We start from the raw sequence: 115,343 nt of genomic DNA, 5'->3' as shown, positions 1-115,343 counted from the left end.
AGCTGACGGCCAAGGTACAGGCGTTCGCCCACAAGCTGACCGACGCGACCTACACCTACGGCACCGAGACCTCGACGTGGATTCCCGGGCATGGTCCCAAGCTCAAGGCGGTGGTGTTCGACGCCAGCGACCTGCAACACACCGATCAGCTCAAGCAATTGCGCGAGTTCTTTCAGCCCCTCCTGAAGAACCTGGATAACAGCGCGCACCTGGTGATTCTCGGCCGCGCTCCGGAAACCCTCAGCGATCCTTTTGCCGCCAGCGCCCAACGTGCCCTCGAGGGGTTCAGCCGCTCACTCGCCAAGGAGCTGCGCAACGGCGGCGTGCTGCAATTGCTCTACGTCGGCGAGGGTGCCGAGGACCAACTGGAGGGCGCCCTGCGCTTCTTCCTTTCACCGAAAAGCGCCTACATCTCCGGCCAGGTCATTCGCCTGGCAGCGTGTGCCACCCCGGTCGAAGATTGGACGCGCGCCCTCGCCGGGCGCAAGGCGCTGGTCACGGGCGCTGCCCGGGGCATCGGTGCGTCCATCGCTGAAACCCTGGCCCGCGATGGCGCTGACGTCATTCTGCTCGACGTGCCCCAGGCCAAGGTTGACCTCGAAGCCCTCGCCGCGCGCCTGGGCGCACGCACGGTGGTGCTGGATATCTGCGCTGAAGATGCCGCCACGCGGTTGGTGGAACACCTGCCCGACGGCCTCGACATCTTGGTACATAACGCAGGTATCACCCGCGACAAGACCCTGGCCAACATGACCCCGGAATACTGGGACGCCGTGCTGGCCGTCAACCTCAACGCCCCGCAGGTGCTGACCCAGGCATTGCTCGACAGCGGCACCTTGCACGACAACGCCCGCGTGGTGTTGCTGGCCTCCATCAGCGGCATTGCCGGCAACCGTGGGCAAACTAACTATGCCGCGAGCAAGGCCGGCTTGATCGGGCTGGCCCAAGCCTGGGCGCCGCTGCTTCAAGCGCGGGGTATCAGCATCAATGCCGTCGCGCCCGGTTTTATCGAAACCCAGATGACCGCACATATCCCCTTCGCCTTGCGTGAAGCCGGGCGGCGCATGAGTTCGCTGGGCCAGGGCGGCCTGCCCCAGGACGTCGCCGAAGCCGTCGCCTGGCTCGGTCAGCCGGGCAGCGGCGCGGTCAGCGGGCAAGCGTTGCGGGTGTGTGGGCAAAGTCTTTTGGGAGCATAAACATGGATTGGCACACCTTAGGCAGCACACCCTTCTTGCCGCCGTTGTATTGGCGGGCGGCGCTCAAGCGCAAGATCACCGGCAGCACCTTGCCCGAACAGGGCTTGCGCTGCCGGGTGCGCATCAACCCCAATGACGTGGCGGCGTACCGCAAGGTCTGTGGTTTCGCCGACAGCCCGATCTTGCCGGCGACTTATCCGCATATCCTGGCGTTCGGCCTGCAGATGCAGTTGCTCACGGCGAAGGATTTTCCCTTTCCGTTACTGGGGTTGGTTCACCTGAGCAACCGCATCCGCATTCACCGCCCCTTGGGTGGCGTCAGTGAACTGACGATCGGCGTACAGGCCTGCAACCTCCAGCCCCACAGCAAAGGGGCGACCTTTGACTTACTGACCACCGCAGAGGATTCCCTCGGGCTGTTGTGGGAGGCCGAAAGCCGCATGCTGTGTCGGGGCGTCAAGCTCGAAGGCGAAGCGCTGGATAATCCGTTGCCCACGCCCACCCAAGTCAGCGAACTGACGCGCTGGAAAGCCCCTGCCGATATCGGTCGCCGTTATGCGCGGGTCTCAGGCGACTACAACCCGATCCACCTCAGCGCCCTCACCGCCAAGCTGTTCGGGTTCCCACAAGCCATCGCCCACGGGTTGTGGAACAAAGCGCATACCCTGGCTGCGCTGGGTGAACATTTGCCCGCTGCCAATATTGAACTGCATGTCGAGTTCAACAAGCCCGTGCGCTTGCCCAGTGAAGTCACCCTGTATTGCAGCGCCCCAGGTTCCAGCGGCGAGTTGCTGTTGAAAGGTACGGGCGATCTACAACACATGGTAGGCAAGTGGCAGCCGATCGCGTAAAAATCACCGATTAATTGTATATATACATCCTAAGTTATAGCGGGCTTTTTTAAGCCCGCTATTTTATTTATATCATTGATTTTTAAAATATATATATCTAGATACATCTACCCTTTATCGCTTTGGTATTAGTCATTAAGCCCTGACTTGAACCCAGTATATAAATCGTTAATACCAAGTTGAGCATTGTGAGAAAGAGTGCCCGGGACTGTTATAGCCACACGGACAAACGCATCGCTATCCAAGAAATAACGAGCGTTTGAAAACAACCCAAGGTTGTACAGGTGCAAGGAACTCAATCATGAACACTCAAACTCAAGTGGTGATCTGGAAAACAAGTACCGCGCTGGCCCTGGCAGTCGCATTGGCGCTCGGAGGCTGCAGCAGCGGTGGTGGTGGGCATCACAGTGGTGGTTCGGCTTCAACCGACTCGGCAGCCGGTGGCGGTACGGGCGGTGGTACAGGTGGCGGGACCGGTGGTGGCACTGGCGGCGGAACAGGTGGCGGAACAGGCGGTGGCACCGGTGGCGGTACCACCACACCGCTGGTGACCGCGACCGTGGTCGACACCCTGGGTGACACCGTGACCGGCGTCGGTGGCGCCGTCAAAAGCCTGGGCACCACCCTTGGCAGCTTGCCGATTGTCGGCGCAACCACGGGCGGCCTGGTGACCGCCACTGGCACCGCGGTCGGCAGCATCGGCGACGGCCTGTCCACGGGGCTCGGTACGATTGGCACCGACAGCAATGCACTGGGCAAAACACTGGCCGGTGTCGGCAAAGGCGTAGCCGATCTGGGCGATGGCGTCAGCACCACAGGCGGCAACGTGGCCACCCTGCTGGGGAACGTACCGGTCGTTGCCGGCGCAGCCCCTGTTGTTGGTGGCGTGGTCGACAAGGTCGGCAATGTCGTGACCATGCTCGGCGACACCTTGAGCACGGCGAGCACCACCGGCCCTCTGGGTTCGGTCACCAATACCGTCGGCGGCAAGGTGTTGGTACCGGTGGTCTCACTGGTGGAAAAAACCACCGGCCAAGTGGGCACCGCGACCGGCCTGGATACGCCAGTCGGCGGCCTGTTGAAGAAAGTCGGCAGCACCGTCGACGGCTTGGGCGATAAAGTCGCCGACGCTGGCGGCACTGGCAACCCTGTGACCGGCATCGTGGGTAACGTACTCAATGGCGTAGGCACCGTGGTGGATAAAGCCAGCGGCTATGTCGACCCAGCCACCGGCACCGGCTCCGGCAGTGGTAGCGGCGGCGGCACGGGCGGCGCGGGTAACCTCGGCTTGCCAGAACTGATTGGCGGCATCATCGCCGGCGCCGGCAACGGCCTCGATGCAGGCAGCACCAACGGTGTGGTCAGCGCAGCAGGCGCTACCGGTGGCAAAGCGGGTGGCACCGTGGCATCCCTGGGCACTCTCCTCGGCGGCAGTGGCGTCCCCAACACCGCAGCGGGCGCACCGGTTGGGCAAGTGACTCAGGTGCTCGGAAATGCCCTTAACCCTGTGACCAACGGCGTCACCAGCCTGACCCAAAACATCGGCGGCGCAACCGGCCTGGGTGCACCGATCAACGGCCTGGTCACCAACGTAGGCGGCGCAGTCAGCAACCTGGGCGGTGCCCTCAGCGGCGCCAACGCCAACCCGGTCACCAACGCCTTGGGCGGCACCGTCAGCGCCGTCGGTGGCACCGTAGCGTCCATCGGTGGCCTGGTCACCGGGGGCACCAACGCCGGTGGTGGTTTGCTCGGTGGCGGCCTGAACCTGGGGGGTAGCGCATCTGCCTCCGCAGGGGCCAGTGCCGGCGCCAACGCCAACGGTGGTCTGCTGGGCGGCCTGCTCGGTGGCCTGACCGGCAAAAAATAGAATTGCACCTGGCCGATTAGACGGCCTCCCCTACAGCGCCTACGCTTGGTTGAGACGAGAGACCTTATAAGCCTCTCGTCTTTTTTATGGGCAAATGAACTGTCCCGGAAGTACCCGAACCGCGCCCCCAGAGCCCGGCGGGAATCTGCGAAACGCTGCTGCTTTGACCATGGAGTGTCCTATGCGCGCCTTGACGCCGTTGTTGTTGCTCACCCTCAGTACCTACGCCTGCGCCGATACCCTACCCAGCTTCCTCAATAGCAACGACACCATCCGCAACCTGCCCGTGCCCAACCTGCCCGCCGACGCCTATCGTCCGGTCGCCCCGCAAACCCAACTGCCGACACCCGCCGCCACCGAAGCCCAACCCTTGTTGATGGACACCAAAGTGACCATTCGCAAACTGCAGATCGACGGCGGCACGATTTACCCGCTCAAGGAATTGGCCCAGGTCTTCGAGCCGCTGACTGGCCACGAGACCAATCTGGCCCAGCTGATCGAAGCCACGCGCGGTATCACCCGGCGCTATCAACAGGATGGCTACCTGCTGTCCTACGCGTTCCTGCCAGAACAGAGCTTCGACGACGGCCTGGTGCACGTGGTGGTGGTGGAAGGTTATATCCGCGACTACCAACTGCAAGGCGACGTCGGCCCGGTCTCGTCCTACATCGACAAACTGGCAGAAAAACTCAAGGCCGAACGCCCACTGACCCGCAAGACCTTCGAGCGCTACACCACCTTGATGAGCACCATTCCGGGCGTGACACTGCAAGCCCAGGTACCGCCACCCAGCACCACTGGCGGCGGCACGCATATGCAAATCACCGCCAGCCGCAAGCCGTTCACCACCAGCATGAGCCTCACCGAGGCCAGCCGGGGCGGCACCCAGGCGCTGCTCAGCGCCACCAGCAATTCGCAAACATCCATGGGCGAGCAACTGAGTGTCAGTGGCCTGTTCCCACCCGGGAACGACAAAGAGCATTACTACCGTGCGGCGTATAGCCAATTCATCAATGCCGAAGGCACGCAACTGGTGTTGTCGGGCGAACGCTATCGCGCCGACCCGCGTACCAACGTGCAACTGGGCGACGGCCTGGAGCTGAAGCCGCATCAGGAAATCGATCGTTACTCCATCGGTTTCACCCACCCCTTTATCGCCTCGCCCAGCGAGTCGTTGAGCCTGGGCACGCGCCTGTACGCCGTCGACCAGACCACCCGCTACAAACTGGAAGGTTTCCCGCAACGCTTTGACCTGAAAACCGACCTGCGCGCCGTCGCGGTTGAAGGCGACTGGCGTACGGCTGACACCACCCAACTGCGCATCCTCAGCGCCGGGTTGTATCAGGGCATCAACGGCATGGGCGCCAAGACCCACTCGGACTTCGGCGGCCTCACGCCAGACCTCGACTTCTTCCGCGTGCGCCTGTCCGGGGTGCAGAGCAACAAGCTGTTCGATAACTGGCAAGGCGTGCTGTCGGCGGCCGCTTACTGGACCAATGACACCCTGCCCGACAGCGAGCGCGCCACCTTTGGCGGGCAAAACTTCGGCCGTGGCTACCCCGATGACCAGGGGTCAGGCGACAAGGGCTGGGGCTTGGCGTACGAGGTCAATTACAGTTACAACCGCGCCGGCGACTGGGTGAGGATCCTGCAGCCGTACGTCGTGTTTGACCGCGCCAAGACTTGGTACAACGACCTGCCCATCCAGGGCAACGACATGTCATCAGCAGCGTTGGGCCTGCGTTTTGGCGACGCCAAGTACTACAACATCGCGCTGGAGGCGGCCAAGCCAATGTCGGAAGTGGCGTTCGACAACTATGACCGGCGGCCACGGTATTCGCTGAGTTTCAGCTACCAGCTTTGAAGGCCGACGTCGGGGCCGGGGTATAACACCGGTCCTGTAGTGAGCGGGTTTACCCCGCGCCAGCCCCACCACTAATCTCATGCCTCCAACCAAAACGCATCGACTGGTTTTGGGGCGGCTTCGCCACCCAGCGCGGGGTAAACCCGCTCACTACAAAGGCGCGGCTTTGCGTTGGGGGCGCGATCCTTCAATCGGGCTGTGTTGGTGTGGGGGCCTCGGCGCGGGGCAAGCCCGCTCACTACGATCAGAGGCGGGGTTTGGGCAGGGGGAACAGGCTGTTCAAGGTGTCGATCAGGCGCACCAGGTAGATCGGTTTGCGGAACAGGTCCAGCACCTGCAGCCGCAGCATGTCGCTGACGTCGTCCATTTCGGCATGGCCCGACATCACGATGACCGGCAGATGTGAACGCGAGGTGTGTTCGCGCAGGCGCTTGATCAGGGAGATGCCACTCTCCTCGGGCATGCGCAGGTCGGTAATGACCAGGGCGATATCCGGATTGAGGGTCAGCTCCTGCAAAGCGAAGGTGACAGAAGTGGCGGTGAAGCACACGAATCCCTCATTTTCGAGGGATTCGGCAAGTTCGATCAGGGCGTCCTCTTCATCGTCCACCAATAGGATTTGCTGGCGGCGAGACGACGACGGTGTCATAGACGATACCCAGTGATTAATATTCGCCAACAAAGCGTTGCATGCAACTTAGTTAAAAATCAACTGCCACTACCCGCCGGTAACGCATTTGATACAGAAGTGAAGACGTTTTTGATTTTATCACCGAGCCCAGAACCTGCACCGATAATAACCAACGCGACGATAGCCACGATAATCACATACTCAATGGCCGACGCCCCATCCCTGCGCCTGAAGAACAGCTGGGTCTGGACATACGCCTTCAAGATCAAGTCAAGAATCATAATACTTCTCCCTAATGCGCCGCAGAGCGCCGGTACAGCTGGGTTGCACGATGATTGCCGTGTGCCATTAGAGCATTGTCAACAAACCCCAGCCTCACAACTGTAAGAACGAATTAATCACAAAGTATTAGTCGTAAAGTTGGCGTCATAAAACCGTGTTTTTCATGAAAGCTTTTTTAGTTCAGAGAAATTTTGCGGCGGGTAATGGCATTTCGTCCTAGCTGAACTACCTTCCAATAGCGAAATAGTTAGATGTTCATAGCAGCCAGTGTTGCGGATTAACCCGTTTGGATTAGCGGGCAGCGGTGCAACGGGATAAGGAGAGCCGTCATGAACAGTCGTTTCAGCATGATCCTGGCCGGCGTGCTTTTAATTGGAGCCTTGATCGCCGGCTATTGGGGGCTGGCGCTGAGCCGCGCACCGGAACCTGTTGCAGCACCTGTCATTTCCGTCGAAAACAGCGTCGCCGCCATCGAAGACAAAACCCGCCAGCCGGTGGTGGTGCTGGTGCATGACGTGCCCCCCTTCGTCCCCCTCGCCGCGACCGACCTGGTCATTGAAAACCTGCGCACCGTGCCCGCTGGCAGTCTCACCCGCCTCGACCAGGCTATCGGTCGCATCCCTTTGCGCACCCTGGGCGCCGGCAACTGGTTGAGCGAAGAAAGCTTCAGCGCCGGCGGCCCGCTGGCCCGCATGATCCGCCCGGATGAACGCGCCCTGGCAGTGGCGGTGGACGAGGTGATCGGCGCCGCCGGCCAACTGAGCCCCGGCGACTTCGTCGATATCCTGCTGTTCCTGCGCCAGGAGCCCGGCAACACCGAGCAGTCGGCACAGGTGGTAATCCCGGCCATGCGCCTGCTCAGTGTCGGCGACCAAGTGGGCCTGGCCAATGACGGTAAACCCGCCACCGTACCGCCCTCAACGCCCGAGGAAAAAGCCCAGGCCGCCCAACGCCGGGCCGGCGCGCGCACCGTGGTGCTGGCGGTTCCCGAACCCTTATTGAGCCGCCTGATGCTGGCGTCCCAGGCAGGCATTTTGCGCCTGGCCGTACGCAGCGCCGACGAACAACTGCTGAGCCGCTACTGGGCCGGCGAAAACGACTCGGTGGAAAAAGTGCAAAGCGCCGACCGCGATCTCTACCAATTCACCCAGTTGGCCATGGCGCCCCCGCCGAAAAGAACCGCACCGGTCGCCGCCGCCCAGGGCGGCCAACGCCGTGGCATTGAAGTGATCCGTGGTGCGCAAGCCGCCGAACAAACGCCCTGATTGAACAAGGAAGCCTTGAATGAGCCATCGCTACGCTCAAATGGCCTTGGTCCTGATGCTGTCGAGCCTGCCCGTGGGCTTGGCCTTCGCTGCGTCGGGTAGCTGCAGCGCCCTGGGCCAGTTGCCCGCCGTGGTTGAAGTGGGAGAAGGGTTGCAACAGGAGCTGCAATCGCCGGTCGCCATTACGCGACTGGCCATCGGCGACCCCAGGATTGCCGATGTGCGGATCAACGGCGACCGTAACTTCCTGCTCACCGGCGTGGGCGCCGGGACGACCAGCCTGATGGTCTGGACCGGCTGCTCGACCACGCCGCGCCAGAGCATGGTGTTCGTCAAAGGCAAGGCCACCGCAGCCCTGACGAGCCTGTCGCTGCCGCCGTCCGAAGACCCGACATTACCCAGCCAGGTGCAGACCGATATCCGCTTCGTCGAAGTCAGTCGCACCAAGCTCAAGGAGGCCAGCACCTCGTTGTTCGGCCAGGGCGGCAACTTCCTGTTCGGCAGCCCGGGCAACGGTTCCATTCCCGCCACCACCGCCAACAGTTTCCGTGGGCAGGCGGTGAACAACGGTTTCTTCAACATCGGTTTTGGTGGCGGGCGGATCTCGGCCATGATCAATGCCCTGGAGCAAAGCGGTTTCGCCTACACCCTGTCACGTCCCAGCCTGGTGGCCCTCAGCGGACAGAGCGCAACCTTCCTCGCCGGTGGCGAAGTGCCGATTCCGGTCCCCAGCAGTGGCAGCGACAGCATCTCCATCGAGTACAAGGAGTTCGGCATCCGCCTGACACTCACGCCCACCGTCATCGACCGTAACCGCATCACCCTCAAGGTAGCGCCCGAAGTCAGCGAGCTGGACTACAGCAACGCGGTGCAGATCGAAGGCATCCAGGTGCCCGCCCTCACCGTGCGCCGTACCGACACCAGCGTGTCCCTGGCCGATGGCGAAAGCTTCGTGATCAGTGGCCTGATCAGCAGCACCAACCGCTCCACCATCAGCAAGTTCCCGGGCCTGGGTGACATCCCGATCCTGGGGGCGTTTTTCCGCGACTCCAATATCAGCCGTGAAGAAAAAGAGCTGTTGATGATCGTCACGCCGCACTTGGTACAACCGTTGGCGGCCAACGCCCAATTGCCCTCCTTGCCCGGCGAGAAACTGCGCAACTACGACCCGAACTGGTATCGGCTGTTCTTTCTGGAAAACGGCAACTTCGACCGTCGCAGTGGACTTTCCCAATGAGCGATAGCCTGAGCCAGACGTTTCTGGCAATCACACGCAACACCACCGACCTGGAATGGCTGCAGGGTGCCCTTGCACCGTTGGGCCAGGTGGTCAGCGCCGGTGGCGGCAGCCTGGATGAACTGCTGGCGTTGGTGGACGTGACCTTCGCCAACCTGGTGTTCGTGGGCCTGGACCGCGAGCACGTGGTGGCCCAGAGCGCGTTGATCGAAGGCGCGCTGGAAGCCAAGCCGATGCTGGCGATCGTGGCGCTCGGCGACGGCATGGACAACCAGCTCGTGCTCAATGCCATGCGCGCCGGGGCGCGGGATTTTGTCGCCTACGGCTCACGCTCCAGCGAAGTGGCCGGGCTGGTGCGGCGCCTGAGCAAGCGCCTGCCACCTGCCACGCCGAACACCCAGCTCGGCGGCCTCACCGTGCTCTACGGCACCCAGGGCAACGCCGACGGCGCCTTGCTGGCCAGCCACCTGGCCATGGTCGTGCAGAAGAGCGGGCAACACACGCTGTTGCTCGACCTGGGCCTGCCACGGGGCGACAGCCTGGCGCTGCTGGGCCTGGAAAGTACCTTCAACTTCGGCGACGCCCTGCGCCACCTGCGCCGCCTCGACACCACCCTGATCAACAGCGCCTTCGCGGCCAGCGAAGACGGCTTGCGCATCCTCGCCTATGCCCCCAGCGATGAGCCCCTGGAGCTGACCAGCGCCGCCGAGCTGTACATGCTGCTCAGCGCCCTGCGCCAGCACTTCCAGCACATCGTGGTGAACCTCACAGGCCAGCCCGACAGCGAGGCGCTGCGTACCTTTGTCAGCCATTGCGACAAGCTGCTGTGGTGCACCGACCAGAGCGTGCTCGACTGCCGGCGCAACCTGGCGGTGCTCAATCAATGGCGCGAAAAAGGCATGCGCCTGGACCACGCCAAGCTGCTGGTCGACCGCTACATCAAGGGCTGCGCCCCGGACACCGAGGCCCTCGGCAAAAGCTTCGGCCTGGAGGTGATTGCCGTGCTGCCGTTCAGCCCGGAGGTGCGCCTGAATGCCAAGAACCAGGGCCAGACCCTGTTCACCTTGTCGCCCCGCGAGAACCTGACCCACGCCCTGAAAGCCCTGGGCGAACGCCTGGCCAAACGCTCCGAAGGCCTGGCAAAACCGTCGATGAGCTGGTTCGAGCGCCTGATGGGAAGTGGTCGATGAACGGCGAAAAACTCTTCGGCGCCCCCGCCCGAGGCGTAGCGGGCCACAGCGATCACGACGGCCTGAAACTGGTGCTGCATCGCTACATCATCGATGCCATCGAAGAGTCGGGCAAAAACCTGCTGGAAGGCTCGCGTCAATCCCTCGCGCAGTTCGTGATCGACAAAGTGTCCGAGTACATCACGCGCATGCACCTGGCGATTTCCCGTTACGAAATGGAGCGGCTGGCCGAAGAGATTGTCGACGAGCTCACCGGCTTTGGTCCCTTGGAAGTGCTGCTGCGCGACACCTCGGTGACCGAAATCCTGGTCAACGGCCCGCACCGGGTGTTCATCGAGCGCGACGGTTTACTGCATCAGAGCGACCTGCGCTTTATCGACGCTCACCATGTGGAGCGGGTGATGCAGCGTATCCTCGCACCGCTGGGCCGGCGCCTGGATGAATCCTCGCCGATGGTGGACGCCCGCCTGCCCGATGGCAGCCGGGTCAACGCAATCATCCCGCCGATTGCCCTGGACGGCCCCTGCCTGTCGATTCGTAAGTTCCGCAAAGACATGCTCAAGAGCAGCGACCTGGTGGCGATGCAGACCATCGACCAAAGCATCTTCGAGTTCTTCCAGGAGGCGGTGGGCAAGCGCTGCAACGTCTTGATCAGCGGTGGTACGGGCACCGGCAAGACCACCTTGCTCAACATCCTCAGCCAGTTGATCAACCCTCACGAGCGCCTGGTGACCATCGAAGACGTGGCCGAACTGCAACTGGGCCACCCCCACGTGGTGCGCCTGGAAACCCGCCCGCCGAATGCCGAGGGCCACGGTGAAGTCAAGGCCAGTGACCTGATCCGCAACGCCCTGCGGATGCGCCCCGACCGCATCATCCTTGGCGAAATCCGTGGCGTGGAAGTGCTCGATGTGATGACCGCCATGAACACCGGTCACGACGGTTCCATGAGCACCGTGCACGCCAACAATGCCCAGGACGCGTTGCTGCGCCTGGAAACCCTGGTGGGCCTGACCGGTCGCGTGGTGGCGGAAAAAACCCTGCGGCAGATGATCTGCGCGGCGCTGGACGTGGTGATCCAGCTGACCCGCCTGCCCGACGGCCGCCGCTGCGTGAGTGAGGTGGTGGAAGTGGTCGGGGTGCGCGACGACGTCTACGTCATCAATACCCTGTTCCGTCTCGACCGGCGCACCGGCTTCGGCTTCCTGCGTGAGGCGATCAACCCTGCGGGCGACAAGCTGCGCCACGAATCGGCATTGCCGCTGCCATAGTCTGAGGGAGAGAGGACGGATGACCGGGCCCATTCTGCTGCTGATCTGCATCATCCTGATCGGCCTGTCGTATCGCCTGTTTCAAAACGGCTTGCGCCAGGCCGGCAACGACCGCGTGCTGGAACGCCTCACCGACGGCCAGCCGGTGCAGGAAGCCCCGAATACCACCTGGAACGCACTGGAGCGCATGTTCCAACGCGCCGGCCTGGGCAAACCCACTGACCGCCTGTGGCTGTGGCTCACCGGTTGGGCATTGTGCGCCCTGCTCGGCTATTACCTCGCCCATTGGCTGGGGGCGCTGGCGATGCTGGTGTTACCGCCCCTGGCAATGCGCCTGTACATCGCCTGGCGCTATCAACGGCGCGTGCAGCGCATGATCGAGCAATTGCCGCAGTTGCTGGACCACAGCGTGCGCAGCCTCAAGTCCGGGCGCACCTTGGCAGACGCGGTACTGGGCGGTATCGAAAACACCGAAAACCCGCTCAAGTACGCGATGAGCCGCATCCAGCGCAACGTGCAGATGGGTGTGAGCCTGCCGGATTCCGTCAGCGACTTTGCCGAGTTCTACGAGCAGGACGAGTTCCGTCTGTTTGCCCTGGGCTTGAAGGTCAATCATCGCTACGGCGGCAACGCCAGCGAGTTGCTGGAAAACCTGATCAAGATGATCCGCGAGCGCGAGCAAGGCAGCCGCCAGCTCAAGGCCATGACCGGCGAAACGCGCATGACCGCCTATGTGCTGGCGGGTCTGCCGGTGCTCATGGTCGGCTACTTCCTGATCATCAACCCCGGCTACCTGATGACCATGTGGAACGACGAAACCGGACGCTACCTACTGTTCGGTGCCTTAGCGATGGACGTGACGGGCACCTTCGTCATGTGGCGCATGTTGCGGAGTATTTGAGATGGCGTTATTGGCCAGTGCCCTGTTGCTGCTCGCCGCCGTGGTGTTGATCACCGGCCACTGGCTGGAACAACGCCGGCGCCAGCGCCTGGTCACCCAGCGCCTGCAGGGCCAACTGAGCCGCGAAGACCGCTTCGGCAGCCTGCTGCGCCAATTGGGTGCCAGCCCCCTTGCCCAGCGCTCGGTGAGCCTGGACAACGAGACCCAGACCCTGCTCAACCGCATCGGCTGGCGCAAGGCCAACCAGCGCTCGCTGTTTGCTGCCTTCCAGATTGGCGTGCCCATCGTGTTGCTGGCGGTCTCAGTGGTCGGCCAGCGTTTGCTGTTTCCCCATGCCGAATCGCCGTGGATCGCGCCTGTTATCGCCTTGGGCATTGGCTACCTGTTGCCCAAGCGCATCCTGGCGGCGGCGGCGAAAGCCCGTCAGCAACGCATCGCCCGGGAGATATCTACGTTCATCCCGTTGCTGCGCATCCTCTTCGAGTCGGGCATGGCGGTCGAGCAGTCGTTGCGCGTGCTGAGCACCGAGGCCCAGCGCTTGTTGCCGGACCTTACCCAGGAACTGCGCCTGATCCTGGCGCGGGTCGACTCCGGCCTGGAGTTGGGCGAAGAACTGGGCAAGACCGCACGACTGCTGGCCGTGGATGAGTTCACCGACACCTGCGTGATCCTGCAGCAACTGATCCAGCAAGGCGGCGGCGCGATGAAATCGTTGCTGGCGCTCAAGCAATTGCTCGATGACCGGCGCCTGACCCGCTTGCAGGAATACATCTCGAAAATGTCGGCCAAGATGTCCGTGGTAATGATGGTGTTCCTGTTCCCGGCCCTGCTGACGGTGCTGGGCGGCCCGGCCTTCATCGCCATCGCCCGCGCCCTGAATAACTTTTAAGGAGCCTTTGATGAAACTACTGATCGGCGCACTGAGCCTGTTGATGCTCGGCGGCTGTGCCACCAACGGCCAGACACCCTGGGCCGTGCTGAGCGGTTCGAGCAGTTGCTCCAAGCCCAGTGCCGAGCAGGAGCTGGCGCTGAACCTGGCCGATGACATGGCCAACGAAGGCAAGCTGCACGCCAGCCTGGCCAACCTGCAGAGCCTGCCCGATGCGCTGCCCCAGGTGCGCCTGCGCAAGGCCCGGGCGGCGCGCCTGCTGGGCCGCAGCGAGGCCGAGCCGATGTACCGCAGCCTGGTGGGCACTTGCCTGGCCGCCGAAGGCGAGCATGGTCTGGGCCAGCTGGCGTCGGCCAGGGGCAACAACGACCAGGCCCTGGCCCACATGCAGCGTGCCGCCCAGTTGGCGCCTACCAACGAAAAAATCCGCAATGACCTGGGGGTCGTGTACCTCGATCAGTTGCGCCTGGAGGAGGCCCGCTTCGAATTCCTCACGGCCATGGAGCTCAAGCAGAGCGACCAACTGGCGGCCGTCAACATGGTGACCTTGTTGATCTACCAGGATAACTGGGGGCAAGCCGCGCAACTCGTCAGCCAACTGAGCCTGAGCCCGGAACAGGTGAACAATGCACAGGTTCGGGCCCAGAGGCTCAAGGCGTCGAGCAAGGCAGTGGCGCGTAAACCCAAGGACCAAGTGGCTGCCGTCAGCGATGCGCTGCCGGCCACCGTGAAATAGGGAGTTGATGATGAAAGCCCACTACCTCGCCTGCCTCGCCTTGCTGCCGCTGATGGCCCAGGCCATCGAGCCCGGCCCCTCGTCCCCGCAGCAGGCCGAAACCGAAAACTGGCTGACGTTGCAGCTCAGCGGCCGCGTCGCCTCGACCACCCCGCAAACCGCCTCCCCGACCGAGCGCGACCAGGCGTTCAAGCGCTGGCTGGACAACAAGCACACGATTCCGGAGTTCTTTGATCCGGACGCGGGGGGCCAATCGGGAGGGGGCGCTAAAAAATGATGAGGTGAGGGAGCTGGCTCCCTCACCCTCAATGGCTCAGGTCAGTGAGCGGTGACCCGCTGGCGCATTGCCGAATTGCTCGGTGACAGCGCCAATGCCAGCTGGGTGCGGTTGTGCATGTGGGTCAGGCGCAGCACCTGGGACACGTAGAGTTTCACCGTGTTTTCGGTGATCCCCAGCTCGCAGGCGATCTGGTAGTTGGTCTGGCCCTTGCCCACCAGCCTGGCGACGTCCAGTTGCCGGGGTGACAACTGGTTGAAGATCGTCGGAATTTCCAGCGGCCCGGTATCGTCTGCCGAAATATCGCCATCGGTGTCCTGGGCCGGGCTGCGCCGCACTTTGTCGAGGTCCTGGTACAGGTCGTTGATGGACTCGGACAGGTACTGCAACTTCTGGTTCAAGTGCCCCAGTTGCAACTCCTTCTGCCGCTCCTCCAGAGCCGCCTCCTGGCGCTGCAAGCCTTCGAGCAGTTCGTCGAGGTTGATCGGCTTTTGGTAGTAATCGGAGATGCCCGCCCGCAAGGCCTTGATCACGTCCTGCTTGTCGGCGCGACCGGTGAGCATGATTGCCTCGAACGCGCGCTGCTTGCCGGCAACCCGCTGCAGCGCCTGCACCAGCTCGATACCGTCCATGTCCGGCATGTGCAGGTCGCACAGCACCAGGCCGATCTCAGTGTCCTCGCTGAAGCGCTTCAAGGCGTGCCGGCTGGACTCGCAAGGAACGCAGCGATAACCACTGCTTTCAAGAAACTCACAAAGCTCTTCGACGATCAACGGCTGGTCGTCGACCACGAGCACTTTCACTGCTGACGTAAGCTTGTTCACGCGCTACTCCATGCCTGGCAAGCCAAAAGTTTGACCTATCCCTTCTGACGAAGAATCCTATACATCAATGTAATAAACGTAGACCTACTTTCCGACTATGTACATAGCGATAGAGGCCTTCTGCGACTAATGGATCCAAAACCAGTACAGGGCAAAACCTGTCAGTAAATAGGGTGCAAACGGCTGCTTTGTTGGCGCCTGATCGGGCCCGGGCCCAACGCGTGCGCTAAGCCTTTGACCCACAAAGGCCCATGCTCCCATTACCACTGCGGCCCCGATCAGCGACCACAACAAATAGTCGGGGCTGGTCGCCAGCGCCAGGGTGGCCAGCAGCTTCACATCACCGGCGCCAAAGCGCCCCAGCACATAGCCCGGCAGGCCCAGCAGCAGCGCCAAGGCAAAGGCCCAGCCGCCCTCACCGGCGGGTGCGCCGATCCAGGTGACGCCCATCCACAGCAGGTAGATCAGCGCGAGCAGGCCGGCGCCCAGCGTCAACCCGTTGGCGATTTGTCGCTGACGCAGGTCCTGCACTGAGCACAGCACCAACCAGAACAGGATTACCAAGCCTTGGGTCACGTAAAAAACATCCCTTTTTGCTGATTGATTCTATGCTGATATCAAGTAGTAGCCGTCAGGGTAGACGCGGTCATGCAAACAAGCCTCCCCCGCAAGCAAAAAGGTGCCGCGGCGATAGAGTTCGCCCTGGTCTTCGTGATCTTTTTTGCCGTCTTCTACGGACTGGTCAGCTATAGCCTACCGTTGCTGCTGATGCAGTCATTCCACCAGGCGGCCGCCGAAGGTGTACGCCGCAGCGTGTCACTGGACCCTTCCACCGTCGGCTATTCAGGCCTGGTGACACAACGCGCCCAGGCCGCCGCCCTGGCGCAACTGAACTGGATTCCCGCTTCGTTCAAATTTCTCCCCAGCTACGTGAATGCGACCTACGTCGGCACCACCCTGACGGTGACGATCAGTTACCCCTCCTCCAGCCTCAAGTCCGTGCTGCCGGTGCTGGTGTTGCCGGGCATAGGCGCAGTGCCCAAATTGCCGACTTACCTCTCCGCCACGTCGAGCCTTCAGTTTTGACGCCGGGGGATAAGCTGCTCGGGCGTTTGCTGGGCCGCAGCAGCCCGCTGCCTTTCGATGCAACGCCCCCCGCGTTCAATGGCCTGCAACTGCAACTGGACGCCCAGGGCCATGTGCTGAGCATCACGGGCACGTTGCGCACGCAGCTTGCCCAACACCTGCTCCCCGACGCCACGCCGCCTCTGCACAGCTTGCTGCGCGCCAACTGCGCGTTGAGCATCGAAGGCCAGCCGAGCGACTGGCAACGCCATGGCCTGGACCTCGACTTCCAGGGCATCGCCGGCCAGACCCTGCACACCCGTGGCTGGATCGAGCCCGATGGCGAGCACTGGACCCTGCGCCTGCTGGACGTCAGCGACCTGTTGGCCGGCCGCCAGCTGGCCCAGCACCGCGAACAGAACCATCAGTTGGCCTGCCAGATGAGCGAACAACTGCGGGTGTGTACCCTCAGCCGCCTGCCGGAAGTGCTCAACGAACACTTGGCCAGCGTGGCCCAGCGCTGGCGCATCCCGTGCATTGCCCTGGCGCTGCTCGACGATGGCGACCAGGGTTGGCGCATCTACGGCCAGTACGCCGCCCATGACGCCCCTGCGTTGTGGCAGACCGCGCAGCGCCTGGGCACCAGCCTGGACAGCGTCAACGGCAATGCCCCACTGAGCCTGGACATCGCCCGGGGCCACAACGACAACCCGCGCCTGCACAGCGTGTTCGGCAATGCCGACGGCTTTCTGGTGCCTTACCGTGACGGCCAGGGCGTGGCCGCCTGGTTGCTGTGCGGGTTCTACAACAGCCAATCCCAGACCAGCGAACGGGACTGGCTGAACCTCACCGCCGCCCTCGCCGCCCCCCTGCTGAGCCGTTTGCGTGAACAGCGTCATCATCAGCAACTGGAGCGCGTCGAAGCCCTGCAAGGTTTGCTCGGCACCGGTTGGTGGGAGCTGTTGCCGGCCACCCAGGAGATTCAACTGGCCCCGCAACTGCTGCGCAGCCTGAGCCTCGACGACGGCCCCACTCGCCAGCCCCTCGACTTATGGCTGGAACTGATCCACCCCGCCGACCGCCAGGAACTCGGCAGTCGCCTGCATGACCTGCAAGCCTTGGGCAAACCCTTGCTCACCAGCGTGCGCTTGCAACGCAGCGATACCGAGCACCCCATCTGGTACCGCGTGCAGGGCCAAGTGCTGGGGGTGGGCGACAACCGCCGCTGGATCGGCTTCATGCTCGACATCAGCGACATCAAGAACCAGCAACTGCACGCTGCTGCGGCCCATGCGCGTCTGGATAACCTGATCGCCAGCTCTCCCGCCGTGATCTATGTGCAGCGCTACGTCAACGGGGCGCTGCAACCGGTGTTCTTCAGCGACAGCCTGCTGCCGCTGCTGGGCTGGACGCTGGCCGAGTGCGACGGGGCCGCGCTGGCATTGCTGATCCACCCCGAAGACCGCGAGCTGTATTTCGACCGTACGCGCCAACTGCTGCGCGAAGGCACAGTGCGCAGTCGCTACCGGGTCCGCGACAAACAAGGTCACTACCACTGGCTGCTCGACGAAGCCAAGTTGCTGCGCGACGACCTCGGCCTGCCGGTGGAAGCGGTCGGCCTGTGGCTGGACGTCACCGAGGCGACCCTGGCGGCCGAGCAGGTCAAGCAGAGCGAGGAGCGCTACCGCATCCTCGTGGAAGACTCCCCGGCGATGATCTGCCGCTACCGGCCCGACCTGACGCTGACCTTCGGCAACACGCCCCTGGCCAATTACCTGGAATGCCTGCCCGCGCAACTGCCGGGGGTGAACCTGGGGGAATGGCTGTCGACCGAACAGCGCCACGCCTTTGTGCAGCGCATCGGCCAGCTGACCCCGGAATTCCCCGTGAGCACCGCCGAAATCAGCCTGCAATTGCCGGGACGCGAGCACGCCTGGTGGGTGTGGTCGGACCGTGGGGTATTCGATGACAGCGGCGCGCTGGTAGAAGTCCAGGCCGTCGGCCGGGACAACACCGAAGTACGCCGCTCCCAGCAACAACTGACGCAAAGCGCCAAGATGGCCACCCTCGGCGAAATGGCCACCGGCCTGGCCCACGAGATCAACCAACCGTTGAACGTGATGCGCATGGCCATCGTCAACGTGCTCAAGCGCTTGAGCAATGGCGACGCCCAGATTGATTACCTCACGGAAAAACTCCAGCGCATTGATGCCCAGGTACAACGGGCGGCGAAGGTGGTGGACCACATGCGCGTGTTCGGCCGGCGCTCGGAAATCGAACAGCAGCCCTTTGACCCGGCGCAGGCCGTGGAAGGCACGCTGTCGCTACTGAGTGAAGGCTTGCGTGGCAAGGGCGTGGAGGTGCGCCTGACGCCTGCGGACTTCTCAGTGAAGGTCATCGGTTACGCGGACCAACTTGAACAGGTGCTGATCAACCTGATGGTCAACGCCCGCGATGCGCTGCTGAGCCAGCGGGAAAAAAATCCCGGTTTGAACCCGTGGATTGCCGTGCACACTGAACATGACAGCCGCCATGTGCGCATCTGGGTCGAGGACAACGGCGGCGGCATCGACCCGCGCCTGCTGGAGCGAATTTTCGAACCGTTCTTTACCACCAAGCCGATTGGCGTGGGCACCGGATTGGGCTTGTCGGTGAGCTACGGCATTGTGGAAAACATGGGCGGGCGTCTGAGTGTCAGCAACGGTGAGCACGGCGCCCGGTTCTGTGTGGAGCTGCCGATCATCACCGCCTAGATCACCAGGTAAGCGCGGCCCATGTGGCAGGTGAGGTTGGCCCCCACTTCGGCGTTGCCCAGGCTGATGCCCAAGGCCGAAAGCAGGGTGTTGACGATGGGGTCTAGTATCGGCGCCAGCACGTTCTGTATCAGCCCCACGACGGACGAGATGATGGTGGTCAACGCATTGGCGACCGTCGCATTGCCACTGTTGGGCGTACTGCCGGTGGGCGGTACGTAAGTCACCTGCAGGCCCGACAACGTGGCGCCCAGGCTGTTGATGATATTGGCGGTACCGGGTGGGCTCTGGTAGGTCGGCGTCGCGTTCATTTCAGCCACGGGTAAAAACAGCAAGGGGCTGGTTTGCTGGCCGATGGTGGACAGCGCCCTCAAGTTCAAGCCGCCGCCCACCCCGGCCGTACGCGGGCCGCAGATCAAGGTCAGCACGATGCAATAGTGCTCGCCAAAATCGATCAGCCTGACCGGCTGTACATTGACCGGCGCCGAGGACGAAAACGCCGATACCGGGTCCACATAGCCCACGCCCAAGGTGGCGACGGCGGTAGTGGCCTGCACCGTCAACGACTTGGTGGCCGGCGTGGCACAACTGAAATCCGTCACGTGGCTCTCGGCGCTGGCGGCCTCGATGTAGATGGACAGGGACTGGGTGATATCCACGTCTGTGACATTGCACGCCACCAGGCATAGGACGCCCCCGACCACCGCAGGAATATTCAGGTTCAGCAGGCCGCCTACCACCTTCGACACGGGCGTGGCGAGACCGGTCAGGATCGAGGCCACCCCCGATACCAACTTGAGCACCGGCGCCTGCACCACCACCAGGGTGCGCACTTGTGCCGTGCGCACGAAGATCTGATCGGTCGGCGGCGTCTTGGCCAGCCCGGCCTTGGCCAGTGCGGGGTTGCCAATCGCCGAGAGTTGCGGCGGTTCGATCACCTTGGTCTGGATCGAGACATTGCCCACCAGGGGGATATTGAGTTGAACCGCCGCGCTCACCGCGCTCTTGCTGCTGGACAGTTGCGCCACCGCCTCCAGCAGTTGGAACAGCTGCACTGTGGAGTTCAGCGCAGCAATCGGCGTGCCGGTGGCCACGTTCAGCAAACTGCCCACAGTCAGCAGTTGGGTATTGGGGGCGATGGCTTCCAGCGCCAGCACGTTGTTGATGACCGCCGTGGCCGCGGCGCCGTTCTTTTGCAGCAACATCACCGTCGCATGGATCAGGTCGGTGGCCGAGGCCTTGGCCGCCAGCAGCGCGGTGTAGTCACCTGCGGTCACGTTCAGGCGGATGGCCAACTGGTCCAGGTAACCGAGCAGGTTGACGTTGGTGGATACGATCCCGTTCCAGCCCGCCGCCGTCAGCGACAGGCTGCCACCGAGCAAATTGCCAAAGGTGAAGTTAAGCAACGGCGATTTCGTGGAGTCGACCGTGGCCAGGCTGCTGCGGATGGTCAGTTGCGCGACAGGCGGTGCCTGGGCCGCCACGGCGGTAGCACTCAGGACGGTCTGCGCATTGAACGCTTTACCGTGGAACAGGTTCAGGATGCCATTGGCGATGCTGGTCATCACCGTGCGCGAGGCCACCACGCGGATCGCGTCGTTCTTGGTGGCATCGGCGGTAAATACGCGCAGGTTGCTGGCGTTGGTGGCGAGAGTGCCGCAGGTCACCACCAGCGTGCGGCTGTTATCGCCGGCCACCAGCGTGAAACCGTTGCGCTTGGCATTTTGCACGGCATAGGCATTGGCGGTGGTGCTGCTGCCGCATTGCCCGCCCAGGCCTGCTGCCTCCAGCGCCGAGGTGTCGGCAATGGACTGCACCTTGCGTTTTTCGAGGTACAACCGCCCGCTGTCGACCGCCAGCAGCATGAATATCAAGGCAAGCGCCAAGGTACCCGCCGCCATCAGGCCGATCGCACCACGTTGCCTGGAACGAAGTCGGGGAGACATCGAGCACTCCTTTGGCGCTTACTCTCCTTAGGTGCAATGAAGTGTAGTCAAGGCTGGGCAGGGGTGATGACGATTTTGCAGACGCCAAAGCACCCTGTAGGAGCTGGCTTGCCAGCGATGGCATCACCCCGGTCTACCTGAAAGACTGAGGTGCCCGCATCGCAGGCAAGCCAGCGCCCACACAAGCCGGCGCCTACAAGGGACCTGCAGGTTTTAGTGGGGTGGGTAACTGGAGAGGATCCGGCTCACCGTGGTGCGAATGGCGTTGCTGCGGTCCTGAGGGTTCGGCGTGCTGCTCATCATCTGCTCGTCGCTGCCACGCCACACCAGCTTGCCGTCCTTGCCGTCGAGCAGGTCGATCTGGATGGTTGCCACCTTGTAGGTGATGTTGCGCGTTTCGTTGTACATCGGGCCACCCCAATAGCCGTTCCACGGGCCGCCCCAGGCGCCGCCGTAGTTGGTGGTGACCTGTTGCTGGCGGTCTTCAACGATCAGGTAGGCCTGCACGTTCACGTCAGCCTTGGTGCCCGGCGCGGCCGGGCGCAAGCCGCGCTGGTCAAGCTGCTCGCCCACGGCCTCGCGGATGCGTTGTTCGGTAAGGTCACTCTTGATTCGCGGGTCATCCGGGCGATATTGCAGCGCCGGGTCTTTCCAGGCCCAGCTGCGGTAGGCGCCGAAGTCGCGGCTGGCGTCAAAGTCGTGGTTAACCTGGCTGGTCTGGCAGCCGCCCAGCAATACAACGACAGCAAGTGCAGCAATGCGACGAAGCATGGTTGTTCTCCAAAAAACGAGGCGTTCTTGAGATGAGAATAGCGGTTAACTGGGCGGGTAGGCCGTCATCGCCTTTTGCACCGCTTCGCGCAGGGAATCGGCGCGTTCGCTGAGGCTGCCCTGGCTGGTGGTTTCCGCACTGGTGCTCCATACCGGCTGGCCGTTGCGTGCATCGAACAGGTTGACCCGCACCACCGCCACGGTCACTTCATAGGTGCGCACCACCGGCACCGAGTTGTACATGCCGTAGCCATTGCCATAGCGGTTATAGCCGCCGTACCCGTAGCCATAGTCGTCCTGGACTTGTTTGAGGCGTTTCTCCAGGCGCACGTCGGCGCTGACCAACAGGTCCGGTGCACGTTTGTCATGCAGGGGGCGCAGGCCGCGTTGGTCCAGAGCGCCGCTGACCGCCTCGGCAATCTGCGCCGAGTCGGCCCAGGCCGAGCCCGCCGGCAGCTGACCGTTGAGCCAGGCCCAGTTGCGGTAGGCGCCGTAGTCACGCACCGGCGCCGGGTACGCGCTGGCATCGAAGGTATTCGCCGCCTGGGCCGGCGCCGGGGGAATCGGCGCCGAAGCAGCGACATAGGGGTTGGGGCTGGAACAGGCGCCCAACCCCAGGGACAACAGGATCAAACAGAGACGACGCATTTCGACCTCCGCAGACTGGGCCGCTTAAACCGGACGGCAGATCCAGTGCAAATAACGCCCAAGTCCGGCAAAGCTTGGGTGACGACGGTGAGCGAGTTCCATCTCCAAAAGGTCCTGCAAATCGGCGCGGGCCTGGAATTCCACCGGCATATAGTCGTGGAACACCCGCACGCCGCTTTGGCTTTCGACCTGCCAAAGCCCTTCGAGTTGCGCCGCCAGCTCGCGTGGATCGAGCGGTTGTTGCGGCGTGAGGCTCTGCTTCTCGCCGGCCATGTCGTTCTTGCGCATTTTGCGGAAGTGGCCTTTGAGCAGGTTGCGATAAATCAACGCATCACGGTTGTAGAACGCCAGCGACAGCCAGCCCCCGGGCACCGTGAGTTGGTGCAGCACCGGCAGGATCGCGTGGGGTTCGGCCAGCCACTCCAGCACGGCGTGGCACAGCACCAGGTCGTAGGGTTCGGTGAGTTGGCCGAGCAGGTCTTGCCAGGGTGCGTGGATAAAGGTGGCGGTCTGCCCGGCGTCGGCGAACCGTTGGCGCGCGCCTTCGAGCATCGGCTCGGCGGGCTCGGCCAGGGTCACCTGGTGGCCCTGCTGAGCCAGCCACAACGACATGTGCCCCAGGCCCGCGCCGATATCCAGCACACGCAATGGACGCGCCGGCAGCGCCTCGGTCAGGTCAGCCTGGAGCACCGCGAGGCGGATAGCCCCCTTGGCGCCGCCGTAGATCTTCTCGGCAAAACGCGTGGCCAACTGGTCGAAATGCCGATCACTCATGGGAGAACCGCCGCTCGCTGTCGGCCAACTTGGCGCGCACCACCTCATTCATGTCCAGGCCCAACTCACTGCACAGCAACAGCAGGTACAGCACGATATCGCCAACTTCCTGGCCGGCGTGGGCCAGTTTGTCAGCGGGCAACTGGCGCGACTGGTCTTCGGTCAGCCACTGGAAAATCTCCACCAGCTCGGCCATTTCCACACTGGCGGCCATGGCCAGGTTTTTCGGGCTGTGGAATGGCTTCCAGTCGTTGTTATCGCGGATGCGGTGCAGGCGTTCGGTGAGGTGTTCGAGGTTCATGCGGGGGCTCCTGAAGGTGTATAGCTTCGGGGGGATGGGCGTTGAAGGCAAGTGAACCTTTAGGCCGCCATCGCGGGCAAGCCCGCTCCCACATTTTGACCGTGTGAGCCCAATCAACTGTGGGAGCTGGCTTGCCTGCGATGGCGATCTAATCGACAACGCTGAACTCCAGCCGGGCAGTTTGGCCAGCCTCATCCAGCACACTCAGTTGATAACGCCCCAATTGCTCGAAACTGGTGTTGATAAAATCCTGGTTAGCACTGTCCCCCAACGGCGCGCCATTCAGGAACCACCAACGCCGCCCACTGCCCCCCAGCGCGGAAAGCTTCAGGCGTAGCGCTTGTTGGCTGCCCGCCGGCAAACGTAGTTGGTCGCCCTCACGCACGCCAACGATCGACAACGGTGAAGACGCCGCCAGCGCAGGCGGTGGGCAATCGGGATCAGCGGCCGGAATACGGGCTTCGCGACGTTCAATCCTGGGCAGCCAAGGTTCCAACGGCGCGGGCCAGAGGGCGATATTTTTGAGCGACGCGCCTGGGCAACTCGCATCAACCCGCAAGCCCTTGGCATTGACCCAGACACTTTCCATCAACCCCACACTCAGCGGTTGATCCAGCGCCTGCAGGGTCGGCGGTGTGGTGTTGTCCAGCGTCCATGCAAAGCGTTGGCGGCGGCAGTTGGGGTCGGAGCGGCTCATGGGCTGGCCCAGCGGCCAACAGATCGCCGCCACGCCGACATTGGCCGGCACCGGCTTCACCGGGGCACTGATGCCACGCTGGCTGTCGCGGTTGGTCAGCACGTCGTGTACCTGCAGCATCAACGGCGCGGCCGATGCCAGGCCGAATTGGCCAGGCACCGGCGTGCCGTCCGGACGGCCGATCCATACACCGATCAGGTAACGCGGCCCCACGCCAATCGCCCAGGCATCCCTGAAGCCATAGCTGGTGCCTGTTTTCCACGCCAGCACCGGGCGCTGCACCAGTTCGGCACGGGGATCGCGGTCGGGCCGGGCCTGGCCACTGAGGATGCGCCGCACAATCCACGCCGCCCCCGGTGAGAGCATCGGGCGCTCGCGCAGGACATCGTCGGGCTGCAAACGAATCGTCGCGCTCTTGCCGTCCCGCGCAAAGGCACTGTAGCCACTCACCAGGTCTTCCAGGCGGCTGCCGGCACCGCCGAGGATCAGCGCCAGGTTGGGCTCGGCCAGCGCCGGCAAGGCCAACGGCACGCCACCGATGCGCATCTGCGCGGCAAACCGCTTCGGCCCGTAGGCTTCCAGCAACTGCACGGCCGGCAGGTTCAGCGAACTGGACAATGCCGTACTCGCCGGCACCGCACCGCTGAAACCCATGGAGAAGTTGCCCGGCCGGTAATCGCCATAGCGCCGGGGCACGTCCTGTAACAGGGATTCGGAGTGGATCAGCCCGTCGTCCAGGGCCATGCCGTACAGGAATGGCTTCAAGGTCGAACCGGGAGAACGCAAGGCGCTGACCATGTCCACATGGCCAAAGCGCTTGGCGTCGTTGATGTCCACCGAGCCCAGATAGGCGCGCACGGCCATGCTCTCTTCTTCCACCACCAGGATCGCGGCCGAAGTGTGCTCCGGTAAACGCGCGCGCCAGCCCAGCAGCAGGTCTTCAAGACGGCGTTGCAGGGTGGCGTCCAGGGTGGTGCGGATCAACGGCGGGCTGTCGGGGCGGTTCAGGCGCCGAGCCAGCAAAGGCGCCAGGCTCGGCTCCAGGCGCGGCGCGAGCAGCAGCGGTTCTTCCAGGGCTTCGTCGACGGCCGACTGCGGCCACACCTGGAATTCGGCGAGACGGCGCAGCACTTTGTCGCGGGCTTCCTGGGCGCGCTGGGGGTGACGGTCCGGGCGCAGGCGGCTGGGGCCTTGGGGCAATACGGCGAGCAAGGCGGCTTCGGCGTGGGTCAATTGGGCTGGGGACTTGCCCAGGTAAGCCCAACTGGCCGCGGCCACGCCCTGCAAGGTGCCGCCGAACGGTGCACGATTGAGGTACAGGTTGAGGATCTCGTCCTTGGACAGGTGCCATTCCAACTGCGCGGTACGCCACAACTGGCGCAACTTGCCGTGAAAGGTGCGCGAATGCGGATCCAGCAGCCGCGCCACCTGCATCGACAACGTACTGCCGCCCGACACCACCCGCGCGCCGGTGAGGTTCTGCCACGTCGCCCGCACCAGCGCCAGCGGATTAACCCCGGGGTGCTGATAGAACCAGCGGTCTTCGTAGGTCAGCAGCGCATCGAGGTAGTAAGGCGAGACTTCACGGCTTTGAATCGGGTAGCGCCATACGCCGTTGGCATCGGCGAAGCGCCATAACGGTGTGCCATCCTCGGCCAACACCACCCGGGCCAGGTCATCCTTGGGCAGGGGCAAGGGCCAGATGCGGTCGGCGAGCCATAGCAGGGCAACCAGCAGCAATACACTGCCCACCGCCCAACGCAAAACCTGTAGGAGCCGGCTTGCCGGCGATAGCGATAGCGGTGGCGTTGAGACAGTTGGCAGATGTGTCACCGATCCACCGCCATCGCCGCGGTGCGACGTTTCGACAAGCCAGCTCCCACATTGAACCGAGTACACCCGTGATAAAGGAAACCCATGTTTAAACCGTCAAACCTCTATGCTGGTAGGGAACTAGCCTGTCGCATTAACAACCAAAGGCACAGATACGCCCACCTTCTCATCAGGACACACATATGCAGGTAGAAAGCTTCTTCGAATGGTTGGGCCAGGCGCTCGGTTCCGTCATCCGTTTTATCGTCGACGGGCTCAGCGGTTTGTTCGGTGCCTTGACCCACGCTGGCGGCAACTTTATCGAAGGCCTGTCGCGTACGTTGGGTATGGACACCTCGATCATCAGCATCCTTACACTGATCATCGGCCTGATGCTGCTGTACTCGGCCGTGCGCGCGTTCATGCGGGCGTCGATCATCATGGGGATCATCTGGTTGATGCTGGGGTTGTGGCTGCTGAGCTGGGTGGTGCACTAATCTCAAAACACCGCAATCCCCCTGTGGGAGCGGGCTTGCTCGCGAAAGCGGAGTGTCAGTCAGCTAATCTCGTACTGACACACCGTCTTCGCGAGCAAGCCCGCTCCCACATTAAGGCCCATTTCAAATAGAGATCTTCATCGCCCTTTGATCACCAAGTCGGCCGGGGTTTCACCCACCGCCTGCCAGTTCGGCCGGTACATCGACTCCACCTGCGGCGGCGGCACCCGGTAAGTACCTGGCGTTACAGCCCGTGCCAGGTACAGCAGGTGGGTCGTGCCGGACTCTTCCAACTTCAGCGCCGCCACGTAGCGGTCATCACGGAACTCCTGGTGCTTGAGGGCCGCATTCTGCATCGACTCGCGCCATTCCTTCACTTGGCTGCTGGCGTTTTCCAGGCTGGCGGCGCTTTGGGCGAGGTTCTGGTTTTCCAGCTCAAGGCCCGCCGGCAGCAGGTCTACCACCAAGGCATCCGGCACGCGCTGTTTGGCGCTCACCGCTAAATGCACCAGCACCAGGTCACCGCTGTTGAGGTTGCGCAGGTTCAACGGCTGGCCATTCATGCCCAGGTATTCGCGACGGATGCTCAAGTTATCCCCACCCGCAGTCGGAGGCACTTGTGGATAACCCGAGATCGTCAGTTGTTGATACACCGGTGCTTCGCCTTTATTGCTCAGGCTCAGGTCGCCGGACAACAACTTGCCTTCCAGCTCCAGGGTCGATTGCTGGTTATTCAGCTCATGCACACCGCCGCTGCCGTCAAGCGTCACGCTCCAATTCGCGTCCGGCTTGGCAAACCCCAGGCGCCCGGCGAGGAACAGCGAGTTGCGCTCCTGGGTCGACAGGTACGGGCTGGCCGCCAGCAAATCCGAGAGCGTAAACAGGCGCTCCTCACGCTTGCCCTTGGCCAGGTCGTTCTCCTCCAGCAGCGCCAGGATCATCGCCTGGTCGCGCAAGGGGCTGCCGTAGTCGGCGAGCCATTCCTTGGCGTTGCGCTGCACCCCCAACCCGGCGAGCAAGGCTTGGTCGGCCCGTGGCTGATCACCCATTTTCTGCAGGGCAATCGACAGCTGTACCAGCGGCAAGCCTGAGCGTGCATCGCTGCGCCGTTCGAACAGGCTGCGCAATGCGCCCAGCGGCGCCTGCTGGCTGCGCGCCAGGACCATGCCGGCGTAAGCTTGCACGGCAAAGCGGGTGTGGTCGGCGTTGTCGCTGTAGTCGACTTCGATCAGGTTGCGTTCCTGCACATAACGCAGCAAGCGCTCGCTGGCCTTCTTCAAGGCCTCGGGCGGCACGGCAAAGCCCTGGTCGCGAGCGCGCAGCAAGAAGTCGGTGACATAGGCGGTCAACCAATATTCTTCTTCGCCATCGGCGCCCCACAAACCGAAGCTGCCGTTGTAGCGCTGCATACCCAGCAGGCGCTCAATGCCCAGCTCAATCTTGCGTTTGCGTTCAGTGTCCGACTCGCCTTTGATCGCCAGTTGCTTGAGCAACGCATTATCGGCATACAGCGAGGGGTACAAACCGCTGGCAGTCTGCTCCAGGCAGCCATAGGGGTACGCCTTGAGTGCACTGATCTGCGCGCCGAGGTTCAGCGGCGGCCGGCTCGAAAGGCTCAGCAGCGCCTCACGACCCGACGCATCGAATTGATCCAGGGTGCCGGCTGGCAGGTTCCAAGGCTGATCCTTGAGCACCGCACGGTAGTGCTTGAGCAACGCCGGATACGCCGGGCGCACGCCCAAGGTCCATTCGCGGCTGAACGGCGGCAGGTTTTCACCCGGCAGGTCCAGGCCATTCACACTGACCTTGACTTTGCCCTGCCCCAACCCGCCCCACGCCTTGACCGGGATGCGCAGCGTGGTGCGCTGGCCTTGTTTCAACTCCACGGTCTGCGCAGCACTGTTGACCAGCTCCAGCTGCCCTTCAGTCGTCAGTTGCACATCGAGCTTCTGTGCCTTGCCCGACAGGTTGGACAGGTCCAGCGCCAGAGTGGTCTGGTCGCCACCGGCCAGGAAACGTGGGGCCGACAGCTCGGCAATCAGCGGGGCGGCAATCACCGTCTTGGCTTCGGCCATGCCGTAGCGATCGTCGCTCCAGGCCTGGGCCATCAGGCGCAGTTCGCCGTTGAAGTCGGGGATGTTGACGCTGACTTCACCCTCGCCCTTGTCATTCAACGTCACCGGCGCGCTTTGCAGGGCGACGATGGTCACACTGGTGTCCGGGCGCTTGCCGCCCTTGGCCAAGGCGGCATCGCCGCCGAACGCCAGGCTGGCCAAACGGCCCTGGCCGGCTTCGATCAACTGGCCGTAGATGTCGAACTGGTCCACGCCATAAGCCTTGCGGCCGAACAGGCTGGAATACGGGTCCGGTGTCGGGTATTCGGTGATGTTGAGGATGCCCACGTCCACCGCCGCCACCAGCACATGCACCTGTTTCGGCACGCTGCCATCGGCATTCCTGGCGGCGACCTTCACCGTCAGCGGTTGTTTGGGGCGCATTTTTTCTGGCGCGGTGAGGGTCACGCCGAGCTTGCGCTGGGTGCGGTCCAACGGCAGGTGCAGCAGGCCAACGGCACGTTTCGGCGTGATATTGGCCTTGCGCTCACCGGGGCGGATGACCAGAGCACTCACATACAGGTCATGGCGCGACCATTTCGGGTCAAGCTTCACGGCAAAGCTTTTGCCTTCGGCCGGCACATCGATTTCCTGCCACCACAGCGGTCCTTCGGCAGACTCCACCAGCAGGTAGCCTTTGCCCGCCGCGGGCGGGGTGACGGTGACGTTGGCGGTATCGCCGTCGCCATAGGCAGGCTTGTCCAGCGCCAGCTTGACCTGGTCGGGGCGTACGGCGCCGCCTTCGGTGTTGTCCTGGGCCTGGTAGCCGGCCCAGAAGCGCAGGCTGCTGATCAGCCCGGTCTGCGGGTCTTCGACCTCTACACGGTACGGGCCCCACTCCACCTGGAAGCTGACCTTGGCGGTGTCGCCGGCCTTGATGTTCAGGGTCTGCTCATCAAGGTTGAGGAATTTCTCGTTGAAGTGGTAACTCCAGCCATCGTTGTCGGAGTAGTTCCAGTAGTAGTCGCGGCGCTCGCGCACCAGGCGCACCTTGAGGTTTTGTGCGGCGAGTTTCTGCCCCTCCTGGTTGGCCACCAGCACTTCGAATTCCGCCGGGCCATCGCCATTGGTTTCCTTGCCGTCAAACAGCCCACGCAGGCCTGGCAGTTGCTCGGCCGGCCAGATAGGCTGCACCAGGCGCCGGGTGATCGGCCGACCGCCCGACTCTTGCAAGCTGGCCTGTACGATCAATTGCAACGGCGATTTGACGTGGGCCCACTTGCTTTCCAGGGTCAGGTCTTCCTGGCCCTTGGCGTCGAGCACGCTTTCGTCCAGTTCGAAATCCTGGCTCAGTTCCTCTTCGGTGATGGAGCCGAACTGGTAACCCGGCAGCGCCTTGACCGCCTCGCGCAACGGCCGCACGTAAACCTGGCCGCTGACCCGGTTACCCGAGGCCGGCGCACCGTAGAGGTAGCGACCGTTGACATGAATCACCGGGTTGTCCGCCGGGCTCAAGGCGGTGTCACTCCCCTTGAGTTCCAATGCCAGGCGTTCGGGCAGGAAGTCTTCAACGAGGAATTCATACAACTGCGGTTTGCCGTCGCCCAGGTCGAACACCAGTTGCCAGCGCCCGGTCGGCGCTTCGCCCGCCAGTTGCAGTTGGTATTGATAGAGGCCGGAGGCATCGGAGTCCCACACGAACTTGCGGCTCACCTGCTCATCCGGGCGGCGCACTTCGACGCTCACCGGTTGCGGCTTGACGGCATTGCCGTCCTTGTCACGCAGCAAGGCGTTGAGCAGTACCGTTTCGCCGGGGCGATACAGGTCACGCGGCCCGAACACAAAGAACTGCAAGGGGTGGGAGGGCTGGCCGCCGATGTCGAACTCGGCGAGGTCCAGGGCAGCACTGTCGAGGCGCAGCATGCTGGTCTGCTCGCCCTGCTTGGCCAGCAGCACGCGCGCTTTTTTCGGCAACGGCAACTCGGCGTGGCCGCCTTTCTCGGTTTTGCCCTGGCCGAGTACACGGCCTTCGGAATCGAGCACTTCGAGGTCAACGCCATCCAATGCCTTGCCGCCTTCCAACGCCTGGGTGAACACATCCAGGCGATTGGCGTAGCGGTGCACCGACAGGCCGATGTCACTCAAGGTGAACAGCGTGGCCGGCTGGGAATAGTTGTAGGTGCCAGAAGCGCGCATCACCGCCAGGTAGACACCCGGCTCCTGCAGTTGCTTGAGGCCGGCGATCGGCAGCAGCAGGGTTTCGCGCGTGTTGCGGGCCGGGTTCAGGTCGAAACGCCCGCCATAGACCAAGTCGGCCATCGGCAGCAGTTCACGGGCTTCATAACTTTGCAGGCTGGTGTTGCGCCCCCACTGCGCCAGGAACATCGGCAGGGAGCCAGGTTTGACGCGAAAGAATTCGACATCGATCTTGTCGACGTTCAGCGCGATCACCGGCAGGCCTTCGGCCAGGCGGGTCGGCAGCAGGGTGCCACGGCTGGCGAAGCCGACGGTGGCTTGCAGGTCACGGGTTTCCAGGCGGTCGTTGTAATCGGCGGCAAGGGTGTTGCCGTTGACCGCCTTGAGCCCGGCATCGACCGTGAGCACCAGTTTGCGCTGGGGCTCCAGGTGGCGCAGGCGCAGTTCCATGAGATTGTCGGAGACTTCCCAGGCGCCGTCGACCTTGCCGGACTTGCTGTCCACCAGATGGAGTTTGTCGGCGAATTTCTGATCGGGATCCAGGGGAATGGAAAAGCTCACGGAAAGGGTGCTGGCGCCGTCGAGCTGTACTTCGGACACATCCACCACGCTCAACTCACGCCCGGCGTAGCGCTGCTTCAGCGCCGCCACATCCACCGCCGCCTTGACGGGCGTAGGCGCAACGTTTGCCGCCGCAGGCGCGGTCGGGGCAGCCGGTTTATCGGAAGAATCGCAGGCGCTCAGCAGGGCCAGCGCGCAGGCCAGGAACAATCCTTTGTTAAGCATGAGGCACTCGTAGTGAGAGGGTCCGAGGGATGAACTATATATCAGCCCGTGGGCGGCCGATGTGGTGCTGGTCACATTGACCGACGGAGGGTGATTTGGTTCTTTGCAAGACGTAAAGCCAAGCCAAATCCCACAAGTAGTGAGGAGACCTGTGGGAGCTGGCTTGCCTGCGATGGCGGTCTTTCAGCCACATTTTTACTGGCTGGCCCACCGCCATCGCCGGCAAGCCGGCTCCTACATTGGTTCTGCGGTGTGATGGAGGGGCGGTTACAATGCCGCTCCACCGAGGAGCCTTGATGACTGCCCTGCTGAACGACTGGCGCCACCGCCCTACCCATCGCCGCGTCTGGGCCCTGGCCGCGCCGATGATCCTGTCGAACATCTCGGTGCCGTTGGTGGCGCTGGTGGACAGCATGGTCATCGGCCACCTGCCCCATGCCCATCAGCTGGGTGCGGTGGCGGTCGGCGCCAGCCTGTATACCTTCCTCGCCTGGGCCATGGGCTTCCTGCGAATGGGCTCCACCGGTTTTGCCGCCCAGGCCGCCGGGCGCAATGACGGCGCGGCGCTGCGGCAGATCCTGCTGCAAGGCCTGATTCTGGCGCTGGGGCTGGCGATGCTGTTGGGCACGGTGGGCATTCCCTTGAGCCACCTGGCACTGGAATGGATGCAGCCCTCCCCCGAACTCAACGCGCTTACCCGCGAATTCTTCCACACCCGCCTGTTCGGCCTGCCCGCCGCGCTGGCCAGCTATGCGTTGGTCGGCTGGTTCCTCGGCACGCAAAACGCCCGCGCACCGTTGGCGATTCTGCTGACCACCAACCTGGTGAATATCGCCCTGAACCTGTGGTTCGTCCTGGGACTGGACTGGGGCGTCGTCGGCTCGGCGCGTGCGTCGGTCGTGGCCGAATGGACCGGCGCCCTGCTCGGCCTGGCCCTCACGCAAAAGGCGCTGCGCGCCTACCCGGGGCATATCGCCTGGGCAGCGTTGAAAGTCTGGGAGAGTTGGCGCCCGCTGCTGGCGGTGAACCGCGACATCTTTATCCGCAGCCTGGCGCTGCAGTCGGTGTTTTTCATGATCACGGTGCAGGGCGCACGCTTGGGCGATGCCACCGTGGCGGCCAACGCGCTGCTGCTTAATGGCCTGCTGCTGACCGCCCACGCGCTGGACGGGCTGGCCCATGCCGTCGAAGCCTTGTGTGGCCACGCCATCGGCGCCCATGACCGCCAATCCCTGCGTCGTTCACTGGTAGTGGCCGGGGGTTGGTCGTTGATCGCCAGCCTCGGGTTTGCCTTGCTGTTCACCTTCGCCGGGCACCTGTTTATCGCCATGCAGACCGATATCCCCAGCGTGCGCGAAACGGCTGACATTTACCTGCCGTATCTAGCGGTGCTGCCGTTGATTGCGGTGTGGAGCTACCTGCTGGACGGCCTGTTCATTGGCGCGACCCGCGCGCGGGAGATGCGCAATGGCATGTTGCTCACCGTGGCCCTGACGCTGCCATTCGCCTGGGCGTTGCAGGGCTTGGGCAACCACGGGCTGTGGATCACCTTCCTGTTGTTCATGGCCCTGCGCAGTCTTACTTTGTGGGCGATTGCGTGGCGCTTGAACCGACAGGATCAGTGGCTTGGATAAACGCCGTAACGCGGTCCAGTACCGGCGCCAGCCAGCGTAACGGCCGGGAGATTGAAGCCACCAACGTCGCGTGGCTGGTCTTGGTGAAATAGGACACTTGGACTGGCACACCTGCGGCGCGCAACTTGCTCGCCAGGCCACCGGTGTTACGCGTTGGGTTGACCAGCTTGTCATCGGTTGACGCGAGCAACAGCGCAGGCGGCGCACCGGCGCTGACGTGGTTGATCGGCTGGGAGTCGGGCGGCGAGTTCGGGAAGAAGAACACCGGCCGCACGTCCCGGTTCTCAATCGGCAGGAAGTCATACGGCCCGGCCAGGCCGATCCAGCCTTTGAACACCGAAGGCGACAAGCCCACTTCATTCAGCCAGCGTGCATCCAACGCCAGCATCGAGGCGTTGTAGGCGCCGGAGCTGTGGCCCATCACGTAGAGCTGTGCTGGGTCGGCGCCGAACTCAGCGATGTGCTTGCAGGTCCAGGCCACCGCTTGGGCGCCGTCCTGGAGAAAGGCGGGGTAACGCACTTGCGGGTAGAGCCGGTAGTCGGCGATGACGACGACGATGCCGCGTGAGGCCAGGGCTTCACCGACGAAACCGTAGTCGTCCTTTGAGCCGCTGTTCCAACTGCCGCCATAGAAAAACACCACGACCGGGGCATTGGAGATCGCCGGGACGGGTCGGTAGATATCGAGTGTCTGCCGAGGATCAGCGCCGTAGGCGATGGCGGAGGTTTTGGTGAAGGTACTGGAGGGGGTGAGTGCATTGAGCACGTTGATGGGGGAGCAGGCCGCAAGGAATGCGGTGAGTGCCAGGGTGAATGCTTGCAGGCGTTTGCTCGACATCTTTCAACCCTCACACAGAAGGTACTACCAAGATGGAGATCCAAATGTGGGAGCTGGCTTGCCAGCTCCCACAATTTAGATTTATGTCAGCTCAGATTATGAGGACAGGTACGACGAACGGGTCAGGCCCAGGCGCAGCGCGTCGAGGAACTGGGTACGCTCACTGGCACTGATCTTCGCGCTTGCACACTTGTCACGGTAGTGCGTCATCAACTCCTCCGGCGACAAGTGCACGTAGCGCAGCATGTCTTCGATGGTGTCGTGGGTCTCGATCCCGGCGCTGTACACCGAGCCATCTTCACGCTGGTAGATGTTCACCGAGTCGGTGTCACCAAACAGGTTGTGCATGTCGCCCAGAATTTCCTGGTAAGCCCCTACCAGGAAGATACCCAGCAAGTAGTCCTCGCCTTCGTTCAACGCGTGCACCGGCAGGCTGGTCTCGATGGACTGCTCGTCGACGTACTGCTTGATCTTGCCGTCGGAGTCGCAGGTCAGGTCTTGCAGTACGGCACGGCGCAGTGGCTCTTCGTCGAGGCGGTGCAGCGGCAGGATCGGCAATACCTGGCCGATGGCCCAGGTGTCCGGCAGGCTCTGGAACACCGAGAAGTTGCAGATGTACTTGTCGGCCAGCTTGTCATTGAGTTCGTCCAGCACCTGGCGGTGCGAGCGCTGGCGGGCTTTCAACGAGTTGTGCAGGCGGCGGCACACAGCGAAGTAGCACTGTTCGGCCAGGGCTTTTTCCGCCAGGGTCAGCTTGCCATCGGCGTACTGCGCGGCCACGTCGCTCATGTAGTGGGTGGCGCGCCAGTAGGTTTCGGTGACCATCTCGATGTCGGTCGGGCCGAGCAGGTCTACCAGCCATTGCACGGTTTCCGGCAGGGCTTCCTTGTTTTCGATTTCAGGCACGTCGTCGTTGTGTTTCTCGACGTCGGTGACTTGCACCACCAGCATGGCGTGGTGGGCGGTCAGGGAACGGCCGCTTTCGGAGAAGATGTTCGGGTGCGGCAGGCTCTGCGCGTCGCAGAATTCCTTGAGCATACCCACGACTACGCCGGCGTAGTCGTCCATGTCGTAGTTGATGGAGCTGGCGTTACGCGAGTGCGTACCGTCGTAGTCCACACCCAGGCCGCCGCCGACGTCGATGTGATCCACCGGCAGGCCGAGGTTGCGCAGTTCCCCGTAGTAACGGATGGCTTCCTTGAACCCGTGCTGGTAGTCCGCCAGGTTGGCGATCTGCGAGCCCATGTGGAAGTGCAGCAGGCGAATGCCCTGGTCCAGGCCTGCGGCGCGGAAGCGCTCGACCACGGACAACAGTTGCGCCGCCGACAGGCCGAACTTGGACTTCTCGCCACCGGTGTCTGCCCACTTGCTCGACGCCAGCGACGACAAACGCACGCGCAGGCCCACCTGTGGCTTGACCTTGAGGCTCGCCGCCTCTTCGATCACCAGGCCGACTTCGGATTCTTTCTCGATCACGATGAACACGTTGTGGCCCAGCTTCTGGCCCATCAGCGCCAGGCGAATGAACTCACGGTCCTTGTAGCCGTTGCACACGATGGTGCCGCCCTTCGGCGCCAGGGCCAGCACGGCCAGCAGCTCGGGCTTGGAGCCGGCTTCCAGGCCAATGGAAACGTTCTGGGTAGCGATGATGTTCTCGATCACCGCTTCTTGCTGGTTCACCTTGATCGGGTACAGCGCGGTGTACTTGCTCTGGTATTCCAGGCGCTCGATGTTCGCATCGAAGGCGCCGGTCAGCTGGCGTACACGGTCTTGCAGGATGTCGGGGAAGCGCACCAGCAGCGGCAACGACAGGCCGCTCTTGCGCAGCTCGTCGACTTGCTCGTACAGGTCGACGGGCGTGCTGTTCGGGCCGTTCGGACGGACTTCAACGCGACCGGCATCATTGATCGCGAAATACCCGGCCCCCCAATGGCGAATCCCGTAAACACTGCGGCTGTCCGCAACTGTCCATTGGCTGCCATCGTCTTTGCGTGTGCGTCGTACGGACATCGAAGTCCCCTATAAATGAAGTCGAAGGCACCGCCCCTCTCTGAGGCTGGCGCAGTCTAAAGAATGAAAATGACGATTTGCCTGCGTGGAAGGTAGGACCCCACACGCAGGACAGAGTTTAGACACAGGTCGGGAAGAGGCTTTCAGCCGCCGGACTTCTTGGCCTTGTACCCGAGCTTGATCAGCTCGGCCAACAGCAACTCGACGTGATCGCCCTGGATCTCGATGACGCCGTCTTTCAACGCACCACCGGTGCCACAGCGCTTTTTCAGCGACGTGGCCAGTTCTTTCAGGGCATCCTCGGCCAGCGGCACGCCGGTGATGGTGGTCACCGTCTTGCCGCCACGGCCCTTGCTCTCGCGTCGCACGCGGGCAATACCGTCGCCTTGGGGGATCAGGGTCTGTTTACAGGTACACGAATCCACGGGCTGACGACAGTCCGGGCAGTGTCGACCTGCGTCGGTGGAAAATACCAGGCCACCAAGGGCGGCGAAGGATGCGGCTTTTTTGGCCACCGGCAATCCTCTTGGGAGGACAAAGACTGATCGGCCCCTGCGAAGAGGCGACCGACCGCGAAGCCCCACTCAGGCAGGGGCAGCGCTACCGTACCACCCGGCTCCCACAGTTATTACGGGGTGGCGCTGGGTGGTTCGGGTGAAAAGTCGCGCAGTGTAACGGCAAAAAGCCCAGTTGCTAAGAGCCAAATGGCGCCAATTTATGCAACTTTAGCGACGTGAAGCCAGATAACGCCGCAACCCCTCTTGAGCGTCCGGGCAATAAGGCTTGTGTTCGGCCTCCTGCAGGACAATTTCAAGGGGTAGAAAGCGCGCTTCCATGACTTCTTCGGGCTGCAGGCGCAGGGGGCCATCCCAGACCGCCGAGTAGGATTTGCACCACAGCCGGCTGTCGCCATCCTCAAAATAGAAATGGTCGTGCTCGGTCAACACCACCCCGCCGACGCCCAGCTCTTCTTCAAGCTCACGGGCTGCCGAATCGGCGTAGCTCTCGCCGGCCGCCACCATCCCGCCCGCCGCCGTGTCCCAGAACCCGGGGTACATGGCTTTGCTCAGGGTGCGCCGATGCACACACAGCTCACCGGCTGAATTGAACAGGAAGATAAAGGTGCAACGGCCGATCAGGCCGCGCTGGCGCAGGTCGGCGCGAACCAGGGCACCGAGCAGGTGGTCCTGCTCGTCGACCCAGCAGATCAGTTCAGCATCGGAGGCTGCACGGTGCGCGGCCTCTTTTTGAGTGGCGTCCATCATCAACCCTGGTTGAGGAGCTGACGCAAATCGATCACTGCCGCGTTGGCCCGGGAAATGTAGTTAGCCATGACCAGCGAGTGGTTCGCCAGCACGCCGAAACCACTGCCGTTAAGAATCATGGGGCTCCACACCGGCTCCTGCGAGGCTTCCAGCTCACGAATGATCTGGCGCACGCTGACGGTGGCGTTTTTCTTGGCCAGTACATCGGCAAAGTCCACTTCAATGGCACGCAGCAAGTGAGACAAGGCCCACGCCTGGCCACGGGCCTCGTAGAACACGTTGTCGATCTGCATCCATGGGGTTTCGACCACTTCTTCATCGACCTGCGGCACTTCACCCGGGGCCAGGGCCTCGGTTTTCAGCGCCGTGTTCAACTTGACGCGGCCCACGCTGGCCGACAGGCGTTGCGACAGCGAACCCAGGCGCGTGGCGACATCACCCAGCCAGTTGTTCAGGTTGTCGGCACGCGCATAGAACAATGCGCCCTTCTGGTTCGGGTCCGACAAACGCGCTTCGTAGCGGCTCAGGGAGTTGATGCCTTCCTGGTATTCCGACTCGCTGGATGGCAGCACCCAGCTCTTGTTGTCGAAGTTGAAACGCGGCTCGGCCTTCGCCAGGTCAGCGTCTTCAGCCGACTGCGACTGCGAACGGGCGAAGTCTTTGCGCAGGGCGCGGGTCAGGTCGCGCACCTGCACCAGCACCCCGTATTCCCAGCTTGGCATGTTGTCCATCCACAGGCCCGGCGGGAAACGGTCGTTGGAAATGTAGCCACCGGGTTTGTTCAGCAAGGTGCCGACCACGGTCTTGAGGGTTTCGACGGTGGTGAAACCCACCACCATCTGCTTACCGTCCTTCTCGGCGGCCAGCTGGGCGTTCTGCTGGACCGGGAACAGCGCCGGTTCTTCGCTCCAGTACCAACCCAGGGCGCCGGTCACCAACAGGTACAAACCCAACACACTGAGCAAGGCCTTGCTCATCAGCAGGTTGCGAAAATAGCTGCGGTTGGCCGACTTGGGCTCGGGGGCGGGGCCTTTGGCAGTGCCTTCGCGGTTTTTCCAGTCCAGCATGGCGATATCCTTTCAATCACTTGAGTTCATGCACGTCAATGGTCCGGGTGCGTTCACACACTCGGACCACAACCCTACCCCATCGTGCCCATCGGTGCGGCGGTTTTAAACGAAAGTGGCATGGGGAAGAGGTTCGACTATAAAGGATGCACGCTTTTTACGCAGCGCGACCATGAGGTCAAAAACTGAATCACACAGACACGTACTTAATTGACGTATGACACTCATGTAACAGAAAAGAGGTGCTAGCATAGAGCCATCAGTCGACCTCAGCATGCACCCTAACTAGTAGTCAGGATATGACCGAGCCAGAAGACCCCAGCCGTGAGCGTCTCAAGCACCATTTTGCCCAGCGGGTAATTCATCAGGCACGTCAAATTCTTGAGATCTGGCAGCGCCTGCAACGCAGTGAATGGTCGAGCGCAGACCTGTCCGAACTCAGCGAAGCCAACCTGCGCCTGCTGCGCTTTGCCGAGCGCTTCGAACAACCGGAACACGGCCAGTTGGCGCGGCATATTGGCGAGTCCCTCAAGGCGGTGGATGAAAACCGCGGCCGCCTGAGCAGCCAGTTGATCACCGAACTCAACCGCTTGATGCAGCGCCTGTCCCGCACCGGCCTGCGCCAGGGCGACCAGCTGGAACAGACCTTCCTGCCGCCGATGCGCAAACCGATCTACGTGATGCTGGCCGATCACGACCGCGCCGAGCGCCTGGCCAAGCAACTGGAATTCTTTGGCATGAGCGCCCATTCCCTGGACAGCGTGGCGGCGTTCCGCGCGTCCATGGCCGAGCGCCTGCCTTCGGCGATTGTCATGGACGTGGACTTCTGCGGCGCCGGCCTGGGCCTCACACTGGCCGCCGAAGCTCAGGAAGGCCTGGAGCAGAAGCTGCCGCTGCTGTTCTTCAGCCTGCACGAAACCGACACCCCAACCCGCCTGGCCGCCGTGCGCGCCGGGGGACAGGAGTTCCTCACCGGCACGCTGGAAGCCTCAAGCCTGCTGGAAAAAATCGAAGTGCTGACCTGCGTCGCCCAGTACGAACCCTACAAAGTACTGATCATCGACGACTCCCGGGCCCAGGCATTGCACACCGAGCGCCTGCTCAACAGCGCCGGCATTGTCACCCGCACCTTGATCGAGCCGATCCAGGCCATGGCCGAGCTGGCGGACTTCCAGCCCGACCTGATCATCCTCGACATGTATATGCCCGCCTGTACCGGCACCGAACTGGCCAAGGTGATCCGCCACAATGACCGTTATGTCAGCGTGCCGATCATCTACCTGTCGGCCGAGGACGACCTGGACAAGCAACTGGACGCCATGAGCGAAGGCGGCGACGACTTCCTCACCAAGCCGATCAAGCCGCGCCACCTGATCACCACCGTGCGCAACCGCGCCGCCCGTGCGCGCAACCTGAAAGCACGGATGGTGCGCGACAGCCTGACGGGCTTGTACAACCATACCCATATCCTGCAATTGCTCGAAGACTGCAGCTTCCGCGCACGCCGCGAGAATAAGCCGCTGAGCTTTGCCATGCTCGACATCGACCACTTCAAGCGGGTCAACGACAGCCACGGCCACCCCATGGGCGACCGCGTGATCAAGAGCCTGGCGCTGTTTCTCAAGCAGCGTTTGCGCAAGACCGACTATATCGGGCGCTACGGCGGTGAGGAGTTCGCCATCGTGATGCCCGACACCGACCTGGAATCGGCCTGCAAGGTGCTGGATGAAATTCGCGGGCGCTTTGCCGAAATCCACTACCCCGCCCAGCCGCAGGATTTGTGGTGCACCTTCAGTGCAGGCCTGGTGGAGCTGTGCGACGGCTCCGACAGCCTGATGATGGCGGCCCAGGCCGACGAGGCGCTGTACCGCGCCAAGGATGCCGGACGTAACCGCGTGCAAGCTGCGCGCACATCAAAGCAAAGTGCCACCTTTTCACCGGAATCCACTGATTCCGTCATAACCTTGTAATGAAAACGCAATAACTTCAGGCACTTATCTTTTGCTGTCGGTTGAAACCACGCATGCGCCTGAAGCTGCTGACCAATCTCAATACCCTCCTTCTAGTGGCCGTGTGCCTGGCACTTGGGGCGACACTCTGGTGGTCGCAACGGGCGCTGGAGCGGCCGTACCTGCTGATGGAACGCTACCTGGGCCTGTCCCAGAATTTTCAGAATCACGCCGCGCGCAACATCGACGACTACCTGGCCAGCGGTGACGCCCTGCGCTTGAGCAGTGCCAGTCAAAGCCTGGAAAACCTGTTGCAGCACCTGGACGATTTGCCGGCCGACCTGGCGCAAAGCCTGCGCCCTAGCCTGGTGGACCTCGATGGCTTCAGCAAAACCGACCTGCTGGCCGCCGGCAAGCTGGCGGGCGACCCGCAAGCCTTGTTGTTGCAGGCCGAACGTGAACTGGGGGCGAACCTGGAGCAACTGAGCCAGTACGCCATCGGCGTGAATACACCTGAAGCGGCGCGCTATCTGCCGCCGCTGTTGGCGGCCTCCCAGCATGTGGGCAAGTTGTCCCTGGCCCGCGACAAGCTGGTGAGCAGCGGGCGTGCCGAACTGGCCGATGACGTGGAACGCGAGATCACCAGCATCCGTGCCCAGGCCGACCTGCTGGCGCAGCTACCGCTGCTGGGGGTGACCGCCGCCGCCGAATCAAGCAGCGATGATTTCTCGGCCATGATGGGCCTGGAAAACAGCGAAAAAACCGTCGCCCAAGACACCGGCGTCGACCTCAAGCGTGAACTCAACAGCCTGTTGACCCGCTACCCCGCCGAACTCAAGCGCACCCGCGACCAGATCCAGCAACGGGCTGACCTGGCCACCGCCACGCACCTGAAAATCAAGGCCGTGCAGGAAGCCATTGCCGGCCTGGAGCCCGTGGTGCGTGCCCAACACGGCAAGATCCAGGGCGAAGTGCGCCTGATGCAGGGTGTGATGATCGGCCTGATCCTGCTGATCGCACTGTTGATCGACACCCTGCAACGCCGCCTGGCCCGCGTGCTGACTAACCTGGCCCCAGCCCTGTCGACCTGGGCCGAAGGCGACTTCAGCCAGCCAATCGCCCTGGGCAAGACCAATCGCGAACTGCACGATATCGAAGCGTCGCTTAACCGCTTGCGTGCCTACCTGGTGGACCTGGTGGGCACCATTCGCGGCAATGCCGAAGAAGTCGCCGGCAGCAGCCACGCACTGGCCGAACTGAGCAGCGGCCTGCATGACGGTGCCGAACGCCAGGCCGGGGACACAGCACAGATCCGTGATTCCCTAGGGGAACTGGAAGCGACCATCCAACAGGTGGCCGGGGATGCCAGCCAGGCAGCCGATGCCAGCCGCAGCGCCGGCCAGGCGGTGGAACAAGGCCAGCGCGTCATCGGCCTGAGCCTGACCGGGTTGCATGCCCTGGTGGGTGAAGTGCAGCAAAATGCGCAGATGATCGAGAAACTGGCTGAAGAATCCGCCACCATCGGCGGTGTGCTGACGGTGATCCGCTCGATTGCCGACCAGACCAACCTGCTGGCCCTCAACGCCGCCATCGAAGCCGCACGCGCCGGTGAGGCCGGCCGTGGTTTCGCCGTGGTGGCCGACGAAGTGCGTTCCCTGGCCCAGCGTACCGCTGGCGCCACCGCCGAAATCCAGACCCTGATCGCCGGCCTGCAAAGCGCCGCCCACCAATCGGTGGAAGGCATGCGCGCCCAGGTTGAACACGCCGAAGCCACGGCCCAGCAGGCCCAGGCGGCCGACGGCGCGCTGGATGAAATCGTCGGCGCGATCCAGACCATCTCTGAAACCGCCGTGCGCATCGCCGATGTGACCGCGCAGCAGAGTGGTGCCGTCAGCGAGATCCGTGACAACAGTGAGCGCATTCACCAGTTGGGTGAGGACAACCTGCTGCGTATCGGGCAAGGGCGTAGCCAGGGTGAGCATTTGCTGGTGTTGGGTGGGCATCTCAACACGGCGGTGAAAGCCTTTCGCGTGTGACGCGATCCCGAATCAAATAGAGATCAACCTGTGGGAGCTGGCTTGCCTGCGATAGCGGTGGGTCAGGCAACCTATCCGGCGCTGACAGACCGCTATCGCAGGCAAGCCAGCTCCCACATTGATCTGCGTCTACCTCACCACCGTGTTTCCAATGACCGGATACGAGGCCACAGTCACAAATTTCGCGCTATCCTCGCTAATCGTGCTGCCTACTGCATAGAACTGGACAGTCACAAAGGCTTTGCGGCATAGTCGCCGGGTTCTGCCGTACCCACATCAATAACAAGGAACAGCCGATGGCGACCTTTCTGGTTCTACACGGACCCAACCTGAACCTGCTCGGCACCCGTGAACCGGGCGTCTACGGGGCAGTCACCCTGGAACAGATCAACCTCGATCTGGAACGCAGGGCCCGTGAAGCCGGCCACCATCTGCTCTACCTGCAAAGCAATGCCGAGTACGAATTGATTGATCGCATCCATGCTGCGCGTGGCGAAGGCGTGGACTTTATCCTGATCAATCCCGCCGCTTTTACGCATACAAGTGTTGCATTACGTGACGCGCTGCTGGCGGTGAGCATCCCATTCATCGAAGTGCATTTGTCGAACGTGCACAAACGCGAAGCTTTCCGCCATCACTCCTACTTCTCCGACGTTGCGGTAGGTGTGATCTGCGGCCTTGGCGCCAGCGGTTACCGACTGGCCCTGGAGGCCGCCCTGGAACAACTTGAACAACCGGCCAAGCGCCCCTGACCGACCCTTGGGAGTTGATGATTCATGGATATCCGTAAAGTTAAGAAACTGATCGAACTGCTGGAAGAATCCGGTATCGACGAGCTGGAAATCAAGGAAGGCGAAGAGTCCGTACGGATCAGCCGTCACAGCAAGACCCCGGCTCAACAGTTCTACGCACCGCAAATGCAAGCACCGGCGCCAGCCGCTGCTGCTCCGGCCGCCGCGCCTGCTGCCGCCGCTGCACCTGCCGCCCCGGCCGCGCCTGCGCTGAACGGTTTCGTGGTCAAGTCGCCAATGGTCGGTACCTTCTACCGCACCCCGGCCCCGACCTCGCCAGCCTTCGTTGAAGTCGGCGCAACCGTGAAAGTGGGCGACACCATCTGCATCGTTGAAGCGATGAAGATGATGAACCACATCACTGCTGAAAAAGCCGGCGTCATCGAATCCATCCTGGTAGAAAACGGTCAGCCGGTTGAGTACGACCAGCCGCTGTTCACCATCGTTTGAACCGCGGAGTGCCTTCGATGTTGAAACCTGCGAAGAAACTGGAAAAAGTCCTGATCGCCAACCGCGGTGAGATCGCCCTGCGAATCCTGCGCGCCTGTAAGGAACAAGGCATCAAGACCGTCGCTGTTTACTCGACGGCCGACTCGGAACTGATGCACGTGAAACTGGCGGACGAAAGCATCTGCATCGGCCCGCCACTGGCCACGAACTCGTACCTGAAAGTCCCAAGCATCATCGCCGCAGCAGAAGTGACCGGCGCTACCGCTATCCACCCAGGCTACGGTTTCCTCGCGGAAAACGCCGACTTCGTCGACCAGGTGGAAAAATCCGGCTTCACGTTCATCGGCCCCAAAGCCGAGACCATTCGCCTGATGGGCGACAAGGTCTCCGCCAAGGAAGCCATGATCGCGGCCGGCGTGCCAACCGTTCCTGGTTCCGACGGCCCACTGCCTGAAGACGAGGAAACCGCTCTGCGCATTGGTCGCGAAGTGGGTTACCCGGTGATCATCAAGGCCGCCGGTGGCGGTGGTGGTCGCGGCATGCGCGTGGTGCACAAGGAAGAAGACCTGATCGAAGCCGCCAAGCAGACCCGCTCTGAAGCAGGCGCCTGGTTCAACAACCCGATGGTCTACCTGGAAAAATACCTGACCAACCCACGTCACGTGGAAGTGCAGGTACTGTCCGACGGCCAGGGCCACGCCATTCACCTGGGTGACCGCGATTGCTCGCTGCAACGTCGCCACCAGAAGGTACTGGAGGAAGCCCCGGCACCAGGTTTGGACGAAAAAGCCCGCGAAGAAGTGTTGGCTCGCTGCGTCAAGGCGTGCATCGACATCAACTACCGCGGCGCCGGTACCTTTGAGTTCCTCTACGAGAACGGCCGCTTCTACTTCATCGAGATGAACACTCGCGTGCAGGTAGAGCACCCGGTTTCGGAGATGGTCACGGGTATCGACATCGTCAAGGAGATGCTGAGCATTGCCGCTGGCAACCCGCTGTCCTTCACCCAGGACGACGTGAAGATCCACGGCCACTCCCTGGAGTGCCGGATCAACGCCGAAGACCCGAAAACCTTTATCCCAAGCCCTGGCCTGGTCAAGCACTTCCACGCGCCCGGCGGCAACGGCGTACGTGTGGACTCTCACCTGTACAGCGGCTACAAGGTTCCGTCCAACTACGACTCGCTGATCGGCAAGCTGATCACCTGGGGCGCCACCCGCGACGAGGCCATGGCCCGTATGCGTAACGCCCTGGACGAAATCGTGGTCGACGGCATCAAGACCAACATCCCGCTGCACCGGGACCTGGTCCGCGATGAAGGCTTCTGCGAAGGTGGTGTGAACATTCACTACCTGGAACACAAACTGGCTAACCAGTAAGTGCTCTGAAACAACAAAGCCGCCTCCGGGCGGCTTTGTTGTTTCACCTGTAGTGAGCGGGCTTGCCCCGCGCTGGGTGGCGAAGCCGCCCCAATCCAGGCAACGCATTGATCCAGTTGAACCGCGTTGGCCGGTTTTGGGGCGGCTTCGCCACCCAGCGCGGGCGGTGCGACGTTTCGACAAGCCCGCTCACTACAAAAGCCTTGCTCGCCACAGCATCATGCTCTCGCGTAAACTTGCGCCCTTTCGCAGCCCCACTGCGCTGCACATTCAATTTTTTCAAAGGTGCCCGCCATGCCTTGGCTGCAAGTCCGTCTCGCCATCAGCCCAGAACAAGCCGAAACCTATGAAGACGCTTTCCTCGAAGTCGGCGCTGTATCGGTAACCTTCATGGACGCCGAAGACCAGCCGATCTTCGAGCCGGAACTCAACACCACCCCGCTGTGGTCCCACACCCATTTGCTGGCCCTGTTCGAGGACGGCACCGATGCCGCCAGCGTTCTGGCCCATATGGAACTGCTGACCGGCGGCCCATTGCCCGAGCATCACAGCGAAGTCATCGAAGACCAGGATTGGGAACGCAGCTGGATGGACAACTTCCAGCCCATGCGTTTCGGCCAGCGCCTGTGGATCGTACCGAGCTGGCACGCTGCGCCGGAACCGGATGCCGTCAACCTGCTGCTGGACCCGGGCCTGGCGTTCGGCACCGGCACTCACCCCACCACCGCATTGTGCCTGGAGTGGCTGGACGGCCAGGACCTGACCGACAGCCACGTGCTGGACTTCGGCTGCGGTTCGGGGATTCTCGCGATTGCCGCGTTGTTGCTGGGCGCCAAAGAGGCGGTCGGCACCGACATCGACGTGCAGGCCCTGGAAGCCTCCCGCGATAACGCCGGGCGCAACCACATCCCTGAAGGCAAATTCCCGCTGTACCTGCCGGAGCAATTGCCGCAGGTGCAGGCCGACGTGCTGGTGGCCAACATCCTCGCCGGCCCGCTGGTGTCCCTGGCCCCGCAACTGTCGAGCCTGGTCAAGCCGGGCGGGCGCCTGGCACTGTCAGGCATCCTTGCCGAGCAAGGCGAAGACGTCGCCGCGGCCTACGCCAAGGATTTCGAGCTGGACCCGATCGCCAACCGTGATGGCTGGGTACGCATCAGCGGTCGTCGGCGCTAGAATGAGCGCTTGCCTGAATCGGATGGCCGCATGACCGACAGTTTCGTCACCCAGTGCCCGCATTGCCAGACCCGCTTTCGCGTCAGCCACGCCCAGTTGAGCGTGGCCCGTGGCGTGGTGCGCTGCGGCTCGTGCCTGCAAGTGTTCAACGCGGTTCGCCAGTTGCTGGAACAGCGCGCCGGCACATCGACCCCGGAAACACCAAAGCCGGTTGACGCCGCACCTGTTCCCGAGATCGCGCCTGAGCCTGCCCCGCAGGCACCGCGAGCCATCAGCCAGAAGCAGTGGACGGCCGAAGAGCTGGACCTGGACAACCTGGACCTGGACGAAGAACTGGCCAAGCTGGAACGCCGCGAGATTCAGCACACCCTGCCCGTTGGCGCAGACCGGCGTCAGCCGGGCGCCGATCGTCGGCAAAAGGAAGAACCCCTCAGCGCCAGCCGCGACTCGGTCAAGGCCGAAGAAGAGAAATGGGCTGCCAGCCTGTTCAGCGAACCGCCCGAAGAGCGCGCCGCCCCCCCCGCGCTCGAACCTGAACCGGCCAAGGCACCTGCGGCCAAGCAGCGCACCGAACCGTCCATGTCGCTGCACATCGATGACCTCGACGATGAGCCTACCCTGCGCTCAACCGTGGATGACGAAGACATCGACCCGCCCTTCAGCCCCATCGCCCACGACGAGGACGACGCCGATCCCGAAGAGCACCCCCAGCCCCGTCGCAAGCAGCGGGCACGCAGCCCCGCCAGTGCTCACGACGATGTGCTGCAGGACCTCGAAGACGACCCCCTGCACCTGTACGCGCAAAAACGCCCGTCGGGCTGGGGCCGCCGCCTGATCTGGCTGCTGCTGGTGCTGATCGCTGCTGGCGGCCTCGCTGGCCAGTACATTGCCTATCAATTCGACGACCTGGCTCGCCAGGACGCCTATCGCCCGTGGTTCCAGGAACTGTGCCCGAAAGTGGGCTGTACGGTGCCGTCACGGGTGGACATTGCCCATATCAAGAGCAGCAACCTGGTGGTGCGCAGCCACCCCGACTTTGCCGGGGCGCTGGTAGTGGACGCCATCATCTATAACCGCGCCACGTTCTCCCAGCCGTTCCCGCTGCTGGAGCTGCGCTTTGCCGACCTGAACGGCAACCTGATTGCCAGTCGTCGCTTCAAGCCTGCCGAATACCTCAACGGTGAACTGGCCGGCGTGAGCGAAATGCCATCGCAGACACCGATCCACATCTCCCTCGATATCCTGGATCCAGGCAACAAAGCCGTGAATTACAGCCTGAGCTTCCACTCGCCCGAGTGAACCGGTTCATGCACGAAGGTTTGACGGCGGCATCTTGACTTTGCCGCGCTCGACCAAACCGACGGCGATAAAGAAATAACTGTTCAGATTTTATCCAATTCAGCCTTTATCCAGTCATCGAGAGCGGGTATCATGCCAACCCTTTTTCGAACTCTAATGATCCGGCCCCACAACAGGGAAGTCCTATGTCGGCGGTACGCATCGGCCCATACACATTGCAAAACGGCTTGATCCTCGCCCCGATGGCGGGTGTCACCGACCAGCCCTTTCGTCAGCTGTGCAAGCGTTTGGGCGCAGGTCTTGTAGTCTCGGAAATGGTCACCAGCGACATGAGCCTGTGGAACACCCGCAAATCGCGCATGCGCATGATCCACGAAGGTGATCCCGAGCCCCGCTCGGTGCAGATCGCCGGTGGTGATGCACAGATGCTGGCGGATGCGGCCCGGGCCAACGTGGAGCTGGGCGCACAGATCATCGATATCAACATGGGCTGCCCGGCCAAGAAGGTCTGCAACAAGGCCGCCGGTTCCGCCCTGTTGAAAGATGAGCAGTTGGTTGCCGAGATCCTGCAGGCCGTTGTCGCCGCAGTCGATGTACCGGTCACCCTGAAGATCCGTACCGGCTGGGACCGGGACAACAAGAACGGCCTGACGGTGGCGAAGATCGCCGAACAGGCAGGAATTACAGCGCTGGCAGTGCATGGCCGCACCCGCGCCGACCTTTACACCGGTGAAGCCGAGTACGACACCATCGCCGCGATCAAGCAGGCGGTGTCGATGCCGGTCTTTGCCAATGGCGATATCGACTCAGCCGAAAAAGCCCGGCGCGTACTCGACGCAACCGGTGCCGATGGTTTGTTGATAGGCCGGGCCGCCCAGGGGCGGCCGTGGATTTTCCGTGAGATCGAGCATTTTCTGCGTACCGGCGACGTCTTGCCGGCACCGGGGCTGATCGAGGTGGAACGTATTCTGCTAGAGCATCTGGCCGCCCTGCACGCCTTCTATGGGGACGTGATGGGAGTACGCATTGCTCGCAAGCATGTCGGCTGGTATCTCGCAACCCTGCCGGGCGCCAGGGAGTTTCGCGCCCACTTCAATCGTTTGGATGATACGGAAGCACAGTGCGCCAACGTTCGTGAGTTCTTCAGCGAACGTTACAAGAGCCTGGGGACAGGGGACGGAGAGGGGGTGGCCGCATGACGATGATGACCGAGACTTTAGTGAGTGGAACAACACCCGTGAGCGACAACGTCAATTTGAAACAGCACCTCAACACGCCGAGCGAAGAAGGCCAGACCCTTCGCGGGAGTGTCGAGAAGGCGCTGCACAATTATTTCGCCCACCTTGAGGGCGCTTCCGTCACGGACGTGTACAACCTGGTGCTCTCCGAAGTCGAGGCGCCGCTGCTCGAAAGCGTGATGAACTACGTCAAGGGCAACCAGACCAAAGCCAGTGAGCTGCTGGGCCTCAACCGTGGCACCTTGCGCAAAAAGCTCAAACAATACGATTTGCTGTAAGCATTCAATCAAACCAGAAAGGCGCCCGCGTAAAAAACGGTCGCCTTTTTTGCTGACTCCTTTGCTTTTGATGGAAATTGAAATGACCGACCAGACTACCCGCCTGCCGATCCGCCGCGCCTTGATCAGCGTTTCCGACAAGACCGGCATCCTCGAATTTGCCCGGGAGCTGGAAGCCCTTGGCGTGGAAATCCTCTCCACAGGCGGGACCTTCAAACTGCTGCAGGACAATGGCGTGGCCGCAGTAGAAGTGGCGGACTACACCGGTTTCGCAGAAATGATGGACGGTCGGGTCAAGACCCTGCACCCGAAAATCCACGGCGGCATCCTTGGCCGTCGTGGCACCGACGACGCCATCATGGCCGAGCACGGCATCAAGCCGATCGACCTGGTGGCCGTTAACCTGTACCCATTCGAAGCCACCATCAACAAGCCAGGCTGCGACCTGCCGACGGCCATCGAGAACATCGATATCGGCGGCCCGACCATGGTTCGCTCGGCAGCCAAGAACCACAAAGATGTGGCCATCGTGGTCAACGCCAGCGACTACGCCAACGTGCTGGAAAGCCTGAAAGCCGGCGGCCTGACCTACGCCCAGCGTTTCGACCTGATGCTCAAGGCGTTCGAACACACCGCGGCCTACGACGGCATGATCGCCAACTACATGGGCACGGTTAACCAAGCCGCTGAAACCCTGTCGACCGAAGGCCGCAGCCAGTTCCCGCGTACCTTCAACAGCCAGTTCATCAAGGCCCAGGAAATGCGCTACGGCGAGAACCCGCACCAGAGCGCGGCGTTCTACGTTGAGGCCAAGCCCGCCGAAGTGGGCATCGCCACCGCGACCCAACTGCAAGGCAAAGAGCTGTCCTACAACAACGTGGCCGACACCGACGCCGCGCTGGAATGCGTGAAGAGCTTCGTCAAGCCAGCCTGCGTGATCGTCAAGCACGCCAACCCATGCGGCGTGGCCGTGAGCCCGGACGCCGAAGGCGGTATCCGCCAGGCCTACGAACTGGCCTACGCCACCGACACCGAATCGGCCTTCGGCGGCATCATCGCGTTCAACCGTGAGCTGGACGCCGAGACCGCCAAAGCGATCGTCGACCGTCAGTTCGTTGAAGTGATCATCGCCCCAAGCGTGAGCGAAGAGGCCCGTGCCGTTGTGGCCGCCAAAGCCAACGTGCGCCTGCTGGCCTGTGGTGAGTGGTCGGCTGACCGCGCTGCGGCCTGGGACTACAAACGCGTGAACGGCGGCCTGCTGGTACAGAGCCGCGACATCGGCATGATCGGCAGCCAAGACCTGAAAGTCGTGACCAAGCGCGCCCCGACCGAGCAAGAGATCAACGACCTGATCTTCGCCTGGAAAGTGGCCAAATACGTTAAATCCAATGCCATCGTCTACGCCAAGAACCGCCAGACCATCGGTGTCGGCGCGGGCCAGATGAGCCGCGTGAACTCGGCGCGTATCGCCGCGATCAAAGCCGAGCACGCCGGCTTGCAGGTGGTGGGTTCGGTCATGGCCTCCGATGCGTTCTTCCCGTTCCGCGACGGCCTGGACAATGCGGCAAAAGCCGGCGTGACCGCCGTGATCCAGCCAGGCGGCTCGATGCGCGACGCAGAAGTGATTGCTGCTGCAGATGAAGCCGGCATCGCCATGGTCTTCACCGGCATGCGCCACTTCCGTCACTGATCTAACTCGATAGAGATGTGAGAGCGGGCTTGTGTGGGAGCGGGCTTGCTCGCGAATGCGGTGTGTCAGTCGGCACATTCAACACTGACCCACCGCATTCGCGAGCAAGCCCGCTCCCACATTTAAAAGCGCTCCTGCAGCGCCTACAGAATTTGAGGTTTTTGAAATGAATGTTTTGATCATTGGCAGCGGTGGCCGTGAACACGCCCTGGCCTGGAAAGTTGCCCAGGACCCACGCGTCCAGAAAGTATTCGTTGCCCCGGGCAACGCCGGCACCGCCATTGAAGCCAAGTGCGAAAACGTCGCCATCGACGTCCTGGCCCTCGAACAACTGGCTGACTTTGCCGAGAAAAACGTCTCCCTGACCATCGTTGGTCCGGAAGTCCCGTTGGTTGCCGGCGTCGTGGACCTGTTCCGCAGCCGTGGCCTGGACTGCTTCGGCCCGACCGCAGGCGCTGCCCAACTGGAAGGCTCCAAGGCGTTCACCAAGGACTTCCTGGCGCGTCACAAGATCCCGACTGCCGACTACCAGAACTTCACCGAGATCGAGCCGGCCCTGGCTTACCTGCGTGAAAAAGGTGCGCCGATCGTGATCAAGGCCGACGGCCTGGCGGCCGGTAAAGGCGTGATCGTCGCCATGACCCTGCAGGAAGCCGAGGACGCCGTACGCGACATGCTCGCCGGCAACGCCTTTGGCGATGCGGGTTCGCGCGTGGTGATCGAGGAATTCCTCGACGGCGAAGAAGCCAGCTTCATCGTGATGGTCGACGGCAAGAACGTGCTGCCGATGGCCACCAGCCAGGACCACAAACGCGTCGGCGACGGCGACACCGGCCCGAACACCGGCGGCATGGGTGCCTACTCCCCTGCCCCAGTCGTGACCAGCGACGTGCACAAGCGCGTGATGGACCTGGTGATCTGGCCAACCGTGCGCGGCATGGCCGACGAAGGCAATGTGTACACCGGTTTCCTGTACGCCGGCCTGATGATCGACAAGGCTGGCAACCCGAAAGTCATCGAGTTCAACTGCCGCTTCGGCGACCCGGAAACCCAACCGGTAATGCTGCGCCTGCAATCGAGCCTGGTGCTGCTGGTGGAAGCCGCTCTCGCCCAGGCGCTGGACAAGGTCGAAGCGCAGTGGGACCCACGTCCGAGCGTCGGCATCGTGCTGGCCGCCGGCGGTTACCCGGCCGACTACGCCAAGGGCGATGTAATTGAAGGCCTGGACGCGGCTGCTAAGCTGGAAGGCAAGGTGTTCCATGCGGGCACCGCGCTCAAGGATGGCCAAGTGGTGACCGCCGGTGGCCGCGTGTTGTGCGCCACCGCGATGGGCGCCAGTGTCGACGCCGCGCAGCAACAGGCGTACAAACTGGCCGCAGCCATCGATTGGAACGGCTGCTTCTACCGCAAGGACATCGGCTACCGCGCCATTGCCCGTGAACGTGGCGAGAACAGCTGAACAGCTACACTTGAGTAGCTATCCGTTCGGTTAGGCAAGGGCCTCTGGCCCTTGCCGTACACATGTCGCCCCGCGCATAGTTAACCCGTGCATCAACCTACGAAGGGATTTCGCCGTGCGCTGGCTCAGGATCGCCATAGGTTTCACAGTCAGTCTGCTGACACTGCTCTGCTTGTTCCCGGCCCAGGCCGCCGCACAAGGCAGTGGTTGGGCAGTATTGCTTGATGAACAGGCCGACCTGCAACTGAGCGACATCCGTTCCGCCCGCTACACCAACCAATTCAGCCCCATCGAACTGGACCGCATTACCGCCGCGGAACCGGACGGCGCGTTGTGGGTACGTTTCAAACTGCAACCTGGCAAGCACGAGCAAGTGCTGCGGGTGTTCGCCCCGGACCTGTCCCACCTGAGCCTCTACGTGCTCGACGGCGACACCCTGGTGGAACAGCAAAGCACCGGCACCCGCCAGCCCCAGGCGGAACGCCCGCTGCCCAGCAGCGACTTCATGTTACCGATGCCCCAGAGCCAAAGGCCCCTCGAGGTCTACCTGCGCCTGGTCTCGGAGCACGAACTGCGGCCCTACATCACCCTGGAGCCCGCCGTACTGGCCGCTGCCGACCAGAACCAAACGCTGATCTACGGGCTGCTGTTTGGCGTCCTGTTGATGTTGATCCTGCACAACCTCACACGCTTCGCCTATCACCGCTCGCGCAGCAGCCTGTGGCTGGCGGCGTGCGAAGTGCTGTTGATGCTCAGCCTGGCGCTGCTGCTCAACCTGGTAGGCCCATGGCTGCCGAACTGGCACGCCGTGCAAACCCCAGGCGCCTACCTGGCCTTGTTGCTCACCGCACCGTGCGGGTTGATGTTCGCCTACCGCTTCTTCATGCCCCTGGGCCCTCATCCGCTGAACAAGCTGTTGATGGCCGACATCCTGTTCATCGTGCTGTGTGGCCTGCTGCTGTTGTTCGTCAACACCCTGCCACTGAACATCATCACCTATGCGCTGGTCGCCCTGGCCGGCTTGAGCATGCTGTTTGTGTCGGCCTATCACTGGCAAAAAGGCTACCGCCCGGCGCGGCTGTTCGTGGCGGCGATGGTGGTGTTCAACATCGGCACGCTGATCATCCTGCCTGCGCTGCTCGGCCTTACGCTTGTCGCGCCGCAAGGCTTGATCGTGACCCTGCTCAGCTTCATCTGCCTCAGTGGCCTGCTGATGAGCCTGGCCCTGGGCGAACGCCAGCGCGCGATTGTCGAGGCGCGCTTCAGCCTCAGCCGTGACCTGGCCGCGAGCAATGCCGAGATCGCCGCCAAAGCCGAATTCCTGGCGAAGATCAGCCACGAGATCCGCACGCCCATGAACGGCGTGCTGGGCATGACCGAGCTGCTGCTGGGCACGCCGCTGTCGGTGAAGCAGCGCGACTACGTGCAGACCATCCACAGCGCCGGCAACGAGCTGCTGACCCTGATCAACGAGATCCTCGACATCTCCAAGCTGGAATCCGGGCAGATCGAATTGGACGACGTGCAGTTCGACCTCAACGCGCTGATCGAAGATTGCCTGAGCATCTTCCGCGCCAAGGCCGAGCAGCAGAACGTCGAACTCATCAGCTTTATCCAGCCCCAGGTGCCCCGTGTCATCAGTGGCGACCCGACGCGCCTGCGCCAGGCGCTGTTGAGCCTGCTGGAAAACGCCCTGCAAAAAACCGATGAAGGCGAAGTGCTGATCGTTGTCGCCCTTGATGAACGCAGCACCAAGCCACGCCTGCGCATCGCCGTGCAGGACAGCGGCCTGCCGATGGAAACCGCCGAGCGCGAAGCGCTGTTACACAGTGAACTGCACAGCAAGAATTTCCTGTCGGCCACACGCCTGAGCGGTCACCTGGGCCTGGTGATCGCCCGTCAGCTGATCCTGTTGATGAACGGCGAGTTCGGCATCAAGAGCGGCAGCCACCAGGGCAGCACACTGTGGCTGACCCTGCCGCTGGACCCGGAACGCCTGGAGCACCCCACTTCCGACCTAGACGGCCCGCTCAAGGGCGCGCGCGTACTGGTGGTGGACGACAACGACACCTGCCGCAAGGTGCTGGTGCAGCAGTGCTCTGCCTGGGGCCTCAACGTCAGTGCCGTCCCCTCGGGCAAGGAAGCCTTGGCGCTGTTGCGCACCAAGGCGCACCTGCGCGACTACTTCGACGTGGTGTTGCTGGACCAGAACATGCCCGGCATGACCGGCATGCAACTGGCGGCGAAGATCAAGGAAGACCCGAGCCTGAACCACGACATCCTGTTGATCATGCTCACCGGCATCAGCAACGCGCCGAGCAAGATCATCGCGCGCAACTGCGGGATCAAGCGCATCCTCGCCAAACCGGTGGCCGGCTATACCCTCAAGACCACCCTGGCCGACGAACTGACCCAGCGCAGCAAAGGCAGCGTGCCCGTGCGCCCGGTGCTCAGCGCACCGGCAGCCGTCACCGTGCCCAGCGATTTCCGCATCCTGGTGGCCGAAGACAACAGCATTTCCACCAAGGTGATCCGTGGCATGCTCGGCAAGCTCAACCTCAACCCGGACACCGCCAGCAACGGCGAGGAAGCGTTGGAGGCGATGAAGGCCCAGCGTTACGACCTGGTGTTGATGGACTGTGAAATGCCGATCCTCGATGGCTTCTCGGCCACCCAACAGCTGCGCGCCTGGGAAGTCAGCCACCAGCGTATCCGCACCCCGGTGGTGGCTCTGACGGCGCACATCCTCTCGGAACACAAAGAACGCGCACGCCAGGCCGGGATGGACGGGCACATGGCCAAGCCGGTGGAACTGTCGCAGCTGCGCGAGTTGGTGGAGTTCTGGGTCGCGCAGCGCCAGCAGCGCCCCGAACACGCCCCTTCTTAACCTGAAACACAATCCCCATGTGGGAGCGGGCTTGCTCGCGAATGCGGTGGATCAGTTAAAAACGCATTGACTGACACACCGCATTCGCGAGCAAGCCCGCTCCCACATTTGATCGGTGTCGCCTGATAGACTCTCCACACTTATCCCCAACGAGCCGCCCCCATGCTCCACGTGTTATTCAGCGTCTACCTGAAAATGCTGGTGCTCTACAGCCCGTTCTTCGTGCTGTCCTGTTTTATCAGCCTCACCCGTGGTTACTCCAGCAAGGAGCGCCGGCGCCTGGCCTGGAAAGTCGCGTTGGCCACCCTGGTGTCGAGCGTGTTGCTCTACCTGTTCGGCCGGGTCATTTTCAGCGTGTTCGGGATCACCGTGGACGCGTTCCGCATCGGCGCCGGCAGCGTGCTGTTCATCTCGGCCCTGGGCATGGCCCAAGGCAAGTCAGCGGTACAAACCGACAACGTGCAGCAAGACGTGACCATCGTACCGCTGACCATCCCCCTTACTGTCGGCCCCGGCACCATCGGTGCACTGCTGGTGATGGGCGTGAGCCAGCCCCACTGGGATGACAAGATCACCGCCATCCTCAGCATCGCGCTCGCCAGCTTCACTGTGGGTGTAGTGCTGTACCTGTCCAACCGCATCGAACGCATTCTTGGCGACCAGGGCTTGCAGATCGTCAGCCGGCTGATGGGCCTGTTCGTCTGCGCCCTGGCCGCGCAAATTATCTTTACCGGGGTTCGCGGCTACCTGGTGCCCTAGATCCGGTATTGGGCGATTGCCAACTGCACCTTGTCGCCCGCACTCTCGCGCATCAGCCGGAGGGTTTTTTCATTGACCACCGAGGTATTCAGCACCAGGCAGGTCTGCCCGCTGAAGGCCTCGAACGAGGAACTGTCCCACTCCAAAAAGGGCAGGCCCACCTGTTTGCTCACGCCGTGGGAACTGTACGTCACCAGCACCATCGTCACTTCCCCTGCGGTTTCGGCACACGACGCCAGGCCGAAATCGCCGCCCTGCTGCACCGTGCTGTTACGCTTGAACAACTCGAACGAGGCCGGTTGCTGCTTCAGCGCTTCCAGCGCGTCAGCCGCCAATTTGGGCAGTGCTGCCAACAGCGGCCCGGCCAGAGAGGTCGAAGCCAGCAGCGCCGCAATCATGTTCAGGGCCGCCAGTTGCACCGTCAGGCCCTTGCCGGAACTCGAGACGCGCTCGAAGCGGCTTCGCACCGGCAGCCAGCCCAGGCTGATCATCACCTTGATAAATTCATCGTACCAATGCTCTGTACCGCGATGGACCTTCAACACATCGCTGACGTAGCTGCTGGCAAGCAGGTAGCTCTTGCGGATGTACTCGCGGTTGAGGGCAGACATGCCCTCGACAAACGAGATCACCCCATTGTTCACCACGGCTGCATTGCTATCGTCCTCGGTATCCAGCGCCATGGAAGCACTGGCTCCCGGTGCGCCGGGCAGTTTGTAGGCGGCAATCAGTTTGCGCCGCTTCGCACTGAAGGTCCTTTTGTGATGTCGCTCCATTTTCCATTCTCCACAAGCGCCCCACATGGGGCTTGTGTTCACACTAGTCCAGCGGCGGCCGGGCTTTCCACGCAACAAACATCCCTTGCCTGCGCACCTGAAACAGCATCGTCCAGCAATCCCGTGGCGTTCGCGCACGCCTTCCGGCTTTCATCGCGCAAAAAAAGAAAAAGCCCCGAATGACAGCAGGAAAATCCCTCAACCATTCGGAGCTTTCTGGCAGTGGCCGGAGCGTTTCAGGACGCCGGTTTTTCACCATACCAACGCGGCGTGTATACCCACTCACCGCCACCGGCACGTGGAAACACGCAGGTGGTGGAGGAACCGATCAGCACCATGGTGCGCATGTCCACCTGTTCCGGGGTCAGCTGCCCCAGCGTGGTAACCCGCAGGGTCTGCCCCGGGCGGCCGATGTCGCGGCCCAGCACCACCGGCGTTTCAGGCGTGCGGTGCAGCGCGACGATTTCCAGGGCGCGACCTAATTGCCACGGGCGCGAACGGGAGATGGGGTTGTAGAACGCCAGCGCCAGGTCGGCCTGGGACGCCAAATCCAAACGCTTTTCGATGATCGCCCATGGCTTGAGGTTGTCCGACAGTGACATCACGCAAAAGTCATGACCCAACGGCGCACCGGCCTGTGCAGCCGTGGCCAGGGACGCCGAAACACCCGGCAGGATTTCCAGGTCGACCTGGTGCCAGGCCGGGTCGCTGGATTCATGCAACGCCTCGATCACCGCAGCGGCCATGGCGAATACGCCTGGGTCGCCGGACGACACCACCACCACCGAACGGCCCTGGGCCGCCAGCTCGAAGGCGTGACGCGCACGCTGCATTTCTTCACGGTTATCGGTGCAGTGTTGCACCTGATCGTCACGGAACGGCCCGGCCATGCGCACATAGGTTTCGTAGCCCAGCACATCGGTGCAGCGCGCCAGTTCAGCCTTGACGGCCGGCACCATCAACTCGGCGGCGCCAGGGCCCAGGCCAATCACCGCAAGACGACCACGCACGCGACCGACTCGGGACAGGTCCAGCGGTTGCTCGGCAACATCAATGACGATATCGGCGTCTTGGCTGACGCTGGCAAAACGCAGCGGCACACCCAGTGCCAACGCCGCTTCATGCAACGACGCATCGGCCATCTGCGTATCGCTCGCCAATAGGCACGCCAGGGATTGCACCGCGATACCCGCGTCATGCAGCACCGCCCGCACGCGCTCTGCCAGTTGCGCGCCTGGCTTGCAGGTCACGCTCACATTCTTTGGATAGATCAGCAACTCGTTGGCCGCAGGCACGCGCTCGGCACTGCCCACATGGATCGCCAAACGTGCCTGTTGATCCTGTGGCAGGTTCGCCTGGTCCAGCCACGGCGCGGCGCCTTCGATCCGCACGCTTTCGCCGGCCAACAGGTCCGAGACAAACCGCTTGCCCAGTTCCAGGTCGGCCAACTCATAGCCACTTGGCGGGTTGAGCAGGCAGGTGCCGAAACGCAACTCGCCACTGGTGGTGATTGCTGCGGCCACGTTCAACGCTGCAGCGATCTCCCGCGCCATGACATTCACACCGCCCAGGCCACCGAGCAACGGCACCACGGCGCTGCCGTCTTCGGCCACAGCCAGCACGGCAGGCTCTTCGCCTTTTTCCAGCAACAGCGGCGCCAGGGTACGAATCACGATGCCGGCCGCGCACAGCGCAATCAACGGCGTGCCTTGCTGATAAAGCTGGCGCAGGGTCGCACCAAATTCGCCATAGACCTGGTCTGCGCCCTCGACACGGCCCGCCAGGCCATGGATCAGCGCGCCCGGGTAAACCTGCTGGATCTTGCGCGCAGTGGCCAGGCTGCGCTGGCCCAAAATAACAATCGCCGGGCTCATCAACCTTGCCACCGTTCACCGGGCACGATGATCAGCGAGAAGTAAGGCGACGACGACGGATCGACCTGATCCAGCGGCACGATCTTCTGATTGGCCATGGTGGCGCGCTCCACATACAGCGCACGCCCGGCCAGGCCGAGCTCTTCCAGCACTTGGCGCACCTTGGGAAAGTTGCGCCCGAGCTTCATGATCACCGCCGCATCGGCGTCTGCCAGGCGGCGCTTGAGGTCGTCATGGGGCAGCACGCCCGAGAGCACCGACAGGCTCTGGTTGCGGTACACCAGCGGCGCACCCAGCACCGAAGCGCCGCCGAGCATCGAGCACACGCCCGGAATGACCTGCGCTTCATAGCGCTCGGCGAGGCGGTCGTGCAGGTACATGTAGGAGCCGTAGAAGAACGGGTCACCTTCACAGATCACCGCCACGTCGCGGCCGGCGTCCAGGTGCGCTGCCACGTCGACGCTGGCCGCGTCGTAGAAATCGCTGATCACTTGCTCATAGGACATCGGCGCGGGCAGCACTTCGGTGGTCACCGGGTACACCAGCGGCATCAGGGTCTGCTGGGGCACCAGGTGATCCTCGATGATGCCGAAGGCGTTGCCCTTCTTGCCCTTGGCCACGAAGTACGCCACCACCGGCGACTCACGCAGCAGGCGCAGGGCCTTGAGGGTGATCAGTTCCGGGTCGCCAGGGCCCACGCCCAGGCCGATCAAACGTCCGCGTGCCTGCATTATTCGACCTCCGTGGCCAGAGCATTCACCGCAGCGGCGGCCATGGCACTACCGCCCAGGCGGCCCTGCATGATCACGAACGGCACGCCACGGCTGTCGGCCGCCAGCATCGCCTTGGATTCAGCGGCGCCGACAAACCCGACCGGGAAGCCGAGGATCAACGCCGGTTTCGGTGCGCCGGCGTCGAGCATTTCCAGCAGGTAGAACAAGGCGGTTGGCGCGTTGCCGATCACCACCACGCTGCCTTCCAGGTGCGGGCGCCACAGTTCCAGGGCGGCGGCGGAGCGGGTGTTGCCCAGCTCACGCGCCAGCTCCGGCACGCTGTCGTCGCGCAGGGTGCAGATCACCGCGTTGTTGGCGGGCAGGCGCGCACGGGTCACGCCTTCGGAGACCATCCGCGCATCGCACAGGATCGGCGCGCCGGCCGCCAGCGCATCGCGCCCGGCCTTGCCTGCGCCTTCGGAGAATTGCAGGCCGTCGATGGCCTCGACCATGCCGCAGGCATGGATCACCCGCACCGCGAGTTTTTCCAAATCGGCCGGGATACGGTCCAACTTGGCTTCCGCGCGAATAATGGCGAAGGAGTTGCGATAGATCTCCTGACCGTCGCGGATGTAATCAATCATCGGTGTTGCTCCGTGGGCGGGCGCGCAGCAAGGCGCCCGTCGCTTCAATAGAAAGGGTGCGCGCGTGCAGCCGGCCAAAGCCTGGGTAGGCGGCATCGCGAAAATAGAGGTCGTAGTGGCCAGGGCTCACGGCCAGCAGGGTCACCGGCGCGGTGTGTGCGGCGGCGCAGGAACGGAGGCAGCCAGACAGGTGCACGTCGTGCCCGGTGTCCAGGGCGGCGAGTTGCATGGCGTCAGCCTTGGTGTCGGCCTGTGCCTTGCCGCAGCCGCTGGAGCCAGTGCAGGCGGTCATGCGCGCCAGAGGTTGGTCGACTGAACAGAGGAAGCCCAGTTGCGCCAGGCGTTCGGTCACGGCCTGCGGTTTTTCGACATTGGGCAGCAGCACGCCCTGCCAAGGGGTGAAGCGCAGGGTGCCGTCGCCGTATTCGCTGGCCAGTTGTGCGGCGCCGTTGAGCATCGTCGAATCCAGGCGGCCCAAGGGCGCGATGGTCGCGACGTAGAAAAGATTCGTTTGCGCTTGTGGATAAGTGCCGAGGTGCAGCGAAGCGCTGCTGGACGGGCGTTTGAAGCCATCCGGCGGCAGCAACGGCAGATTGAGGAGGCTCAATAACTTATCCACAGCCAGATGACGCATGCGGGTTTGCTCGGGCGTGGCGAGGTCGAGAAACGCTTCCAGCACAGCCACGACCAGAGCATGCCCTTGATCCAACGGCACGGCGGCCACCGGCGCATCCAGCCCCGGGCAACCGGCCAGGCCAAACGCGAGCAGCGTGTGGCCATCGCGCACGAACGCCGACAGCCACAGGTCATGGTGATGTTCGAGCATCGCCAGGGCTTCGCCGCCATCCAGTTGCACGGCGAACTTGGCCGACAGCTCGTGAAAACGCGGGTGGTTCTGCAGGGTATTCAGGATCTGTTCGGCCAGCGGGCGCGTGTCGAACAGCATCTGCGGGTCGATGCCGGCGCTGGGGCTGAGCATCAGGTTGCGCACATCGTCGCCGGCGGCGTTATTGGGCCCCAGGCCTGCGGCCAACAGCATCGCGATCAAGGCGTCTTCTTCGGCGCCAATCCCGCGGATCTGCAAGTTGGCGCGGTTGGTGGCCTCGATCACCCCGCCCGCATAGGCCTGCGCCGCGTCCGCCACCGCGTGGGCTTGGGCGGCGGTGATGGAACCCCCGGCCAATTTGATCCGGCAAATGCCGCCGTCCAACGCCTGGACAATACGCAGCAACCCCGGACAAGCCGAGGGGCGCAAGGTATTCACAGCGGGCGTCTGGTTCACGGGGCTACCGGTTGACGGGTAAAGGCGCGGTATTATGCCTGCTTTGTCCGGCGGCATGAAAAGCCTGCCCGTCGGATGTCGTTCAAGGAATTCATATGTCGCCCTGGCTGACGGTTGTAGGCATCGGTGAAGACGGCTTCAAGGGGCTGGGCAGGAATGCCCGGCATGCCCTGCTGCGCGCCACGCGGATTATAGGTGCTCAGCGCCAGTTGGACCTGTTGCCGGTGTGTATTCGCGGCGAGCGTGAGGTGTGGCCGAGCCCTTTCTCCCTGGAACCGGTACTGGCGCGGCGCGGGGAACCGGTGTGCGTGCTGGCCAGCGGCGATCCGATGTTCTATGGCGTGGGCGCGAGCCTGGCGCGGCAGGTGGCGGCGGATGAGTTGCTGATCTTGCCGGCGCCGTCGTCGGTATCGCTGGCAGCGGCGCGGTTGGGTTGGCCGTTGCAGGACGTGGTGACGTTGTCTGTGGTGGCTCGGCCGTTGGCGGCGCTGAATGCGCACCTGGCCAGTGGCGTGCGGTTGTTGGTGTTGAGCAATGACGGTCGCAGCCCGGCGTTGATTGCCGCTTTGTTGGCTTCGTGCGGATTTGGGCCGAGCCGCATTTCTGTGTTTGAACACCTGGGCGGCGCGAATGAGCGGCGTCTCGATGGGCAGGCTGCAGATTGGCAACACGCTTGCGTCGCCGATTTGAACCTGGTTGCGATCGACTGCGTGGCTGACCCGCAGGTTGTGCGCCTGTCACGTCTGGCCGGCTTGCCGGATTCGGCCTTCAAACACGACGGCCAACTGACCAAACGCGACGTACGCGCCATGACCCTCGCCCGCCTCGCGCCAATGCCCGGCGAATTGCTGTGGGATGTGGGCGCGGGCAGTGGCTCCATCGGCATTGAATGGATGCGCACTCACCCCAGTTGCCGCGCAGTGGCGATTGAAGCCGATGAAGGTCGCCAAGGTTTGATCGAACACAACCGCGATGCGCTGGGTGTGCCTGGGCTGCAGCTGGTTCGCGGCAAGGCACCGGACGCGCTGCAAGGTTTGGAAGCACCGGATGCCATCTTCATCGGCGGTGGCGTCACCCGCGACGGCGTGCTCGACACCTGCTGGCAACAGCTGCGACCAGGCGGACGGTTGGTTGCCAATGCTGTAACCCTGCAAAGTGAAATGGCCTTGATGGAATGGCGCGCCCGGCATGGCGGCGAACTGACGCGCATCCACGTGGCCCAGGCGCAGCCGCTGGGGGAGTTTGATACGTGGCGGCAGGCGTTGCCGATCACCTTGCTGGACGTGGTCAAGCCGCTATGAAGCGCATCCTGCTGCTGGGCGGCGTGACGGAAGCCCTGGCCATTGCCCGCACATTGGGCCCGGAACATATCTACAGCCTGGCCGGCGTTGGGCGCGTGCCGATCGATCTGAACTGCCAAGTGCGGGTCGGTGGTTATGGTGGCGCCGAGGGCTTGGCGCAGTTTGTTCGGGATGAGGGGGTTGGCCTGATTCTCGACGCGACTCATCCGTATGCGGCGCAGATCAGCCGGAATGCGGCCGAAGCTGCGCAGCTGGGTGGCGTGCCTTGTTGGGCATTGCGACGCCCGGCGTGGCAGCCGCAGGCAGGAGATGATTGGCGAGAGGTCAGTGATTGGGCTTCGTTGATCGAATCGCTCAAACCTTTCAAGCGCCCGCTGTTCACGCTGGGGCGCGAGCCGTTGCAGCACCTCGACGAAATCCCCGTCGAACAGTTTTGGACGCTGCGCGCACTGGATGTGTACCCCGGGAATGACCGGTGTGAAGTGATCGGCGCGCGCGGGCCGTTTCTGATCGAGGACGAGCGTGCGTTGTTTGAGCGACGCGGCATTGATGTGTTGATCAGCAAGAACAGCGGCAGCACCGCGACGGAGCCGAAGCTGGAAGTGGCGCGGGAGCTTGGAATACCGGTGCTTGTCTTGAAGCGGCCGGTGTTGGCAGCGGTGGATCGGGAGTTCACCAACGTGGCTGCGGTGCTGCAGGCAATCACCACGCTGTAAACACCACTGATCCCCTGTGGGAGCGGGCTTGCCCGCGATAGCGTCCTGTCAGCCAACTCATCTATAACTGATGTACCGCAATCGCGGGCAAGCCCGCTCCCACATTTGGACGGTGTTATCAGGCTACAGTTGTCGCTGGGCCGCAGCCCTTGTGCACACGATCAGCCAGCAACTGCGCCAATTCAATCAATTGCGCAACGCCCAACAATTCCTCCCGTTTCGAGCCTTCCAGGCTAAACGCAAGATCGCAGCTCAGCGCATTAGCTGAGGCGAGGGTTTCGCTGAGGTTGACCAGCAGGTCTTCGGCGCTGATGCCGTCGGCAACGGTGAAGAGCCGAACGGGGGGATTGGGGGTGGGTTTGATCATTGTGAAGCTCCTTAGGAAAGTGGAGCTGCCACTGATTCGCCGCGACGCGATAGAGGGTGGCAGCTGTACGCAGGTTCGCGGACCGGTCCTAAGGAAACCCGGCATACCCGAAGGTATCCCGCGCACAGCCGCCATAGCGCCGCACAGTAGACGATAAAAAAGCGTCAACTGAAAGCAGACGATGACGCTTAGCGTCCATAGGAACCCGGGCCGCGACGCCCGGCCGCTGAGTTTGCAGCGGTGTACGGAGACTAGGGATTGAGTTTCTTAGGGGCAACCTTAAAGGCTTGTCGGATATTTCTGTTGACCGATCGTTCCCACGCTCTGCATGGAAACGCATCCTGTGACGCTCCGCATCACGACTTCAAAGGCAGACCCGGAGCGTCCAGGGCTGCATTCCCAGAACGTGGGAACAATCAATTCGAGCCGAGTGCAGTCCTAAATGTGGGAGCGGGCTTGCTCGCGAAGACTGTGTGTCAGCCACCACATGTATGGCTGACACTCCGCTTTCGCGGGCAAGCCCGCTCCCACATTTAGAGCTGCGTTGCCTTTGAGATCGGCAACCTCTCAGTTCCCGTCTATCCTGAAACCGGCAGCTGCGACACCAAACCACACCGCCCCTTTTTACTTATCCCCTACGATCAGGCTAAATACCCGCCTGATCGTTTAACCCTACGGATTGTCCGCCATGGCCCGTCAACGCTTTGCAATTGTGTGGATCGCCTGCTTTGCAGTGCTGTTCAACGCCTTTGCCATGCCGATGGCCGGGGCGATGCAGCAGTCCCAGGACCCGGTGCAGCAATTGCTGTGGGGCAGTTTCTGCTCCTCCAATGGGGCGAGTTTCAAGACGATTGCCCTGGGCAAGCTGGAGATCCCGGCGCCGCAGCAGGACGACCACTCCACCATGCAGCATTGCTGGTGTTGCTCGGGCTCGGCGCCGTTGGTGGCGCTGCCGGGGCATGTGCCGCAGTTGTACCTCACCCAATTCAACACCTCACAGAGCTTGCCGCCGCCCCGGCTGCTAAGCCCGACCCCGCGCCAGCAATGGCCAAGCCTCAACCCGCGCGCCTCTCCAACGGTCTGATTTCTTCGCAAGTGAACTGCGTTTAGAACCGTTCTGGAGAACTGCCATGCTCAAATCTTCCCTGCTTCTGGCTGCGATGTTGTTGCCGGTGTTCAGTGCTGCCAATGCCGATGACTACAAGGCCGGCGACCTGGTGGTCAGCGAACCCTGGTCCCAGGAGTTGCCGCCCAACGCGCCCACCGTCGCGGCGTATTTCGTGATTCACAACACCGGCGCAACGCCGGACCGCCTGCTCAGCGTCGAGACGCCGGTGGCGGACAAGGCCGAGCTGCACGAACACGTCATGCAAGGCGACCTGATGAAGATGCAGCAAGTGCCCAGCGTCGCCGTGCCGGCCAAGGGTGACCTGACCTTCGCACCCATGGCGTATCACGTGATGCTGCTGGGCCTCAAAGACCGCAGCCTGTTGGCCGACGGCAAACAATTCCCGCTGACCCTGACCTTCGAAAAAGCCGGCAAGGTCGAGGTGGAAGTGTCGGTACAGAAAGTACCCCCGATGGCCGGCCACGCGCACAAGCACCCGCAATAGGCTGAGATTCGATGGGCGCCCCCCGCGCCAGGTTCTCTCCACACGCCCATGTAAGACGCGGCGGGTGGATCAGCCTGTTCGCCATGCTGATGATCTTTATCGGTCCGCTGATTTCCCAAGCGATGCCGATGGATCATCACGCCGGTATGTCGATGAGCATGTCCATGGACATGCCGATGGACCACGCCGGTTCCCATCACCCCAAAGCCCCTGACGAACACCACGCCCTCTGGTCCAAGTGCGGCTATTGCGACTTGCTCTACAGCTGCCCCGCGCTGCCCGGCGGCACGTCAATGTTCACCCTGGGCAGCCCGCCGCCCGCCAACGCCCTCACCCCCGCAACGCGCCTGGGCCATGCCCGGCAGAGCATCTTCCCCGGCGCCCGCAGTCGCGCCCCGCCCATCAACGCGTAAGCACTTCACAGCGTTACTTCACCCCGGCCGACTTTAGACAGACAGCCGCAGGCTGCTGGCCGTGTTGTTTACGATTGATTGATGGAATTTGTCATGTCCAGGTTTTCTGCTGACACCCGTTTGGGAAGCACTCCCGTGGTCGCCGTTCTGTGCGGCGCCCTTTTGGCACCACAGGTGTATGCCGACGAACACGAACTGAGCCCTACTGTGATCACGGCGATCGCCCCCAGCTCACCGCTCACCGTGGTCACCCACCCGAAAGACCCGCGCCAGCCGGTGCCCGCCAGCGATGGCGGCGACTACCTCAAAACCATCCCCGGCTTTGCCCTGGTGCGCAACGGCGGCACCAATGGCGACCCGGTACTGCGCGGCATGTTCGGTTCACGCCTGAACATCCTCACCAACGGCAGCATGATGCTCGGCGCCTGCCCGGGCCGGATGGATGCGCCCACCTCGTACATTTCCCCGGAAACCTACGACAAACTCACGGTGATCAAAGGCCCGCAAACCGTGTTGTGGGGCCCCGGTGCGTCAGCTGGCACCATCCTGTTCGAGCGTGAGCCGGAGCAGTTCGGCGAGTTGGGCACGCGCCTCAACGCCAGTGTGCTGGCCGGTTCCAACGGGCGCTTTGACAAGGTGATCGATGCCGCGGCCGGCGGCCCGTTGGGTTATGTGCGCGTGATCGGCAACCAGGCCCATGCCGACGATTACAAGGACGGCAACAACGACACCGTCGCCTCGCGCTATGACAAATGGAACGGCGACGTCGCCGTCGGCTTCACCCCCGACGCCGACACCTTGCTGGAACTCACGGCCGGCCGTGGCGATGGCGAAGCTCGTTACGCCGGGCGCGGCATGGACGGCTCGCAGTTCCTGCGCGAGAGCCTCGGGCTGCGCTTTGAGAAGTCCAACCTCGGCGAGGTGCTGGATAAGGTCGAAGCCCAGGTCTACTACAACTACGCCGACCACGTGATGGACAACTACAGCCTGCGCGTTCCGTCCGGCACCGGGATGATGGCGGGGCCGATGGCGTCCAACGTCGACCGGCGCACCCTCGGCGCTCGCATCAAGGCCACCTGGCGCTGGGCCGATGTGCAGCTGATCGGCGGTCTGGATGCCCAGACCAACGAACACCGCCAGCGCAGCAGCATGGGCATCGACACCTACAAGGACCTGCCCCGGGTCAAGGACGCCAACTTCCACAACTACGGTGTGTTCGGCGAACTCACCTGGTACGCCGCCGACCGCGAGCGCCTGATCACCGGTGCCCGACTGGACCGCGCCTCGGCCAAGGATTTCCGGCAGACCACCGGTTCCGGCATGAGCACCCGCCCCAACCCGACGGCCGACAACACCCGCGCCGACACCCTGCCCTCGGGCTTCCTGCGCTACGAGCACGACCTGGCCGACAGCCCTACCACGCTCTACGCGGGCCTGGGCCACTCGGAGCGCTTCCCGGATTACTGGGAGCTGTTTTCGCCTAACACGGGCGCGGTCGGTTCGGTGAATGCGTTCGATGGCGTGAAACCGGAAAAAACCACCCAACTCGACTTTGGCGCGCAATACAAAGCCGAAGCGCTTGAAGCCTGGGCTTCGGGCTATATCGGCCGTGTGCAGGACTTCATCCTGTTCGACTACCGGCCCGGGATGATGGGCACCACCTCCCAGGCGCGCAATGTCGACGCGCGCATCATGGGCGGCGAACTGGGCGCGGCGTACAAGCTGACGCGCCACTGGAAAGCCGACGCCACCCTCGCCTACGCCTGGGGCAAGAACAGCAGTGACGGCAAGGCCCTGCCGCAAATCCCACCGCTGGACGCGCGCCTGGGTCTCACCTACAGCGAAGACGACTGGAGCGCCGGCGCCTTGTGGCGGGTGGTCGCGGCGCAACACCGCATTGATCAGAACAAGGGCAACGTGGTCGGCAAGGACTTCGACAAGAGTGCGGGGTTTGGCGTGTTCTCGCTGAACGCGGCGTACCGCATCAATAAACATTTCAAGGTCAGCACCGGCGTCGACAACCTGTTCGGCAAGGCCTATGCCGAGCACTTGAACCTGGCCGGCAACGCCGGGTTCGGCTACCCGGCCAGTGACCCGCAAGCCATCAAGGAGCCAGGGCGCACGCTCTGGACCAAGGTGGATATGAGCTTCTAAGAGCATCGCAGGCAAGCCAGCTCCCACCTTTGATTTGTGAATACATTCAAAGGTGGGAGCTGGCTTGCCCGCGATGGCGGCATAACTGACAACAATTTTTAAAGCCTTGCGGAGCACCCTGATGACCACTCAAAAAGTTTCCTTCTACAACCTGGCCTGGCGCTGGCATTTCTACGCTGGGCTGTTCGTTGCCCCCTTCATGGTGCTGCTGGCCCTGACCGGCATCATCTACCTGTTCAAACCCCAGCTCGACCCGCTGATGTACGGCGACCTGCTTAAGGTCCAAACCGCTGAACATGCCCTGACCGCCGACGAGCAACTGGCACGCGCCAAAGCGGCCTACCCCAATGCCGCCATCAGCAAATACCTGCCACCCGCCGACGCCACCGCCAGCGCGCAGTTCGTGATGCACAAGGAAGGCCGCGAAGTGACAGTGTTCGTCGACCCTTATCGCGGCACGGTACTCGGCGAGCAGGATTCGAAGTACAACCTGCAAGCCATCGCCCGCGCCCTGCACGGCGAGTTGATGATCGGCACCGTTGGCGATCGTCTGGTGGAGCTCGCTGCCGGCTGGGGTGTGATGCTGGTGGTGTCGGGCGTGTACCTGTGGTGGCCGCGTGGCAAGTCTTCGGCAGGCGTGCTGTGGCCTCGTTTCAGTAGCCGCGGCCGCGTGTTCTGGCGTGACCTGCACGCCGTCGCCGGCTTCTGGGGCGCCGCCTTCCTGCTGGTGATGCTGCTCAGTGGCATGACCTGGACCGGCTTCTGGGGCAAGCAGTACGCCGACCTGTGGAACACCTTCCCGGCGGCGATGTGGAACAACGTGCCGCAGTCCGACCAACAGGCGCGCATCCTCAATACTGCCAGCCAACAGACCGTGCCGTGGGCCCTGGAAAACACGCCGATGCCGATGTCCGGCGACCACGCCGAGCACATGAACCACGGCGCCATGCACTCAGGTCCGGCCGCGCCGACCGTGCGCCTGCAACAGGTGGTCGACCTGGCCAACGCACGCAAGGTCGAGCCGGGCTACAGCATCACCTTCCCGACCACCGCCACCGGTGTGTTCACCGTCGCGGTGTTCGCCAACGACCCACGCAACGACGCCACCCTGCACGTGGACCAGTACACCGGCAAGGTGCTGGCCGATGTGCGCTGGGAGCACTACAACACGGTCGCCCGTGCAACGGAAACCGGCGTGATGCTGCACGAAGGCAAGATGTTCGGCTGGGTCAATCAGCTGATCGTGCTGTTGATTTGCCTGATGATTCTGCTCAGCGCGGTCAGCGGTGTGGTGATCTGGTGGAAGCGTCGCCCGGCCGGCGGCTTGGGTGTTCCACCGCTGCGCCATGACCTGCCGAAATGGAAAACCGCGATGGTGATCATGCTGGCGCTGGCGATTGTTTTCCCGCTGGTGGGCGCCTCGTTGATCGTGGTGTGGGCACTGGATCGCCTAGTGCTGTCACGCTTCTTCGGCCAACATGAATCTGCCTCAGGTTCTGCATGAACCCTGCGAGATGCCCATGGCAGAAGCCTTCTGTAGCCTTGCGCGACTTTTGTCCCGCAGCCAATAAGTGTTAACTTATAACACTTTCTGCGTTATCGTTGCTCGCCGCGCCTCGCGGCGAGCATCCCTCCAAGAAGACTGATCGACCGATGAACAAGTACCTTGCGTCCGGCGTGTGCCTGCTCGCCCTGCATAACAGCGCCCAGGCCCTGACCCTGCCCGTCAGTCCCATCACCGCGCCGGCCGTCGATGAAGAACGCATCGACCTGGACACCCCGACCACCGCCGGTTCACGCCTGAACCTCACGGCACGGCAAACCCCGGGCAGCGTCGAAAGCCAGACCGGTGAAAAGATCCGCGAACGCGGCGATGCCAGCGTGCAGGACGCCATCTCCCGCGCCACCGGTATCACCCGCACCGGCACGCCGGGCGACGGCGGCACCTCGTTGCAGGCCCGCGGGTTTACCGGGCAAAGCTCGGTGCTGCAGCTGTACGACGGCCAGCGCATGTTCGACGGCGCCGGTACGTCCACCTTCCCGGTGGACACCTGGTCGGTGGAACGGGTGGACGTGCTGCGCGGCCCCGCCTCAGTGATGTACGGCCAGGGCGCCACCGGTGCGGTGATCAATACCATCGCGAAAAAGCCGTTTGAAGGCGAGATCGAAAACCATGTCCGCCTGGGCTACGGCTCCTACGATCGCCAACAGCAAGCCCTCGACAGTGGCGGCTCGCTGACCGACACCCTGAGCTATCGCCTGAACGTCAACCGCCTGCGCAGCAACGGCTTCATCGACCGGGGCGACTCGTCCAGCGACTTCGTCAGCGGCGCCCTGCGCTGGCAACCGGCCGACAACCTGAGCTTTACCCTGGCCCACGACTACGGCGACCAGACCCCGCAGAACGACTACGGCACGCCGCTGATCAACGGCCAGTTGCACAAAGGCCTGCGGGATAAGAACTATAACGTCAGCAACGCCATCCAGCACTACAACGACCAGTGGACCCGCCTGACCAGCGAGTGGCAGATCAACGACAACGTCACCGCCACCAACGAGCTGTCGTACCTGAAAAACCAGCGCCGCTGGCAGAACGCCGAGAGCTACAACTACGTCGACGGCGGCCTGGTGCGACAGAGCTACCTGGGCATCAAGCACAACCAGGAACAGGTCGGCGACCGCCAGACCTTCACCTTTAAACACACCCTGTTCGGCCTCGACAGCCAGACCGTGGTCGGTGCCGAGTACAACCGCATCCGCTTCCGCCTGGCGAGCAACGCGCCGTTCGATGACGCCACCGCAAGCGGCCAGCCGGTGGACATCAACCACCCGGTGCCACAGCCTTTCGAAAGCGCCGACCCGTTCATCCCGCAGTCGGTCAGCACCACCAAACAGCTGGCGGGCTTTGCCGAGAACCGCCTGCAACTCACCGACAAGCTGTCGCTGATCACCGGTGTGCGCCGTGACTATCTGCACATCGACAATCAGGACCTGACTCCCGAGCACAACGACGCCAACAAGACCCTCACCGGCAACAACTGGAAGGCCGGCCTGGTCTATGCGCTCACCCCCGACACCTCGGTCTACGGCCAGTACGCCACCAGCACCGACGGCGTCGGCAGCCTGATCACCTTGAGCCCGAGCCAGCAGCAATTCGGCCTGTCCACTGCCAAACAGGCCGAGGTCGGCCTCAAGCAATCCTTCTGGGACCAGCGCGGCGAATGGACCCTGGCGGCCTATCACATCGTGAAGAAGAAACTGCTGGTGAGCATCCCCGGCACGAACCTCAAGGAACAGGTCGGCCAGCAATCGTCCAACGGCCTGGAAGCCAGCCTCGACCTGCAACTGCCAGACGCCTGGCAACTGCAAGCCAACGCGGCCATCGTGCGCGCGCAATACGATGACTTCTCCGAAGTGGTCGACGGCCAGTCGGTGTCGCGCAACGGCAACCGCCCCACCGACGTGCCGCGCCGCACCGCCAACCTGTGGTTGAGCAAGGCCGTGACCGACGACGTGCGCGCCGGCGCCGGCGTGCGCTACGTGGATTCGCGTTTCGCCGACACCGCCAACACCAATGAAATACCGAGCTACACCGTGGTCGACGCCACGGTGTCGTGGAAGGCCCTGCGCAACACCACCCTGGGCCTGCAATTGAACAACCTGTTCAACCGCACCTACGCCGTCAGCCAATACAACGAAGGCCAGCAGTGGATCCTGGGCGAGCCGCGCTCCTTCTTCGTCACGGCGGATTACACCTTCTAACTGAATACATACAAACCCAATGTGGGAGCTGGCTTGCCTGCGATGGCGGTCTCTGCGGCAAAGGTGTCTTGCCTGACACACCGCTATCGCAGGCAAGCCAGCTCCCACACTTTTGAACGGTGTTTACCCAGAGCGCATTGATGACTTCTCTCACCCTCACCCGCCTCACCTGGACACCCCAGGCTCACGGCCACTGTCGGCACTCGTTCCACTTGTGTGACGCCAGCCTGCAGGTCGGCGAAGGTGAGTTCGTGGGATTGATCGGCCCCAATGGCAGCGGCAAGACCAGCCTGCTGCGCTGCGCCTATCGGTTCACCAGGCCGGATCAGGGTGACGTGTCGCTCGCCCACCAGAACGTTTGGAAACACAGCGCCAAATGGTGCGCGCAACGCGTCGCCGTGGTGCTGCAGGAATTCCCCGATGCCTTCGGCCTGCGGGTGGACGAGGTGGTCGCCATGGGCCGTACGCCACACAAAGGGCTGTTCGACAGCGACACGCTGCAGGATCAACAGCTGATCCAACAGGCGCTGGAATCCGTCGGCATGCGGGGCTTCGAAGACCATGCCTTTGCGACCCTCTCGGGCGGTGAAAAACAACGCGTGATCCTCGCCCGCGCCCTCGCCCAGCAGCCGCAGTTGCTGATCCTCGACGAACCCACCAACCACCTCGACCCGCGCTATCAGCTGGAACTGCTGCGGCTGGTCAAGCGCCTGAACATCGGCACGCTCGCCAGTATCCACGACCTGAACCTGGCCGCCGCGTTCTGCGACCGCCTGTACGTGATCAACCACGGGCGCATCGTCGCCAGCGGCACGCCCCACGAAGTACTGACCGTCGAACTGCTGCGCGACGTATTCGGCGTCGAGGCACTGATCGACACCCACCCCTTGTCCGGCTACCCCCGAATCACCTGGATAACCCAACCATGACCCTGCGCACCCTGCTCGCCGTTGCCCTGTTGTTCGGCGCTTCGCACGCCGTTGCCGAAGCCACTCACTACCCGGTGACCATCAAGAGTTGCAACCGTGACGTGACCTTCCAGGAAGCGCCGAAACACGCGGTCAGCCACGACATCAACATGACCCAGATGATGCTCGCCCTGGGCCTCAAGTCGCACATGGCCGGCTACAGCGGCGTGACCGGCTGGAAGTCGGTCACCCCCGAAATGGCCGAGATTCTCGACGGCCTGCCGGAGTTGGCGAGCAAATACCCGTCGGTGGAAACCCTGCTCAACGCCAACGTGGATTTCTTCTTCGCCGGCTGGGATTACGGCATGCGCGTGGGCGGTGACCTCACCCCCAGTACCCTGCAACCGCTGGGCATCAACGTGTACGAGCTGACCGAGTCCTGCGCGTTCGTGATGAAGCGCCCAGCCGCCACGCTGGACGACACCTATAACGACCTGCGCAACCTGGGCAAGATCTTCGACGTGCAAGACCGCGCCAACGCGCTGATCGCACAGATGCAGGCGCAGGTGGCCAACGTGCAAAGCGACCTGCCTGCCGACAAGCCACGCGTCTTCCTGTATGACAGCGGAGAAGACCGCGCCATGACCTCCGGCCGCCTGGGCATGCCCCAGGCGCTGATCGAGGCGGCGGGTGGGCGCAATATTCTCGATGACATCGACGCCAGCTGGACCCGGGTCAACTGGGAAACCGTGGTGGAACGCAACCCGCAGGTGATCGTGATCGTCGACTACAGCGAAATCACTGCCGAGCAGAAGGAGCAGTTCCTGCTCAACAACCCGGCGCTGCAAGCGGTGGACGCGATCAGGAACCAGCGGTTTATCGTGATCCCTTACGTGCAGGCCACGCCAGGCATCGACAACGTGCTGGCGGTGGAAACCCTGGCCAAGGGGTTTCACGGCGAATGATCACCCGTCGCTACGCCTTGTTGCTCGCCACGCTGGCTGCGGTGCTGCTGGTGTCTTGTGTGATCTCCCTGGGCTTCGGCCCGGCGCGGGTGCCAGTGGAAGTGGTGTGGCGCATCGTGCTGTTCAAAGCCTTTGGCGTGGGTGAGGTGAACTGGCCGGCCGGGCAGGAACATATTGTGTGGTTGATCCGCGTGCCACGCATGTTGCTGGGTGCGCTGGTGGGGGCCGGGCTGGCCTTGATCGGTGCCGTGTTGCAGGCGGTCACGCGCAACCCGCTGGCTGACCCGCACCTGTTGGGCGTCACCTCCGGCGCCACCCTCGGCGCGGTGATCGTGGTGCTGCATGTAGGTGAAATTGTCGGCCTGCTGACCCTGCCCATCGCCGCCTTTATCGGCGCGCTGCTGAGCATGCTGGTGGTGCTGGCGGTGGCCAGTCGCAATGGGCGGCTGGAGAGCGATCGCCTGCTGCTGTGCGGCGTGGCGGTGTCGTTCGTGATGATGGCGGCGGCCAACCTGCTGCTGTTCATGGGCGACCATCGCGCCGCGTCGGCGGTGATGTTCTGGATGCTGGGCGGCCTGGGCCTGGCACGCTGGGAGCTGTTGGCGATTCCTGCCGTTACCGTGCTGATGGGCTTGCTGGTGTTGGCAGGCATGGCCCGGCCGTTGAACGCGCTGATGGCCGGCGAACAGACAGCCGTGACCCTGGGCCTGAACGCGCGCAACGTGCGCTTGAAGGTGTTCCTGGTGGCGTCCTTGATGACCGGTGTGCTGGTGTCCATCAGCGGCTCTATCGGCTTCGTCGGGCTGATGGTGCCGCACATCGCCCGGCGCCTGATCGGCGCCGAGCATCGCCGGTTACTGCCGGTGTGTGCGCTGCTGGGCAGCCTGTTCCTGGTGTGGGTGGACGTGGCCGCACGCACCTTGATCGCCCCCGAGGATTTGCCGATTGGCGTGGCCACGGCGGCGATTGGTGGATTTTTTTTTATCGGTTTGATGCGCAAACGTTAGACCGATGACTCACAACTCATCCCGATCCGGCCGGTAGGTCGTGTTGCCTGGCAGCCTCAGGTCGCTGCCCACCAGGGTGCGCAGGGTCCAGAAACTGCCACGGCGCAGCACCCGGAACTGACCGAGTCGCGCCAGTTCCGACAGCGCGTGTGAAGGCGTCGGGGCGAAGCCCGTGTAACCCCCTTCAGCGGTCCACTTACCATTTACAGCCAACAAGTTGGCTTCATCCTGGCCGAACGTCGGGGTGTAGCTCAACAAGGCCCCGTCACGGGCCGTCAGGTAAAAGCCGGTGATGGGTAACCTGCGTTTTTTCAGTTCATACAGGTAAAACCCCAGCTCGCGCCATGAAACGAAATACTCAGCGTAGGAACGTTCAACGCCTACGCTCACCTGGTCCAGGCCCGCGTGAAACAGCAGGTGCGCGGCACTGACCTGATAGCCGTCCGGCCAAACAGAATCAGGCTTGAACAGGCTCACCGCAACCGTTGATGGGAATCCGTTATCAGGCGTTGGCAGTATCGGCACATGATTGCTGGCCACGGTTTTCTCCAGCAACGCACCGATTGCCGGTTGACCGGCATAGCGCCCCGCCCGGTCGTGCACGAAACCGGCGGCATCATCGCGATGAACATGCACGGGGCCCAATGCCCATGAGGTCTGGTCAGCCGGCAACACGCCCTGTGAGCGACCCGGCTGCCACTGCGCATCCACTACACCCACACCCGGCCAATTGTCACTGGGCACCAGGATGCGCAACTCTCCAGCCGCCGCCGTACGCCGGATGTACTCACGGGGGCTGAGCAGGCGCAGTTTCAACTTGAGGTCGTCCTGATAGTCGACAAAGCGGTCATTACGCACGGTGAACTTCAGCAAGGCGCCATCGGCGCACGACAAATAAACAGGAAACGCCGCGCGGCTCGCCATCGCGCGTACCTGATACATCGCCGATATCAACCGCGACGGGGAGATCAGCCCCCGATAAATGGAGTCCAGCGTCATGATCTCGCCGACGGGTTGAATGTCGCCCCATTGCAACCCACACAGATACAGCCCGGCCATTTGATAGCGATAGGGATAACCGGCATCGGCAAAAACCCGACGATGAGCCAGGTCCGACCCACTGTCGGTGACGGGCAACGTGGTCACAAAATGCCCGTTGACGGTGGATTGGAGCACATAGCCAAACTGTGCTTCATCCCTCGACCCGGCATGTTCATGGGCATAGCGCGCCGCATCATCGGCACGGCTGTGCAGCGGACTTAATGCAGGGTCGACCCTCGCCTCAAGGTAGCGCCGGCCACGCAGGTCCACGCCGGCAAACGGGCGCCAACTGTCAACCGGTCCAGGCATCCCCCACATCGCACTGCCAGTCACTACCTGCAATTCGAACGCTTGGCTCACACGGTTCACATACGCTTCAGGGGCCAACTCCCCCTTGCGTATCTGCTGTTCAAGCGACCCGCTCAGCCAGTCGTTACGATTACGCGGTCGTGTGACGAGCATGGCAGCCGAAATGGGCGTGTATTTCAATTCCGGGCGCGGCTTCAAGCGGATCAAGGCACCGTCGGGCGCCAGCAAGTAGTGGCTGTGACGCGCTAGAGCAGCGGACAGCGACTGCGCCAACACACGTGTGGAAAACATGTTGCCGTACACCGCCGACTGGGCCGGCGCGAGCAGAAACGGCCATTGCGTCGCCGGCCGTGAGTGGTAGCTGGCAACCACCGTTGTGCGAGGTGGGTACAGGCCACGTGTGACTATTTCATCAGGGAAGATGCTTTTGACATCGAATACTTCATCCGACACCCGAAGCGGTTCAGTGGCAACGAACCCGCCATCGTCACGACGCAGGATAATGCCGCCATAGGATCGGTCGAGGCTCGGCAAGACACGACGACGGATATACCGCGCCGCGTCATCCATCGACACAAACGCCGGGCTGAGCCGGCGCCGCTGCAGGTTTTCATAAGGGACCCACAGCCCATTCACATCGCCGGCGATGCTCCAGCAATCACTGGGCTGGATGACCTGCAAGCGGCCGGAAGCTGCTACCTGTCGTACAAACTGAATCGGTTGCAGCGTGCCAATATCCAGCTTGGCCCGCACGGTCTCAAGAGGGTCCGCATCGCTGCGCGCCTCGAACATGGCAAAGGTGGAAGGTGACTGGTAGCGCAACAGGGCCCCCTCCGGTGTGGCTATAAACACCGGGGCGCCGTAGGGCGGCTGCATCGACTGGAGACGCGCCTGCACAATGGCCTCACTCAAGTCCTCGGGTTCGATAAACACCCGTTTCAACCAGGCTGCCGAGCCATTGCCGACAAACTGGTTGGCGTAATACAGGCTGTGGCAATCGAAACCGTCGGGCAATGTCGTGCCATACAGGCTGGCGAGAGACAGCAGCGGCGATTGGCGGGTGACCGGGATCAACTCGCTGGCAACGTATTCTTCCCGGCGTTCGTGCTTGAGAATGAACGCAAAGTAGAGGCTGGCATACGGTTGTGCATAGTCCTGTGGATCACGTCGAAAAAGATCGCTGGCAGCGTCGTTGGCGTTGCCGAATAGAGGCCCGTGGCTCACCGTCGCCGGGCGTTGGAACTGCAACGTGCGCACCCCCGGGCCCCAGTCCAGCTCGACAAAGTCGGCCGGCCCCCACAACGCGTTGCCGATGACCACCCGCAACGTGCCCGCCTCGGCGAGGGTGCGCACCACATCCGCGGGTTTGATCACACCGTCGGCAAAGCGTTTTCCAATCGCACTCTCGCCATTGGCCGTTTCAGGCACCCATTGCTTACGCCAATCCGAGGTCGTGATAGACGGGCTGTAGAGGATCAGGCTGTCCTGGGATCCCGACAGGTAGCCGGGAAGCCCGGACGCCAGGAGGTCGGCGACGTCTGCGGGGTGAAACATTTGCCCTCCCAATTCAGCCTCCTGGCGGGTCCACTTGAGGCGGGCAACAAGTACCGGGTCAGTGGTCGACAGCGCAGCACGCGTGCCATAGCGCGCATGCAGGCGATAACCCGCGTTCAGGATAATGGGTGAGTGCTGGCGATCAACCGGGTAAAGGCCTTCAAAAGCAAAGGGCCTCGGCCCCGTGGGCACGGGCTGCGTCACCACAAAGCGGCCATCGGGTCGTTGGAGAATCATCCCGCCGAGTACCTGCTCGCGACGCCCATTGAGGGTGCCATGGATAAAGCGGGCTGCGTCGTCGGCCGACAAAAAAGCAATACTCAGGGGCGGCAGCGGGAACTGCGAATAGGGGACCCACTGCGCATCCACCACGCCACTGCGGTCCCACAGCGCACTGGTTTTCTCCACGCTCAGTTCACCCGCCTCTGCCACTTTTCGGACAAAGTCGCGGGTCAGCAATGAACCGTCCAGGAGCGCGGCTTGCCAGCCGTTATCGATCACCTGACCGTCTGGCGCATAGGCAAACAACTGGGACTCGAGCGCCGAGCCGGAAAAGCGATAGCGCAAGATGGCGTCGTCCCGTAGCCGGATATACAACGACGCGCCCAGCGTGGATTGCGCGCCCTGGCTGTACTGTCGAAACTGCACAATGTGCTGTGCAAGCTCCAGTGGGCTGATGAAGTTTTTGAACAGCCAGCTTTCCAGCGTCGGGTATTGGGCGGGCAATGGCCTTGAATTAACGCAAATCCCATGCAGGTGATAGCCAACAGGCAACGGGGGCAACTCGCTCGCCAGCCCCTCGATTGGATCTGGATCGCGCGCCACATACTCCGAAAGCGTATCGGACTGCAGAATCAATACCTGTTGCCGAATGTTGGGTTTACGCCGCATCTGTATCGTGGCCTGCGCCAACGCCTGCTGCGTGTCTGCAAATACCGGCCAGGGCTTGTAAGGCTCCCAATTGGCCGGAACCTGGCCCACCGAACCACCCCAGTAAGGGCTGGATATCAGAAAGGTCAACCGCCCGACTGAGGCGACTTTCTTGTAATACCCTTCAATGGTCCCGTCAAAGGCATGCGGCGATTCGAACGGCCCTCGAGTGGTAATCCAGTGAGCAAAGCCAAGCGCCGCCGGGGTTTCATCAAACTGGTATTTGATCAGCGTGCCGTCCGGCCCAGAGAGGTAAGCCTCCCTGAATTTTGGCCGGTTCTGGTGGTTGAAGATGATGTCCGGCTCTGAGTAAAACCCCTGGTAAGCCGTGATCTGGTGCGCGCTCCACGCAGGATTTTCACGCGCAACCCACGCCGTCGTATTGGGGTGCGTGTGCCAGCTTGCGACAATGTGGTACCCCTCCGGGTCCAGGTAAGCCGTGTTGGCCGGGTTGCTGTCCAGCAAGAGACTGAAATTGAACGTGGTGGGCCGGTCCGAAATCGGCTCGCTGCCAACAAAAAGACCGTCCGCCAAACGCCGCAGAATGACGCTGCCGAACTCCACCTGCAAATTGAGCCCCACGCGCCCATGGAGATAGCGGGCGACCTCATCCGCCGTTTTGAAGGCCGGACTGAGCACGCCAAGTTTGGCGTGACCGGCCGGAAGGGTTGCGCGTTTTTCGCGCAGGGGTTGATCGTCCATGATGACTCCTCGGAACAAATGTGGGTGTTCCGTCATCCTGAACACCCTCTGATTCTGAGGGTGCTACATAGTTAGCCGCCTCTCGCACCAAGACAGTGCCCCACGCTTTTCACCCCACCGATCCGGCGCTTAATCAGTGCACCACCGACGGCAAGCTCCGCCCGATCCCCCTTGAACGCGGCGCCCGACAAAGCAGGCACAGCCCTTGCAATCACCCTCCCATCTGTCCAACAACAACACTTGGGTTCTCGGAGATCGCACCATGAAGCGTCGCAGCTTGATCAAGGCTTTCACTCTTTCGGCATCCATTGCCGCCATGGGCATGACCTGGACCGTGCAGGCCGCCGAGACCATCAAGGTCGGCATCCTGCACTCGTTGTCCGGGACCATGGCCATCTCCGAAACGTCGCTCAAAGACATGGCGCTGATGACCATCGACGAGATCAACGCCAAGGGCGGGGTGAACGGCAAGATGCTTGAACCGGTGGTCGTGGACCCCGCGTCCAACTGGCCGCTGTTCGCCGAGAAAGGCCGGCAGTTGCTGACCCAGGACAAGGTGGCCGTGGTGTTCGGTTGCTGGACCTCGGTGTCGCGCAAGTCCGTGCTGCCGGTGTTTGAAGAACTCAACGGCCTGCTGTTCTACCCGGTGCAGTACGAAGGCGAAGAGATGTCGCCGAACGTGTTCTACACCGGTGCCGCGCCGAACCAGCAAGCCATCCCCGCCGTGGAATACCTGATGAGCGAAGAGGGCGGCGGCGCCAAGCGCTTCTTCCTGCTGGGTACCGACTACGTGTACCCGCGCACCACCAACAAGATCCTGCGCTCGTTCCTGCACTCCAAAGGCGTCGCCGATAAAGACATCGAAGAGGTCTACACCCCGTTCGGCCACGCCGATTACCAGACCATTGTCGCCAACATCAAGAAGTTCTCCGCTGGCGGCAAGACCGCTGTGATCTCCACGGTGAACGGCGACTCCAACGTGCCGTTCTACAAAGAGTTGGCCAACCAAGGCCTGAAGGCCACCGACGTGCCGGTGGTGGCGTTCTCGGTGGGTGAAGAAGAGCTGCGCGGCATCGACACCAAGCCGCTGGTGGGCAACCTTGCCGCCTGGAACTACTTCCAGTCGGTGGAGAACCCGGTGAACAAGAAATTCGTCGCCGACTGGAAGGCCTATGCCAAGGCCCACAACCTGCCGGGCGCAGACAAGGCCGTGACCAACGACCCGATGGAAGCCACCTACGTGGGCATCCACATGTGGGCGCAAGCGGCCGAGAAAGCCAAGTCCACCGACGTCGACAAAGTGCGTGAAGCCCTGGCCGGCCAGACCTTCGCCGCGCCGTCCGGCTTCACCCTGACCATGGACAAGACCAACCACCACCTGCACAAGCCGGTGATGATCGGCGAGATCCAGGCTGACGGGCAGTTCTCGGTGGTGTGGCAGACCGACAAGCCGATCCGCGCCCAGCCGTGGAGCCCTTACATCCCGGGCAATGACAAGAAGCCGGATTACGCGGTGAAAAGTAACTAAAGCCCGACTCGGTCAAAAACTGTGGGAGCGGGCTTGCTCGCGAATGCGGTGGTTCAGCAAGAAATGCATTGACTGACACACCGCATTCGCGAGCAAGCCCGCTCCCACAGTTTGAACCGTGCATGATCAGGACACTTTGTTATGCCCACTGCCCTGTACCGCTTCATCCTCACGGCCCTGCTTGTGCTGCCCTTCGCAGCACACGCCAGCGACGCCGACGACTTCCTCGCCGCCAACCCGGCCCAACAAGCCAAGCTGCTCCAGGACTGGGCTGCCCAGCCGGATCCCGCGCGCATCGAGCTGGTGGACGCTCTGCAACAAGGCCAACTCACGGTCAACGGTGAAACCAAAACCGTGCGCCTGAACAACCGACTGCGCAGCCTGATCGACAACGTACAAGCCAGCCAGCAACTGCTCGCCGCCGACCCCAAGGTGCGCCTGGCCGCCGCAGTAACCCTGCAAAAAAGCGCACAGCCCGCGCAGCTCAAATTCCTCGACCAGCAGGTCGCCGCCGAGACAAACGAGGACGTGCACACCGCCCTCAGCCTGGCCCTGGCCAACCTGCAATTGGTCGACCCTGACCCGGTGGTGCGCCTCGCCGCCGTGCGTCTGCTCGGCAGCACCGGCGACCCGCTGGCGCGCACGCGCCTTGAAGCGCTGCTCGCTCCTGGCGTCGAAGCCGACGCCGCCGTGCACACCGCCGCCGAGACCAGCCTGGCCCAGGTCAAGCGCAAACTGATGTTCGGCGAAATCCTCGGCCAGGCCTTCAGCGGCATGTCCCTGGGTTCGATCCTGCTGCTGGCGGCCCTGGGCCTGGCGATCACCTTCGGCCTGCTCGGCGTGATCAACATGGCCCATGGCGAGATGCTGATGCTCGGCGCCTACTCCACCTATGGGGTGCAGTTGTTGATGCAGCGCTATGTGCCTGCCGCCATCGAGTTCTACCCACTGATCGCACTGCCGGTGGCGTTTTTTGTCACGGCCGCCATCGGCATGGCGTTGGAACGCACGGTGATTCGCCACCTGTATGGCCGGCCGCTGGAAACCCTGCTGGCCACCTGGGGCATCAGCCTGATGCTGATCCAGTTGGTGCGCCTGGTGTTCGGTGCGCAGAACGTCGAAGTGTCCAACCCCGAATGGCTGTCCGGTGGCATCCAGGTGCTGCCCAACCTGGTGCTGCCGTACAACCGCATCGTGATCATCGCCTTCGCACTGTGCGTGGTGGTGCTGACCTGGCTGCTGCTGAACAAGACGCGCCTGGGCCTGAACGTGCGGGCCGTGACCCAGAACCGCAACATGGCCGCCTGCTGCGGCGTGCCCACTGGCCGCGTGGACATGCTCGCGTTCGGCCTGGGTTCCGGCATCGCGGGCTTGGGCGGCGTGGCGCTGAGCCAGATCGGCAACGTCGGCCCGGACCTGGGCCAGAGCTACATCATCGACTCGTTTCTCGTCGTGGTGCTTGGCGGTGTCGGCCAGTTGGCGGGGAGCGTCATGGCCGCCTTCGGGCTGGGCATCGCCAACAAGATTCTGGAACCGCAGATCGGCGCCGTGCTCGGCAAGATCCTGATCCTCGCGCTGATCATTCTGTTTATCCAGAAACGCCCGCAGGGACTCTTCGCACTGAAAGGACGGGTGATCGACTGATGAACCAGCCATTGATGCTCACGGCCACGCAAAAGGCCGGCCCCAAGGTGACGATTGCGGTGGGCGTGGCGATTCTCGCCGCGCTGCTGGCCCTGCCGCTGTTGTCGTTGTTGCCCGCAGAAAATGCCCTGCATGTCTCGGCCTACACCCTGACCCTGGTGGGCAAGATCCTCTGCTACGCCATTGTCGCCCTGGCCCTGGACCTGGTGTGGGGCTACGCCGGCATGCTGTCCCTCGGCCACGGCCTGTTCTTCGCCCTTGGCGGCTATGCGATGGGCATGTACCTGATGCGCCAGGCCTCCGGCGATGAGCTGCCGGCGTTCATGACCTTCCTCTCCTGGACCGAACTGCCGTGGTACTGGGTGGGCACCGAACACTTCCTCTGGGCGATGTGTCTGGTGGTGTTGGCGCCGGGTCTGCTGGCGCTGGTGTTTGGTTTCTTCGCCTTCCGCTCGCGGATCAAGGGCGTGTATTTCTCCATCATGACCCAGGCCCTGACCTTCGCCGGCATGCTGCTGTTCTTTCGCAACGAGACCGGTTTTGGCGGCAACAATGGCTTTACCAACTTTCGCAGCATCCTCGGCTTTGGCATCACTGAACCGGGCACGCGGGCAGTGCTGTTCGTGGCCACGGTGTTGCTGCTGGTGGCGAGCCTGTTCATCGGCTGGCGCCTGGCGCGCAGCAAGTTCGGTCGGGTGCTGACCGCCCTGCGTGACGCAGAAAACCGCCTGATGTTCTGCGGCTACGACCCACGCGGTTTCAAGCTGTTCGTGTGGGTATTGAGCGCGGTGCTGTGCGGCTTGGCCGGGGCGCTATACGTGCCGCAGGTGGGCATCATCAACCCCAGCGAAATGTCGCCGACCAACTCCATCGAAGCCGCCGTGTGGGTAGCCCTGGGCGGGCGCGGCACCTTGATCGGCCCGCTGCTTGGCGCCGGCGTGGTCAATGGCATGAAGAGCTGGTTCACCGTGGCCTTCCCGGAATACTGGCTGTTCTTCCTCGGGGCGCTGTTCATCATCGTCACCCTGTACCTGCCCAAGGGCGTGATCGGGCTGCTGAAGAAGTGAGAAACGTGATGCTCGAACCTATTCTCGACGCCGGCACCGGCCGCGATGCCATCGGTATCGGCCAGGCGGCAGGCCCAGGCCTGAACACCCGGCACGGCACCATCCTGAGCCTGGAAGACATCAGCGTCAGCTTCGACGGCTTCAAGGCGCTCAACAACTTGAACCTGTACATCGGCGTGGGTGAGCTGCGCTGCATCATCGGCCCCAACGGCGCAGGCAAGACCACGCTGATGGACGTGATCACCGGCAAGACCCGCCCCAGCCATGGCACGGCCTGGTTTGGCGAACACCTTGACCTGACCCGCCTGAGCGAAGTGCAGATCGCCCAGGCCGGCATCGGCCGCAAGTTCCAGAAACCCACGGTGTTCGAAGCCCTGAGCGTGTTCGAGAACCTGGAACTGGCGCAGAAGACCGATAAATCGGTGTGGGCCAGCCTGCGCGCACGCTTGAGCGGCGAACAGAAAGACCGTATCGAGGAAGTGCTCGACACCATCCGCCTCACCGCCTCGGCGCAGCGCCCGGCCGGGTTGCTGTCCCATGGCCAGAAGCAGTTCCTGGAAATCGGCATGCTGCTGATGCAAGACCCGCAGCTGTTGCTGCTGGACGAACCAGTGGCGGGTATGACCGATGCCGAAACCGAGTTCACCGCCGAACTGTTCAAGCGCCTGGCGGGCAAGCACTCGCTGATGGTGGTGGAGCACGACATGGGCTTTGTCGGCTCGATTGCCGACCACGTCACCGTGTTGCACCAAGGCAGCGTGCTGGCCGAAGGCTCGCTGGAACAGGTGCAGGACAACGAACGGGTGATCGAGGTTTACCTCGGCCGCTAACCCGGACACGGACTGCTTTATGTGGGAGCTGACTTGCCTGCGATAACGATGTTGACTGACACACCGCCATCGCAGGCAAGCCAGCTCCCACAGTTGATCCGGTTCCAATCAGGGAACCGAGGAGAATGTGAAAATGCTGCAAGTCGACAAGCTGCACCAGTATTACGGCGGTAGCCACATCCTGCGCGGGCTGTCTTTTGACGTGAAGGTCGGCGAAGTCACCTGCCTGCTCGGGCGTAACGGCGTGGGCAAGACCACCTTGCTCAAATGCCTGATGGGCCTGCTGCCGTCCAAGGAAGGCGCAGTGACCTGGGAAGGCAAGGCCATCACCGGCTTCAAGCCGCACCAGCGTGTGCACGCCGGCATCGCCTACGTGCCCCAGGGCCGGGAGATTTTCGGGCGCCTGACCGTGGAAGAAAACCTGCTGATGGGCCTGGCACGTTTCCCCGGCTCCGAGGCCAAGGAAGTGCCGGCGTTTATCTACGAGCTGTTCCCGGTGCTGCTGCAGATGAAGCATCGCCGTGGCGGCGACCTGTCGGGCGGCCAGCAACAGCAACTTGCGATCGGCCGCGCTTTGGCCAGCCGACCGCGCCTGCTGATCCTCGACGAACCCACCGAAGGCATCCAGCCGTCGGTAATCAAGGAGATCGGCGCGGTGATCAAGAAGCTCGCGGCCCGTGGCGACATGGCGATCCTGCTGGTGGAGCAGTTCTACGACTTTGCCGCCGAATTGGCCGACCAATACCTGGTGATGTCCCGTGGTGAAATCGTGCAGCAGGGCCTGGGTGAAAATATGGAAGCCGAGGGTGTACGCGGGCTCGTAACGATCTAATCTGTAGCGTCCTGACGATAAGCACACACCATGAACCTGCCCGTTACCCCTGCCCTGTTCACCCCCAGTTGGCACGCCGAGCTGGAGCTCGGTTATGCGCGTTTCGGCGACACCACGCGCCCGGTGATGCGCCGCCACCTTGGGCCGCTGCGGGTGCAAAAGCACCTCTACGCCGAAGGCCCCGAGGTGTGCCAGCACATCATCGTGCACCCGCCCGGCGGCATTGCCGGCGGTGACCGCCTGGACATCAGCGCCCACATCGGCGCGGGCGCCTGGGCGCAGTTGACCAGCCCCGGCGCAGCCAAGTGGTACCGCGCCAACAGCCCGGCCTATCAGCAACTGGACCTCATCGTGGAAGCCGGTGCCACCCTGGAGTGGCTGCCCCAGGAAACCATCGTGTTCAGCGCCGCCCAGGCCGAACTCACGACGCGCATTGAGCTGCAAGGCGACGCCCGGCTGTTTTACTGGGACGTGGTCGCCCTCGGCCGCCCTGCCAGTGGCGAGCGTTTCGACCTCGGCCACTTTCAGTCGCACCTGGATATCCGCCGCGACGGCCAGTTGCTCTGGCATGAGCGCCAGCGCATTGTAGGCGCCGACGGTCTGCTCGACTCGCCCATCGGCCTGGATGGCCAGCCGGTGTTTGCCACGTTGCTGCTGACGGCTGAGATCGACCCTGAATTACTTGAGCAATGCCGCGCCCTGCCCCACGGGGTGCGCGGTGACTTGACGCAATTGCCGGGTTTGCTGGTTGCCCGTTGCCTGGCCAGTGAAGCGCTGCATGCACGGGCCTGGTTGATTGATTTATGGCGCCTGTTGCGTCCGGCCGTCCTCGGCCGAGAAGCGATTTCACCGAGAATCTGGAGCACATGAAGATCAAAATGTGGAACCTGCTTCCTGTGGGAGCTGGCTTGCCTGCGATGCAGACGGCTCGGTGTTTCTGGTTGACCGAGGTGATGCCATCGCAGGCAAGCCAGCTCCCACACAAGCCCGCGCCCACATTGGATCTCCGGTGTTTTTATGAATGTTGTTTGAAGGACCTTGAACCATGGACCTGACCCCACGGGAAAAAGACAAACTGCTGATCTTCACCGCCGGCCTCGTCGCCGAACGCCGCCTGGCGCGGGGTGTAAAGCTCAACTACCCGGAAACCATCGCCTACATTTCCGCCGCCTTGATGGAAGGCGCCCGCGACGGCCGTACCGTGGCCGACCTGATGCACTACGGCACCACTCTGCTGAGCCGCGAGCAAGTGATGGAAGGCATCCCGGAAATGATCCCGGACATCCAGGTGGAAGCCACCTTCCCCGACGGCACCAAGCTGGTCACCGTCCACCAGCCGATCGCGTGAGGTGCGAGCATGATTCGTGATGCAACCGAGCAGGACCTGGCGCAGATCCGCGACATCTACAACGACGCGGTGCTCAACACCACGGCGATATGGAACGAACAACCGGTGGACCTCGCCAACCGCCAGGCATGGTTTAACGCGCGCCAGTCCCAGGCCTACCCGATTCTGGTCGCCATCGAAAACGATGAAGTGACTGGCTACGCGTCGTTTGGCGACTGGCGCCCGTTTGAGGGTTTTCGCTACAGCGTCGAACACTCGGTGTACGTGCGCAACGACCAGCGCGGCAAGGGCCTCGGCCCGCGCCTGATGGAAGCCCTGATCGAACGCGCCCGCGCCTGTGGCAAACACGTGATGGTCGCCGCCATCGAAAGCGGCAACCAGGCCTCGATCCGCCTGCACGAACGCCAGGGCTTTATTACCACCGGGCAAATGCCCCAGGTGGGCATCAAGTTCGGCCGCTGGCTGGACCTGACCTTCATGCAACTGACCTTGAACCCGGGCGCACAACCGCCCAAGGAGTGACGTCGATGAGCGCCGCACAACTGCGTCGAGTCAATGCTGAAAGTTTTGCCCACTACCGCCTGGGCTTGATCGAGCTGTTGCTGGACGCGGTAAAGCATGGCGCTTCGGTGGGTTTCATGGCCGACATCGATGAGGCCCAGGCCCGCGATTACTTCACCGGCGTGCACACCCAACTGCAAGACGCCAGCCTGCTGCTGTGGGTGGTGGTGCGCGATGAACAAGTGATCGCTAGCGTGCAATTGGCGCTCTGCCAGAAAGCCAACGGATTGAACCGCGCCGAAGTGCAAAAGCTGATGGTACACAGCCAGGCACGTCGCCACGGCCTGGGCCAGCAATTGATGAACACACTGGAACTCGCCGCGCGCCAGCACCAGCGCGGCTTGCTGTACCTGGACACCGAAGCCGGCTCGCCGGCCGAAGCCTTCTACCAGTCGCTGCGCTACACCAAGATCGGTGAGCTTCCCGACTACTGCCAAAGCCCGGACGGGCGTGCACACCCAACCGCCATCTACTTCAAGACCTTGGGGCAACCTTCATGATTCCTGGTGAATACCTGATCCAGCCCGGTGAGATCGAACTCAATGCGGGCCGCCGCACCCTCACTCTGAGCGTGGCCAACAGCGGCGACCGACCGATCCAGGTGGGTTCGCATTATCATTTTTTCGAGACCAATGACGCGCTGACGTTTGACCGTGCGGCCAGCCGGGGCATGCGCCTGAATATTCCGGCGGGGACGGCGGTGCGGTTTGAGCCGGGGCAGAGTCGGGAGGTGGAGTTGGTCGATTTGAGCGGGGGCCGGCGAGTATTTGGGTTTGCCGGCCGAGTCATGGGCGACCTGTAGGGCCCCATCGCAGGCAAGCCAGCGCCCACATGGGAACGCATTCCAAATGTGGGAGCTGGCTTGCCTGCGATAACGATTTCATATTCAACACAACTTTTCAGGGCACTCTCACATGAAAATCACCCGCCAAGCCTACGCCGACATGTACGGCCCCACCGTCGGTGACAAGGTCCGCCTGGCCGACACCGAGCTGTTCGTCGAAGTCGAACAGGACTTCACGATCTACGGCGAAGAAGTGAAATTCGGCGGCGGCAAAGTCATCCGCGACGGCCAGGGCCAGAGCCAGTTGCTCGCCCATGAGGTAGTCGACACCCTGATCACCAACGCGCTGATTATCGATCATTGGGGCATCGTCAAAGCCGACGTCGGCCTCAAGAACGGCCGCATCCACGCCATCGGCAAGGCCGGCAACCCGGATGTGCAACCCGGCGTGACCATGGCCATCGGCGCCAGCACCGAAGTGATTGCCGGCGAAGGCATGATCCTCACCGCCGGCGGCATCGACACCCACGTGCACTTCATCTGCCCGCAGCAAATCGAAGAAGCGCTGACCAGCGGCGTGACCACCATGATCGGCGGCGGCACCGGCCCGGCCACGGGCACCAACGCAACCACTTGCACCTCCGGGCCGTGGCACTTGGCACGCATGCTCCAGGCCAGCGACTCGTTCCCGATGAACATCGGTTTCACCGGCAAGGGCAATGCCAGTTTGCCGGAGCCGTTGATCGAGCAGGTCAAGGCCGGGGCCATCGGCCTGAAGCTGCACGAAGACTGGGGCACCACGCCCGCCAGCATCGACAACTGCCTGAGTGTCGCCGACGCATACGACGTGCAAGTGGCGATCCACAGTGACACCCTCAACGAGTCCGGTTTCGTCGAAACAACGCTGGCCGCCCTCAAGGGCCGCACCATCCACACCTACCACACCGAAGGTGCCGGTGGCGGCCATGCGCCGGACATCATCAAGGCCTGTGGCTTCCCCAACGTGCTGCCCAGTTCCACCAACCCAACCCGCCCGTTCACCCGCAACACCATCGACGAACACCTGGACATGCTGATGGTCTGCCACCACCTGGACCCAAGCATTGCCGAAGACGTGGCCTTCGCTGAAAGCCGCATCCGCCGCGAAACCATTGCCGCCGAAGACATCCTGCACGACCTCGGCGCGTTCTCCATGATCAGCTCCGACAGCCAGGCCATGGGTCGCGTTGGCGAGGTGATCACGCGCACCTGGCAAACCGCCGACAAGATGAAAAAGCAGCGCGGCCCGCTGCCTGGCGACGGCTCCGGCAACGACAACTTCCGCGCCAAGCGCTACATCGCCAAGTACACCATCAACCCGGCGATCACCCACGGCGTGAGCCACATCGTGGGCTCCATTGAAGTGGGCAAATGGGCCGACCTGGTGCTGTGGCGCCCGGCGTTTTTTGGCATCAAGCCGACCCTGATTCTCAAGGGTGGCGCGATTGCTTCAAGCCTGATGGGTGACATCAACGGCTCGATCCCGACGCCGCAACCGGTGCACTACCGCCCGATGTTCGCCAGCTTCGGCAGCTCGCTGCACGCCACCAGCCTGACCTTTATCAGCCAGGCCGCCCAGGACGCCGGAGTGCCCGAAGCCCTGGGCTTGAAGAAGCAGATCGCCGTGGTCAAGGGCTGCCGCGAGGTGCAAAAAACCGACTTGATCCACAACGACTACCTGCCGGACATCGAGGTCGACCCACAGACTTATCAGGTCAAGGCCGACGGTGTGTTGCTGTGGTGCGAGCCGGCGGATGTGCTGCCGATGGCCCAGCGGTATTTCCTGTTCTAGCGTACTTCATTGCCTGCCCGGTTCTCAGGCGGACCGGGCAACGGGTGCTCCTGGAGTTCGGTGCGGGTCAGGGTTTCAATCAAGCCAGCCTCGGCAATCCCCAGTTGGCTCTGCAGTGCCTGGGCCTGGGTATCATAGGCGTCCCGGGACAGTTGCCCGGCCTCCACCTGCTCCAATAACGCCGCCAGTTGCTCGTGATACGGCTTGCTTTGCGCCTCGAACTGCGGGCGGTACTTGTGGGCCACGTAGTCTTTCCAAAAGTCCCTGGACAATAAGCTCTGGAACTCTTCAGGCGAGTTATTCAACCCCAGGATGCGCGCGCGCGTGGCATCCAGCACCGGCTGACTGACCTTGCCCATGGCAATGAACCGCGCCTGATCCGGCTGGCCCGGCAAATCAAGCTGCTGCTCTCCCTTCAACCCGTAGCGATAGGCGAGGCGCACCTCCACTTCTTCAAGTTGCTGGATCCTCGACTGCTTCTGCACCCGTGTCAGATCAGGGTCATGGTTGATGGCCGCCGTGCGCTGGGCAATGTCTTCCAAGGCGGTCTTTTCCACTTCATCCAGACGGAACAGGCCACGGGCCAACTGCAACAGGGCAGGCCCCTGCGTCGCCTCGGTCGCCCCGGCCTTGGCACGGTAGACCATCTGCATGATTTCCAGGTTGCTGAACGACAGCGCGGCGCGGTCACAACACGCAGCGCGCCCCGCCCAAGTGAACATCTCCTCGCGCAAGGCTTCGGACTCGGTGTTGGGTTCGGTGATGCTGTCGATCACCTCCCACACCCGCCGTTGCAGGTCAGCAGGGTCGGCAGATGCGTTCATGTCGGCCAGCATCTGGAAAAAACCCGGGCTGCATGGATCGTCGTGCAGGAGGCTCCACTGCCGGGCCCGAGCGGCCACCTGGTCGGGGTTCAGGCCTCGGGTCCAGCGCTCGAACGGCACGCCCAATGGCCTGGCCACCACTGGAGAACGCAGGCCCAGGGCGGTAGCGACGAGCCTCGGCGGCCGACCTGTCTGAACAAGCTCCTCCTCCAGCAACCGAGCGTTATAGACACGCACCTGTTGCAACGTGGCTTCGGTGAAGGGGTTGTTGTTGACGTTGGTGATCGTGGACAAGCGTGCAGCGTGAGGCAGTTGCTCCTCTAAGGGGTCGATGAGGTCAACCGGCAGCGTGGTCAATTGGTTATTGGCCAGGTTGATATCGTCCAGCAAGGCCTGGCTGCCCAGCCCCACGGGCCAGTGGGGAAGGTCGGTGCCACTGAGGTGGACCGAGCGGATGTCGGGGATGCGGCTGAAGTCCGGGGCCATGCCCAGGGGGTTGTTATCCATCCACAGTGCCCTGAGGGTCGTGCGCTCAGACAGGATCCGCGTGGTTTCAGGGGTCAGGCGAATTGAGTTGTTGTCCAGGAACAACCGCGTCAGGCCATGCATTTCACCCACTGCTGGCGGCAGTTCACGTAACGCATTGTTCGACATATCCAACCAGCGCAAACCACGAAAGCCGCCGAGAAATCCTTCCGGGGAGGCGCTCAACTGCATGCGTGTGAGCCGCAATGAACCGACATGGCTGAAGTCCGCATCCAGGTCCGGCAGGCTGGACAACGTCAGGTCACTGAGGTCCATTTCCAAACCGATGGGTGTGCTGTCGGCGGCAAACTTCATCGGGGTTTCCTGGCGCCAGCATGCCAGGATGCGGGTACGGGCCATGACGCGGTCGTCACGTTGGGCAAGGTTATCCATTACCTGGTTCATGCGAACGTAGCGCTGACGCGCACCACCACCGGAAAACACCCAACTGTCCAGCTGCGCCTTGAGGTCGCTGTATTCCTGGAACTGGCGAGACAACTGCACCTCGGCGTCTGCCCCCAGGTTCCAGATGTGCTGCCGGCATCGGCCAATATCGTAATTAGGGTTCATCTGCCGCACTTGGGCGATTGAGGGAGATTCCACCGAGAAACTGTCCCCGCGACCGTTGAGCAACAGCTCGGGATGGCTCTGGGACAAGCGTCGCCAATAATCGTCCAGCGCCTGTTCCGCCTGGGCGGATAAATGATTGCCTCTGATCGACGTGACCTGGTTGATCTTGATCATTTGCTCAGCGTACTCGGCCGGCGGCTCCAGGTGCTCGGGCGGGATCGTACGCAGGTGGTTGTCCTCCAGGTTGAGTTCGCGCAGGCCACTCTGATCCCGCAACCCGGTGGGCCAGTGCTCCAGTTCGGTGTTCCTGAGGAACACGTACCTCAAGTGCGGCATGTTGCTCAAATCCGGGGCCAGGCCGAGGGGGTTCTGCGATAGGTCCAGCCACTCCATCCGATTGAGGCGCCCCAGTTGCTCCACAGCCTAAGGCGTCAAGCGAATCCGATTCTTGCGCAACTGCAACTGAGTCAGTTGATTCATCTGCTCCAGGCCTTCGGGCAGTTCGCTGAGGGCTGCTTCGCGGATACTCAGGCGCTTGAGCTGCCTGAAGTTATTCAGGAAGGTCTGGGCGTCGCGGTTCCACGGCGTGTTGGCCAGCTCCAGCGCTTCGACATGGCTGAAATCCGCCGTGAGCGCAGGCAGGTTGAGCGGATGGCCTGGGACGATGCTGAGGGTGCTGGTCTGGCGACGCCAGCAACGCTTGATCGCATCAGCGAACGTCTTGACGAAACCTCCCTGGCGATCAAAGGCAGTGAAGCTGACCGGCGGAGCGTTGTCACGCACCCAGTGCTTGAGGTCACGCTCCAGGGTGGCGTATTCGTCCTCCAGGCGCGACAACCCGCTGCGCACCTCGGCCCCCAGTGAGTGCAGCAAGGCCTGGGTCTGGTCCGCGGTATAGTCCGGGAACAGCCGGCGCACGCGTTCGGCCGGTGAGCGCAGGGCGTTGGCGGCCGTGTCCATCAGCTGCCGTACACCACGACCGCCGCCGAGCAAGCGCATCGAAGGGTCGTAGGCCGGCTTGCGCAGCGGCTGTTCGAGCAACGCCGTGCGCAGGTTCGCGCGCGAATCGGTACCCAGGGCTTGCAGGCGCGGGGTGTCGGCGGTGGCCAGCGACTCGACGAACAGCCCTTCCCAGGCGCGGGTCAGGCGCAACTCCTGGACCTGCCATTGGGCCTGCTCCTGCACGTTGGGCGGCAACTCGCCAGCGCTGCGAAAACGCTGCAACGCGTCGTCATTGAGGGTTTTGAGCAGGTGCTCGGCCATCGCGTTCGGCAGGCTGGGGAACTGCCCCTGGAGCCGCATGACATCGGGGTTGGCGCTGAAATTGCGCGCCTTATAGTGCTCCTCCACCAGCGCGCTTTCAAAGGATTGGGCCTGCGCACCGAGGTAGTGGCGCAGTTGGCGTGCGCGCTCGGGCAATGACTCACTCGCCTGGCCGGGAAACTCGCTTAACGCCGGATCATCCGCTTGAAAGTAACCCAGGACCTCTTGCAACAACTCCCCACGCGCTTGCGCACCCTCGGCAAGCACTATCGCCTGACGAGGCTGGCCGGGCAGTACCGGATCACTCCAGAGCTGAGTGCCATCGCGTTCGAGCACCACGTACGATTCGCCCGGCAGCATGCCCCGGCGGCGCAACAGATCCATTTGCAGCATCGGGTCGGCCTTGGCGTACAGCAAGGCACTCTCCGACCTCAGTTGCGCAATAAAGTCCGCCACATCGTCCGCGGCCTTGAAACGCTGCAACGTGTCGGCGAGCGCCAGGGGCACCGGTTCCTGGTCCAGATGCCCGGCGCGCAAGGCATCAGCCTCAATGCCGCTGGCCTCACAGGCCTGGCGCAGGCGCTCGGCACTCAGGCCTTGCGCAGGCTGCCCCAGGCGGCGCTGGGTCGTCGGGGCATCCCAGGTCAACGGGTGTTCAAGCTCATGCTGCCAGGCACCCTCATGGTTATGCGCCAGGCGCGGCGCGTAGGCCTGCGGACGGGTCGGGTGCTGGATGCGATATTCAGCGGCTTGCGCGTCGTAGGCCACGGCAAAGTGGTCGCCCTCCAGCGGCAACACGCGTTGCCCTTGATGGGCATACAGGCCCAGTACGTCCGGCTTGGCATCCGGCGCCAACTGCACCGGCAGTTTGTAGGGGGCAAGATCGGCCTTCCACAGTTTCTGCTGGCCGTCGGGCAGTCTCACAGGCTCAAGTTTCTCGATCACCGCCGGAGTGTTTAACGCTTTGCGCACCACCCGGCCCCCTGCCGCCATCACACCGATAAACACCAGGTTTTCGGCCACGTCGGTCAAGTGTCCCAACGCCGCCTCGCGGTCGCCCTCATGCCACTCCACCACACCTTCGAAGGCGTCGTACAACAGCTGCGCAGCCATCACCGCCATCATCACCTCCCCGAGCCCCGGCACAAACATCGACACCAGGTTCAGCGCCAGCAGCCCGGCACTCTCCAAGGCGGCGATCTTCCTGGCGCGCACCGCCGCGTCCACATCCGCAGTGGGCACCGCATGGCCCCGGGCATCGGCGATCAGCTTGTCGCGCAGCGTGTCGAAGTTATCCCCCCAGAGCTCGACGTTGGCTTGCCACAGCTCGCGCTTGGCGATGACCTGGATGTAAAAGTTAGGATCCTTGATCGGTTCACGTGCAGTTGGCGCAGGGGGCAGTTGTTTTGGGCCGATGAGCAGCGAGAGGATTGGCGAGACGAACGGCAATAGGTGTTGCCCGGTGCGCACGGTGCCGTAGGGGTCACGGGGCTGATCGGACGCGTCCTCGGTGAGGCGCCGCAGGTAGGTCGGCTGGTCGGCGTAGGCGATAGTGTTCTTGAGAAATCCTTGATAGGCCGTCAGCCCCGCGCCCACCTTGGCGTCCTCCATCAATTGGCGGGTCAGCTCCGCCTGCAGGTCTTGAAGGCTGGCGTATTTTTTCAGCGGGTGCAGCGGGTCGTGGGGGATGTACACCAGCACCTCGTCGGCGTGCTGGTGTTTGTCCACGGCAACGAACGCGGTACAGCCCGACAGACGAAGGCCCATCAGGCTCAGGTCGTTGAACCAGACCGGTTTGCCGTGACTGCGGATCTCCTGGTCACCCGTGATCACCGCACCGATCACCGCATAGTCGTCCGGCCCGATGTCCTGCTTGAGCAATGCGGTGTAGGCGGCCGCTTGAAGGGCGTCTTTCTGGGCCTGGATCACCAGGCCGCGCAGGCCGCTGGCGTTGTGGAAAAACGCCGTCAGCCGCGCCTGGTACTGCGCACCGATGTCCAGGCGCCGGCACAGGCCCAGGAAGCTTTCGATGCTGATCCCCACGGCCGCACTGGCGTCATGTTCAGCCGGCCCGCTTTTGAACCGTGACGCAGAGGCAAAGGCACCGGGGGCGCATTCGCTCTCTTCGAAATTGTGCAACGCCGCTTGCAGCAGGCTCAGGGTCAACACCGAAAAACTACCGACGCGGAGACCAAACGCGCCCAGTTCCACAGGCTTGCGCAAGTCCACGTAGGTGTTGTCCAGGTCAGGCTCGATCGCGAACTGCGCCTTGAGTGCCGCGGCCAGTAACGGCTTGGCAAACGCCTCGGCACTGGGCAGGTCGGCCATGGCCTGGTCAAGGGCATTTTGCGAGTGCGCGCAGGCACTGGTGTAGTGCTGCAACTGACGACGTTCGCTGCCGTCGAGGCCGTCGAGCCAATCGACTTCATGGGTGGGCGCGCCCTTGAAGGCGTCGCGGGTGGCGGCCGACGCCTGGGTCAACCAGGTGGGTACTTTTTGCTTGATCACCTCGTAGGCCGCGGTTTGCGGCTCGAGGCTGGGTGTATCGATGGGCATGGGTGACTGCTCACTGCTTCAAAGGAAGCATCAGCAGACCATGCCCGGCAGCCTTCGCTGCGGTAGGTAGTTAGCTCGTCAGGCGGGTGCCGACAGGACGTGCGGCCGCGGTGTCGCTCCGATCAAGGCAGCCGCGCTGGATAGCCAGCGCGGGGCCGTTATTTTCAGAAGTGTTCCCGCGGATTGAACGCGGCTTTTTTCGCCAGTTCCTGCCACAACGCGATGGTCTCGTCGTCGGCCTGCTTGGGCATCACGGCCTTGAGCTGGATGTACAGGAACCCACGCTCGCCGGCCTTGTTCAGCAAGCCATGGCCCTTGGCACGCATGCGCTGGCCGTTCTGGCTACCCGCCGGCACCTTGAGGTTGATCTTGCCGGTCAGGGTCGGTACAGCCACTTCCGCGCCCAGCGCCAGTTCCCAAGGAGCCAGTGGCAGGTTGATGACCAGGTTTTCGCCTTCGACTTCAAACTTCGAATGCGGGGCAAACTTGATGATCAGGTACAGGTCGCCATTGGCGCCGCCACCGATTCCCGGGGCACCCTGTGCCTTGAGGCGGATGCGCTCACCGTCGGCCACGCCGGCGGGGATCTTCACGTTCAGGCTCTTGGTGGTGTTGGTCACGTGACGGCCCGAGGCGTCGTACTGCGGCACCTGGAAGCTGATCTGCTTGGACTCTGCCGACAGCGTCTCCTCCAGGGTCACGGTCAGTTGCATCTCCACGTCCTGGCCCTTGCGCCCGGCAGGACGGCGCTGGCCACCACCGAAGGCATCGCCACGGGAGCCGAAGATCGAACTGAAGAAGTCCGAGAAGTCCTCACCGCCGCCGCCGCCAAAACCGCCACGGCTCTGCCAGCCCGGTGGCCCCTGGAACGGCTGGCCATGCTGGCCGTATTTGCGCAGCTCATCGTACTCGGCGCGCTTGTCGGCGCTCTTGAGCGCTTCGTAGGCTTCGGACGCGTCCTTGAACTTGGCTTCGGCGTCTTTTTCCTTGCTCACGTCCGGGTGGTATTTGCGCGCGAGCTTGCGGTACGCGGCCTTGATTTCCTTGTCGTCAGCCGTTGGCTCGACACCCAGAATCTTGTAGTAGTCTTTGAAATCCATCGGCGGTTCACCATCCTTAATCGAGATCGCACAGCCCGGGGCACAACGTGCGCTGCATTGCACCTGTTGAGTGATGTGGCCTGGGGGTGCGTCAAAGTGTTATCGGCGCTTGCCGTATGTATTCGATGTGGGGGCAAATCGCGCAGTTTCAAGCGCGATTTAACGGATGGTCGGCCTACGCATCCGTCCTCGACTGGCATACACTGCGCGGCCGTTTTTCAACCGGAACCTGATTGTCATGGAAAACCCATCCCCAGCCCGTGCCTGCGGTATCGACTTTGGCACGTCCAACTCCACCGTCGGCTGGATCCGCCCCGGCATGGAAACACTCCTGGCGCTGGAGGACGACAAGATCACCTTGCCGTCGGTGGTGTTCTTCAACTTCGAAGAGCGCCGCCCGGTGTACGGTCGCCTGGCACTGCACGAGTACCTGGAAAACTACGAAGGCCGCCTGATGCGCTCGCTCAAGAGCCTGTTGGGTTCCAAGCTGATCAAGCACGACACCAGCGTGTTGGGCACGGCGATGCCGTTCACCGACTTGCTGGCGCTGTTCATCGGCCAGCTCAAGAGCCGTGCTGAAGCCAACGCTGGCCGTGAGTTCGAAGAAGTGGTGCTGGGCCGCCCGGTGTTTTTCGTCGATGACGACCCGCTGGCCGACCAAGAGGCCGAGAACACCCTGGTGGACGTGGCGCGCAAGATCGGTTTCAAGGACATCTCGTTCCAGTACGAGCCGATTGCGGCCGCCTTCGACTATGAGTCCACCATCGAGAAAGAAGAGCTGGTACTGATCGTCGATATCGGCGGCGGTACTTCGGACTTCTCCTTGGTACGCCTGTCGCCGGACCGTCGCCACAACGACAATCGCCACGATGACATCCTCGCCACCGGCGGCGTGCACATCGGCGGGACCGACTTCGACAAGCAGCTCTCGCTCAACGGCATGATGCCGTTGTTCGGCTACGGCAGCCGCATGAAGAGTGGCGCCTACATGCCCACCAGCCACCACATGAACCTGGCCACCTGGCACACCATCAACTCGGTGTACTCGCAGAAATCCCAGCTGGCCTTGGGCAGCATGCGCTACGACATCGAAGACACCGGCGGCATCGACCGCCTGTTCAAGTTGATCGAACAGCGCGCCGGGCACTGGTTGGCGATGGAAGTGGAAGAGACCAAGATCCAGCTGACCCATGAAGATAGCCGCCATGTGCCGCTCGACCGTATCGAAGCGGGCTTGAGCGTGGACTTGAGCCGGGCGCTGTTCGAATCGTCGATTGACGGCCTGCTGGAGCGCGTGCGTGGCAGCGTGACGCAACTGCTCAACGACGCTTCGGTGAGCGTGGCGCAGGTGGACACAGTGTTCTTTACCGGCGGTTCCAGCGGAATCCCGGCGCTGCGCCACAGCATTTCGGCAATGCTGCCGAATGCGCGGCATGTGGAAGGCAATATCTTTGGCAGTATCGGCAGTGGCCTGGCGATTGAGGCCAGCAAGCGGTACGGCTACTGAGTTTTAACTGAAAGACCGTGGCGCGTCCTTCGTGAGCAAGCCCGCTCCCACACTGACTGTGTTTACACATTTAGACCTGTGAACACAGTCAGTGTGGGAGCGGGCTTGCTCGCGAAGAGGACAACCCAGGCAATACAAGGCTTAAACCATCCCACCGAGCTTCAGCTCGCTCTTGAGGTACGCATAATAAATCGGCCCCGCCACCACCCCCGGCAGGCCGAATGCTGCCTCGAAAACCAGCATCGCCAATAACAACTCCCACGACTTGGCACTGATCTGCCCGCCCACAATGCGCGCGTTGAGGAAGTACTCGATCTTGTGGATCACGATCAGATAGCCCAACGCCGCCACCGCCACCCAGATCGACAGCGACAGCGCCACGATAGTGATCAGTGTGTTGGACATCAGGTTGCCAATCACCGGCAACAGGCCGAGCAAGAAGGTCAGCACGATCAGGGTCTTGGTCAGCGGCAAGTGAATCCCGCACAGCGGCAGCACCACGGCCAGAAAGACGGCGGTGAAGGCGGTGTTCAGCGCAGCAATCTTGATCTGGGCGAAGACAATGTTGCGAAAGGCCTGGACCAGCAGGTGCAAGCGATCGAACAGTGCGGCAGCCAGGGGTTTGCGCTTGGTCAGGTCGGGTACGCGCTGCAGGGCGATGATCGCGCCGAGCACCATGCCGATCAGCAGGGTGACGAACATGTGGGCAGCATCCTTACCCACAAGCTGCAATTCGCTCAGGTGCTTGCTCAGCCAATCACCGATGGCCACGCGAAATTCGGCGGCGCTCGCCGGCAGGTAGGCGTCAACGAAAGGCGGCAGTTGGCCCCGTGCGCGGTCGACCACGCCCATGAATTTGTCGAGGGAAGCCCCGGGGTTTTCCGCCTCGTGGAGCAGGAAGCTGATGGCACCGGCAAAGATCAGAGTCAGCACGCTGACGATCAAGGTGCCGAGCAAGGCCACCGCCAGCCAACGCGCACGCCGGCCTTCAATCAGCCGTTGCAGTTGGGGGGTGAGCATATTGACCAGTTCAAAAACCAGCAGGCCGGCCAGCAGGCTGGGCAGCAACTTGAGCGGCAGTACCAGCAGCAGTCCGCCGAAAATGATGATGTAGCTGGCCAGCAATATCACGTGACGCTGAGAAAACGTTGGCATACAGCCTCAAAACGAACGGCTTTAAAGGATTGGCAGTCTGCCAGCCTTGAAGGAATCAAGCGAGAACTCTGAATATTGCGAACACCGACAGTGTGGGAGCGGGCTTGCTCGCGAATGCGATGGACCAGACATTGACGTGCTGAATGACACACCGCATTCGCGAGCAAGCCCGCTCCCACAGGAGACTTGTGCTGTCAGCTACCTTTGAGACACGTGCTCATGAATGTCTTGCGTGCATCGCCAGTCAGCGCCTTGGTTTTCGCCGACGCATTGCAGTCTTTCATCTTCTGCTGTTGCGGCGTCAGGGTCTTGGCGTCGTTGGCGGCCGGGGCCGCCTTAAGGCAGGTGCTCATGAAGGCTTTGCGCTCATCGCCTTTCAAGGCCTTGGTGGTGGCGTCGGCGTTGCAGGTGGTCATCTTATTTTGCTGGGCGGTCGCGGCAAAACCTTGGGAACACAGCAGCAGGCCCATCATCAACAGCGGAATACGCAGCATCTTCATGGAGTTTTCTCCCTGTTACCGCACCGAAGGGGCGCGGCCTACCCAGCAGTGTAGTCAAAGCCTGTTACATCTTCAGCGGGCGCGGATATTCGATCGACGGTACTGCTCTGGGGTGCAGCCAGCGTGGCGTTGGAACATCGCGATAAACGCCGACGCGGTGCTGTAGCCCAGGTCAAACGCCACATGCTGCACGCTGCGTTCGCTGCCCAGGGCGTCAATCGCCGCCAGGTAACGCAGGCGCTGGCGCCACTCGCCAAAACTCATGCCCACCTCCCGCACGAATTGCCGGGCCAGGGTGCGCTCGCTCACGTGCACTTGCTCGGCCCATTGCGCCAGGGGGCGGTTGTCCCCCGGGTCGGCCTGCATGCCCTCCAGCACACCCAGCACGCCAGGGTGGCGGGCGTAGGGCAGGAAACAATCGTGGACCGGCGCCTGCTTGAGCTGGTCTACCAGCACCTGGGCCAGGCGAACATCAGCCTCGGTCTGCGGGATGTTGACGTCGCGACGTGCAAAATCACTGAGGATGGCCTTGAGAATCTCGCTGACCGCCAAGGTGCACGGCACCTGTGGCAGGTGCTCGCACAGCTCCGGCGCCAGGCCCACGGAGCGGTAGACAATCGCCTGGGCGTTATAGGAACTGTGTTCGGTATCCGGTGGGATCCACACCGCGTACTGCGGCGGCGACATAAACCGGCTGCCGGCCACCTCCATGCGCATAACGCCGCTGGCTGAATAGTCCAACGACCCCCAGAAATGCCGGTGCGGGGTGCACTCGGTGTCGGGGGCAAACTCGGAATAGCGGAAGTAGACCGGGCTCGGCAAGCTGGGGAAATCCGCGAGGCGGACGGTGTGTCTGGGCATGTTGTCTGGATGCAGAGGTCAGTTGGCTGGATCGCAGTATAGGCTGCGATCCAGACAAGGGATAATCCTGCCTCACCAACCTATCTGGTTTCTTTCGATGCAATACGCGTATCCCCTGCTGGCCATCTTTATCTGGGCCGGCAACACCGTGGTCAACAAACTCGCCGTGGGCTCGATTTTCCCCGCCGAGATCGGCTTTTACCGCTGGCTGCTGGCGGCGCTGCTGTTCACGCCGTTCATGCTCAAGCCGGTGATTGCAAACTGGGCGCAGATCCGGCCGAACCTGGGCAAGATTTTCATCCTCGGCGTGCTGGGCATGGCGGTGTACCAAAGCCTGGCCTACTACGCGGCGACGGTCACCACGGCGACCAACATGGGCATCATCCTGTCGCTGATGCCTTTGATGGCGCTGACGGCGGCGATCATCAGCCTCGGCCAGCGCCTCACCTTTGGCGCGCTGACCGGTGCGGTGCTGTCCTTCGCCGGCGTGGTGGTAGTGGTCTCGGCCGGTAGCCTGGGTGCGCTGCTGCAACACGGGGTCAACCTGGGGGACGCCATGATGCTGGTCGCCACCCTCGCCTATGCGGTCTACAGCACCTTGCTGAAAAAGTGGCACCTGCGCCTGCCGCCCCTGGTGCTGCTGTACTTGCAGATACTGGTGGCCGTGGTGGTGCTGTTTCCGCTGTTCCTGTTCTCGACAAAAGCAGGCCTGGGTTGGGCGAACATCCCGCTGGTGCTGTACGCCTGTCTGCTGGCCTCGATGCTGGCGCCGTTGGCGTGGATGCACTCGGTGAAGACGCTCGGGCCGAGCCGCACCACGCTGTTTTTCAACCTGCTGCCGCTGATCACCGCGCTGATTGCGGCGGTGGTGTTGAAGGAAGAGTTGGCGATGTATCACCTGGTCGGCGGTTTGCTGACGTTGGGTGGGGTGATTTTGTCGGAGCGGTGGACGACGCCGGTGCGTGCTGACTGAACGCGCTCCCACAATTAGGTCGAGTCCACCCGCTACACCCCGGCAGCCTTGAGCCTTTGGGCATGCTCGACAAACAACCGAATCGGCTCAGCGCCCTTGCCCACCAAGCCCATCGATTGGTTGACGATGTCGAAGTGATCCAGCGCATAGTCATCGCCGATCACCAACCCCAGGTGTGAGCTGTAGCGCCCCACCATGCCGTCACACTGGCCCTTCTCCCGCACGAAGCTGCGGGCAAACAAGCGGCAGCTGCGGTTCGTGCCGTCGAGCAGGTTGCGCCCGCGATCGGTCTTGCCCGGCTGCAAGGTGCCGGACCACGAGTAGTAGCGCACGCCATTGACCTCTTCAGCGCCCTGCCCGCCCCAGGTCTGCGGCAAACCTTGTGGGAACTGGCGGTTGAACAGGGCCACGCCCACGCTGGTCAGGGACAGGTGGGAGGCGTGCAAGTCGGCCTTGAAACGTGGCCCCCGATAACCGGTTTCCAACAGGCTCATCACCCCGGCCACCAGGTGAAACAGCGCACTCATGAGGCGCCCTTTCACGCTGTCGGCGGGGTAATGGGTGTGGATATGGTCTGCCAGTTCCGACCCATGGTTGGGCCCGGCCACCGAGGTGACCGACGCCACCCATTCGGGGCGCTTGGCCGCCGCGTAACGCGCGGTGAGCGAGCCCTGGCTGTGACCGATCAGGTTGACCTTGTCGGCACCGGTTTCGCGGCGGATCCGTTCGATCTGCACCAACAATTGCTCGCCGCGCACCTCATTGGAGTCCAGCGGCGCCACCTGCACCGGGAAGACCTGTGCGCCACCTTTGCGCAGCGCAGGGACGATGCCGTACCAGTAGGGAAACCACCCCAGGCGCACAAACCCCAGCATGCCGGGCACCAGCACCAGGGGATAACGCGTGGCAAGGGAGTGCGGCATGGCGCAGAGGTCCTGATAGGGAAGGCGATGAACCCATCCTAGACCAGCGTTTCATAAATCGACATGACCACCCGGTGACAGACTCATGACACCTTAAAAGCGCCCGGCAACATCATGCAGTTGGCGTTCGGCCTCGGCGCATGCGCGCTGGAACACGCTTTTGTCCGACTCTTCACCTTCGGCGGCGATCACGCTGACGTCATCAATCCCGATGTAGCCCAGCACCGTACGCAGGTGCGGGTCGGCATGGTTCATCCACTCGAACTCGCCACCCGGGCCGAAGCCGCTGCCGCCACGGCAGGTGATGATCAGCGCCTTCTTGCCTTTGAGCAGCGCGTGATATTGCGCGTTGCCGTGGCTGTCCTGGGTGATGTCGAAGGTCAGGCCCATGCGCACGATCTGATCGATCCAGGCCTTGAGGCCGCTGGGCACGCCGAAGTTGTACAGGGGCATCGCGATCACCAGCAGATCATGCTCGATCAACTCGCCCACCAGTTCGTCACTCAATTGCAGGTCGGCCTTCATCACCTTTGGCAACGCCTGCGGTTCGGGGTAGAAATTGGCGGCCACGAAGGCTTCGGTCACATGGGGGATAAACGCCCGGCCGACTTCGCGACGGGTCACCTGTGCATCCGGGTTGGCCGCCTGCCAGGCCTCCAAGAACGACTCGGCCAGGCGCCGCGAATGGGAGCGCTCACCACGGGGACTGGCGTGAATCACTAGCATTTTTTTCATCTGTATTACCTTCACGAGTTAGACTCAGGCGACCTGATTGGCCGCCACGCTTGCTCGCAAATCTAGTGATGGCAGCACGAGCCGACAAATGAGCAATAGTTAATCTGGATGAATTCATCTCATCCATGGAGCCCGCATGTTTGCCTCACTGCCCCTCACCGCCCTGCGCACCTTTGAATCGGCAGCGCGACTATTGAGCTTCAAGGCGGCCGCCCTGGAACTGTCGGTGACGCCCACGGCGGTGTCCCACCAGATACGCAGCCTGGAAACCTGGCTGGGCGTGCCGTTGTTCGAGCGCCTGCCGCGCCAGGTGCGCCTCACCGAAGGCGGTGAGCGGCTGTTTCGCAGCGTGCACGGCGCCTTGCTGGACGTCGCCCATAGCCTCGACACGTTGCGCCCGCAACGCAGTGCCGGACAGCTCACCGTCTCCACCACCCCGGCGTTTGCCGCGTTGTGGCTGGTGCCCCGGCTGGGGCGTTTTTATGCCGCCCACCCCGACATCAGCCTGCGCCTGGACACCCAATGCGACGTGGTCGACCTGCAACAGGACGCCAGCGTCGACCTGGTGATTCGCTACAGCCTCGGCGACTACCCGCACCTGTACGGCGAGTGCCTGTTCGATGAGCGCTTTGCGGTGTACGGCTCCCCCGAACACGTCGCACGGGCGAGCAGCCAGGTGCCGACGCTGATCAGCGTGCGTTGGCATAACTCCGAGCTGTACGCCCTGGGCTGGCAGGCCTGGTGCGAGAAGGCCGGCGAAACGTGGCTGGCCCACACGAGCTTGCTGCGCGAATACGACGAGGAGCACTACGCCTTGCAGGCGGCGATTGCCGGCCAGGGGTTGGTACTGGCAAGCAACATCCTGGTGTCGGAAAGCGTTGCCACCGGTTTGCTGGTGCCCTACAAGCCGCAGATCCATGTGGACGGCGCCGGTTACAGCGCCCTGTGTGTACCGGGACGTGAGCGTCATCCGCCGGTGCGTGCGTTTTTCCAGTGGGTGCAACAGGAGGCAAAGCTGTCCGGCCATGCCCTTTGAAATCCGATAAAACTTTTTGCTTCAGCCAACACTCACAACTTGGAGCGATCACGCCAGCAGAGCGTGGCGTAAAACCGGATTAGCACCAGGAGATTGAGATGACTGAAGCACACTTGACCGACGTGGCCACCCTGCGCAGCCGCGCCCGCCAGCACGTCGAAAACGGCGCCGTCACTGAAGGCTATGACGCCGACCGCGAAGAAATCATCCGCTTGCTCAACGAGTCGCTGGCCACCGAGCTGGTCTGCGTGTTGCGCTACAAGCGCCACTACTTCATGGCCAACGGACTCAAGGCCAGCGTGGCCGCCAGCGAGTTCCTGGAACACGCCACCCAGGAAGCCGAGCACGCCGACAAACTGGCCGAACGCATCGTGCAACTGGGCGGCGAGCCGGAGTTCAACCCTGACCTGCTGTCGAAGCACTCCCACGCGCAGTACGTTGCGGGCAAGAACCTCAAGGAAATGGTCTACGAAGACCTGGTGGCTGAGCGCATCGCGGTGGACAGCTACCGTGAAATCATTCAGTACATCGGCGACAAAGACCCGACCACCCGCCGCCTGTTCGAAGAAATCCTGGCCCAGGAAGAAGAGCACGCCGACGACATGGCGGACATTCTGCAAGACCTGTAAACCGCAACACCTCTGAACCCACTGTGGGAGCGGGCTTGCCCGCGATAGCTATGCAACAGTCAACGCATAGGTTGTCTGTTACGGCGCTATCGCAGGCAAGCCAGCTCCCACATTTTTGGTTTCGGTTTCGTCAGTTAGCCCTTCACCGTCTTAGGCGCCTTGCCTTCTTTCATCTGCTGCAACAGCGGTGCGCACTGGTTAGGCACATCACCACTCGGCGCGACCAGCGCCAGCAGCCCGGCCGCAGGCCCGACGATCACACCCAGCGCCACCATCCCCGCACCACGCAGCATCAGCGGTACGGCTTTCACACCAGCATTGGGCTTGATGAACGGCCCGTTGACGTACAGCGGCGAACGCAACGAGAACATGCGAAAGCCCTTGGACTCCGGCGTGATGGTCAGGTCCAGTTGTTCGGTGGCCATGTTCGCGGTGCCGTCGACGTAGATGATCGCGTTCTCGGTATCGAACACGAACAGGCGAGTGGTCGCCAGGCCGGTCTTGATGCCGAAGTCCGCCGCCGCGCAGTTGATCTTCACTTCCTTGTCACCAAACAGGCGACCGACCACGTAGTTGCCCACGTTGAGCCCGGCAATTTCCATCAGGCCACGGCTGATGGCGCCGTCATTGACCAGCATCTTGAGGTTACCGTCGGAGCTGCCCAGCAACGCCGCCACGGAGTTGCCACGTCCGGCGATGTCCGCGTCGCCATTGAGTTCACCAAAGCTGGTTTTCATCGGCTCAAACGTCGGGAACAGTTGCTTGAGCTTGAAGTTGCGCGCAGTGAGTTTGGCGCGACCTTCCATGGGCGTGGTACGGCCGTTCAAGCGAATCTGCGCATCCAGCTTGCCACCGGCCACGCCAAAGCGCAGGGGCTCAAGGCTCAGCTCGCCATCGTTGAGCACCAGATGCGTATAGAGGTCAGTGAAAGGCAACTCGGCACTCTGCACGATGCGCTTGCCGGTGAATTCCACATCGGCATCCATGTCGCGCCAGCGCTCGGTACGGAACTCTTCCACCGGCAGCACTTTGGTCGCGGGCTGTTTGCTTTCGCCACCACGGGCCTTTTGCTTGGCGTTGGAATCGGCGCCGATCAGCGGAGCCAGGTCGGTCATCAGCAGTTGGTTGGACACCAGCGCGCCCGTGAGCTTGGGCCGTGGCTGACTGGCGACGTAGCCCAGGTTGCCATGGATATCGCTGTTGCCGATCTTGCCGTTGAAGTTTTCGTAGGTGAATGAGGCGCCGCTGGCTTCATGCAGCTTGGCGATCAAGTGGCCGTCGGTGGAATACGCCGGCGAATCCGGCAAGGTGACGCCCGTGAGCGGGTAAAGGTTGCCCAGGCTGCTGCCGGAGAGTTTCAGGCGCAGGTCGAGGGCGCCGAGGTTGAGGGGGTCGGTCAACGTACCGGCCACGGCGATGCTGGTGTCGGCGATTTTCACCTGGGCCTGCAAGGGGAACGGTTTGGCCGCGTCCTGCAAGGCGAGCAGGCCGCCGATCTTGCCAGTGCCGTCGAGTTTCTGGCCGTGGTACTGGCCTTTGACCTTGAGGCCGAACGCATAGTCCTGGGGGTTTGATCCTTTTTCCTGGGCCTTCTTGGCATCGGCAGCGCCGACGATTTCACCAAAGGGAATCGGTTTGCCCAGCAGATCGATGGTGACGTCCAATTGCGTCTTGAGGGTCTGGTCGTCGAGGGTTACATGGCCTTTATCGAAGCCGATGGCACCGATGTCCACCACCCAGCTTGACGGTTCGGCATTCGGGTCCTTGGGGTCGAACGTGAAGGTCCAGTTGGCGCGGCCATCGGCCAGGCGCTGCAGGTCGGCGCTCGGTTCAGTGAGGTCGATGCGCGGAATTACCACGCGCTGCGCCAACAACGCCAGCGGCGAGATGCGCAATTCCACGCGCTTGAGGGTGACCATCTGCGGTTTCTTCGACCAGTCGGGGTTGCCCAGGGTCAGGTCTTCGGCAATCACATGCGGCCACGGCACCCAGGCACGCCAGCCGCCTTGATCCGGCTCACGCGCCCACACCACCGCCAGGTTGCCATTGATGGCAAACGGTCGATGCAGCTCTTCGGAGACTTTGGCATTGAGCGGCGGCTTGATGCGGTTCCAATCGAAAAACACCAGGACCAACACCACCACGGCGATTAACAGAGCGAAGCTGGCGCAGCTCCAGACAACGATTTTACGCGTGCGCGTCATTGCACATGACTCCTGAATACGACTAGCTGAACTACAGCTCATAAGGCTACGACTGGCAAACGGCGCGGGGGTTTAACCGGATCATCGTTTTAGTCGCAAAAAGCCAGTTTTCTGATCGAACGGACAGTTTCCAGCATCGACGACGCACCATTGTTACCCAGGGCCGTGTCGAAAATACCCACCACGGTGCAAAACCGCGGGCTTGAGAGGCGCGTTCTAGAGCCTCTGCCGGGAACAATCAATTCTGTTGATTATTACCATTGTGTTTATGAACTTTTATATCGACTTATCGAGAGTAGCATTAGCCCTGTACCCACTTTATCGCCCTCCCAAGGAGCAACCATCATGAAACGCCAAGTACTCGCTACCGTCCTGCTGTCTGTCCTGGCTTCCAGTGCCTTCGCCCTGCCAGCCGCCGAACAGGCCACCCCACAGAACAAAGCGCAAGCCGTTCAGTCCAGCCAGACCCTGGCTCGCAGCGGTTCGCAAGAAGAAGAGAACCGCGACTACGCCAAAGGCGTTGCTGAAAACGGTTCGGAACAAGCCAACAAACGCGCCTACACCGAAGGTGTTGCTGAAGGTGGCCGTGATCGCCTGGAACAGAAAGGCCTGGTTGAAGGCGGTGCTGAACAAGCCAACAAACGCGCTTACACCGACGGTGTTGCCGAAGGTGGTGCAGACCGCCTGCAAGAACTGCATCAAGCTCAGAGCTAAGCCCGTGGTGGCCCAGAAAAAAGCCCGATCTGCCGATCGGGCTTTTGCTTTTATATAGATCGCGCCTCGCACCACCCCCGCCAAGTTCGACGCCAGCAAAGCGGTTTTGCTAGAGTGCGTCGCTGTACTTGCCGACAAAGCCCGCTCGCCATGCTGCCCCGCGCCGAACAGAAGCAACAGACCCGCCTCGCCTTGATGGACGCAGCCCGCCATCTGATGGAGTGTGGCCGTGGGTTTGGCAGCCTGAGCCTGCGCGAAGTGGCGAAGACTGCGGGCATCGTGCCCACCGGGTTCTACCGCCACTTTGACGACATGGACCAGCTCGGGTTGGTGCTGGTCAGTGAAGTCGGCCAGACCTTCCGCGCGACGATTCGCCTGGTACGTCACAACGAATTCGTGATGGGCGGGATCATCGATGCGTCCGTGCGGATCTTCCTCGATGTAGTGTCGGCCAACCGCTCCCAGTTCCTGTTCCTCGCCCGCGAACAGTACGGTGGCAGCCTTGCCGTGCGCCAAGCCATTGGTGCGTTGCGCGAAGACATCACCCGCGACCTGGCGGCCGACCTCACGCTGATGCCCAAGCTCCAGCACCTGGATGCCGAAGGCTTGCATGTGATGGCCGACCTGATCGTCAAGAGCGTGTTCGCCACCCTGCCCGATATCATCGACCCACCGGCCCAGGCGCTACCGGCCCACCTCACGCCCCAGGCAAAAATCACCCAGCAATTGCGCTTCATCTTCATTGGCCTCAAGCACTGGCAAGGCCTGGGCAGCACCGAGTAAGCCGGTCATCCCGACGTGTGAAAGCGTTTGGCGGTGGTGTAGTGCTTGTTCCAGTAACTATTACTCAACGAATCGATACGCACGTTCTTGCCCGTACGTGGCGAATGAATGAACTTGCCCTGCCCGATGTAAAGGCCGACATGGCTGACCTGACCGCGCCCGTTACCCTTGAAAAACACCGCGTCCCCGGGCTTGAGCGCCCCACGCTTGATGGTCTGTGCCGTTGAACGGTGCATGGCCGCCGTCGTGCGTGGGATCTGGATATTGGCTTGCGTCTTGAACAAATAGACCAGCAAGCTGCTGCAATCGAAACCCTGCTCCGCCGAGGTCCCGCCCCATTTATACGGCGTACCCAAAAACTCGTGGGCACGATCGATGACGTCGTCAATGGAGGTGGGTTTTATGCCCTGCAGTGAAGCGCCGAACGCGGTGCGGGGTTGAACATTGGCCGAGGCCGAAGCCGTGAAGAAAGACAGACTGACAATGACTAAACACAAAATTGATCGAAACATGATGAACGTCGCAGTGGATTAAACACGGCGCACAGCCTAAAGAACCCCCGCCTAACGCCATGAACGGAATATCCCCATACCGCGTAGGACAAATCCGTAAAAACACCAGCTCGAAATAGATGAAAGAAACTTCATGCAGCGCAGAGCCGTTCTCAACGCAAAACGCCCAGATCCGGTGCTATAAATCCAGGAACGCACCATTTTGAAACACTCAACGAATCGCCTGACGCCCTATTGGGTGGCACGTCCGTGCCTGCCTACAGGGAAATCCCACTCCCCGGCGTGATTGGCAAGGCCCTTGCTCTAGCTCTTTCATCGCTCTTAGCTGGAAGCTTCCTGATGCTGGTGATCCACCGCCGAATCGCCCCCCAAGCCCTCTGGGCCGCTGAACTGCTGCTGAATTTCGAAGCCCGCAGCAAAAGCCGCCTGCGCTGTTTCAGTGCCGATGGCGAAGACGTCGGCCTGTTCCTGGAGCGCGGCCAGCCGCCGCTGCACGATGGCGAATTCCTACAAGCCGAAGACGGACGTGTCGTACGCGTGCGCGCACGCCCTGAACAACTGCTGCACGTCACCTGCAGCAGCGCCTTTGAGCTGACCCGCGCCGCCTATCACCTGGGCAACCGGCACGTAGCGCTGCAAGTCGGCGACGGCTGGCTGCGCCTGCTCGACGATTACGTACTCAAGGCCATGCTCGAACAACTGGGCGCCACCACCGAAACCATCGAAGCACCGTTCCAGCCGGAACACGGCGCCTATGGCGGTGGCCATCACCATTCACGCCATGGCGATGAAGACTTCAACTACCCGCCCAAGCTGCACCAGTTCGGCGTACGCCTATGAACCCAGCGTGGGCGCTACTGCGCCTGGCCAGCCCGCAATTGCCGATTGGCGGTTACAGCTATTCCCAGGGCCTGGAGATGGCGGTGGAGAATGGCCGCGTCAGCGATGCGGCCAGCGCCCGACGCTGGATCAGCGACCAGTTGCTGCTCAACCTGGCCCGTTTCGAAGCACCGTTGCTGCTCGCCCATTGCTGTGCCGCCGCCGAGCAGGACTGGCCGCGCCTGACGCAGTTGTGCGAGGAACACCGCGCCAGTCGTGAGACCCGCGAGTTGTATCAAGAGAGCCGTCAGATGGGCTACTCCCTGCAGCAGCTGTTAAACGGTTTGCCCGAACTCGACACCGCCGCACGCCGCGTTCTTGAACAACAGGCCGAACCGCACTTGGCGCTCGGCTGGGCCCTGGCCGCCCGCGCCTGGCACATCAGCCCCGAAGACGCCTTGGCCGCGTGGCTGTGGAGCTGGCTGGAAAACCAGTTGGCCGTATTGATGAAAACCCTGCCCCTGGGGCAACAAGCGGCTCAGCGCCTGACCAGTGAGCTGCTGCCCTTATTGCAGCAAGCCCAGCAGGACGCGGGGCGCATCGATCTGAACCACATCGGCAGCGCCGCATTCGGCCTGTCCCTGGCGTGCATGGCCCATGAGCGCCAGTACAGCCGCCTGTTTCGTTCCTAGAGCCCCATTACCTTGGAGAAGCACATGAACACACAACCCCTGCGCGTCGGCATCGGCGGCCCGGTGGGCTCCGGCAAGACCGCGCTGACCCTGGCCCTGTGCCTGGCCCTGCGCGATCGCTACAACCTGGCCGTGGTCACCAACGACATCTATACCCGTGAAGACGCCGACTTCCTGGTGCGCAACCAGGCCCTGGCGCCCGAGCGCATCATCGGCGTGGAAACCGGCGGCTGCCCGCACACCGCGATCCGCGAGGATGCGTCGATCAACCTGGAAGCCGTCGACCAGCTCAACCGGCGCTTTCCCGGCCTGGACCTGATCCTGGTGGAGTCCGGTGGCGACAACCTGTCGGCCACCTTCAGCCCGGAGCTGTCGGACCTGACCATCTACGTGATTGATGTGTCGGCCGGCGACAAGCTGCCACGCAAGGGTGGCCCGGGTATCTGCAAATCCGACTTGCTGGTGATCAATAAGATCGACCTGGCGCCGTTGGTCGGTGCATCGCTGGAGCTGATGAACAGCGACACCACGCGCATGCGCAACGGCAAGCCGTTTGTGTTCAGCAACCAGAAAACCGGTGTCGGCCTGGATGACATCGTCGCCTTTATCGAACGTCAGGGCCTGCTGACTGCAGCCTGATCCCACCCTGAAAGGAGCCTGTCATGGGTCTCAACAAACTTCTCGCAACCGCCGCCCTGCTGCTCGCCCCTGCCCTCGCCTTCGCTCACCCCGGGCATGGCGATAACGGGCTGGTGGCCGGCATCAGCCACCCGCTGGGCGGTATTGATCACTTGCTGGCCATGGTCGCTGTCGGCCTGTGGGCGGCACAGCAAAAAGGCAATGCGCGCTGGGCCCTGCCGTGTGCGTTCGTCGGCACCATGCTGGTCGGCGGTCTGCTGGGCTTTGAAGGCCTGGAACTGCCGGCCCTGGAAAGCGGGATCGCCGCCTCGGTGCTCGCACTGGGCCTGGCGGTGGCCTTGGCCGTTCGCCCGCCGTTGTTCGTGGCGGTGGGGGCGACGGCATTGTTTGCCTTGTTCCACGGCGTAGCCCATGGCCTTGAACTGCCGGACATGTCCAGCCCTTGGGCGTATGCGGCCGGGTTTGTCGGCGCGACCGCCGTGTTGCACGCTGCCGGTTATGCCGTGGTGCGCTTCCTGCCAGCAGCGGCGGCGCCGTTGGTACGGGTGGCTGGGGCGGCTTCGGCGGCGACTGGGGTTTGGTTGCTGGCGGGCTGATTTGCGGCGCCTGTCAGGGCCTCATCGCAGGCAAGCCAGCTCCCACATTTTGATCTGCGAACCCAATCAAATGTGGGAGCTGGCTTGCCTGCGATAGCGGCCCCACAGACACCATAGAACCCAACCCTGCTACCATGCGCGCCTACACCCCTGCCGTGACGACGCCAGCCAATGCCCACCGCTCCAAACTCCGCCTTGAACGCCGTGCTCACGCACTTCCACAGCCTGATCGTGCCGCTCTGGCAGGGCCCGGGCTGGAATGCCGACCTGGCCTTGCCCTATGAGGCACTGGACGCCGATCATCAGCCGCTGCCCCCGCAACGCTACCGCGCCATGGCCTGCGCCCGGCAGTTGTACCTGTTCGCCAGCCTGATCGGCGAAACCGGCGCCGAGTTTGCCGAGGAGCGCGCCGCTGCGCTGTTCCGGTCCTTGCAACGGCATTTCCACGATGCCGAACACGGCGGCTGGTTCTACAGCATCGACCCGGCCGGCAAGCCGCTGGACAAGCGCAAAGACCTCTACACCCACGCCTTCATCATCTTCGCCTGTGCCCACTACTGGGCCAAAGTGCGTGAACCGTTGGTGGAGTCGGTGCTCAACGCCGCCCTGGAAGTGGTTGCGCAGCGCTTTGCCACCGGCGACGGCCTGTACGAAGCGGTGCTCGAACGCAATTGGTCGTCCCTCAAATCCGGCCCGCTGCAGAACCCGTTGATGCACCTGGCCGAGGGTTTCCTCGCCACCCTCGCGGTGCGTGACGATGCCGACGTGCAAGCGGCGTTGCTGGCCTTGGCGACGGCCATGCAGCAGCGTTTCATCGACCGCCAGCATGGCGTGATGATGGAAAAACCGCTGGGCGCTGTGGATAACTGGTTTGAACCGGGCCACCAATTCGAGTGGTTCTTTTTGCTGGAATCGTCGGACGTGCTGCGCGGCACGCCACTGCATGCGTCATTGACCCGCGCGTTTGCCTACGCCGAACAAACGGGTGTGGATAACGTGACGGGGGCCGTCAGCGGCATGCTGGCCCTGGACGGCACCGTGCGCGACGGCACGCAGCGTATCTGGGCCCAGGCCGAGTATTTGCGGGCACTGACCTTGCGGCCGAACAGCGAAGCGGTGCTGCAGCGTCAGTTACGCGCGCTGCAACTGCGGTTCTTGCATGAAAAGGGTTGGAATGAGTGCCTGAATGATCAGGGGCTTGTCAGCCGGCGGGATATGCCGTCGACCACGCCTTATCATTTGGCGACCTGTTATCAGGGGTTGATCCAGCATTTGGGGTGACTTCCAGGGCCTCTTCGCGAGCAAGCCCGCTCCCACATTTTGACCGAGTCCATCCTTGGACTGCGGTCGAATGTGGGAGCGGGCTTGCTCGCGAAGGCGTCAACTCCGTTTGACTGACCTCACGCAATCCACTTGCGATCCCCGGTAAAGCTGATGGTCAACCAGCGCGCCGCATCCGGTTTCCCCAGCCCTGTGGATATCTCTTCGCGCAGCCCGTCGAGGGTCGCGACGTTGTCCACCGGGTAATCCGCCGGCAACACCACATGAATCTCGATAAACCGCGCCCGCCCGTGCTTTTGCACGTAAGACACGTAGTCGTCGAAACCATGCTTGGCCTGGGCCGCTTCCATCACTTCGCGCACCTTGTCATCCAACTGGTCCGGGGCAATCCCCAGCACCTCGCGCAAGGCCGGGCGCAGGATCTTCAGCGCCGGCGCGAGCATGCTCAGGGCCAGCAGGATCAGGATCAACGGGTCGACATACACCGCCCACTCGCCGTAGCCCTGGGACTTGAGCAACAGTGCCGCTAAAAAGCTGATCAGCAAGCCTATCGACAGCATCGCGTCCACCAGCCAGCTGATGTTATCGAACTGGATCAGCGAAGACTTGAGTGTGCGATTGCGATAGCGCACGTAGAAGAAGTAGGCGAATTCCACGACGGTGAAGACCGCCGCATAAATGATCACCAGCCCCAACTCGATGTCGCGCCCGCCATTGATAATGCCGAACACGCCGTTGAGGAATGCATAGATGGCGATCAACAACAGGAAACTGCCTTCGATCAGCAACACCATGGGTTCCAGGTGCCAATAGCCGAACTGGAAGCGCTCGTTGCTTTTCTTGGCGATCAGCTTGGCCGTGATCAGCATCAACACCTTGATGGCGGTGGCGATCAGCGAGAAAAAGCCGTCGAACAGAATGGACTGGGCGCCAGAGACCACACCCGTGACAATCCCGGCGATCGCGACGGCGAACATCAGGATCGTTGATTGCTTGAGCAGTGCCTGCTCACCTCGGTTACTCACATTTCCTCCCGTCAAAACCTTAAATCCGCACAGTGCGGAGGGGTTTTCAGGAGGGGAGTGTACCTTATGGCCTGTTTTTGACCGATATGACGCCATCGCAGGCAAGCCAGCTCCCACATTTGAATGTATTCACAAATCCAAGTGTGGGAGCTGGCTTGCCTGCGATGGGCGCGGCGCGGTCTTAAGCCTTGGCCCCACGCTCAATTGCAAACCCAGCCCAGGTCTGGCTCACCGGCATCAGCTCCAACCGGTTGATGTTCACATGCGCCGGAGTGTTCATGACCCAGAAGATCGTGTCGGCAATGTCCTGCGGCTGGATCGGCTCGGCACCGGCATAAGTCGCGTCGTAACGCGCCTGGTCACCGCCAAAGCGCACCAGCGAGAACTCGCTCTCACACAACCCTGGCTCGATGTTGGTCACGCGCACGCCGGTGCCTTGCAGGTCGCAACGCAGGTTTAGCGAAAACTGCTTCACGAACGCCTTGGAGCCGCCATACACGTGACTGCCCGGGTACGGGTAGTTGCCGGCGATGGAACCCAGGTTGATGATGCCCGCGCCACGGCCGTGCGCGATCAGGCGTGGCAGCAGCAGGTTGGTGGTGGTCAGCAGGCCCTTGATGTTGGTGTCGACCATGGTTTCCCAATCGTCGAGGTTGCACTTGGGCGCAGGGTCGGTGCCCACGGCCAGGCCGGCGTTGTTGATCAGCCCGCGAAGCTTGGCGAACGACGGCGGCAGGTTGGCGATGGCGTCTTCCATGCCCTTGCGGTCACGCACATCCACCACCAGGCCGTGGACTTCGGTTTGCTTGGAAAGCTCTTCGACCAGCGCATTGAGGCGGTCGGCACGACGGCCAGTGAGCACCAGTTTCCAGCCGGCTTCGGCAAAACGGCGGGCGCAGGCCTCGCCAAAACCGGAAGTTGCGCCAGTAATAAACAGCGTGTCGGACATGGTGTTCTCCTTGCGGGCATCGGGAAAAAATCAGCCAGCAGAATGCCCTTACGCCGCCGTGGCGGCAACCGCTATGCGTATAACTTCATGCAAGCCTGATCATTTATTAACCATATCTCGAAAAGCCTTATAAACCGTGGCCTGCAGCCATATGCACGCAGGTTATCCACAACTGCGCCCACAGTCTTTGGGGGCAAGTGCAAAAAGCCTCAGGCCCCTGTGTGCAGGGCTTGCAGGCGGTTTTAGAAAGTTTTTTGCTTGACCTGGGCGGGGCCGTATGTAGGCCCATCTCGCGAAGGGAAAACCGAGCGATGGCTCCAGGCCAGTCATTCCGGCCTCTGCGGAGGTCTTTCCAGAGTTTAATCACAGACTTATCCACAGGCTGAGTGGACATAAATCGGTCATATACCTGTGTCTTTAAACAGGTTGACAAAGCCCTCGAAGGGCGACGAAAAAACCGCTGTTCAAAAAACAACCGCCGCGCTACAGGCCACGTATTCAGTGGCTTTCAGCCAGCTACTCCCACGTTACCCACAGCCGGTTCCACAGCGGATGGGGACAAGTCAAAACTGTGACAAAACAGGGATTTGCGGCGGCTATATGTCGCGCTTTGGAGGGGAGCCAGATTTGTTTTCCACAATTTGGCATCGGCCTTGTGAACACCACAAAACAAATGTGGGAGCGGGCTTGCTCGCGAAAGCGGTGGGTCAGTTGCAGATGCACTGACTGACAC

97 protein-coding genes (1 of these 97 running past the window's edge) are annotated in these 115,343 nt (G+C 62.5%); 62 read left to right on the top strand and 35 right to left on the bottom strand.

Annotation, left to right across the window (positions count from 1 at the left end; genetic code table 11):
* The 4 genes from HX803_RS00480 to HX803_RS00465 form a co-directional block, all read left to right on the top strand.
* A protein-coding gene (locus tag HX803_RS00480; protein WP_178918474.1) for a 3-oxoacyl-ACP reductase crosses the window boundary here: on the top strand, positions 1-1,196 show its 3' portion. It extends 148 nt beyond the left edge of the window; only the last 1,196 of its 1,344 coding nucleotides appear in the window; its start codon lies beyond the left edge, outside the window; its stop codon occupies positions 1,194-1,196.
* A 2-nt stretch (positions 1,197-1,198) separates the two neighbouring features.
* Positions 1,199-2,047 (top strand): MaoC/PaaZ C-terminal domain-containing protein, encoded by an 849-nt coding sequence (locus HX803_RS00475; protein WP_178918473.1) that lies wholly within the window; start codon positions 1,199-1,201, stop codon positions 2,045-2,047.
* A gap of 301 nt (positions 2,048-2,348) precedes the next feature.
* The gene (locus HX803_RS00470) at positions 2,349-3,914 is read left to right on the top strand and encodes a collagen-like triple helix repeat-containing protein (protein WP_178918472.1); all 1,566 of its coding nucleotides are present in this window, start codon (positions 2,349-2,351) and stop codon (positions 3,912-3,914) included.
* A 181-nt stretch (positions 3,915-4,095) separates the two neighbouring features.
* The gene (locus HX803_RS00465) at positions 4,096-5,778 is read left to right on the top strand and encodes a ShlB/FhaC/HecB family hemolysin secretion/activation protein (RefSeq protein ID WP_178918471.1); all 1,683 of its coding nucleotides are present in this window, start codon (positions 4,096-4,098) and stop codon (positions 5,776-5,778) included.
* 244 nt (positions 5,779-6,022) lie between these two features.
* Here HX803_RS00465 and HX803_RS00460 read toward each other — a convergent pair whose 3' ends face one another.
* Both HX803_RS00460 and HX803_RS00455 read right to left on the bottom strand, forming a co-directional pair.
* Positions 6,023-6,427, bottom strand: a complete 405-nt coding sequence (locus HX803_RS00460) for a response regulator (RefSeq protein ID WP_176999411.1) — start codon at positions 6,425-6,427, stop codon at positions 6,023-6,025.
* 59 nt (positions 6,428-6,486) lie between these two features.
* Positions 6,487-6,690, bottom strand: a complete 204-nt coding sequence (locus tag HX803_RS00455; protein ID WP_178918470.1) for a Flp family type IVb pilin — start codon at positions 6,688-6,690, stop codon at positions 6,487-6,489.
* Positions 6,691-7,020: 330 nt separating this feature from the next.
* On the opposite strand from HX803_RS00455, the gene cpaB reads away from it, so the two are divergent.
* Genes cpaB through HX803_RS00415 form a run of 8 tightly spaced genes read left to right on the top strand, consistent with a single transcriptional unit; the run spans position 7,021 to position 14,457 of the window.
* Positions 7,021-7,956 (top strand): Flp pilus assembly protein CpaB, encoded by a 936-nt coding sequence (gene cpaB, locus HX803_RS00450; protein ID WP_178918469.1) that lies wholly within the window; start codon positions 7,021-7,023, stop codon positions 7,954-7,956.
* A gap of 19 nt (positions 7,957-7,975) precedes the next feature.
* The gene (locus HX803_RS00445) at positions 7,976-9,193 is read left to right on the top strand and encodes a type II and III secretion system protein family protein (protein ID WP_178918468.1); all 1,218 of its coding nucleotides are present in this window, start codon (positions 7,976-7,978) and stop codon (positions 9,191-9,193) included.
* Positions 9,190-10,383, top strand: a complete 1,194-nt coding sequence (locus tag HX803_RS00440; protein WP_178918467.1) for a pilus assembly protein — start codon at positions 9,190-9,192, stop codon at positions 10,381-10,383. Before HX803_RS00445 ends, HX803_RS00440 begins: the two co-directional genes overlap by 4 nt.
* Complete coding sequence (locus tag HX803_RS00435) at positions 10,380-11,654, top strand: CpaF family protein (protein WP_178918466.1); 1,275 nt, start codon at positions 10,380-10,382, stop codon at positions 11,652-11,654. The genes HX803_RS00440 and HX803_RS00435 overlap by 4 nt, the downstream gene beginning before the upstream one ends.
* Before the next feature lie 19 nt (positions 11,655-11,673).
* Positions 11,674-12,555 (top strand): type II secretion system F family protein, encoded by an 882-nt coding sequence (locus HX803_RS00430; protein ID WP_178918465.1) that lies wholly within the window; start codon positions 11,674-11,676, stop codon positions 12,553-12,555.
* A gap of 1 nt (position 12,556) precedes the next feature.
* Positions 12,557-13,444 carry a type II secretion system F family protein gene (locus tag HX803_RS00425; RefSeq protein WP_178918464.1) on the top strand — a complete coding sequence of 296 codons (888 nt, stop codon included), beginning with the start codon at positions 12,557-12,559 and terminating at the stop codon, positions 13,442-13,444.
* Between the two features lie 10 nt (positions 13,445-13,454).
* Complete coding sequence (locus HX803_RS00420) at positions 13,455-14,180, top strand: tetratricopeptide repeat protein (RefSeq protein WP_178918463.1); 726 nt, start codon at positions 13,455-13,457, stop codon at positions 14,178-14,180.
* 10 nt (positions 14,181-14,190) lie between these two features.
* Positions 14,191-14,457, top strand: coding sequence for a DUF3613 domain-containing protein (locus HX803_RS00415; protein ID WP_178918462.1), 267 nt, complete (start codon positions 14,191-14,193; stop codon positions 14,455-14,457).
* 41 nt (positions 14,458-14,498) lie between these two features.
* On the opposite strand, the gene HX803_RS00410 is transcribed toward HX803_RS00415, so the two are convergent.
* A complete protein-coding gene (locus HX803_RS00410) occupies positions 14,499-15,281 on the bottom strand; it encodes a response regulator transcription factor (protein WP_178918461.1) in 783 nt (260 codons plus the stop codon).
* 126 nt (positions 15,282-15,407) lie between these two features.
* Positions 15,408-15,857: a prepilin peptidase gene (locus HX803_RS00405; protein WP_178918460.1), complete on the bottom strand. Its 450-nt coding sequence runs from the start codon at positions 15,855-15,857 to the stop codon at positions 15,408-15,410.
* Between the two features lie 72 nt (positions 15,858-15,929).
* Here HX803_RS00405 and HX803_RS00400 point away from each other — a divergent pair, with 72 nt between their 5' ends.
* Both HX803_RS00400 and HX803_RS00395 read left to right on the top strand, forming a co-directional pair.
* The gene (locus HX803_RS00400) at positions 15,930-16,367 is read left to right on the top strand and encodes a TadE family protein (protein ID WP_178918459.1); all 438 of its coding nucleotides are present in this window, start codon (positions 15,930-15,932) and stop codon (positions 16,365-16,367) included.
* Positions 16,364-19,099 carry a PAS domain-containing sensor histidine kinase gene (locus HX803_RS00395; RefSeq protein ID WP_178918458.1) on the top strand — a complete coding sequence of 912 codons (2,736 nt, stop codon included), beginning with the start codon at positions 16,364-16,366 and terminating at the stop codon, positions 19,097-19,099. Before HX803_RS00400 ends, HX803_RS00395 begins: the two co-directional genes overlap by 4 nt.
* Here the strand turns inward: HX803_RS00395 and HX803_RS00390 are convergent.
* From HX803_RS00390 to pbpC, 6 genes are all read right to left on the bottom strand, one after another.
* Entirely contained in the window at positions 19,096-21,045 is a 1,950-nt protein-coding gene (locus HX803_RS00390; RefSeq protein ID WP_178918457.1) for a pilus assembly protein TadG-related protein, read from the bottom strand. The genes HX803_RS00395 and HX803_RS00390 overlap by 4 nt on opposite strands.
* A gap of 213 nt (positions 21,046-21,258) precedes the next feature.
* Positions 21,259-21,816, bottom strand: coding sequence for a DUF4136 domain-containing protein (locus HX803_RS00385; protein ID WP_178918456.1), 558 nt, complete (start codon positions 21,814-21,816; stop codon positions 21,259-21,261).
* A gap of 45 nt (positions 21,817-21,861) precedes the next feature.
* Entirely contained in the window at positions 21,862-22,464 is a 603-nt protein-coding gene (locus tag HX803_RS00380) for a DUF4136 domain-containing protein (RefSeq protein WP_176999427.1), read from the bottom strand.
* A gap of 24 nt (positions 22,465-22,488) precedes the next feature.
* Positions 22,489-23,238 (bottom strand): methyltransferase, encoded by a 750-nt coding sequence (locus HX803_RS00375; protein ID WP_176999428.1) that lies wholly within the window; start codon positions 23,236-23,238, stop codon positions 22,489-22,491.
* A complete protein-coding gene (locus HX803_RS00370; RefSeq protein WP_176999429.1) occupies positions 23,231-23,539 on the bottom strand; it encodes a MazG-like family protein in 309 nt (102 codons plus the stop codon). Before HX803_RS00370 ends, HX803_RS00375 begins: the two co-directional genes overlap by 8 nt.
* Positions 23,540-23,687: 148 nt before the next feature.
* A complete protein-coding gene (gene pbpC / locus HX803_RS00365; protein ID WP_178918455.1) occupies positions 23,688-26,000 on the bottom strand; it encodes a peptidoglycan glycosyltransferase PbpC in 2,313 nt (770 codons plus the stop codon).
* Between the two features lie 251 nt (positions 26,001-26,251).
* On the opposite strand from pbpC, the gene HX803_RS00360 reads away from it, so the two are divergent.
* Positions 26,252-26,545, top strand: coding sequence for a hypothetical protein (locus HX803_RS00360; protein WP_017527871.1), 294 nt, complete (start codon positions 26,252-26,254; stop codon positions 26,543-26,545).
* Between the two features lie 137 nt (positions 26,546-26,682).
* Here HX803_RS00360 and HX803_RS00355 read toward each other — a convergent pair whose 3' ends face one another.
* On the bottom strand, positions 26,683-31,581 hold the full coding sequence (locus HX803_RS00355) for an alpha-2-macroglobulin (RefSeq protein ID WP_178918454.1): 4,899 nt from the start codon (positions 31,579-31,581) through the stop codon (positions 26,683-26,685).
* A gap of 296 nt (positions 31,582-31,877) precedes the next feature.
* Here HX803_RS00355 and HX803_RS00350 point away from each other — a divergent pair, with 296 nt between their 5' ends.
* Positions 31,878-33,215: an MATE family efflux transporter gene (locus tag HX803_RS00350; RefSeq protein ID WP_178918453.1), complete on the top strand. Its 1,338-nt coding sequence runs from the start codon at positions 31,878-31,880 to the stop codon at positions 33,213-33,215.
* Here HX803_RS00350 and HX803_RS00345 read toward each other — a convergent pair.
* The 5 genes from HX803_RS00345 to HX803_RS00325 all read right to left on the bottom strand — a co-directional run bounded on the left by HX803_RS00345 (position 33,160) and on the right by HX803_RS00325 (position 38,395).
* Entirely contained in the window at positions 33,160-34,053 is an 894-nt protein-coding gene (locus HX803_RS00345) for an alpha/beta hydrolase (RefSeq protein WP_178918452.1), read from the bottom strand. The genes HX803_RS00350 and HX803_RS00345 overlap by 56 nt on opposite strands.
* Positions 34,054-34,149: 96 nt before the next feature.
* Entirely contained in the window at positions 34,150-36,063 is a 1,914-nt protein-coding gene (gene speA / locus HX803_RS00340; protein ID WP_178918451.1) for an arginine decarboxylase, read from the bottom strand.
* A 143-nt stretch (positions 36,064-36,206) separates the two neighbouring features.
* On the bottom strand, positions 36,207-36,578 hold the full coding sequence (locus HX803_RS00335; protein WP_178918450.1) for a translation initiation factor Sui1: 372 nt from the start codon (positions 36,576-36,578) through the stop codon (positions 36,207-36,209).
* Between the two features lie 210 nt (positions 36,579-36,788).
* Entirely contained in the window at positions 36,789-37,325 is a 537-nt protein-coding gene (locus HX803_RS00330; RefSeq protein WP_178918449.1) for an NUDIX hydrolase, read from the bottom strand.
* 2 nt (positions 37,326-37,327) lie between these two features.
* Positions 37,328-38,395, bottom strand: coding sequence for a DUF2333 family protein (locus tag HX803_RS00325; RefSeq protein WP_178918448.1), 1,068 nt, complete (start codon positions 38,393-38,395; stop codon positions 37,328-37,330).
* A 299-nt stretch (positions 38,396-38,694) separates the two neighbouring features.
* On the opposite strand from HX803_RS00325, the gene HX803_RS00320 reads away from it, so the two are divergent.
* The 13 genes from HX803_RS00320 to HX803_RS00260 all read left to right on the top strand — a co-directional run bounded on the left by HX803_RS00320 (position 38,695) and on the right by HX803_RS00260 (position 55,783).
* Positions 38,695-40,365, top strand: coding sequence for a PleD family two-component system response regulator (locus tag HX803_RS00320; RefSeq protein WP_178918447.1), 1,671 nt, complete (start codon positions 38,695-38,697; stop codon positions 40,363-40,365).
* Between the two features lie 53 nt (positions 40,366-40,418).
* Positions 40,419-42,380 (top strand): methyl-accepting chemotaxis protein, encoded by a 1,962-nt coding sequence (locus HX803_RS00315; RefSeq protein WP_178918446.1) that lies wholly within the window; start codon positions 40,419-40,421, stop codon positions 42,378-42,380.
* A gap of 296 nt (positions 42,381-42,676) precedes the next feature.
* Positions 42,677-43,132, top strand: coding sequence for a type II 3-dehydroquinate dehydratase (gene aroQ, locus HX803_RS00310; RefSeq protein ID WP_056860456.1), 456 nt, complete (start codon positions 42,677-42,679; stop codon positions 43,130-43,132).
* Positions 43,133-43,156: 24 nt separating this feature from the next.
* Positions 43,157-43,621: an acetyl-CoA carboxylase biotin carboxyl carrier protein gene (accB, locus tag HX803_RS00305; protein ID WP_010213489.1), complete on the top strand. Its 465-nt coding sequence runs from the start codon at positions 43,157-43,159 to the stop codon at positions 43,619-43,621.
* Positions 43,622-43,638: 17 nt separating this feature from the next.
* Positions 43,639-45,000: an acetyl-CoA carboxylase biotin carboxylase subunit gene (accC, locus tag HX803_RS00300; protein ID WP_178918445.1), complete on the top strand. Its 1,362-nt coding sequence runs from the start codon at positions 43,639-43,641 to the stop codon at positions 44,998-45,000.
* A 294-nt stretch (positions 45,001-45,294) separates the two neighbouring features.
* On the top strand, positions 45,295-46,173 hold the full coding sequence (gene prmA / locus HX803_RS00295) for a 50S ribosomal protein L11 methyltransferase (protein WP_178918444.1): 879 nt from the start codon (positions 45,295-45,297) through the stop codon (positions 46,171-46,173).
* Between the two features lie 30 nt (positions 46,174-46,203).
* Positions 46,204-47,472 carry a DUF3426 domain-containing protein gene (locus HX803_RS00290; protein ID WP_178918443.1) on the top strand — a complete coding sequence of 423 codons (1,269 nt, stop codon included), beginning with the start codon at positions 46,204-46,206 and terminating at the stop codon, positions 47,470-47,472.
* Between the two features lie 185 nt (positions 47,473-47,657).
* Positions 47,658-48,671, top strand: a complete 1,014-nt coding sequence (gene dusB, locus HX803_RS00285) for a tRNA dihydrouridine synthase DusB (protein WP_178918442.1) — start codon at positions 47,658-47,660, stop codon at positions 48,669-48,671.
* A complete protein-coding gene (fis, locus tag HX803_RS00280) occupies positions 48,668-48,988 on the top strand; it encodes a DNA-binding transcriptional regulator Fis (protein ID WP_002555375.1) in 321 nt (106 codons plus the stop codon). Before dusB ends, fis begins: the two co-directional genes overlap by 4 nt.
* 82 nt (positions 48,989-49,070) lie before the next feature.
* Positions 49,071-50,678: a bifunctional phosphoribosylaminoimidazolecarboxamide formyltransferase/IMP cyclohydrolase gene (purH, locus tag HX803_RS00275; protein ID WP_178918441.1), complete on the top strand. Its 1,608-nt coding sequence runs from the start codon at positions 49,071-49,073 to the stop codon at positions 50,676-50,678.
* A gap of 166 nt (positions 50,679-50,844) precedes the next feature.
* On the top strand, positions 50,845-52,137 hold the full coding sequence (gene purD, locus HX803_RS00270; RefSeq protein ID WP_178918440.1) for a phosphoribosylamine--glycine ligase: 1,293 nt from the start codon (positions 50,845-50,847) through the stop codon (positions 52,135-52,137).
* Positions 52,138-52,252: 115 nt separating this feature from the next.
* Positions 52,253-55,024: a hybrid sensor histidine kinase/response regulator gene (locus tag HX803_RS00265; RefSeq protein ID WP_178918439.1), complete on the top strand. Its 2,772-nt coding sequence runs from the start codon at positions 52,253-52,255 to the stop codon at positions 55,022-55,024.
* A 162-nt stretch (positions 55,025-55,186) separates the two neighbouring features.
* Positions 55,187-55,783, top strand: a complete 597-nt coding sequence (locus tag HX803_RS00260; protein WP_032890615.1) for a MarC family protein — start codon at positions 55,187-55,189, stop codon at positions 55,781-55,783.
* Here HX803_RS00260 and HX803_RS00255 read toward each other — a convergent pair.
* The 5 genes from HX803_RS00255 to cobG form a co-directional block, all read right to left on the bottom strand.
* Complete coding sequence (locus tag HX803_RS00255) at positions 55,780-56,559, bottom strand: hypothetical protein (protein ID WP_178918438.1); 780 nt, start codon at positions 56,557-56,559, stop codon at positions 55,780-55,782. The two genes, HX803_RS00260 and HX803_RS00255, sit on opposite strands and share 4 nt — an antisense overlap.
* A 236-nt stretch (positions 56,560-56,795) precedes the next feature.
* Positions 56,796-58,433 carry a precorrin-3B C(17)-methyltransferase gene (gene cobJ / locus HX803_RS00250; RefSeq protein ID WP_178918437.1) on the bottom strand — a complete coding sequence of 546 codons (1,638 nt, stop codon included), beginning with the start codon at positions 58,431-58,433 and terminating at the stop codon, positions 56,796-56,798.
* Positions 58,433-59,164, bottom strand: coding sequence for a precorrin-2 C(20)-methyltransferase (locus HX803_RS00245; RefSeq protein ID WP_178918436.1), 732 nt, complete (start codon positions 59,162-59,164; stop codon positions 58,433-58,435). The genes cobJ and HX803_RS00245 overlap by 1 nt, the downstream gene beginning before the upstream one ends.
* Complete coding sequence (locus HX803_RS00240) at positions 59,164-59,790, bottom strand: precorrin-8X methylmutase (RefSeq protein WP_016972527.1); 627 nt, start codon at positions 59,788-59,790, stop codon at positions 59,164-59,166. Before HX803_RS00240 ends, HX803_RS00245 begins: the two co-directional genes overlap by 1 nt.
* Complete coding sequence (gene cobG / locus HX803_RS00235; protein ID WP_178918435.1) at positions 59,783-61,129, bottom strand: precorrin-3B synthase; 1,347 nt, start codon at positions 61,127-61,129, stop codon at positions 59,783-59,785. Before cobG ends, HX803_RS00240 begins: the two co-directional genes overlap by 8 nt.
* A gap of 38 nt (positions 61,130-61,167) precedes the next feature.
* On the opposite strand from cobG, the gene cbiE reads away from it, so the two are divergent.
* On the top strand, positions 61,168-62,373 hold the full coding sequence (gene cbiE / locus HX803_RS00230) for a precorrin-6y C5,15-methyltransferase (decarboxylating) subunit CbiE (protein ID WP_178918434.1): 1,206 nt from the start codon (positions 61,168-61,170) through the stop codon (positions 62,371-62,373).
* Positions 62,370-63,089 carry a cobalt-precorrin-6A reductase gene (locus tag HX803_RS00225; RefSeq protein ID WP_178918433.1) on the top strand — a complete coding sequence of 240 codons (720 nt, stop codon included), beginning with the start codon at positions 62,370-62,372 and terminating at the stop codon, positions 63,087-63,089. The genes cbiE and HX803_RS00225 overlap by 4 nt, the downstream gene beginning before the upstream one ends.
* 118 nt (positions 63,090-63,207) lie before the next feature.
* Here HX803_RS00225 and HX803_RS00220 read toward each other — a convergent pair whose 3' ends face one another.
* Complete coding sequence (locus HX803_RS00220) at positions 63,208-63,456, bottom strand: DUF6124 family protein (protein WP_178918432.1); 249 nt, start codon at positions 63,454-63,456, stop codon at positions 63,208-63,210.
* Positions 63,457-64,144: 688 nt separating this feature from the next.
* On the opposite strand from HX803_RS00220, the gene HX803_RS00215 reads away from it, so the two are divergent.
* From HX803_RS00215 to HX803_RS00175, 9 genes are all read left to right on the top strand, one after another.
* Positions 64,145-64,540 (top strand): DUF2946 domain-containing protein, encoded by a 396-nt coding sequence (locus HX803_RS00215; RefSeq protein ID WP_178918431.1) that lies wholly within the window; start codon positions 64,145-64,147, stop codon positions 64,538-64,540.
* 46 nt (positions 64,541-64,586) lie between these two features.
* Complete coding sequence (locus HX803_RS00210) at positions 64,587-65,069, top strand: copper chaperone PCu(A)C (protein ID WP_176997065.1); 483 nt, start codon at positions 64,587-64,589, stop codon at positions 65,067-65,069.
* An 11-nt stretch (positions 65,070-65,080) separates the two neighbouring features.
* Entirely contained in the window at positions 65,081-65,482 is a 402-nt protein-coding gene (locus HX803_RS00205; protein ID WP_178918430.1) for a DUF2946 domain-containing protein, read from the top strand.
* Between the two features lie 93 nt (positions 65,483-65,575).
* Positions 65,576-67,636, top strand: coding sequence for a TonB-dependent copper receptor (locus HX803_RS00200; protein WP_178918429.1), 2,061 nt, complete (start codon positions 65,576-65,578; stop codon positions 67,634-67,636).
* Between the two features lie 121 nt (positions 67,637-67,757).
* Positions 67,758-69,140 (top strand): PepSY domain-containing protein, encoded by a 1,383-nt coding sequence (locus HX803_RS00195; protein ID WP_178918428.1) that lies wholly within the window; start codon positions 67,758-67,760, stop codon positions 69,138-69,140.
* A gap of 149 nt (positions 69,141-69,289) precedes the next feature.
* A complete protein-coding gene (locus HX803_RS00190) occupies positions 69,290-71,398 on the top strand; it encodes a TonB-dependent siderophore receptor (RefSeq protein WP_178918427.1) in 2,109 nt (702 codons plus the stop codon).
* A 140-nt stretch (positions 71,399-71,538) separates the two neighbouring features.
* A complete protein-coding gene (locus HX803_RS00185; RefSeq protein ID WP_178918426.1) occupies positions 71,539-72,327 on the top strand; it encodes an ABC transporter ATP-binding protein in 789 nt (262 codons plus the stop codon).
* Positions 72,324-73,271 carry an ABC transporter substrate-binding protein gene (locus HX803_RS00180; protein WP_178918425.1) on the top strand — a complete coding sequence of 316 codons (948 nt, stop codon included), beginning with the start codon at positions 72,324-72,326 and terminating at the stop codon, positions 73,269-73,271. Before HX803_RS00185 ends, HX803_RS00180 begins: the two co-directional genes overlap by 4 nt.
* Positions 73,268-74,278, top strand: a complete 1,011-nt coding sequence (locus HX803_RS00175) for an iron ABC transporter permease (protein ID WP_178918424.1) — start codon at positions 73,268-73,270, stop codon at positions 74,276-74,278. The genes HX803_RS00180 and HX803_RS00175 overlap by 4 nt, the downstream gene beginning before the upstream one ends.
* A gap of 9 nt (positions 74,279-74,287) precedes the next feature.
* Here HX803_RS00175 and HX803_RS00170 read toward each other — a convergent pair whose 3' ends face one another.
* Entirely contained in the window at positions 74,288-78,814 is a 4,527-nt protein-coding gene (locus HX803_RS00170; protein WP_178918423.1) for a DUF4329 domain-containing protein, read from the bottom strand.
* Between the two features lie 262 nt (positions 78,815-79,076).
* Between HX803_RS00170 and urtA the strand changes: the two genes are divergently transcribed.
* The 11 genes from urtA to ureC all read left to right on the top strand — a co-directional run bounded on the left by urtA (position 79,077) and on the right by ureC (position 89,239).
* A complete protein-coding gene (gene urtA / locus HX803_RS00165; RefSeq protein ID WP_176997074.1) occupies positions 79,077-80,342 on the top strand; it encodes an urea ABC transporter substrate-binding protein in 1,266 nt (421 codons plus the stop codon).
* 141 nt (positions 80,343-80,483) lie between these two features.
* Entirely contained in the window at positions 80,484-81,986 is a 1,503-nt protein-coding gene (gene urtB, locus HX803_RS00160) for an urea ABC transporter permease subunit UrtB (protein ID WP_178918422.1), read from the top strand.
* Entirely contained in the window at positions 81,986-83,053 is a 1,068-nt protein-coding gene (gene urtC, locus HX803_RS00155) for an urea ABC transporter permease subunit UrtC (protein ID WP_178918421.1), read from the top strand. The genes urtB and urtC overlap by 1 nt, the downstream gene beginning before the upstream one ends.
* An 8-nt stretch (positions 83,054-83,061) precedes the next feature.
* Positions 83,062-83,883: an urea ABC transporter ATP-binding protein UrtD gene (urtD, locus tag HX803_RS00150; protein WP_178918420.1), complete on the top strand. Its 822-nt coding sequence runs from the start codon at positions 83,062-83,064 to the stop codon at positions 83,881-83,883.
* 133 nt (positions 83,884-84,016) lie between these two features.
* Positions 84,017-84,715, top strand: a complete 699-nt coding sequence (urtE, locus tag HX803_RS00145) for an urea ABC transporter ATP-binding subunit UrtE (protein WP_176997078.1) — start codon at positions 84,017-84,019, stop codon at positions 84,713-84,715.
* A 30-nt stretch (positions 84,716-84,745) separates the two neighbouring features.
* Positions 84,746-85,585 (top strand): urease accessory protein UreD, encoded by an 840-nt coding sequence (locus HX803_RS00140; RefSeq protein ID WP_178918419.1) that lies wholly within the window; start codon positions 84,746-84,748, stop codon positions 85,583-85,585.
* Positions 85,586-85,760: 175 nt separating this feature from the next.
* Positions 85,761-86,063: an urease subunit gamma gene (ureA, locus tag HX803_RS00135; protein ID WP_003171437.1), complete on the top strand. Its 303-nt coding sequence runs from the start codon at positions 85,761-85,763 to the stop codon at positions 86,061-86,063.
* Between the two features lie 9 nt (positions 86,064-86,072).
* The gene (locus tag HX803_RS00130) at positions 86,073-86,585 is read left to right on the top strand and encodes a GNAT family N-acetyltransferase (RefSeq protein ID WP_178918418.1); all 513 of its coding nucleotides are present in this window, start codon (positions 86,073-86,075) and stop codon (positions 86,583-86,585) included.
* Positions 86,586-86,590: 5 nt separating this feature from the next.
* On the top strand, positions 86,591-87,124 hold the full coding sequence (locus HX803_RS00125; protein WP_178918417.1) for a GNAT family N-acetyltransferase: 534 nt from the start codon (positions 86,591-86,593) through the stop codon (positions 87,122-87,124).
* The gene (locus HX803_RS00120; RefSeq protein WP_178918416.1) at positions 87,121-87,426 is read left to right on the top strand and encodes an urease subunit beta; all 306 of its coding nucleotides are present in this window, start codon (positions 87,121-87,123) and stop codon (positions 87,424-87,426) included. The genes HX803_RS00125 and HX803_RS00120 overlap by 4 nt, the downstream gene beginning before the upstream one ends.
* Before the next feature lie 112 nt (positions 87,427-87,538).
* A complete protein-coding gene (gene ureC, locus HX803_RS00115; RefSeq protein ID WP_178918415.1) occupies positions 87,539-89,239 on the top strand; it encodes an urease subunit alpha in 1,701 nt (566 codons plus the stop codon).
* Here ureC and HX803_RS32615 read toward each other — a convergent pair.
* The 3 genes from HX803_RS32615 to HX803_RS00105 form a co-directional block, all read right to left on the bottom strand.
* The gene (locus HX803_RS32615) at positions 89,236-91,551 is read right to left on the bottom strand and encodes an NEL-type E3 ubiquitin ligase domain-containing protein (RefSeq protein ID WP_256732785.1); all 2,316 of its coding nucleotides are present in this window, start codon (positions 91,549-91,551) and stop codon (positions 89,236-89,238) included. The two genes, ureC and HX803_RS32615, sit on opposite strands and share 4 nt — an antisense overlap.
* Positions 91,552-91,581: 30 nt before the next feature.
* Positions 91,582-94,977 (bottom strand): dermonecrotic toxin domain-containing protein, encoded by a 3,396-nt coding sequence (locus HX803_RS32610; protein WP_256732784.1) that lies wholly within the window; start codon positions 94,975-94,977, stop codon positions 91,582-91,584.
* Positions 94,978-95,141: 164 nt separating this feature from the next.
* On the bottom strand, positions 95,142-96,077 hold the full coding sequence (locus tag HX803_RS00105; RefSeq protein WP_178918414.1) for a DnaJ C-terminal domain-containing protein: 936 nt from the start codon (positions 96,075-96,077) through the stop codon (positions 95,142-95,144).
* Between the two features lie 238 nt (positions 96,078-96,315).
* Between HX803_RS00105 and HX803_RS00100 the strand changes: the two genes are divergently transcribed.
* Positions 96,316-97,584, top strand: coding sequence for an Hsp70 family protein (locus HX803_RS00100; protein ID WP_178918413.1), 1,269 nt, complete (start codon positions 96,316-96,318; stop codon positions 97,582-97,584).
* A gap of 141 nt (positions 97,585-97,725) precedes the next feature.
* On the opposite strand, the gene HX803_RS00095 is transcribed toward HX803_RS00100, so the two are convergent.
* From HX803_RS00095 to HX803_RS00085, 3 genes are all read right to left on the bottom strand, one after another.
* On the bottom strand, positions 97,726-98,739 hold the full coding sequence (locus HX803_RS00095) for an AI-2E family transporter (protein WP_178918412.1): 1,014 nt from the start codon (positions 98,737-98,739) through the stop codon (positions 97,726-97,728).
* Between the two features lie 194 nt (positions 98,740-98,933).
* Positions 98,934-99,239 carry a PsiF family protein gene (locus HX803_RS00090; RefSeq protein ID WP_178918411.1) on the bottom strand — a complete coding sequence of 102 codons (306 nt, stop codon included), beginning with the start codon at positions 99,237-99,239 and terminating at the stop codon, positions 98,934-98,936.
* A gap of 72 nt (positions 99,240-99,311) precedes the next feature.
* Positions 99,312-100,100, bottom strand: coding sequence for a helix-turn-helix transcriptional regulator (locus HX803_RS00085; RefSeq protein ID WP_178918410.1), 789 nt, complete (start codon positions 100,098-100,100; stop codon positions 99,312-99,314).
* 97 nt (positions 100,101-100,197) lie between these two features.
* On the opposite strand from HX803_RS00085, the gene HX803_RS00080 reads away from it, so the two are divergent.
* Positions 100,198-101,073 (top strand): DMT family transporter, encoded by an 876-nt coding sequence (locus HX803_RS00080; RefSeq protein WP_178918409.1) that lies wholly within the window; start codon positions 100,198-100,200, stop codon positions 101,071-101,073.
* A 32-nt stretch (positions 101,074-101,105) separates the two neighbouring features.
* Here HX803_RS00080 and HX803_RS00075 read toward each other — a convergent pair whose 3' ends face one another.
* Both HX803_RS00075 and HX803_RS00070 read right to left on the bottom strand, forming a co-directional pair.
* Entirely contained in the window at positions 101,106-101,996 is an 891-nt protein-coding gene (locus HX803_RS00075; protein ID WP_178918408.1) for a triacylglycerol lipase, read from the bottom strand.
* 93 nt (positions 101,997-102,089) lie between these two features.
* On the bottom strand, positions 102,090-102,731 hold the full coding sequence (locus HX803_RS00070; protein ID WP_178918407.1) for an FMN-dependent NADH-azoreductase: 642 nt from the start codon (positions 102,729-102,731) through the stop codon (positions 102,090-102,092).
* A gap of 136 nt (positions 102,732-102,867) precedes the next feature.
* Here HX803_RS00070 and HX803_RS00065 point away from each other — a divergent pair, with 136 nt between their 5' ends.
* The gene (locus HX803_RS00065; protein WP_178918406.1) at positions 102,868-103,767 is read left to right on the top strand and encodes a LysR substrate-binding domain-containing protein; all 900 of its coding nucleotides are present in this window, start codon (positions 102,868-102,870) and stop codon (positions 103,765-103,767) included.
* A gap of 98 nt (positions 103,768-103,865) precedes the next feature.
* A complete protein-coding gene (locus tag HX803_RS00060) occupies positions 103,866-104,396 on the top strand; it encodes a bacterioferritin (RefSeq protein ID WP_178918405.1) in 531 nt (176 codons plus the stop codon).
* A gap of 134 nt (positions 104,397-104,530) precedes the next feature.
* Here HX803_RS00060 and HX803_RS00055 read toward each other — a convergent pair whose 3' ends face one another.
* The gene (locus HX803_RS00055; RefSeq protein WP_178918404.1) at positions 104,531-106,600 is read right to left on the bottom strand and encodes an AsmA family protein; all 2,070 of its coding nucleotides are present in this window, start codon (positions 106,598-106,600) and stop codon (positions 104,531-104,533) included.
* Between the two features lie 345 nt (positions 106,601-106,945).
* Between HX803_RS00055 and HX803_RS00050 the strand changes: the two genes are divergently transcribed.
* Both HX803_RS00050 and HX803_RS00045 read left to right on the top strand, forming a co-directional pair.
* On the top strand, positions 106,946-107,314 hold the full coding sequence (locus HX803_RS00050) for a hypothetical protein (protein ID WP_178918403.1): 369 nt from the start codon (positions 106,946-106,948) through the stop codon (positions 107,312-107,314).
* Positions 107,315-107,464: 150 nt separating this feature from the next.
* Positions 107,465-108,097: a TetR family transcriptional regulator gene (locus HX803_RS00045; RefSeq protein WP_178918402.1), complete on the top strand. Its 633-nt coding sequence runs from the start codon at positions 107,465-107,467 to the stop codon at positions 108,095-108,097.
* Between the two features lie 5 nt (positions 108,098-108,102).
* Here the strand turns inward: HX803_RS00045 and HX803_RS00040 are convergent, their stop codons facing one another.
* Positions 108,103-108,609 (bottom strand): C40 family peptidase, encoded by a 507-nt coding sequence (locus HX803_RS00040; RefSeq protein WP_178918401.1) that lies wholly within the window; start codon positions 108,607-108,609, stop codon positions 108,103-108,105.
* A 339-nt stretch (positions 108,610-108,948) separates the two neighbouring features.
* On the opposite strand from HX803_RS00040, the gene ureE reads away from it, so the two are divergent.
* From ureE to HX803_RS00015, 5 genes are all read left to right on the top strand, one after another.
* A complete protein-coding gene (gene ureE / locus HX803_RS00035; RefSeq protein WP_178918400.1) occupies positions 108,949-109,449 on the top strand; it encodes an urease accessory protein UreE in 501 nt (166 codons plus the stop codon).
* Positions 109,446-110,120, top strand: a complete 675-nt coding sequence (locus tag HX803_RS00030) for an urease accessory protein UreF (protein ID WP_178918399.1) — start codon at positions 109,446-109,448, stop codon at positions 110,118-110,120. Before ureE ends, HX803_RS00030 begins: the two co-directional genes overlap by 4 nt.
* Positions 110,121-110,144: 24 nt before the next feature.
* Entirely contained in the window at positions 110,145-110,759 is a 615-nt protein-coding gene (ureG, locus tag HX803_RS00025) for an urease accessory protein UreG (RefSeq protein WP_016972570.1), read from the top strand.
* A 23-nt stretch (positions 110,760-110,782) separates the two neighbouring features.
* Positions 110,783-111,355, top strand: a complete 573-nt coding sequence (locus tag HX803_RS00020) for a HupE/UreJ family protein (protein ID WP_178918398.1) — start codon at positions 110,783-110,785, stop codon at positions 111,353-111,355.
* A 171-nt stretch (positions 111,356-111,526) separates the two neighbouring features.
* On the top strand, positions 111,527-112,636 hold the full coding sequence (locus HX803_RS00015; protein ID WP_178918397.1) for an AGE family epimerase/isomerase: 1,110 nt from the start codon (positions 111,527-111,529) through the stop codon (positions 112,634-112,636).
* Between the two features lie 119 nt (positions 112,637-112,755).
* On the opposite strand, the gene HX803_RS00010 is transcribed toward HX803_RS00015, so the two are convergent.
* A complete protein-coding gene (locus HX803_RS00010) occupies positions 112,756-113,661 on the bottom strand; it encodes a cation diffusion facilitator family transporter (protein ID WP_176997104.1) in 906 nt (301 codons plus the stop codon).
* A gap of 181 nt (positions 113,662-113,842) precedes the next feature.
* Positions 113,843-114,610, bottom strand: a complete 768-nt coding sequence (locus tag HX803_RS00005) for an SDR family oxidoreductase (protein WP_177109927.1) — start codon at positions 114,608-114,610, stop codon at positions 113,843-113,845.
* Positions 114,611-115,343 lie beyond the last annotated feature (733 nt).

Origin of the sequence: Pseudomonas sp. P7548, from assembly GCF_013386585.1 — a bacterium.
In the GTDB taxonomy this organism is placed as follows: Bacteria; Pseudomonadota; Gammaproteobacteria; order Pseudomonadales; family Pseudomonadaceae; genus Aquipseudomonas.
Note: the sequence above shows the minus strand (reverse complement) of the source record. Positions and strands in the feature narration are given on the sequence as shown.

What these genes read in the sequence shown, in the direction of transcription:
- HX803_RS00475 (WP_178918473.1), top strand. Translation starts at nt 1,199, where the DNA reads ATGGATTGGCACACCTTAGGCAGCACACCCTTCTTGCCGCCGTTGTAT.
- HX803_RS00470 (WP_178918472.1), top strand. Translation starts at nt 2,349, where the DNA reads ATGAACACTCAAACTCAAGTGGTGATCTGGAAAACAAGTACCGCGCTG.
- HX803_RS00465 (WP_178918471.1), top strand. Translation starts at nt 4,096, where the DNA reads ATGCGCGCCTTGACGCCGTTGTTGTTGCTCACCCTCAGTACCTACGCC.
- HX803_RS00460 (WP_176999411.1), bottom strand. Translation starts at nt 6,427, where the DNA reads ATGACACCGTCGTCGTCTCGCCGCCAGCAAATCCTATTGGTGGACGAT.
- HX803_RS00455 (WP_178918470.1), bottom strand. Translation starts at nt 6,690, where the DNA reads ATGATTCTTGACTTGATCTTGAAGGCGTATGTCCAGACCCAGCTGTTC.
- cpaB (WP_178918469.1), top strand. Translation starts at nt 7,021, where the DNA reads ATGAACAGTCGTTTCAGCATGATCCTGGCCGGCGTGCTTTTAATTGGA.
- HX803_RS00445 (WP_178918468.1), top strand. Translation starts at nt 7,976, where the DNA reads ATGAGCCATCGCTACGCTCAAATGGCCTTGGTCCTGATGCTGTCGAGC.
- HX803_RS00440 (WP_178918467.1), top strand. Translation starts at nt 9,190, where the DNA reads ATGAGCGATAGCCTGAGCCAGACGTTTCTGGCAATCACACGCAACACC.
- HX803_RS00435 (WP_178918466.1), top strand. Translation starts at nt 10,380, where the DNA reads ATGAACGGCGAAAAACTCTTCGGCGCCCCCGCCCGAGGCGTAGCGGGC.
- HX803_RS00430 (WP_178918465.1), top strand. Translation starts at nt 11,674, where the DNA reads ATGACCGGGCCCATTCTGCTGCTGATCTGCATCATCCTGATCGGCCTG.
- HX803_RS00425 (WP_178918464.1), top strand. Translation starts at nt 12,557, where the DNA reads ATGGCGTTATTGGCCAGTGCCCTGTTGCTGCTCGCCGCCGTGGTGTTG.
- HX803_RS00420 (WP_178918463.1), top strand. Translation starts at nt 13,455, where the DNA reads ATGAAACTACTGATCGGCGCACTGAGCCTGTTGATGCTCGGCGGCTGT.
- HX803_RS00415 (WP_178918462.1), top strand. Translation starts at nt 14,191, where the DNA reads ATGAAAGCCCACTACCTCGCCTGCCTCGCCTTGCTGCCGCTGATGGCC.
- HX803_RS00400 (WP_178918459.1), top strand. Translation starts at nt 15,930, where the DNA reads ATGCAAACAAGCCTCCCCCGCAAGCAAAAAGGTGCCGCGGCGATAGAG.
- HX803_RS00390 (WP_178918457.1), bottom strand. Translation starts at nt 21,045, where the DNA reads ATGTCTCCCCGACTTCGTTCCAGGCAACGTGGTGCGATCGGCCTGATG.
- HX803_RS00385 (WP_178918456.1), bottom strand. Translation starts at nt 21,816, where the DNA reads ATGCTTCGTCGCATTGCTGCACTTGCTGTCGTTGTATTGCTGGGCGGC.
- HX803_RS00380 (WP_176999427.1), bottom strand. Translation starts at nt 22,464, where the DNA reads ATGCGTCGTCTCTGTTTGATCCTGTTGTCCCTGGGGTTGGGCGCCTGT.
- HX803_RS00375 (WP_176999428.1), bottom strand. Translation starts at nt 23,238, where the DNA reads ATGAGTGATCGGCATTTCGACCAGTTGGCCACGCGTTTTGCCGAGAAG.
- HX803_RS00370 (WP_176999429.1), bottom strand. Translation starts at nt 23,539, where the DNA reads ATGAACCTCGAACACCTCACCGAACGCCTGCACCGCATCCGCGATAAC.
- HX803_RS00360 (WP_017527871.1), top strand. Translation starts at nt 26,252, where the DNA reads ATGCAGGTAGAAAGCTTCTTCGAATGGTTGGGCCAGGCGCTCGGTTCC.
- HX803_RS00355 (WP_178918454.1), bottom strand. Translation starts at nt 31,581, where the DNA reads ATGCTTAACAAAGGATTGTTCCTGGCCTGCGCGCTGGCCCTGCTGAGC.
- HX803_RS00350 (WP_178918453.1), top strand. Translation starts at nt 31,878, where the DNA reads ATGACTGCCCTGCTGAACGACTGGCGCCACCGCCCTACCCATCGCCGC.
- HX803_RS00345 (WP_178918452.1), bottom strand. Translation starts at nt 34,053, where the DNA reads ATGTCGAGCAAACGCCTGCAAGCATTCACCCTGGCACTCACCGCATTC.
- speA (WP_178918451.1), bottom strand. Translation starts at nt 36,063, where the DNA reads ATGTCCGTACGACGCACACGCAAAGACGATGGCAGCCAATGGACAGTT.
- HX803_RS00330 (WP_178918449.1), bottom strand. Translation starts at nt 37,325, where the DNA reads ATGGACGCCACTCAAAAAGAGGCCGCGCACCGTGCAGCCTCCGATGCT.
- HX803_RS00325 (WP_178918448.1), bottom strand. Translation starts at nt 38,395, where the DNA reads ATGCTGGACTGGAAAAACCGCGAAGGCACTGCCAAAGGCCCCGCCCCC.
- HX803_RS00320 (WP_178918447.1), top strand. Translation starts at nt 38,695, where the DNA reads ATGACCGAGCCAGAAGACCCCAGCCGTGAGCGTCTCAAGCACCATTTT.
- HX803_RS00315 (WP_178918446.1), top strand. Translation starts at nt 40,419, where the DNA reads ATGCGCCTGAAGCTGCTGACCAATCTCAATACCCTCCTTCTAGTGGCC.
- aroQ (WP_056860456.1), top strand. Translation starts at nt 42,677, where the DNA reads ATGGCGACCTTTCTGGTTCTACACGGACCCAACCTGAACCTGCTCGGC.
- accB (WP_010213489.1), top strand. Translation starts at nt 43,157, where the DNA reads ATGGATATCCGTAAAGTTAAGAAACTGATCGAACTGCTGGAAGAATCC.
- accC (WP_178918445.1), top strand. Translation starts at nt 43,639, where the DNA reads ATGTTGAAACCTGCGAAGAAACTGGAAAAAGTCCTGATCGCCAACCGC.
- prmA (WP_178918444.1), top strand. Translation starts at nt 45,295, where the DNA reads ATGCCTTGGCTGCAAGTCCGTCTCGCCATCAGCCCAGAACAAGCCGAA.
- HX803_RS00290 (WP_178918443.1), top strand. Translation starts at nt 46,204, where the DNA reads ATGACCGACAGTTTCGTCACCCAGTGCCCGCATTGCCAGACCCGCTTT.
- dusB (WP_178918442.1), top strand. Translation starts at nt 47,658, where the DNA reads ATGTCGGCGGTACGCATCGGCCCATACACATTGCAAAACGGCTTGATC.
- fis (WP_002555375.1), top strand. Translation starts at nt 48,668, where the DNA reads ATGACGATGATGACCGAGACTTTAGTGAGTGGAACAACACCCGTGAGC.
- purH (WP_178918441.1), top strand. Translation starts at nt 49,071, where the DNA reads ATGACCGACCAGACTACCCGCCTGCCGATCCGCCGCGCCTTGATCAGC.
- purD (WP_178918440.1), top strand. Translation starts at nt 50,845, where the DNA reads ATGAATGTTTTGATCATTGGCAGCGGTGGCCGTGAACACGCCCTGGCC.
- HX803_RS00260 (WP_032890615.1), top strand. Translation starts at nt 55,187, where the DNA reads ATGCTCCACGTGTTATTCAGCGTCTACCTGAAAATGCTGGTGCTCTAC.
- HX803_RS00255 (WP_178918438.1), bottom strand. Translation starts at nt 56,559, where the DNA reads ATGGAGCGACATCACAAAAGGACCTTCAGTGCGAAGCGGCGCAAACTG.
- cobJ (WP_178918437.1), bottom strand. Translation starts at nt 58,433, where the DNA reads ATGAGCCCGGCGATTGTTATTTTGGGCCAGCGCAGCCTGGCCACTGCG.
- HX803_RS00245 (WP_178918436.1), bottom strand. Translation starts at nt 59,164, where the DNA reads ATGCAGGCACGCGGACGTTTGATCGGCCTGGGCGTGGGCCCTGGCGAC.
- HX803_RS00240 (WP_016972527.1), bottom strand. Translation starts at nt 59,790, where the DNA reads ATGATTGATTACATCCGCGACGGTCAGGAGATCTATCGCAACTCCTTC.
- cobG (WP_178918435.1), bottom strand. Translation starts at nt 61,129, where the DNA reads ATGCCGCCGGACAAAGCAGGCATAATACCGCGCCTTTACCCGTCAACC.
- cbiE (WP_178918434.1), top strand. Translation starts at nt 61,168, where the DNA reads ATGTCGCCCTGGCTGACGGTTGTAGGCATCGGTGAAGACGGCTTCAAG.
- HX803_RS00225 (WP_178918433.1), top strand. Translation starts at nt 62,370, where the DNA reads ATGAAGCGCATCCTGCTGCTGGGCGGCGTGACGGAAGCCCTGGCCATT.
- HX803_RS00220 (WP_178918432.1), bottom strand. Translation starts at nt 63,456, where the DNA reads ATGATCAAACCCACCCCCAATCCCCCCGTTCGGCTCTTCACCGTTGCC.
- HX803_RS00215 (WP_178918431.1), top strand. Translation starts at nt 64,145, where the DNA reads ATGGCCCGTCAACGCTTTGCAATTGTGTGGATCGCCTGCTTTGCAGTG.
- HX803_RS00210 (WP_176997065.1), top strand. Translation starts at nt 64,587, where the DNA reads ATGCTCAAATCTTCCCTGCTTCTGGCTGCGATGTTGTTGCCGGTGTTC.
- HX803_RS00205 (WP_178918430.1), top strand. Translation starts at nt 65,081, where the DNA reads ATGGGCGCCCCCCGCGCCAGGTTCTCTCCACACGCCCATGTAAGACGC.
- HX803_RS00200 (WP_178918429.1), top strand. Translation starts at nt 65,576, where the DNA reads ATGTCCAGGTTTTCTGCTGACACCCGTTTGGGAAGCACTCCCGTGGTC.
- HX803_RS00195 (WP_178918428.1), top strand. Translation starts at nt 67,758, where the DNA reads ATGACCACTCAAAAAGTTTCCTTCTACAACCTGGCCTGGCGCTGGCAT.
- HX803_RS00190 (WP_178918427.1), top strand. Translation starts at nt 69,290, where the DNA reads ATGAACAAGTACCTTGCGTCCGGCGTGTGCCTGCTCGCCCTGCATAAC.
- HX803_RS00185 (WP_178918426.1), top strand. Translation starts at nt 71,539, where the DNA reads ATGACTTCTCTCACCCTCACCCGCCTCACCTGGACACCCCAGGCTCAC.
- HX803_RS00180 (WP_178918425.1), top strand. Translation starts at nt 72,324, where the DNA reads ATGACCCTGCGCACCCTGCTCGCCGTTGCCCTGTTGTTCGGCGCTTCG.
- HX803_RS00175 (WP_178918424.1), top strand. Translation starts at nt 73,268, where the DNA reads ATGATCACCCGTCGCTACGCCTTGTTGCTCGCCACGCTGGCTGCGGTG.
- HX803_RS00170 (WP_178918423.1), bottom strand. Translation starts at nt 78,814, where the DNA reads ATGGACGATCAACCCCTGCGCGAAAAACGCGCAACCCTTCCGGCCGGT.
- urtA (WP_176997074.1), top strand. Translation starts at nt 79,077, where the DNA reads ATGAAGCGTCGCAGCTTGATCAAGGCTTTCACTCTTTCGGCATCCATT.
- urtB (WP_178918422.1), top strand. Translation starts at nt 80,484, where the DNA reads ATGCCCACTGCCCTGTACCGCTTCATCCTCACGGCCCTGCTTGTGCTG.
- urtC (WP_178918421.1), top strand. Translation starts at nt 81,986, where the DNA reads ATGAACCAGCCATTGATGCTCACGGCCACGCAAAAGGCCGGCCCCAAG.
- urtD (WP_178918420.1), top strand. Translation starts at nt 83,062, where the DNA reads ATGCTCGAACCTATTCTCGACGCCGGCACCGGCCGCGATGCCATCGGT.
- urtE (WP_176997078.1), top strand. Translation starts at nt 84,017, where the DNA reads ATGCTGCAAGTCGACAAGCTGCACCAGTATTACGGCGGTAGCCACATC.
- HX803_RS00140 (WP_178918419.1), top strand. Translation starts at nt 84,746, where the DNA reads ATGAACCTGCCCGTTACCCCTGCCCTGTTCACCCCCAGTTGGCACGCC.
- ureA (WP_003171437.1), top strand. Translation starts at nt 85,761, where the DNA reads ATGGACCTGACCCCACGGGAAAAAGACAAACTGCTGATCTTCACCGCC.
- HX803_RS00130 (WP_178918418.1), top strand. Translation starts at nt 86,073, where the DNA reads ATGATTCGTGATGCAACCGAGCAGGACCTGGCGCAGATCCGCGACATC.
- HX803_RS00125 (WP_178918417.1), top strand. Translation starts at nt 86,591, where the DNA reads ATGAGCGCCGCACAACTGCGTCGAGTCAATGCTGAAAGTTTTGCCCAC.
- HX803_RS00120 (WP_178918416.1), top strand. Translation starts at nt 87,121, where the DNA reads ATGATTCCTGGTGAATACCTGATCCAGCCCGGTGAGATCGAACTCAAT.
- ureC (WP_178918415.1), top strand. Translation starts at nt 87,539, where the DNA reads ATGAAAATCACCCGCCAAGCCTACGCCGACATGTACGGCCCCACCGTC.
- HX803_RS32615 (WP_256732785.1), bottom strand. Translation starts at nt 91,551, where the DNA reads ATGGAGTGGCTGGACCTATCGCAGAACCCCCTCGGCCTGGCCCCGGAT.
- HX803_RS32610 (WP_256732784.1), bottom strand. Translation starts at nt 94,977, where the DNA reads ATGCCCATCGATACACCCAGCCTCGAGCCGCAAACCGCGGCCTACGAG.
- HX803_RS00105 (WP_178918414.1), bottom strand. Translation starts at nt 96,077, where the DNA reads ATGGATTTCAAAGACTACTACAAGATTCTGGGTGTCGAGCCAACGGCT.
- HX803_RS00100 (WP_178918413.1), top strand. Translation starts at nt 96,316, where the DNA reads ATGGAAAACCCATCCCCAGCCCGTGCCTGCGGTATCGACTTTGGCACG.
- HX803_RS00095 (WP_178918412.1), bottom strand. Translation starts at nt 98,739, where the DNA reads ATGCCAACGTTTTCTCAGCGTCACGTGATATTGCTGGCCAGCTACATC.
- HX803_RS00090 (WP_178918411.1), bottom strand. Translation starts at nt 99,239, where the DNA reads ATGAAGATGCTGCGTATTCCGCTGTTGATGATGGGCCTGCTGCTGTGT.
- HX803_RS00085 (WP_178918410.1), bottom strand. Translation starts at nt 100,100, where the DNA reads ATGCCCAGACACACCGTCCGCCTCGCGGATTTCCCCAGCTTGCCGAGC.
- HX803_RS00080 (WP_178918409.1), top strand. Translation starts at nt 100,198, where the DNA reads ATGCAATACGCGTATCCCCTGCTGGCCATCTTTATCTGGGCCGGCAAC.
- HX803_RS00075 (WP_178918408.1), bottom strand. Translation starts at nt 101,996, where the DNA reads ATGCCGCACTCCCTTGCCACGCGTTATCCCCTGGTGCTGGTGCCCGGC.
- HX803_RS00070 (WP_178918407.1), bottom strand. Translation starts at nt 102,731, where the DNA reads ATGAAAAAAATGCTAGTGATTCACGCCAGTCCCCGTGGTGAGCGCTCC.
- HX803_RS00065 (WP_178918406.1), top strand. Translation starts at nt 102,868, where the DNA reads ATGTTTGCCTCACTGCCCCTCACCGCCCTGCGCACCTTTGAATCGGCA.
- HX803_RS00060 (WP_178918405.1), top strand. Translation starts at nt 103,866, where the DNA reads ATGACTGAAGCACACTTGACCGACGTGGCCACCCTGCGCAGCCGCGCC.
- HX803_RS00055 (WP_178918404.1), bottom strand. Translation starts at nt 106,600, where the DNA reads ATGACGCGCACGCGTAAAATCGTTGTCTGGAGCTGCGCCAGCTTCGCT.
- HX803_RS00050 (WP_178918403.1), top strand. Translation starts at nt 106,946, where the DNA reads ATGAAACGCCAAGTACTCGCTACCGTCCTGCTGTCTGTCCTGGCTTCC.
- HX803_RS00045 (WP_178918402.1), top strand. Translation starts at nt 107,465, where the DNA reads ATGCTGCCCCGCGCCGAACAGAAGCAACAGACCCGCCTCGCCTTGATG.
- HX803_RS00040 (WP_178918401.1), bottom strand. Translation starts at nt 108,609, where the DNA reads ATGTTTCGATCAATTTTGTGTTTAGTCATTGTCAGTCTGTCTTTCTTC.
- ureE (WP_178918400.1), top strand. Translation starts at nt 108,949, where the DNA reads ATGCTGGTGATCCACCGCCGAATCGCCCCCCAAGCCCTCTGGGCCGCT.
- HX803_RS00030 (WP_178918399.1), top strand. Translation starts at nt 109,446, where the DNA reads ATGAACCCAGCGTGGGCGCTACTGCGCCTGGCCAGCCCGCAATTGCCG.
- ureG (WP_016972570.1), top strand. Translation starts at nt 110,145, where the DNA reads ATGAACACACAACCCCTGCGCGTCGGCATCGGCGGCCCGGTGGGCTCC.
- HX803_RS00020 (WP_178918398.1), top strand. Translation starts at nt 110,783, where the DNA reads ATGGGTCTCAACAAACTTCTCGCAACCGCCGCCCTGCTGCTCGCCCCT.
- HX803_RS00015 (WP_178918397.1), top strand. Translation starts at nt 111,527, where the DNA reads ATGCCCACCGCTCCAAACTCCGCCTTGAACGCCGTGCTCACGCACTTC.
- HX803_RS00005 (WP_177109927.1), bottom strand. Translation starts at nt 114,610, where the DNA reads ATGTCCGACACGCTGTTTATTACTGGCGCAACTTCCGGTTTTGGCGAG.